Origin of the sequence: Citrobacter sp. Marseille-Q5395, from assembly GCF_947057495.1 — a bacterium.
Classification (GTDB): Bacteria; Pseudomonadota; Gammaproteobacteria; order Enterobacterales; family Enterobacteriaceae; genus Citrobacter; species Citrobacter murliniae.
Map to the genome: position 1 here is coordinate 173,014 of NZ_CAMSEL010000007.1, position 115,343 is coordinate 288,356.

Below are 115,343 nucleotides of genomic sequence, written 5' to 3' on the forward strand. Positions count from 1 at the left end.
GGTAAAGCGCAGGTGATGTCCTTTCTTCACGCCTAAGGCCACGACTTTCATCAGACTACGTCCATTTGCCGGTTTTCCGGTTCCATCAAGATTTGTCACGGTAATTTCACTGTTAAATTGTTTAATCGTATTCACCAGCATGGTGCCCGGACGGGCGTGTAAACCATGCTCATTGCGCACCACAAACTCAGCGCTCAATACATCGTCAGTTAATGCGTCATCGCTGGTCAGCAGCGCCAGCACGGTAGCTGCGTCAGCTTTCAGTAAACGGTCAGCTTTATTGTTCAACAACAGATCGCCAAGGCGCTTCAGCACCGCAACGGGCTGCTCATCATTCATAGCAACGGTAATCAACGCCGCCGCCGTTTCACCTTGAACCTCAAATGCGTTGGCCGCACGACTGACCGCGATAGCGCTGCGCACATTGCCTTCAGCACAGTCATTCAGCCAAATCCCTTGACCGAGATTCATCGGTTGTTCGTTAATCGCTCTGGTGACGAATGTCGCATCGACCGCTCCAGCTTCTTTCAGCCGTGCAGCGTTCAGCGCCTGCAGCGTCATCAGAGAGTTGGCGGCAACGTCCAGCGTCAGCATGTCATTATCAAGCTTCAGCTGTTCACTTTGCTTTTCGCCCATCAGTAAGGCGCGCAGTTCTTCTGCTGTAGTGGCTGATTTCAGTTGCTCAGCCACCGAATCATCACTCAGCACGTGCGTCAGTTGGCGCAGTAAACCGAGGTGTTCATCCGAGCTGGCTGCAATACCGATAGCCACATACGCGACCTGGTCTTCACCCCAGGTCACGCCTTGCGGGAACTGAAATACCTGCACACCGGTTTTCAGCACGCGGTCGCGCGTATCCGTTGTACCGTGAGGTATAGCAATACCGTTGCCAAGGAAAGTGGATGTCTGTTGTTCGCGTGCCAGCATGCCATCGACGTAGCCCTCCGCGACGTTGCCCGCTTGAACTAACGCGGCTGCAACCTGACGAATGGCCTCTTCTTTGTTTCCGGCCTGCTCGCCCGGGTGTATATCCTGAACAGATAACTGGAACATGGTTCTCCTCTCCTGCTGAATTGAAACGATTCAGCTAACATGAGAAAAAAGGCGCCACCCGACTCCATCATTTAAAATCTGATAGCGCTGAAACGTTTCAAGAAGTTTTGCTCTTTCTGCTTCAGCACGCAAGTAAAGTTGTAGATTTGCTTGCTGAATTTAGATGTAACGCACATTTTTTCTTCTATGTGTGAAAATTGCTGACGCAAAAAACAGGGTTACCCTATCAGGTTCAGCATCGTCAGCATGCTGTTTTCTCAGACTGAAATGCGATTTTGATTTTTCATGCTGATTTTGATTTAGCTCCTTGTTTGTTTTCTGACAAGCAGCGTAAACTCCGCCTCTCTTCACACCACTGATATCGAAACATGCATAACACCCCCGTAGCCGCCACACCAAAGGCGTTTGATTTAACGTCTTCGGCGTTTTTGCTTGTCGCTTTTCTGACGGGTATTGCTGGCGCATTGCAGACTCCTACACTCAGCCTTTTTCTGACCGATGAAGTCCATGCCCGCCCAGGGATGGTGGGTTTCTTTTTTACCGGCAGTGCCGTCATCGGCATCCTGGTAAGTCAGTTTCTGGCCGGGCGCTCTGATAAAAAAGGCGATCGCAAGAACCTGATTGTTTTTTGCTGTGTGCTGGGGATGCTGGCCTGCGTGTTGTTTGCCTGGAACCGTAACTATTTTATTTTGCTGTTTGTCGGTGTTTTTCTCAGTAGCTTTGGCTCTACCGCTAACCCACAAATGTTTGCCCTCGCCCGCGAGCATGCCGACCGCACAGGCCGGGAAGCCGTGATGTTCAGCTCAATTTTACGCGCACAGGTTTCACTGGCATGGGTGATCGGTCCCCCTCTGGCCTACGCACTGGCGATGGGGTTCAGCTTTACGGTGATGTATCTCAGCGCTGCGGTCGCATTTATTATCTGCGGCGTCATGGTCTGGCTGTTCTTACCGTCCATGAACAAAAACGTCCCACTGGCAACCGGCGTAGTCGAGGCCCCAAGGCGTAATCGTCGTGATACGCTTCTGCTTTTTGCAATCTGCACATTAATGTGGGGCACCAACAGCCTCTATATTATTAATATGCCGCTGTTCATCATCAACGAACTGCACCTGCCGGAAAAACTCGCAGGCATCATGATGGGTACCGCCGCCGGGCTGGAAATACCGACAATGCTGATCGCCGGATACTTTGCTAAACGGCTGGGCAAACGCCTGTTAATGCGGTTCGCTGTAGTCGCCGGTTTTTTATTTTATGCCGGTATGTTGCTGGCGCACTCACCGGTTATTTTGCTCGGTTTGCAACTATTGAACGCGATTTACATCGGCATTCTCGGCGGAATTGGGATGCTCTATTTTCAGGATTTAATGCCGGGACAGGCTGGTTCAGCTACCACCCTGTATACGAACACCATCCGCGTGGGGTGGATTATTGCAGGTTCGCTGGCGGGCATTGCCGCTGAAATCTGGAATTATCATGCCGTGTTCTGGTTCGCGCTGGTGATGATTATCGCCACCGTATTTTGCCTCGCGCGCATCAAAGACGTTTAAGAGCCTGATGGGACTGGCTCTAGGGTGCGGTCAGCGCTTCGAGTTCAATAAGATACAGCATTGCCTGGTGCGTTGTTTGCCCGCACATTTCCGCGCTGGGCTGCAAACCTGCACACACTTTTGGGCGCAACTCAGAACCAAAGAGTTTACAGCGCAGTGATTCATCAAGCTGAACGCACGGTGTATTGGCAGGCTTGCCTAGCATACAATTATTCACTGTTTAAAATATGCATCGTTGCTGTTAGCATCACAACCGTCTTATCATTGAGATCAGAAGGACATCTCTCTATGAAACCAAAGCTGTATTCGTATGTACGCTTTTCATCTGCGAAGCAACGGGAAGGTAACTCGCTGGAGCGTCAGCAAGATACAGCGCTAAGAATTGCATCCCGCTATGACCTTGAGCTTGATACAACTGCTTTCCACGATCTTGGCATGTCTGCGTTCAAAGGAAAAAACGCGCATGAAGGGAAGCTATCAGAATTCATCAAACAGATTGGAATCAAAGTTCCTGTTGGATCGTGGTTGGTAGTCGAAAATCTTGACCGTATTAGCCGTGATGATGCCTGGAGCGCGTTGGATATTTTCAAAAGTATACTGAGTAAGGGAATTGTCATTGTTACCGGTATGGATGAAAAGGTTTATAAATATGCGGATGTAAAGAATAATCCAACGGATCTGATCATCTCATTGTTGATGTTCACCCGCGCACACGATGAATCGTTAACAAAAAAGAACCGAGTTGAATCACAAGCCCGTTCTCTGATAAGGCATAACCTAACAAGAAAATCTGGAACGCCAGCAAAATCAATAGAATCAGTGGGTCAAAATGTCTGGTGGGTAGACACAAAGTCAGGATACGTTACTCCACACCCAATGTATTTTTCCGCAGCGCAGAAGATTATTGAACTAAAGCAAAGCGGTGAAACTCTTCTTGGGATCCAACGATATCTTAACAAACATTACCCTGCACCTAAAAAGAGGATTTATAAAGACCAGACAGGTCAAGCACTGACACCCAAAACGGAGCAATGGGGAAAGCATTTAATTCGGACCTTCTTGAACCCTACTGTTCATGGGCAAAAGGTTTTTACGCTAGATAAGCGCGATGAATCAGGTGCCATTATGTGCGATCCGGATACAGATGCGCCATTGAAAGAAACGTTAACTATTCCTGATTACTACCCGGCACTGATGTCAGAAATAGACTATCTGACACTATCAAAACTGGACCGAAACCGAGCAGTTACTCGAAGTTCCTCAAAATACCCAGAGGGCAACCCTGAACCAGAAATCCCACTACTCTCAGGCATTGGTATCCTTTTTTGCGGAAAATGTGGGTCTTTCATGTTCAAATCAGGTTCAAGTAAAAACAAGTACCGTTATATATGTGGTTCAAAGATTGTTCAGGGTAAGCCCTGCGGTAAGAAAGGGTTTACGTCATATCAGCTTGAGCATACTGTTTTGCAACTAATCTCTGATCACGTCTGGAACAACCACCAAGAAGATAAAACAGCCTGGTACGAATCTGAGATTGAAAAGGCATCAGAAGCTGTTAATACGCTGTATAAACTAGCAACTTTAACTGACGGCCTCGAAGAATTGGCAGATCAGATTAAAGCCAATAAACAGAAAAAAGTAACGCTTGAGCGAGAATTTCAACAGTACAAAATCAGCCGTTCAGAAATTCAAACCACTGGCTGGGAACAATTCCGACATTTCGATGTTCATGACACAAAGAACCCTAACCGTAAGCGGATTAGACTAAAGGTAAAACAAGCTATCAAACGTATTGATTGTTATGACATTGATGAGCGACATGATCATTTCGAAGTGACTTTCTCCGACGAGACAAAGCAGAGAATAGTGATTAAGTTCAATCGCAACCGATCTCCTGGTGTTTCGTATGTAGAAGCACAAACAGTCAACGCTCATGACTTACTAAAAATGCAAGGACTTGTGTTGCACTCTTTCATTGATGAACTGATTGAGCCTGAAAAATTTGCCCAGCATATTAAGGACAAACAAGAAGTCAGCATTCTAAACCCGACGTTTATCACTGAACTGGAAGATGGTGTAGGTAAAGCCGAAGGTGATGGAATGGCTATCATGGTGGATGGCAATAAAAACAAATCATATGCAACTGTCAATGGTATTAAGTACGAGATTAACTCTCTGGAAGACTTAGAAAAACTTTCACGCTAAATCACTCTCCCCTTGCCTACTGACAAGGGGAAACCAACCAGTCTCCCCCAGATATCATTCAATACCAAAACCACGTAAAACTCGATACAGAGCGTTTTAGAGCAAGGGGGCAAATTACATCAGTTTCCTTATGTCTACAAACTGAGCCCATTGCACTGCTTCTTATCGAACCACTTCTGCGGTTGCTTGAAAGCCCGTACTAAATCGAAGGAAATCCCCTCAAGCTGGAATACACAGGACTAACCGCAACCTACCCCACCTTAGCATCAAGCATATTAACCCTTTGAAAAACCATAAAATACAATCATCCTCGTCCCCATCCCCCCTCTTACACTCATGCCAATCGATCGTTTTTATAGATCGATATCGCATTATTGATAGATTTTATAGATCAATGTAAGATCATGATTCTTCGTGTGGTGTTTCTCGCAGGCAAGACTCTCGGGATGAGTACTCTGCCCCCCGATTAAGTACGAAAGAAAGAAGGTATCCAGAATGACTATCCTTATAAAAAGCTTAAAAATCATGGCATCAGGGGTTGTTCTCATTTCAGCTATAACCGCTGCCTCCAGTACCGTCTATTTCTTACCAGAGGCAAAATCAGCGGGTGTCGCCAGCCGCGACCAAAAAGCCCTGATGTTTCTCGGCATGGACAGGGATGTAAATCTGAAGGGAATATGCTTCGCGATGGCAAAGCAATCATCATCGATCGTGCCGCTGGTGGATATCACTGCGACAACTGATAACAGCAGATTTAAGATGCACGGGCTACGCCCAAAGAATAACGACGATACAAAGGAATTGGTCTGCTCTCTTGGTTCAGAGGCCGGGGATTTCTTGACTGGCATTTCGAAGTCTACAGTCGTTAACGTGAAGCTGGATTTCAATGGCGAGATCCGCAGTTACAGCTTCGACACTAGAGAGTTCAGGAAAATATTGACTGCCAATGGGCAAGACGTGTGGGCAAAAGCAGCTAAAGGCTACGCTCAGGGAGTACGTGCCCCCATTTTCTATGGAAGCGATAGCGAAGTCCCCAAAAACAATGCAGTCACCTCAAACGTCGATACATACAGTTATAAAGCAAGTGATGAGAAACTTAATTGGGTCTGGAAAAGCCTTAGCCCTGAAACCCGAAAACGTTTACTCCCTTCGCAAAGAGAATGGATAAAGCAAAAGTCCGGCTGCAATAATGAACAGAAATGCCTTATCGACATGACCAATAAGCGCATTACTGAACTGGAGTCTGAAAATGGAAAGTAATGTACTAACTTTAGTTTTAAAAAATGATTGGGTGACTTTCCCTTTGGATCTTACCTTTAACGGAAAATACACGCTCGGACAATTTCATCTGACAGATACGTTCATCGTTGAATATATGAAACTAATACATGGAATAGAAATACCTGATTCATGGATCATTAGCTGTTTCACTAACATATCAAATCTCGATACCCGTAAGGTTATGTATATGGAAAGTTGCGATATGTTGACTAAAAACACAATTAATGAGATCCGCAATGTAGTGAAATTTCCTTCTGACGACGTGAAAATATATCGCTATGATAAGAAGATTGTTAAGATAAAATTGATGGAAGATGACAATGAAATCAAGAATTGAATGTCGCATTAAACAATCAGTCATAACTGTTGCTATCGCCTTCAGTTTTTACGTGTTTCAGGGGATTGCTTTAAACCCATGCCAAGCGAAATCAACTGAAGTAAAACCGACTTCAAACGCAGATACTGTTTCTTTACAACAAACCACGCAATTATCCAGACCGTCTATCATCGATATACTTCCGAGACTTTATACCGCAGAAGAGGTTTATTCACGATTTAAAGAACATGAATTTCGGGCAACTAACGACTTTAAAAATTGTCGATTAATGGTTACAGGTAAAATAGTCAGTATCGGCACTCTTACATTAAGTAATAAACCATTAGTTACATTGGGTATTTCTGGTTCGAATGAAGGACTAAAGTTTATTTTTGAGAATACGGATTATGATAACGATAAGGTAGCGGCATTAAACGTGGGAGATACAGTAATTATTGCGGGATGGAATGCACACCCTGGAACATTCGAAGGTGTTTTTTTAGAGCATTCGCAAATCATGACTAATATGATTTCAAAGAAAAAAATGCAAATGCTTGCTGTAAATGGTGGTGTCTATGATCGGGAGATTTGTCATAAGTAATGCTCTATATAATCTTCAAACGCAGTGGGGAGCCCCTTGCCCCCTTTGCAAATGATTTTCTCAATCATTCAATAAATTATGTCTGGGTTAGTTGATGTGTAATTTTTCTAGCATTCACTATTGACAAAACCGTTAATACATATTTAGTCGTTTAATTATCTAACCTTCCTCATGGGTAACCGATGTACCGATCAGCGGAGAAAACCGTAATTGACTTTGCACCTCGAGAAAGCGCGACATATAAGTTTTTTGCATTCATACCCTTACCTTGCGCATCTAATATTATGCAATGATCGGTCTCAAGTCCTTTTAGTAAAAGAGTTGAACCAATTGCTCGACTCGGTATTCGTTTATCCCCATTGTGACGTATTCTTTCTCGTATGACAGATGCTGCTTCAGCTATTGTTTGAGATGACTGACTAATAGAATGGCTAACGGCATCTTTCAACGCTTCATAAGCAGTCTTACGGTAGATTCTTGTTCCTGACTTAAGGGGCAAGAGCTCCAGTACAGTCAGTAGATTACGCCTGGTCCCCTCAATAGCTAATGTACATAATGCTTGTTCATGGGGGAAAGGAGCTGTTTTATTTCTCTTAGCAAGTATGGAGGTAACTCGTCTAAGGGTATGGGTAACTTCAATATTCGTAATCATTGAAGCTGCAACATCAAGCAGTGATTTTATTAGCTGAAAACCGACTTGTTGATCGAACATAGTCGCAGCTAACATTACACCGCATAACTGAACTTGTTCAACAACTTCGATTCGAGAGGTAACTTGTGCATATTGATGTCGAGATAATTCATTTACTGAACTTCCTATAACCAACAGAGAATCATTTGGATACTTGTTAAGAATAGAATGTTGAACATTCCTCTGCATAGCCAGATCAACGTGTTGCAGCCCAGTCAAACGATGCCATGTCACATACTCGGGACAAGATAGTAAGTCAACTTGTCCTCCTCGCATGAGTTCTTCTCTTACATCTAAAATCCACCGACCCAAACGAGATGTTCCAGCATTTTCCCAACGCCATGGCGTAGATAACTCCCCTAAAAGCGGAAAATCTTGCCCTATGCACATATTCCATTCGGGCATTGCATTACGTCGACCAAAATCAAAAATACATTGCATGGGGTCACCAAAAATGGTCGTCGGTAGAATCGTAGCCAAAGCCTTAATCAAATCGTGTTGGGTAACATCACAATCTTGATACTCATCTACTAAAAGCCGTGAATAGGAAGCTTTTAAAATGCAATTTAGTGCGCCAGAATTGAGATATTTAAGTACGGCTCGACGAACCTCAGGGTAAAAGAGTTTTGGATTTTCCATTGTAGATCCAACGTGGCACGAGCCTCTGAAAGAGTACGCAATTCTTATCAACCAACCATCAATCGTTGCCACAGAGTAATTTTTTGAAGGGATGTGCTCGCGAGTAAGCCGTTTTTTTAAAGCAGAAACACCAGCAGTTGTATGAGTAAGAACGAGATAAGGTTTGGGTTGATTTCTGCGCAAAATGTTAATTATTAATTGCGTTTTACCACATCCCGCAGGCGCAACGATGGAACTCAACCTACTTTCAAGAATCAAATCCTCCATCTTTTTTCCTTACTGTCGTGCCCAAGTGAGCAAATCGTACAATGTATTTGTTAAAGCTGGGCCAAATTCTTTGTATGAAGGACATACAATTTGACGGAATATTTGCTCCGAAGGATCAATATCTTTGTACCAACTTTTTTTACCAGCAGCGGCTGCCAGTATCTTACGATGTTCCTCTTCAAAGCGATGGAGACAATCATCCAATCTGTAACGATTTTGAGAAGCACTCTGGATAGCTGCATCTACCGAATCAAAACCTTTACGGTCAATAGCGATCGTAAGAATGGCAGCGATAAGTTCTGCGGGACATGATTGAAAAATTGCGTCTTCCGTAGAATTATTATTGCCCCACTCAACAACTTTTATACCTGCGGCTAATACTTCCTGTGTAAATGGCTTATGAACTTGCTCTTTATCTGAATCTTTAAATAAAACTGTTAAATATCCTAAAGAAGAGAAAACTTTTGCACGGGCAAACATGCTATCTCCACCACCATCTGCAAAACTTATTCCTTTTGAACAGTTCGTTGGAATTCCGCTATCTTGATAGAATAAGTCAACACCTCTCATTAAGCCTATTTCAGTTTTCCCTTCACAGACAATAACTTTCTTGCTCAAAAAAGCTTCAGCACAAACTCTTAATGTGGATTGTTCATCATTTCCACTTCCAAGATCGTAAATATGGTGTGATGCAGTAACTACATCGTTAGCTGGAGGTGGCGGAGGTAAACGTCGAATTACATGAAGTTGGTGTGCTTGTAACTCGCGAAGAACATGTGGAGAATGAGTGGTGATAAAAACCTGCTTCTCTGGATCTGTATCCTTAGAGCCCAACTCATGAAGAAATCGGGTAATACGGTATGGCTCTAACCCAAATTCTGCTTCATCAACAAGAAGTATGCTGGAGTGATTAGCTGCCTTTTGTATGCCACTAATCAGGAGACGGGATGAGCCAGTTCCTAAGAGCCTTAGCGGTGTCTCGTCTGAATTGTGGAGGCTTATCGCACCATTTGAGAGAGATACACCATTCACATCTAAACAAGCTTTCACTCCGGTAACTGGCACCCCCAGGTTCTCGCCGATTGTTTGTATTTGCGACAATATAGTAGTGATTTCTGGGAGTTGCTGTGCAGCGAAGGCCTGTCGAGTCTGCCTACCTAGTTGGGATAGTACTGATGAAACATCAAAAGTATTTTCAGTTAGTTTGTTTAATACTGACCTACTTCCCCAAGCCAAATGATGATGGGATGTTGCTCCAAGTCTAGACGGTGATATCAATTCACGATGCTTCCATGGCAGACGACGTTCAATCCCCTCTGCTTCTGCTCTCTCTGAAAATAATCTCCAGTCAGGCTCCAGGTCAGAATCAACAACCAACTTTACAGTCAGGACTGTTTCAAAACCATCCCCAGGCCGCGGTTCATCAACAATTAACTTATCGTTTACGTTGAACGCTCGTAAGAAAGGTCCATATTTTTCAATATTTAATAATTCATCGTTTAACTCGCCCAATGTGACAGCGATGACAATTGGGGAGTCCACGTTCATCTGGAAAAAATCAGCATCATTGAAGGCATAGGATCTTCTTGCCCCTAAAGCGAGGTCAATAGCATCAAGTACAGTAGATTTGCCAGTGTCTCCCGGCCCGATTAAACAATTAAGTCCCGGTGATGGTGACCATTTTAGTTGTCTAACTACACGGAAGTTAAGGATTTCTAATTGACGGATTACTGGCATGGATCGCGTCCTTATGAAATGTATCAATCTAAAAGATATAGTCGGAAACGATAGTATCGCGCTGTTTAATTAAAATCAGTGAGATGTCACATGATTCGCGATCAATCTTTTTAACATGAAATTGTTACTACTATCCAATCTGTCCGATGCTTGAATACATTCAGTATCATTATGGTATACCTGATATAGACCATAAAACAAAGTCTCAATAGAGTTGAATTTAACTCTATTGACAACAAAATAACGTGATGTATCATATGGGTATTGGTTTGATATTTAAAAGAGAATTCATGATGAATGTCCGTATCTACTGCCGTGCATCTACTGAAGGTCAACACGCTGATCGTGCATTATTTAGCCTGCGCGAATTTGCGCGAAGCAAAAAATGGTCGGTTGCCGGAGAATACATTGAGAATGCCAGCGGTGCGAAGCTGGAGCGAGTTGAACTCATGCATCTACTGGCGGAAGCACAACCCGGTGATCTACTTCTTATTGAAGCGATTGACCGTCTCAGTCGTCTTCAACATGAAGAATGGGCTGAACTCAAAGCTACGTTGAACAGTAAAGGGCTGGTGATCGTATCAATGGACTTACCGACCAGTTGGCAGATGGTTGAAATGTCCGGTAACGACCTTACTAGTGGCATTCTTCGGGCAGTCAATGCAATGCTGATCGATATCCTTGCGACAATGGCACGGCAAGATTATGAAACCCGGCGTAAACGTCAGGCGCAGGGTATCGCAAGAGCAAAACTGGCGGGTTTGTATATGGGGAAAGAAAAAGATATGGAAGCCCGTGAGACTGTTCGCGAAATGCTGGCGCAGAACGTTAAACCAGCCCACATAATGAAAGCGGCAGATATAAGCCGTGCCACGTTTTACCGAATCAAGAAAGAGTTAATAAGCTAATTATATTAGCTCGGACTCAAACTGACAGTTTTAGCAGTCAGACTGTAATCGAATCTAACCGCCCACACTGATTGATGAGCAGTCATGCTTCTCTATTGAAGAGATTCTAGTTGATGGCATCACTTAATAATGAAGGGAAATAGACTAAGGAATCGTAACAGGAAAGCCCAGTATACACGTGTATAATGGGCTCTCCTGTTACGATACGGCGAACTTAGCTGAAAGTCCGCAGTAAGCGAAGTGTAGTGTTCAACAAAACTGGCCACACCTTTAGAGTTTTCAGAAGAATCGTTCTGATTCTTTCGGCGTCAAGCCAACATTACCTTTCAGTAATCGAAATTTGGTGAATACTTTACAGGAGACATTGATCCTTTCTTTCTGAGGTCATCAGGGATCTTCTTACCAAGATAGAGCTGTGTAACTTCAGGAGATGCCGCGCGTCCCCGAAAACCAAAGCGTGAACTTTGAGTGGCTTCAAACTCATCATCTTCATCCCATTGACGCATTTCAGGAAAGTTATCACGGGTAGATTTTAACCACTCATCAGCTATATATACCCCCCTGACAATTCCTTTTACTGTAGCCAGGATAACTTCAGCTTTGCTTGCTCGTTCGAGGCTTATACGCCAACTGAAGCGTACTGCGTCATAGAGATCAACATCCTTTGAACTTCTGTTAACTGATATCATCAGAGCTTTGTGCTTAAATTCAACTGTCTCAGGCTGGTACGTTGCGATTAATTCTTTGATATGTGCAGCACCATATTCGTTACTGCCAGCACCATTCATGATGTTTGTCAAACCAGGGTAAGCATCGATTAGGGCAGCCTCCACCTCGTACGCAGTCTTTTCATCGGCGATACCATGCCGATGGATAACATGTATGACCTCCAGACCAACTAATCTAATCTCGCGAAGTTGCTTAAGTTTGTTACTGAGTAGTTCATCATCATCAGCGACAGCCACTTCACCGCGCATGTGAGCAAAAACGCGATTACCTTTCCCCTTACCCACGTAAAAAGTACTTCCGTCTCGTGGATCAATCAGTCGATATACATACCAACCAAGATGTTCGATTACCCCCGGAGGGAACTCATTAATATCCATATCAAAACACCTATTACTTGATTAATGCGATATAAGTTATACTTTCAGCTACCAGTTGACAATTTGTAAGCCATACAAAAATTCACACCCTCCACCGTTGTCACGTTCAAATAGCATCTTCCTCACCGAGTCGATATTTATGCCTCCTTTCTCCTGGAGAGAGTCTTAAAAGGACTTCCTTTTAGGACTCGCAAATCGCAACAGTGGGATGCCGCCCACGCATGTCTCAAAAGTTTGATTTCTCATTTCTAAACACATTAAAGATTGAGACATGGAGATACATAATGTCAACTATGGGTATGTTCGTGTAAGTACGGATGAACAGACGACGGAGAATCAACAACGGCAGACAGTCGAACGCTATCAAATTGACAAATAGTTTATCGATGAAGTCACCAGTGGCACGACAAAAGCTATAGGACTTGATGGATAGTCATTTCTAATGAATTATATACGTGAAAGAGATATTGTTGTATGTGTTGCTGTAGATCGTATTGGACGAAACACAGTCGATTTATTGCAAACAGTTGAGATATTAAAAGAAAAAAGAGTTAGTGTTGTCAGCATGCTGAGGGCTTCGATTTAAGCACTCCAGCAGGGGAAGTCATGCTTACCATCATGGCAGCACTGGCAAAAATAGAACTATCTATATTAAATGAGCTTAGAAAGGCTGGAATTAAACGCGCCACAGCTCAAGGGATCCAATGTAGTAGAACTGCCAAGGCGACTACTGAAGACATACTGTTACTGATTGCACAAGGTAAGAGCCTTAGAGAGATTGAAACAGAGCTTGGGATAAGCAAAGCGATCTACTTCCGTCTCAAACTACATTAACATGATTTGTTGCCACCTTTAGAAGTTGGTTAAGATCCTTTTTAAGGTTTTGCAACTTAGAGTTTTACCTAACATTAGCGTTTGATTTGACCCTTAAGTTTAATTTTTATAATTTATAAGGTTTTATGTAACTAGACTAATGGTCATTTACAACAACATGAATTACTATGTGAATATATCAAAAATATAAGACATAGACTTCAGAGAAGCAGACTCACCTGCCCTATCGCTATATACTTATACCGCCCCGATGTTTCAGGGCAATATTATAAAACCCAGCCTATGTAATTTATCCATTATTTCTCACATGGCTAACTTATGTCTTTACCAGTAACCCTTAGACACCATTCATACTTATTATCAATAGAATTCCAGTGCCAAATGCTGATGGCACCATGCAGACCTTCTTGGTAGAGAGCCCCCAACCTAACGACAACAGATGCTTGTGCGGAAACAAAAAGATGTACTTCTTCTGCCTCTTTCTTTAATTCGGAGATGATATAGCTGATGCTTTTAACGATTTTCTCCTGTTCATCCTCTTCAGGAAGATTATCAAATCGGAACCCTGTACTTAGTTGAACATGTAAAGTGTGTCCTACAAAATCAGCAGGAAGATCTTTTTCTAAAATTTCCATCGTAAAAGAAATTGCGAGACCGATAACCCGTCCATTGTTTGACGTCACACATTTACTATCAGTTATTATCTGTCCATTATAACGTTTAACTATCTTAGCATTTGTGGGAGAGGCATCAAGAGGATGAAATACTTTTTTGCCTCGATCAAAGTCAAACAACTTTAGAGCCAAGTGCCCATCTGTCATAAAACTACCAATCATATAAAGATACGGCACACTACCTATTGCTGTAACATAAGCAGTTGTCGCCCCATTGTGATGTATTCTATCCCTGATTGTTTGTCGGATGAAATTAGCATTGTTCAAGATGTTATTTTTATTTCTAGAATCGAATAATTTAAAATCCACATTTAAAACCTTCGCCTTCTCCCTTAAAGAAAGCATTTTATCAGCAGCTTGAGGATCAGTATTTTCAAATCCATATGCGCGGATAAGAGCAATATCCCGCTTATTCAAATCTTTCAGAGCAACATAAGCACATATACACCACAAAATAAACCCAGCAATCAGAAATAGAACACCAAACACAAGGGCAAGATCAGAACACTTTTGATAAGTAAATGTTAATCCGTTAATAATATTAATATTTTTCTTGAGGAATGCCTCTGAAAATACAAGGTTAACCGCCCAACCTCCAACTAATCCTGCCATTCCAATCCTAAGCAACCCAAGCGTCAGTCGAGATAATTGATCTTTAGGTCTGAAAATCATTTTAATGAGATACATAAGTGTTGCGTTGTTCATTATAAGCCCTCAGAATTCCTGTCGCAGGAGATTTTCATTTTGAAAATAGTAAAGTGCACGTCTTTCTGTTCCGATTATTATAAAAAAAAGCCTCTGCTCAGGATTTCGTAACCTGCATTGTTTCCAGTCTCTAATATCGATGCATGAAGCATGGGGATTTTTTTCTGGATGGGTATGCCATGTGCCAAAATATACTAATTGACCTTGTGAATTCTTATGCAAATGATCGACTATATTCTGATGTTCTGGATCCCTTAGAGTAAAACTCATTCTTGAACATCGATCTCCTTTCTGTGGTACCGTAATTTCGACCAAGCCGTAACTCTCAATCTCCAGATCCTTATTACCGACAAGCACTCCAAACGCTTCCGGTTCCATTGACTTAATCTGACGATATGCATGCCAGATATCAATCACTTTATTTGCAATATGGAGACTGAAATATTTCGTCTCTACAGTTAGTACATTATAATTATCCATTGCAAATATCACATTCGTCATTTAACAAAGGGAGAACCTCTAGTGTGCGGGTGAACGCATGGTACCTCCCGCTTAATTTGAAGCCATTTTCTGTTGCATCCACTGCACTCCCTTTCCAGCTCACTCTAGATGATTCACGTATTTTGCCAAGAAGGTATTTAACACCGAGATCAGCAGTAATTAGTGCGGTTTGAGTTGAGGCTATGTAAGTATAAGGTAGAAATGCATCACCACATCCAGCATGATTCCTCGTCAGATCCTGGTTTGGAGCCAAAAAATTCAGATTTGAAACTAAACCTCTTGAAAAATCAGTAGGATCAACATATGCACACCGTAAACAACCTTTTGTTCCAGGAATTTCCAGAATTGCGTGTCCTCCTATACCATATCCTTCTACCCATGCATTGATCACCGGAACATTAATTTTTTCTTTGATAAGATAATCATGAAACAGTCGTTCTTGAGTGGGTGCTCCTATCGCTATGACGATAAGATCGTACTTCATTAGTAATTCATAATTTCTTAAATCAAGTAACTTATTTGTATATTTTCCAACCTCCAACCATGGGTATTTACTGGTGAGGTTGTGCCACAATGCTTGCGTTTTATGAAACGAAGTATACATCGGTGGTAGAATATGGCGATAAAGGTTATTCAGCGATAGAGTTTCTGGGTCATATAAATCTAAACGGCCAACGCCAGAAGCTGCAAGTTTATCTGCAACGTCTCCCCCAACGGAACCACAACCGACAATCATAACTTTTTTATTGAGTAGCGATTCTTCTGCTCCGCTCCTAGGCATAAGCCTTTCTTTATTAAAAGTTAATACTTCGATGGGATCGAGGTTCCATTCAGTCAGATGTGACTTTTTGAAAGGCAAAGTTTTTCGACCTTTGCCAGATTTCTTTTGGGAAAAATGAATTCCGAACCATGTTATTCCCGAAGGCGTTCTCGCGCTAAAGACCAGCCAAAACTCATATGAACGTTTTTGAGCAAACTGCTGAGTTAATTTAGTTCTGACATCCACCGATAGTTCTGACAGCAGGGCAAGATACCAATCAGCAAGTTCATCCTTTTTCCATGGAGCTGGTTTTGCCACGCTTAGCGGGATAACAAATCCCTTACCTACTGTAGTCTGCCGATTTTTTAAGGCCCGATTGATAGGTGAAAAAGTATTTTGGGGAATAGACCCTTCGGCATATCCTAAATAATACTGTCCAAGGTCTAAATGGCCTTCTCGCGGCTTAAGAACACACAACTCTTCTGGAGTTTCACTTTCAGTTAAGCAAAGAAATGGGGTACTGCCCTGCTCAACGATACCCAACCAGCCAGCTTCAAATTCACGAAGCAATTCCTGAGTATTCCATTCACTATCGGTTAAAGCCTGGCTTAACAAAGCAACATGCCTTTTAAGTGATTCTTCAAAAGCAAGTTCAGGCCGTTCAAAATTCACAGATACAGCATCAGGTACATTGACACAAATACTAGCAAAACGATTTTCAGGATAGAATGCAGTATGTGCCAGTCTTGGAAACGCTGAAGGGTCAGCAAGAAGAAAACTGGGCATTTTGGCGAGTTCTGCTACAGTGACATGCCATAAAGTAACAGGCAAACCGTTAATCTCCAGTTCGACTGTTAAGTATCCAATTTCAGCCGTCTTCGATGGAATCGCGGATACCTTGTATCCGCATTCGTTCAAGTGGGTCAAAATGACTGAGTAATTCATGCGCCTTGCGATGTCCCCACAACTCCGGAAGAAGCGAAAACAGTTTTAACTACCGATGACGAAGCAGTTGAGGTTGCGGTGCATTCTGGAAAATCTTCACCAAATTCACTTCGTAACAACTCACACTGTTTAGACTCTTGCTCTTCATCAACAACCTTATCCAAGTTCTTCAAAAGAGAGGATAATTTTTTACGGAATTGAGTACCTGTCGCAACACTACTGTTATGGTAAATGTCCCTGTAAGGGCTTACAGGAAGCGCAACACTGATTTTGTATTTGTCCACATCAACCAAGGTGAAATAGCTGCGATAGTTGAGAATGTGGTTGATTGTCTCTCTCAGTGCAGTGAGGTCATCAGGAAAACCTTCATCATTAATTGAAGGGCAGAAAGACTCTTTCACCATCACCGCGATACCGATCGAGTAAATTTTGCGTCGCACGTCATCACCAAAAGTGTGATTTCTCCAACGCTTTAAGTATCTAACAATACGCCTGAACTGGTCATGCTTATTGGAACCATAGACTTCATCAGCGTCGTAATCATTCACCCAGTCAATAAGCTCACGCGGTGCAGCTCTAGACCACTCACGATTATCTTCATCTGAATGCCTCTTACCAACGGCCAATTCATATTGACCGTTATCGTACTTGCGATAAATTGGGATATCGATATGAAGATTTTGAGCCTTGTAATCAGCAGTTACACAAGGCTTTTTGATCTTAGCGTTTTTAAAACCACGTTTTTCAAGCACTTCCAGTACAGCAAGCTTAGGCGTTATTGGGTTTTCCGGTGCCAGACCAGCTTCAATAACAATTGCACGATCAATATCGAAATCCTGCCCTTTTTCACGGATTCCGGTGAAGGTTGCCAAAGACCCCTGAATGAAATCCTCAATAACCGGATATCCATCTTCTTTGAATCGCTCAATGATATCGGTAGTAATACTCTCATCCTTAAGACGGGCCGCCGTGTACTCAAGGTCCTTCCTACCTAACTTGATAGCATCATGAAATTTCTTAAATTTGGCTTGAAGACTCATATTGACCCCGCATTAGTTGTGAACGATATGTCAGATGGGGCCGCTTCGCTTGATTTCAAGTAGCATAGCGAAAATTTAGCCTGATTCTTATTTACATTAACAACAACATCAACTCTTACAATTGCTTAGCTTATAAGTCCAGCGCTTTCGCTGGGCTGGCCGCTCCTTTCTAGAAAATCATGTGTGTGATTAACAACTTTTAGATAGATTTTCAAATCTAAATCATTAATAAATATCGACTTTCTGATTTGACAATGGCCCTTAACGCACATATCGTATATGCCAACAACGTAATTTTCACGGGTCGCAGCAACCTCTTCAAGCTGGATCGTGATGCCAGGAAGTGATGACCTGGTCCCAGGGAGCAAACCTAATGCTTCGTGTAGTACACGCTGGACTACTGTTTGTCCGCAACTCCGTTCTATTGCTCCCTTTCTAGATCGATTTTCTTGACCTTAACGGTAAACCCTTTGCCTTTATCCAGTCTTGGAATCATCGAAGGGATGTTCCTTACAACAATATTTTATTCAGATCACTTATCTGAAAGGTTTGTTACGTCTTTTTTTTCTTTTTCTCCGAAAGGGGGGGAAGGGAAGAAGAAAAAAAAGGACACCAGTAACATGTTGCATAAATACTACTAAAAATTACCGAAAACCCGTGTATAGCAAGGCCTCCAGCCCATTTCACGGTTTTGTAAAACGAGAATATAATATGAACCTGAAACCACGAAACTTTGATGAAGTCATTGAAACTGTATTAGTTCATAAAGGTGTTTGCACCTCTGATGTATTGAACAGATATTCAAAAAAAGAGAAAGATTATTATTTCAATCAATTTCTGATCGGAGCCGTCAACAGGCGAAAGCATCCCAAAGATGAGTACGCTTTCTCACTTTATTCCTATGAAAGACGAAAACATATACCGAACGCTTCGAGATTTGAGGACATGATAAAAGATATTCCTTTAATCACAAAAAGTTGTAATTACTGGGCAGATCATTGGTCTAACGGCTATAGAGTGACTAGTGCTGGCTATGACATTTTTTCGGTATGTTGCAATGCAGTTCCTAGCAAATGTGGTCTCTATAACGAAGGAAAACCATACAACCCACCTCGGAATGGCATACGCTCCCAATTAAAAAATAGCAATAAATGTTATGTAGAAGTCAAGGTCCCTAAAGAAATTCCTCTTAATGAGATGTCTCTTTGGCGATACATGAAGAGACTTAAGCAGAGCGGCAACCAGAGAAATATGGTTAGTCAAATTGAATACCTGTTAGCGCTTGCGAAGTCGAGTAAAAGTGGTTTATTACCGATAACATACGTGCAAAGTAATGGGGGACGGTTGTATGCAGAAGGCCCTGTAAATCTTCAAAATTGTAAGAGAGAGATTCGTAAAACTGCGTTGACTGGCATGTTCGATGTGGATATCGAGAATTGTCACTACAACTTACTAGAACAGATGTGCAATCGGATCGGTATAAAAACGCCCTGCATAAACCATTATGTCCGTAACAAAAAACAGGTCCGTAGAGAAATAGCCTCTACGTTACAATGCTCAGAAGAACAAGCAAAAGTGGTTTTGATTGCTCTTATCTATGGCTCAAATCTCAGTCCTCGTGGGGTGCTAAAAAAGCTGGGTATTGATACCAGTAAAGTGACTATCAAAGATACTTGGATTAGTAAACTAGCTCAGGAGATCACCAATGTGAGACGTTATGTGATTGAAGATTATACAGCACGGACTAGAGGGAGTTGCAAAATCAAAAACGACGCAGGGATGATTGTTAATACCAGAACAGAAAACGGAGAATGCGTTAAGGAGTCAAAATTATTAGCACATCTTCTCCACGGTGCGGAATCACTGATACTTCAACACATAATTAGCTTTCTAGGTGATAATGTCGTTTTGCTTCAGCATGATGGTGTCACTTGCCCCAATCCTGTAGATACAGATGAACTCAGTGATTATATTGCAGAGAAAACAGGCTATCGTGTTCAATTTGATATTGAGCAGCTGAAACCAGACTTTAATGTCGATGCCACTGATAGAATTCAACAACAAGACTTGGAAGACATTTTTGAAAGTGAAATGGCTGCATGATAGCTATCCTATAAGAGAATGATCCCCCTATCTTATTGATATAAAGAAAAAAATATGCATCGCCGGAGGTTATGTGCTACAAATAATTATGGTGTTGTACTGGACTCCAAATGAAGCAGATAAGTCATAGCGGCATCACGATCCGTTGAACACATATCTAGCGAAGGTTGAAGATTACCGCACACTTTTGGTCGTAGTTCCGAACCGAAAATATTACATAAGTTGTCATTAGATAATTGAACACACCTTACATTTGCGGGTTTCCCCTCAGGCATGCCAGGAATTGGGCTTGATATAGAAGGAGCAATACAACAAGCCCCACAATCAATACGACACTGCATTAGACATGCCTCACGCTATCTTGTACTTCCCATGACATTAACAGAAGACCTCATAATCAGTTAGTCTAACCATACATGTCAGTTGCATACTATGAATAATTGATAATTAGGCCGCCGACAGGCATTCAGGGAATGGGATTGATATGGACGGCGCGGAGCAACAGGCCCCACAGTCGATTCGGCATTCCATGAGGACCTCTCAATTTCTCTGAATTCGAATTAAATACTAACACACTGCACAATCGGATCGATAGCATGCAACCAGCACCTATTCCTCTATAAATAATCATCGTTCCTCTTACATGGCTTAATGTTCCTTTAACATTGCAGTACAATCGATGAGTTACAGCCCCCTAGCTTAGGATGAATTAAGCCCCTCGTTTTACAAGGAGTTACTATGAGCTTCTACATAAAGAAAAGCATTCGCGTTGGACCGATGAGATTTAACCTATCCAAATCGGGAGTCGGTGCATCTATTGGTATAAAAGGACTTAGGCTTGGTACTGGCCCAAGAGGAAATTACATCCACATCGGTGCTGGCGGAGTCTATTATCGTGCTTCGCTTTCACCAAGCCTTGTCCCACAGAACAGAAAGAAGGTTCAACATGTTTCACACGAATTTCCAATAGAACATGACACTACACATGCACCTCTTGAGGAAATCGAGTCATCCCATATCTCGGAAATCGTTGATTCAAGTTCCCGAGAACTGCTTGAAGAGTTGAACAACAAACGTAAGAAGTCCCAAATATGGCCCTTGGTCATGTGCCTTTCGATTGCGCTGTTACTTTACGGTTTTTCACAGGCATGGCCTGAGTGGTGCCTCGCTATAGGATTTATCGTAGGGGTAGCAATTTCTGTTTTTGCTTACATGTACGATCAGCTAAGAAAGACTACTGTTCTTTTTTATGACTTTGATGATCAAATGATGGCATGTTACCAGCAACTTCATGATAGTGGAGCCAAGCTCGCAAGCTGCTCAAAAGTATGGCATATAGAAGCTTCTGGAGCCGTTTATGACCCCAAGTATCATGCCGGGGCTGGTAACTTACTACGCAGAAAAGTAACCTCTATCAGCAAATCAAAGCCTCCCTTTGTTAAAACAAATATTGAGACGATTGCTATCAATGTCGGTCGCCAAACATTACATTTTTTTCCAGATAGAGTACTCGTTTATGACCGTGAAGGTGTAGGCGCTGTTAGTTATAACCAGCTATTCGTTAATGTTGGTGACAGTCGATTCATTGAAAGCGAAGGTGTACCTGGAGATGCCATAGTCGTTGGCAGGACATGGAAGTATGTGAACAAGTCTGGAGGCCCAGACAGAAGATTTAAAGACAATTCAGAACTTCCTATATGCCTGTATGAAAACCTTTCGTTTACAAGTCATTCTGGACTAAATGAGTTATTACAACTGTCTAAAACTGGCTATGGAGAAAGCTTTTCACGTTCAATTGAAACACTTAGCAAAAAAATCATTTCTGCTTAGCTATGTCATTTTTTATAATGCGAATAATTGACTATTAGGCTTGCCATCAGGCATGCCAGGGATAGGGCTGGAGATAGAAGGCGCAGTGCAACATGCACCACAATCCGGACGGCATTCCATACAGTATTCTCTTTAACGTAAACCATCGGATGGTGCAGGTAGCGAACAGTATACACACAATCACTCGATAAGCATCGGGGCAGCAAGTGAATGAGTCCCGGAAGCGTACACGTAAGACGCCCCTGGAGTTATAAGCGCAGCCAACAAAGAGGCAACGTCAAGGATGATGTGTGTATCCCCTTTTTTGCACCAGCAAAAGTGACAATTCCGCTTGCCTGAATGGCCCGGCGCGAGTAGTTTGACGCGATATTTTAGACACTCCCCACTACAGGATTTTTTCGATGCCAAGAGCGAACGAAATTAAAAAAGGTATGGTACTGAACTACAACGGCAAACTGCTGATTGTAAAAGATATTGATATTCAATCACCAACCGCACGCGGTGCAGCTACGCTGTACAAAATGCGTTTTTCTGATGTCCGTACCGGTCTGAAAGTTGAAGAGCGCTTCAAAGGCGACGATATCGTAGATACCGTTACGCTGAGCCGCCGTGGCGTTGATTTTTCCTACGTTGATGGCAACGAATATGTCTTTATGGATAAAGAAGACTATACCCCGTATACCTTCACCAAAGACCAGATTGAAGAAGAGCTGCTGTTCATTCCGGAAGGCGGGATGCCGGACATGCAGGTTCTGACCTGGGACGGCCAACTGCTGGCGCTTGAACTGCCACAGACCGTAGATCTGGAGATCGTTGAAACGGCACCGGGCATCAAAGGCGCTTCAGCAAGTGCGCGTAACAAACCCGCCACTCTGAGCACTGGTCTGGTGATCCTGGTTCCTGAATATCTGAGTGCGGGTGAAAAAATCCGTATTCACATTGAAGAACGCCGCTATATGGGCCGTGCAGACTAACTTTTCGCAGCGACACAAGCTAAAAGGGACAGCATCTGCTGTCCCTTTGTTATTTTCAGCTCTGGCTGCTGAGGTAAAAATCGTCCATCAAAAGAGATTCCAGATACAACTCATCTTCACGCATAAAATGCGTTATGACATTAACCGCCTGAGGATAAAATCCCTCTTCGTCCCGGTGCAAGCAGCTTTCCCGTAACAGCGGTGCCCAGCACATGATGTGATGATGCAAAAAGTAATATTGCGCGGACAGCTTCTCTTTATTGGCAACCATTCTCGCCATCAATGACAACTGTACAGCAATATGGTCGGCAGTCTCATTTTCATGCGGTGTCAGCCCATACTCAACTAACAGCACATTCATTTCCCTGCGTTCTTCGGCCGCCGTCGTATGTGGATAATGTCCCGCATAGGGAGAAACACCGCCGGGAGGCGCCAGCAAAAACAACGAGGCAAAATCCGCCGCCAGCTCCAGTTGTCGGTCTTCACGGCGCAGCACCCGGGCAAGGCTGCGTTCCAGATTTTTGATATCAAAAGACAACCCAGGGATCGCCGTTAGCGACGCCAGCCACTTTCGGTTTTCCCCACTTTCCAGGCTGGTGAGTTGCTCCTCGTTCAGCTCACGGAACAGCAGTTGCGAAAACCACTGGTATACCGCTGCACGCTGCTGAAAAATGTGATTATGCTGCACTAACCTTCTCCTCTTTCATGACCTCCGGACCACCGAAACCCGTGACCTGTGGGGCACTCCCCTGGTATCGTTCCACCTCGACCAGTACCGTATGCGCTGAAGGTCCCTGCGCCAGTTGCGATGTACCGACATCCGCACTCAACACATTCGGATCGCCATAGGTGCATAACGTGCCCGATTTCCCACCTTCTTGCGGCGAATACCACGCTCCCTCATGAATTCGGATAACGCCAGGCGCGTAGTCAGGGCTGATTACCACGCCCGCCAGCACCTGACCACGGGCATTAAATACGCGCGCAATATCCCCGGCTTTTAAGCCACGCGCACGGGCATCCGCCTCGCTCATGTACAACGGCTCTCTTCCAGCAACCGCATAGGTATTACGAAACGCATCGCTGGAACAGAGCTGGGAATGAAGGCGTTTATCCGGGTGGCAGGATTGCAAATGCAGCGGATATTTATCTTTCTTACCAGAATGGCTGCGCTCAAATGGCTCCATCCACACCGGATGTCCAGGACAATCCTGATACTGGAAACCAGCGATGGTTTTACTGTAGATTTCAATCAGACCGGAAGGCGTTCCTAACGGATTGATATCCGGCTGTTCGCGAAATTCTCCATGACGCACCCACGGCTTCCCGACAGGATATTCAATGTATCCTTCGCCCTGCCAGAAGGTTTCAAAGTCCGGCATACTGACGCCAAGTGATGACCCGGTTTTCACGCCCTCTTCATAAATGGATTTTATCCACTGCATTTCATCGCGCTTTTCGCGATATGTCTCTTCCTGACCAAAGCGTTTGCACAGACCGGCAAAGACATCAAAGTCGTGTCGCGCTTCAAACTGGGGTTTGACAACCTGGCGGACGGCCATCAGCCCTTTATTCGAATGTGTACCAAACTGCTCAATGTCGTTACGCTCAAAGCGCGTTGTCACGGGCAGGACGATATCTGCAAAACGACAAGATGCCGTCCACTGATGATCGAGAACTACCACGGTTTCCAGCTTCTTCCAGGCATCGATCATCCGGTTGCGATCCTGCTGGGCATGGAACGGATTGGCCGCGCTGAAAATCGCCATTTTGATGTCAGGAAAAGTTAATGTTTCACCATTGAAAGCGATCTTCTTGCCCGGCTCCAGCAGACAATCGATCATTCGTGAGGTAGGAATATGCTCCGAAGCGCCGCGAAAGTCCGCTTTGTATTTCGCAGCAGGCGGGCTGTTGATACTGCCGAGGCCACTCAGTACGGGGCCCGCAGAGGTGACTGTACCGCCACCGTTGTAATGCCAGCCAAAGCCCACACCGCCACCAGGCAGCCCAATTTGTCCGGCCATGCTGGCCAGTACCACCAGCATCCAGGGATATTGTTCGCCATGGTGCATACGCTGCACGCACCATCCACCCATAAATTGTGTGCGCCCCTTCACCAGCAAACGGGAAAAATCGCGAATTTGCTCCGCAGTCAGGCCGCAAATTTCCGCCGCCCACTCAGCGTTTTTCGGCTGTTTGTCGCTCTCTCCCGTCAGGTACGGCAAAAACTGCTCGAACCCAACGGTGTAATCGCTGATAAACGCGGCGTCGTATAGTTTTTCTTCGTACAAGGTATGTGCGAGCGCCAGTAGCAAAGCAACATCAGTTTGCGGTCTTATCGCCAGTTGTTCACAGCCAAGATAGTTTTGCGATTTGCTGCGTACGGGATCGACGCTGATAACCCGCATTTTACCCTGCGCGACGGCCTCTTTAATCTGCTGCCAGTATCCAAATGCGTCGTGATCGGGAACGAGGAATTCGATCTGTAAGTTCTTGATAGGATCGCAACCCCATAGCACGATTGTATTGGTATTTTCGATAACCAACGGGAGCGAAGTTTGCTGTTCATAGACTTCAAGCGAGCCAATCACGTGAGGCAAAATCACCTGCGCCGCTGCAGCTGAATAGTCGCCAACGGTAGTGACATAGCTTCCATGCAAGCCAAGTCCCCGGTCCATCGCGCCGCCGGCCTTATGGTATTTTCCAACCATTTGCCAGTCCGCCAGTCCGGTAAATACGCCAGAAGAACCAGAGATCTTTTGTACCCGCTCCAGCTCCTCATAGAACAGATCCAACGCCTGATCCCAGCTCACACGGACAAAACGGTTATCGCCACGTTGGTTGCGATCTGACTTTTCACGCTTGCGTAACCAGTCCAACCGCACCATCGGATAGCGCACGCGCGATGGGTTATAGACCACTTCCCGAACGGCATTGAGCATATCGCAGGGATATTTATCATGTTTGAATGGACGGGTATCTAACCATTCGCCGTTCACGACTTTGGCTTCAAAAGCGCCAAAGTGCGAACCAGACTGGATCCATTGCTCAGGATTTTCACCTGCAGCCCAGACCTTTGAGATCAGGGGATTCGGCCCTAATGCGCTGACGGCGCCAACGGCTAACATTCCGGTCAAAAACCGTCGACGTGACGGGTTAAAATCATGAATATCCATAAATTATCCTTTTGTATTGTTAGATTCAGGTACATCGCTGGCGTGAGTCTGGAGATATTTCAACAGCGTGCGATCTTCCACCGGATTAAGCCGGTAGTAGGTGGACATGGATTTCAAGCCGGCGATCCAGCCATTAGCGGTATAACGACTCGTTGGCGGTGTGCTATGACAGGCGCTACAGGTGGACTGCAACATCTGATCGGCGTATTGCCAGATGGAGTCAACATTGTCGGTAAAACCATCCGCAGAACTCCAGGCAATCACGCTCACCAGTTGCCATTCCTGATGTGACTCAGGATCAACCTGAGTTTGCTGAATCTTCACATTATTCATCAGCGAAGCATCTAATACGGCAGCGAAAACGCGTTTGCCCATATACTGAGTTATCACCCGACCACGTCCTTTGCTTTCCCGCCAGCCGGTCAGTTCTATCTGAACGCTTTTCCCCTCTCTTTTCAGCACACGCACTTCCGTTGCCGGGTACAGCATGGCTTTACCTGCAGCACTCTCTGCTGTGGCAGCCAGTGATTTTTCACCTAACGAATACAGCGTCGTCGCCGTGGGTAATTGTTCACCCTGACTCTGCAATTGCTTGTAACGATCGCGAAAACCGCTGCTCATATCGGGTTTGTGATGTGCAATGCCTTTGTGGCAGTCAATGCAGTTACTGTTCTTTGCCGCAGCCGCCGTCATTTGTGCCACCGCATTAGCAGACTGTTTAGCGTGATCCATCGCCTCACAGCTATGACACGATTTACAGGCCGCGGAATTGTTAGCGCTCATGCGCGCCCATTCCCGTTGCGCCAGTTCCGCACGCTTTAGATTGAATTTCTCAGGCGTATCGATCGAAGGAGAGATAATGGTGTGGTATAGATCGTTTAACGCTTCCGTCTTACGTATCAGGGTTGGAACAATACCCGGTGGAATGTGGCAATCCTTACATTCCGCGCGAACGCCAGAGGCATTTCGAAAATGCACGCTGGTTTTATATTCCTCCCCTGCAGTACCCATCGCGTGGCACGATAAACAAAACTCAGTGGTGCTGGTGTAATGTACGCCCTGCCACGTTCCCCAAATGACGAAAGACATTGCTACTGCTCCGCCGAATACGCACCAAAGCGCGTTTTTTCTTATCCACGACATACTTGCCTCCATTATTTTAATAGCGACACGCTAAGGGATATTAAAAATCAAAAATAGAGACACTGAAGGTGGGGCGTAGGAACAGCACCGACTCTATGAGGCGCGTCAAAATAGTGGAAAGCCGAAAGTCGTAATATGCCAATAATGTTTTAATAAGGAATTTCTCATGCTGACACTGTCTCTCAACAGAGAAAGCCGTACTCCACTGCAATTGCAGATCTTTCAATTTTATTTCCAGGCTATTCAGCAGGGAGATTTGCTTTGCGGTGACAAACTGCCCTCTATCCGTGAGCAAGCCCAGACGTTAAATGTTGCCAAGATTACGATAGTTATGGCGTATGAAAAGCTCATGACGGCGGGCTTTATTAAGAGCCGGCAGGGTATTGGTTATGAAGTGATCTTTACGGCTCCGGTGCGTAGCCCCCCAACACACGTGACCTCTGCAGAAGGCTCTCCGCCAGTAAAGCCCAAGCCTGCGGGGGCTTCCACCGATGTCTACGGTGAGATGGGCAGAGAGTTCTATTGCCGGATGGGCGTTCCCGATCCCAATGCCTTTCCCTGGGCAAGTTGGCGAAAATGGAATAATGCTCCCAGTGTACTTAAGGAACAATTGCTTACTCGTTATCATTCACCAAATGGATTATTTCCATTACGTGATCAAATGGTCAGATACCTTAATTTATCCCGAGGTATTAATACTCGTGCAGAGAACATCATTATTACCAATGGGATTCAGGAAGGATTATCTCTGCTTAGCCAAATATTTATTATTCATCATGCTGTATCACAGAAAAAAAAGTGTCATGTTGTGACCGAATCCCCTTGTTATTCTGGCGCATGGCACCTGTTTAATTATTACGGCGCGGATATTACCCCTGTTGCAGTCGATAGCCATGGCCTACGCACTGATAATTTACCCGAAGTTGAAACCCAGCTTTGTTATGTGACACCAGCTCATCAATACCCGATGGGAAATGTTCTGTCGTTAGAACGACGAAAGTCATTACTGACCTGGGCACAGCGCGTTGGAGCCTACATCATTGAAGATGACTATGATGCCGTTTTTACCTACGGAGAGAATCCTCTTCCGGCACTGAAAGCCATGGACTATCACGATCGGGTTATCTATATGGGGACATTCTCAAAAACGCTGGGGCCGGGGGTGCGTCTCGGCTATCTCGTTTGTCCTGATGAGCTTCTACCGGCTGTACAGAATATGAAAGCGCTAAATAACAACGGCAGCCAGTGGTTATTGCAGCAGTTTTTAGCTGAGCTCATGCAAAATCAGGTGTTTTATACCCATCTTGGCAAACTTGCCTGCAGCTATGCAGCACGTCTTACCCTATTGCGTGACGGCCTTTCAGTTTTGTTTCCTGAAGGGAAAATCGATGGTGCGACGGCAGGCCTGCACCTCTCTTTGCGCATAGCCAGATCACCCGAGGTTATCGCAAAACTGCAAGCGCGCTGTCTGCAGGCAGGTATCCGTTTTGATACGCTGGAGAACATTGAAAATGGTTCGGAAGATGCCTGGCGTAAAGAGAACAGCGACGCTGTCATGTTTTTCGGTTTTGGTGGGTTGCAAATACAGCAGATAAACAAGGTACTGACGGTGCTGGAGCAGGCATTATTGCAGCCCTGGTGATGAACAGGGATCGAGCCTGACGCTCAATCCCTGTTAGCGACATTACAACAGATCGCGGAACTGTGTTTGTTTCAGTGCCAGTTCAACACCACGAACTTCAGCCAGCCCTTTCAGACGACCAATAGCAGAGTAGCCTGGGTTGGTTTTTTTGTGCAGATCGTCAAGCATCTGGTGTCCATGATCCGGACGCATCGGGATTGGACGCAGATCGCCCGCCTTCTTACGACGCTGTTCTTCGGTCAGAATGGCAGCCACTACCGATACCATATCCACATCACCTTGTAAGTGTGCGCCTTCATGGAAAGTTTTCGGGTTTTCTTCACGGCAGGTTGAGCGCAAATGCGTAAAGTGGATACGATCACCAAAGGTTTCAATCATTTTCACCAGATCGTTATCCGCACGCACACCGTATGATCCGGTACACATGGTGAAACCGTTATAGATGCTGTCTACCGTTTCTTTCAGCCACTGCATATCTTCAATCGTAGAAACGATACGTGGCAGGCCGAGGATCGGGCGTGGCGGATCGTCAGGGTGTACGGCCAGGCGCACGCCAACTTCTTCTGCTACCGGTACGATCGCACGCAGGAAAACAGCCATATTATTACGCAGATCATCTTTGCTGATGCCGTCGTATTCCGCCAGACGCGCGCGGAATTGATCCAGGGTATAACCTTCTTCAGCACCTGGCAGACCAGCGATAATATTGCGGGTCAGCTTTTCAATATCAGCGGCGCTCATGGAATTGAAATAGTCCCGGGCCTGGCGCTGCTCTTCCACGGTGTAATCCACCTCAGCACCTGGACGTTGCAGGATGTGCAACTCAAAGGCTGCAAACGCTATCTGATCAAAACGCAACGCTTTAGAGCCGTCCGGCAACTGATATTCAAGGTCAGTACGCGTCCAGTCGAGAATCGGCATGAAGTTATAACACACGGTATCAATGCCGCAGGTCGCCAGATTACGGATACTTTGCTGATAATTCGCAATCCACGTTTGATATTGCCCGGAGAGCGTTTTGATATCTTCGTGAACCGGAATACTTTCCACCACCGACCAGGTCAGCCCCTTTTCAGCCAGAATGGCCTGGCGTTTTTGAATCTCTTCGACGGGCCACACTTCACCGTTGGGAATATGGTGCAAGGCGGTCACAACACCAGTTGCGCCAGCCTGACGCACATCATCAAGCGATACCGGATCGTTAGGTCCGTACCAACGCCAGGTTTGTTCCATTGGTTCACCTCATAAGTTGTTATACCAAATTAAGTTGCGCGAATGACGACTACCATACAGGCATCCGTTGAATGATCAACAGAACGCCGATGATTGATTGATCAAGCTCACATTCCCCGGATAAATAAGGCACACCAATTTAATTTGCTGTCATATAACTTTATACTGGCATTGTTAATTAATGGTTAATCAGGTGTATTTAATGAAAACTATTGCCTCCGCCCAACTCCCGGAAAATGTACTGATGCCTCAGTACGATCGACAACAATTAAAAACGCGGATCGTACATTTTGGTTTCGGGGCATTTCACCGTGCTCATCAGGCCTTATTGACCGATCGGGTACTGAATGCACAGGGTGGCGATTGGGGAATTTGTGAGATCAGTCTGTTCAGTGGCGATCGACTGATGAGTCAACTTCGTGAGCAGGATCATTTATATACCGTGTTAGAAAAAGGCGCGCATGGCAATCAGTCAATTGTTATTGGCGCCGTCAAAGAGTGTCTGAACGCTAAGCTGGATTCACTGGCAGCCATTATTGAAAAATTCTGCGAGCCACAGGTGGCTATTGTTTCCTTAACCATAACCGAAAAAGGTTACTGTATTGATCCGGCGACAGGGACGCTTGATATCTCCAACCCGCGCATTGTTCACGATTTACAGACGCCGGATGAACCGCACTCAGCACCAGGTATCATTGTTGAAGCCCTGCACCGCCGACGCGAACGAGGAGTGCCTCCTTTTACCGTACTCTCCTGCGATAACATCCCGGACAATGGCCATGTGGTAAAAAATGCCGTACTGGGAATGGCAGAAAAGCGATCGCCTGAACTGGCGCTGTGGATACAAGAGCATGTCAGTTTTCCTGGCACCATGGTAGACCGCATTGTCCCGGCCGCGACCGAAGAGTCACTGGATGAAATTGCCCATGAATTGGGCGTTGCCGACCCTTGTGCAATCAGCTGCGAGCCTTTTATCCAGTGGGTCGTCGAAGATAACTTTGTCTCTGGTCGCCCCCAGTGGGAGCGCGCGGGCGTACAGATGGTCGATGACGTTCTGCCGTGGGAACAAATGAAACTGCGAATGCTCAACGGCAGCCATTCGTTTCTGGCCTATCTCGGTTATCTGGCCGGATTTCAACACATCAGCGACTGTATGCAAGACAGTGCGTTTCGTAAAGCCGCTTACTGCCTGATGCTCAATGAACAGGCCCCCACGCTGCAAATCACCGACGTTGATTTAGACCTGTACGCCACCAGCCTGCTGGAACGCTTTGCCAACCCGGCGCTAAAGCACAAAACCTGGCAAATCGCGATGGACGGGAGCCAGAAATTACCGCAGCGCATGCTGGAAAGCATCCGCGTACATTTAGCGCGCCAAAGCGAATGGCCCTTGCTGGCACTCGGTATTGCGGGCTGGATGCGTTACGTTAGCGGGGTGGACGATGCAGGCTCAGCCATAGATATACGCGACCCGATGAGTGAAAAAATCCGCACAATTGTCGAGCGCAGTACGGAATCAGAACGTGTCACCGCATTACTTTCCTTGCACGAAATTTTTGCCACCGATCTGGTGCAAAATTCGCAATTTGTCAGCGCCATTGAGCAGGCATGGCAACGTATTGCCCAGCACGGTGCGCACCAGGCAGTAATTGATACGTTAAAAAATTAACGATCTCTGCCATTAAGAGCCTATCCCATTAGGCGTAGATTGTTGCAGTCAGTTTGGATACGAACAGCGCGGAACAACCGAAGCGTGCATGCAGTACGTGAGGATTATCGGCACTGCCAGGATACAAAATGACAAATAAAATAGCCTAATGGGATAGGCTCTAAACAGGACGAAGCATTCCTTCGTCCTCTCTCCCCTTCTCTTTTTCATTTTTTTTCGCCAGGATTATTGAACGCTATCACGGCATTTTATAATTCTGGAGCAAACGTGACTAAAACCAACCTCATTACCGGTTTTCTCGGCAGTGGCAAAACCACCTCGATTCTTCATTTACTGGCGAACAAAGATCCCGCAGAGAAGTGGGCCGTGCTGGTCAATGAATTTGGTGAAGTCGGTATTGACGGTGCATTGTTGGCTGACAGCGGAGCGCTGCTAAAGGAGATCCCCGGTGGCTGCATGTGCTGCGTTAACGGTTTACCGATGCAGGTTGGTCTCAATACGCTGTTGCGCCAGGGAAAACCTGACCGGCTGCTGATCGAACCTACCGGTCTTGGGCACCCAAAACAGATTCTGGACTTACTCACCGCTCCGGTTTACGAACCATGGATCGATCTGCGCGCCACGCTCTGCATCCTTGACCCACGCCTGTTACTGGACGAAAAAAGCGTCGCTAATGATAACTTCCGCGATCAGCTAGCTGCCGCAGATGTCATTGTCGCCAACAAATCAGATCGCGCCACAATGGAAAGCAAGAATGCCCTGCAAACCTGGTGGCAGCATTACGGCGGAAATCGCCAGTTGATTCATGCCGAGCACGGAAAAATTGACGGGCAGTTACTGGATTTACCGCGACTGAATCTGGCTGAACTTCCCTCCAGCGCAGCGCACACCCACCAACATGCTGACAAAAAGGGGTTGGCGGCGCTGAGTCTGCCTGCACAACAACGCTGGCGTCGTAGCCTGAACAGTGGGCAGGGTCATCAGGCCTGTGGCTGGATTTTTGATGCTGATACCGTGTTCGATACCATCGGCCTGCTGGAATGGTCACGTCTTGCCCCGGTCGGGCGCGTAAAGGGCGTTATGCGTATTAAAGAAGGACTGGTGCGGATTAATCGTCAGGGCGACGACTGGCATATTGAGACACAAAATGTCGCACCGCCGGACAGCCGTATTGAACTCATCTCAGACACTGAGACCGACTGGAATGCGTTACAGAGCGCATTGTTGAGGCTTCGTTTAGACGGTTGCGCGTAAGGTTGCCTGCGTTTTTAGCAATGGAAAACGACGATGAAAACTCGATACCCTCTTATCCTTATGCTCAACATCGCTGGCCTGGCGCTGTTTCTGTCATGGTACATTCCGACCGGGCATGGTTTCTGGTTTTCTATTGATTATGGCGTCTTCCACTTCTTTAATCAGAAACTGGTTGAAAGCCCGCTCTTCCTGTGGATTGTTGCAATCACCAACAATCGGGCATTTGACGGCTGCTCATTGTTGGCGATGGGCGCACTAATGCTGAGTTTCTGGTTAAAAGAAACACCAACCGGGCGCCGGCGTATTGTCGCTATTGGCCTGGTGATGCTGCTCACTGCGGTGGTATTAAACCAGTTGGGCCAGGCGCTTATTCCGGTTAAACGCGCCAGCCCCACCCTGATGCTGGATAATATTAATCGCGTCAGTGAACTGCTGCATATTCCAACCAAAGATGCGTCAAGAGACAGTTTCCCTGGCGATCACGGTATGATGCTGCTTATTTTTTCCGCATTTATGCTGCGTTATTTCGGAAAAGTCGCAGGATTAATCGGCCTTATTATCGCTGTGGTTTTTGCATTTCCGCGTGTAATGATCGGCGCTCACTGGCTCACTGATATCGTGGTCGGTTCAATGACGGTAGTATTGATTGGACTGCCCTGGTGGCTAATGACGCCATTAAGCGACCGGATGGTGACTCTTTTTGCTAATTATCTTCCGGGTAAAAACAAACATTTTTTAAACAAATAACGCAAAGTAATTAACATCATCAGGGATACTTCTGATTCCCTGATGATGTTGAACAATAATTCATCATTTTAACTGTCATTCTCCTGTCATCTTATTCCTGTTGAAAATGAATGGATTGCATGTTTCCTACCCTGATTGTTCTTATTTTGACCAATGCCGTTTATTCACTTTCTGTATCACTTTTTCTTATAAAAAATCACATAAAATGACTCGCAATGACCGTAGCGATCAGGTAATCTCGAACTCGTTTTGCCTCGCGGGATAATTATTCTCTTTATGAATAAATTTGTGCGTTCTGCCACAGATTTGACCTTAAAGAATTGTCTCATCGTGCGTGGGTAATTAGTCTCGTCACGTTTGGCATTTTTTATAACGATATTTATCGTTAAGGACTTCAAGGGAAAACAAACAAAATGGTCAAATCTCAACCGATTTTGAGATATATCTTGCGGGGTATACCCGCGATAGCAGTTGCGGTTCTGCTTTCTGCATGTAGCACAACGAACACCGCCAAGAATATGCATTCTGAGACGCATGCTGTGGGCAATGGAGATAACTCTTCACTGCAAGCCTCTCAGGATGAATTTGAAAATATGGTCCGTAATATCGATGTTAAATCACGAATCATGGATCAATATGCTGACTGGAAAGGTGTGCGTTACCGCCTTGGCGGCAGCACTAAAAAAGGCATCGATTGTTCGAGTTTTGTACAGCGTACATTCCGTGAACAATTTGGTTTAGAGCTTCCTCGCTCAACTTACGAACAACAGGAAACGGGTAAATCCGTTTCGCGCACCAATCTGCGCACAGGCGATCTGGTTCTGTTCCGTGCTGGCTCCACTGGCCGTCACGTCGGTATTTATATCGGTAACAATCAGTTTGTCCACGCCTCGACCAGTAGTGGCGTTGTTATCTCCAGTATGAATGAGCCTTACTGGAAAAAACGCTACAACGAAGCTCGCCGGGTCCTGAGCCGCAGTTAATTTTCGTTTGGCAGCTATCCCTTGGCTATCCTGATGAGACTTTTAAAAAGCACTGCTTAGGCAGTGCTTTTTGCTTTACGCCTTCACTTAAGAAAAATCTCACTATGTGAGTCATTCCAGGTTATAGTCATACAGATTAAGCGGTTTAATAATAAGCGGTTACTTCGGGTAAACATCAGGAACTATGTTCAAACGCGCCTCTTCTTCCGGTCGGAAAATCCTGCTCACCTGTGTTTTAACGGGGTTAATCGTTGCATTATTCGTCAGCATTCTGCAATTTTTCATGTCATGGCATAATCGAGAAGTTAAGTACGATACGCTGGCGTCCGATATACAGCATCATGTGGAAAAATACTTCGCAGAACTCAGCTATACTGCCCAGGCACTACAGCCTCTGATCCCCAAAAGCTGTCAGCAAGTTTCATCTAAGCTCACTTCCAGCGCGGCTTTTAGCCTGAATGTTCGCGCTTTTTTGCTGGTAAAAGACGGCATCGCGTTCTGCTCGTCAGCAACCGGAGCGATGGACTCCCCTATTCAGTCATTGATACCCGGCCTGGATATCAGTAAAAAAATCGATATGGAGATCCAGTCTGGTACACCGATGATGCCGACCAAACCAGCCATAATGATTTGGTACCCTCATCCATCACTGGATAATAGTGGTGTATTTGCCTCTCTGAATATCAACCTGGCCCCTTACCTTCTCTATACTGCCCGGCAGGATGATTTTAAAGGTTTTGCCCTGCTCATCGGCAACACCGCAATCTCGACATTTTCTGCGCGATTAATGACGCTTGCCGATCTCCCCGATACCCCCTCACGTGAGGTGGCAATAGGTGACCTGCCGCTAAAGATACGGTTGTATACCGATGAGTGGACATACAACGACGTATGGTATGCCGTAATGTTGGGCTGCATGGGCGGGGTCATTGCCGCTTTACTCTGCTATTACATTTACTCAGTCCGTTTACGACCGGGTAAAGAGATCCTGGCAGCTATCAAGCACAATCAGTTTTATGTGGTCTACCAGCCCGTTATGGATATGCAGACGCTGGAAGTTAAAGGTGTCGAAATATTATTGCGCTGGCGCGATCCTACCGCAGGGGAAATTCCCCCCGATGCGTTTATTCACTATGCCGAATCACAGCAGATGATTGTGCCGTTGACCCAGCACCTGTTCGAACTGGTGTCCCGGGATGCGCCTGTGCTGCAAAAAGTGTTACCTGTTGGGGCCAAATTAGGGATCAATATTGCACCGACTCATCTGCACGACGAAAGTTTTAAAGACGATATTCAGCAACTGAAATCCTCGATGCCTGCGCAGCATTTTCAAATAGTCCTGGAAATTACCGAACGCGATATGCTTGATCAGCATGGAGCGACTCAAATATTTGAGTGGTTGCATTCCGCCGGGTTCGAAATTGCCATTGATGATTTTGGCACCGGCCATAGCGCACTCATCTATCTGGAACGTTTCACCGTCGATTACCTGAAAATCGATCGCGGTTTCGTCAAAGCTATTGGTACAGAAACCGTGACATCCCCGGTGCTGGACGCCGTATTGACTCTCTCCAGACGCCTCAATATGCTGACGGTTGCTGAAGGGGTGGAAACCCTGGAGCAAGCCCGTTGGTTACGCGCCCATGGGGTTAATTTTTTTCAGGGATATTGGGTCAGCCGTCCGCTGACTCTTGATAATTTCGTACGCTGGATGGCTAAACCCGATATGCCAAAATGGTGATGGCGTCATGTAATGTATACAAACACGATACAATAGCCGACGAATCCCTTATTGTTCAGGCATGATATCTGTTGGATAGCGACAGGTGACTGGAAAAGGAAACCATCTTCATATGATCCGACGCGTATTATTACTTTTCATCGCCCTGATTGGTTTTAGCGTACAGGCCCAAACCATCAAAGAAAGCTATGCGTTTGCTGTGCTGGGCGAACCAAAATACGCGTTCAATTTTAATCACTTCGATTATGTTAATCCTGCAGCCCCCAAAGGGGGACAGATCACCCTCTCAGCCATTGGTACATTCGACAACTTTAACCGCTATTCAGTGCGTGGCAATCCCGGTGCGCGCACCGAAACGCTCTATGACACCTTATTTACCACGTCTGACGATGAACCAGGCAGTTACTATCCGCTCATCGCCGATAGCGCACGCTATGCTGACAACTACTCATGGGTAGAAATCACTATTAATCCACGCGCGCGATTTCACGATGGTTCACCCATCACCGCCGCAGACGTCGCATTCACCTTCCAGAAATTTATGACAGAAGGCGTGCCGCAGTTTCGTCTGGTCTACAAAGGCACGACCGTCAAAGCAATCGCCCCGTTAACCGTACGGATTGAATTAGCCAAGCCAGGCAAAGAAGACATGCTCAGCCTGTTTTCATTACCCGTTATGCCAGAGAAGTACTGGAAAGATCACAAGCTCAGCGACCCGTTGCCCTCCCCTCCACTCGCCAGCGGTCCTTACCGCATCACCCAGTGGAAAATGGGACAGTATATAGTCTATTCGCGCGTCAAAGATTATTGGGCCGCTGACCTGCCGGTCAATCGCGGGCGCTGGAACTTTAATACCATTCGATACGATTACTATCTTGATGACAACGTCGCCTTTGAGGCGTTTAAAGCCGGGGCTTTTGACCTGCGCCTTGAGAGCGATGCTAAAAACTGGGCAACACGCTATACCGGTAAAAATTTTGCTAATCACCACATCGTCAAAGATGAACAAAAAAACGAATCCGCACAGGATACTCGCTGGTTAGCCTTTAATATCCAACGTCCGGTATTCAATGACCGGCGTGTGCGTGAAGCCATTACGCTGGCTTTTGATTTTGAATGGATGAATAATGCTCTGTTTTATAATGCCTGGAGCCGAACAAACAGCTATTTTCAGAATACGGAGTATGCCGCGAGAAATTACCCTGACGCGGATGAACTGGTCATACTCGCACCAATGAAGAAAGATCTGCCAACCGAGGTTTTCAATCAAATCTATCAGCCTCCGGTATCTCAAGGCGATGGTTACGATCGTGAGAATTTGTTGAAAGCTAGTGCGTTACTGGATCAGGCTGGATGGGTGTTGAAGGGCCAGCGGAGGATTAACAGCACCAACGGCAAACCACTGGCATTCGAACTGTTACTCCCGGCAGGCAGTAACAGTCAGTGGGTATTACCGTTTCAACACAACCTGCAACGGCTAGGCATTACCATGAATATCCGCCAGGTCGATAACTCGCAAATCACTAACCGCTTGCGCAGTCGCGACTATGACATGATGCCGAGGTTATATCGCGCGACGCCATGGCCAAGTTCGGATCTGCAAATCCTTTGGGCCTCAGAATATATCGATTCCAGCTATAACGCCCCTGGCGTGCAAAGCCCGGTCATTGATAAGTTGATTAACCAAATCATTGCGGCACAGGGTGATAAAGCAAAGCTGATCCCTTTGGGACGCGCGCTGGACAGGGTATTAACCTGGAACTATTACATGCTGCCGATGTGGTTTATGGCAGAGGATCGCCTGGCCTGGTGGGACAAATTTTCACATCCGGCCATCCGCCCCATTTATACCATTGGTCTGGATACCTGGTGGTATGACGTTAACAAAGCGGCAAAACTTCCCGCAGCCAGACGACAGGGAGAATAAATGGGCGCTTATCTGATACGACGTCTGCTGCTGGTGATCCCGACGCTTTGGGCCATCATTACTATCAACTTTTTTATCGTGCAGATTGCACCTGGCGGCCCAGTCGAGCAGGCCGTTGCCGCCATTGAATTCGGTCAGTCCGGGGCATTGCCAGGCGCGGGTAGTGAAGGAGTTCGCGCCAGTCATGCGCAAACTGGCGTCGGGAATATCAGTGACAGTAATTATCGAGGCGGACGCGGCCTTGATCCGGAAGTGATCGCCGAAATTACCCGCCGTTACGGATTCGATAAGCCCATTCACGAGCGTTATTTCAAAATGCTCTGGGACTATGTTCGTTTCGACTTTGGCGATAGCCTGTTTCGTAGTGCCTCGGTAATCACGTTGATTAAAGACAGCCTGCCTGTTTCAGTTACTCTGGGGTTATGGAGTACGCTCATCATCTACCTGGTGTCGATTCCACTCGGGATCCGTAAAGCGGTGTATAACGGTAGCCGCTTTGACGTGTGGAGCAGCGCATTCATTATTATCGGCTATGCGATCCCCGCCTTCCTGTTTGCTATTGTATTGATCGTTTTCTTTGCTGGCGGCAGTTACTACGACCTCTTTCCCTTACGGGGCCTGGTTTCCGCTAATTTTGACACACTGCCCTGGTATCAGAAGGTAACCGACTATCTCTGGCACATCACCTTACCGGTGCTGGCAACGGTGGTTGGCGGATTTGCCGCGCTGACCATGCTGACCAAAAACTCATTTCTGGATGAGGTTCGTAAGCAGTATGTTGTCACCGCACGAGCCAAAGGCGTTAGCGAAAAGAATATTCTGTGGAAACACGTTTTCCGTAACGCCATGCTGTTAGTGATAGCAGGCTTCCCAGCTACCTTTATCAGCATGTTTTTCACCGGTTCGCTGCTTATTGAAGTGATGTTTTCGCTTAATGGCCTGGGATTACTAGGTTATGAATCTACCGTGTCACGCGACTACCCGGTGATGTTTGGCACACTCTACATCTTCACCCTGATCGGCCTGCTGCTCAATATCCTGAGTGATATCAGCTATACACTGGTCGATCCTCGTATAGATTTTGAGGGACGCTAATGCCGCGATTAAGCCCCGTCAATCAGGCCCGCTGGGCACGTTTTCGCCATAATCGTCGCGGTTACTGGTCGCTATGGATTTTTCTGGTGCTGTTCGGGCTCAGCTTGTGCTCCGAACTGATTGCGAACGATAAGCCATTGCTGGTGCGCTATGAAGGCGGCTGGTATTTCCCTCTCGTCAAAAACTACAGCGAAAGCGACTTCGGCGGACCGTTGGCAACCAAAGCCGATTATCAGGATCCGTGGCTACAGCAGCGTCTGGAAAGTCAGGGATGGATCCTGTGGGCTCCCGTACGCTTTGGAGCCACCAGCATTAACTTTGCCACCGACAAGCCCTTCCCTTCTCCACCGTCGGTACAAAACTGGCTGGGTACGGATGCAAATGGTGGCGATGTGCTGGCGCGGATCCTCTATGGCACACGTATTTCGATTCTTTTTGGTTTGATGTTAACCCTGTGCTCCAGCGTCATGGGCGTTATGGCGGGTGCGCTACAGGGCTACTACGGCGGAAAAGTGGATCTGTGGGGGCAACGATTCATTGAAGTGTGGTCAGGTATGCCGACGCTGTTTCTGATTATTTTGCTATCAAGCGTCGTACAACCGAACTTCTGGTGGCTGCTGGCCATCACGGTACTGTTTGGCTGGATGAGTCTGGTTGGTGTGGTACGCGCCGAATTTTTACGCACGCGAAACTTTGATTACATTCGCGCCGCTCAGGCTCTAGGCGTGAGCGATCGCAACATTATCCTGCGCCATATGTTGCCGAATGCAATGGTCGCCGCCCTGACCTTTTTACCGTTTATATTATGCGCCTCAATCACTACGCTCACATCACTGGATTTTCTGGGCTTCGGCTTACCGCTCGGCTCACCATCGCTGGGAGAACTCCTTTTACAGGGTAAAAACAATTTGCAGGCGCCGTGGCTTGGGATCACAGCCTTTGTGTCCGTAGCCCTCTTACTCTCGCTACTGATTTTTATTGGTGAAGCGGTGCGTGACGCGTTTGACCCCAACAAGGCGATATAAGATGACACAACCTCTGTTAGCCATTGAGAATTTGTCGGTTGGTTTTCGCCAGCAGGAAACCGTGCGTACCGTGGTCAATAATGTCTCGTTGCGTGTTGAAGCAGGTCAAACCCTGGCACTGGTGGGTGAATCTGGCTCGGGTAAGAGCGTCACCGCGCTGTCGATTTTACGTTTATTGCCCTCCCCTCCGGCGGTATACCTCTCCGGCGATATCCGTTTTCACGGTGAACCATTACTCCACGCTAACGAGCAGACGCTACGCGGCGTACGGGGAAATAAAATCGCAATGATTTTTCAGGAGCCGATGGTGTCGCTGAACCCGCTCCATAGTCTGGAGAAACAACTCTATGAGGTGCTGTCACTTCACCGGGGAATGCGTCGGGAGGCTGCACGGGCAGAAATCCTGAATTGTCTGGATCGCGTAGGGATACGTCAGGCGGCAAAACGTCTGGCGGACTATCCGCACCAGCTTTCCGGCGGCGAACGCCAGCGCGTCATGATCGCGATGGCGCTACTAACACGTCCGGAGCTGTTAATTGCCGATGAGCCCACTACCGCGCTGGATGTGTCCGTGCAGGCACAGATCCTGCAACTGCTACGGGAATTGCAGCGCGAATTGAACATGGGTCTGCTGTTTATCACCCATAATCTCAGCATTGTGAAAAAACTGGCAGATTCCGTTGCAGTTATGCAAAACGGTCAGTGTGTTGAACAAAATCAGGCCGGGATACTGCTTTCATCCCCTTCCCATCCCTACACGCAAAAATTATTAAACAGCGAACCTTCTGGCGAGCCGGTACCGTTACCGGCCGGACAATCTCCCTTGCTGGAAGTTGAGCGTCTCTGTGTCGGTTTTCCCGTTCGCAAAGGCATCCTCAAACGCGTAGTGGACCATAATGTGGTGGTTAATAACGTCAGCTTTTCTTTGAAAGCTGGGGAAACGTTAGGGCTGGTAGGTGAATCAGGCTCAGGCAAAAGCACCACTGGCCTGGCTCTACTGAGGCTAATCGCATCACAAGGGAGTATTGTATTTGATGGTCACGCGCTGCATACGTTAAATCGTCGTCAGCTGTTGCCGGTGCGCCATCGCATTCAGGTTGTCTTTCAGGACCCAAATTCTTCACTGAATCCGCGTTTGAGTGTTCTACAGATCATTGAAGAAGGATTGCGGGTTCACCAGCCAACCCTTTCGGCAGAACAACGCGAAGCACAAGTGAAAGCGGTCATGGCAGAAGTGGGGCTGGATTCTGAAACGCGACATCGCTATCCTGCGGAATTTTCCGGTGGTCAACGCCAACGCATCGCAATTGCCAGAGCCTTAATTTTAAAACCATCACTTATCATTCTGGATGAGCCAACATCCTCACTCGACAGAACCGTACAGGCGCAAATCCTGACGCTGCTGAAGTCATTACAGGAAAAGCATCGCCTGGCTTATATCTTCATCAGCCATGATTTGCATGTTGTACGTGCGTTGTGCCATCAGGTGATTGTGCTAAGGCAGGGAGAGGTCGTGGAACAGGGGCAATGCGAGCACGTATTTAACGCACCACACCAGGAATATACGCGTCAGCTGCTCGCGCTAAGCTGACGCTCAAAATGGATTGTTGTTTGAAAAAGGTTCCGCTATCGCCACACCGAAATTTTTCAGCCTGCAGGTTGCGGCAAATTCATCCTGGCGATTTACAAACAGGCACGGTTCCCCTTCACATTCCAGAACGGAACAAGGAACCTCAATGTCGCTGAGCGCCTGACTGAGTTTATGCATTACCGACCACGCGCTGTCACCGTCGGGACTGAGCAATTTGAGCGCCACCAGGCTGTTCTCCGTGCTCTGACCGTTTTGCGGAATCGGTTCAACCTTTGAACCTGCGAAACCCACCGACCAACGATAGCACTGCGGCAGACGATGAACGATTGAGAGTTGTAATGTAGTCACTTTTATTCCCCGGAAGCACAATTACTTCACAATTATTTTACACCAATATTAACACATCATTGACATCACGTCTTTAGAGAGTTAGTAAACGTTTACATCCAGTCCGTATGCGGCTTACTTAGCCAGGTATTTAAATTTATTTATCAATTCGGACATCTTTGCGGGCTATATGTACTCGTTTCTGCGATCTAACTCAACCTTTTTAACTACAATGGTGTGACTTTTTACATAAATTGATTTTACATAAAATAAACATAAGCTGGGGAAATGATAGATTTGCTGTTGATGTACATCAACTCTGAAGGCCTTGTGGCCTCCAGGTTGTGTATTAGATCACCGTTTTTTTTGCACGGCTGGCATAGAGATAGAAAAGAATTGAACTGGTAGCACAAAATGCTATCGACCAGATCATCGGCCAGGCTGAATTAAAGGTCGCCAGTGACAACAGCGCACCAACAATAGCGCCAATGCCAAAGCGGAAAGTCCCGGCCAGCGATGACGCCGTACCTGCCATATGCGGGAACTCATCCAGAATGACTGCCATCGCGTTTGATGACACCATCGACACGCAACCGACAAACGCAGCAACACCAACCACCAGCGCCCAGAACCCTAGCCCGAACAACGCGCTGAATACCATCCAGCCTGCCATAACGAACTGGATCCATAGCCCGGTGCGGAACATATTTAATGCCCCAACCCGACGGACAAATCGGCTGTTGATAATTGTCATCACAAACAGGAAGACGATGTTCAGCGCAAAGTAATAGCCGAAATTCTGTGGCGAAACATGGTTGATCTCAATGTAGACAAAGGGTCCGGCGCTAAGGAATGAGAACATCCCAGCAAAACTAAACCCACTGGCCAGCATGTAGCTCAAGACCCGCTTGTGTCGAAACAACGAGGCGAAGTTCCCCATTGTCGTGCGCAGGCGAAAAGGCTGACGGCGCTCGACGGGCAGAGTCTCTTTGATAAGGGTAAAAATCATCACCGAGGCCAGAATTGCTGCTAAGGCCAGGATCCAAAAGATGTAGTGCCAGCTTAACCATACTAATACCCAGCCCCCCACGATCGGGGCCATCAACGGAGCAATTGTCGTGACCAGCATGACGAATGACATCATGCGCGAAAATTCTTCTTTCGGATAAATATCGCGCATCAGAGCATTGATAACCACGCTCGCTGCCGCAGCCGCCAGGCCATGGAAGAAACGCATAGTGATCAATTGCTCGATAGTTTGCGCCAACGCACAAGCAACGGCCGCCGCGGCGAAAACCAGCGTTCCCCCCAAAATCACCGGCTTGCGCCCAATGCTGTCTGCCATTGGGCCATAGAGCAGCTGCCCTACCGCGAATCCCAGAATATAGGTACTGAGAGTCATTTGCGCACTGCCCGCAGGCACGCCAAACTGAGCTGAAATCACCGGCAGAGCCGGAAGATACATATCGATCGACAACGGCATCAACATGGCCAACAAGCCAAGGATAAAAACAATGGCAATTGAAGAGTTCTGCCGAGTGGTCACATTTAGCTCCTGAAATTAACGAGGGGTTAAGTTAACGCTGGCAATTTCTTCTTCGGTCAATGGACGGTACTCACCAGGCGCAAGATCGTCATCAAGCTTGATGGCACCGATTCGCTCACGATGCAGCGCCACAACGTGGTTCCCCACGGCAGCAAACATACGTTTAACCTGATGATAGCGCCCTTCACTGATGGTCAAACGGACCTGCGTAGGCGTAATGACTTCCAGCACCGCCGGTTTAGTGAGATCTTTCTCATTATGCAGTTGAACACCCCGGGTAAACTGTTCGGCGGTATCTTCTGCCACCGGCGACTCCAGCGTCACCAGATAGGTTTTCTCACAATGGTGACGCGGAGAAGTGATGCGATGTGACCACTGTCCATCATCGGTCATCAGTACCAGCCCGGTCGTATCAATGTCCAGACGCCCAGCCGCATGCAGTTTGTAGGCAACAGGCTCATCAAGGAAATAGAGCACCGTCGGATGATCCGGGTCATCCGTTGAGCAAACATAGCCCTGAGGTTTATTAAGCATAAAATAGCGCGGGCCATTTTGTTGAACCAGGGAATTGCCGTCATATTCAACGTCATGTTCTGGCAGCAGTTTAAACGCGCTATTTCTGACGATTTCACCATCAACGGTAACACGGTTACCACGGATTTCACGCCCGGCAATAGCGCGGCTGACGCCGAGTTGCTGAGCGATAAATTTATCAAGTCGCATGAGTGTGATTTTGCCTGTAACAATACGGAAATCGAGCGTTATGCCCGAAAAGTGGAGCCGTTTTCCGCCCAGTATAACGAGCTAACAACTTCCCTCAAGGGAAAAAGATTCGTGGCATACTATTCATCGTTACCATTTATCACAGTGAGACCATGACTTTTACACTTCGTCCCTACCAAAAAGAAGCCGTGGATGCCACGCTCAACCACTTTCGTCACCACCGCACACCTGCGGTAATCGTCCTGCCAACCGGAGCCGGTAAAAGTCTGGTGATTGCCGAACTGGCTCGCGTGGCGCGTGGGCGCGTGTTAGTGCTGGCACATGTAAAAGAACTGGTCGCGCAAAACCACGCAAAGTACTGCGCACTAGGGCTGGAAGCTGATATTTTTGCCGCGGGTCTGAAGCGTAAAGAGAGTCATGGAAAAGTGGTTTTCGGTAGCGTGCAATCAGTCGCACGCAATCTTGAGGCGTTTCAGGCTGAGTTTTCCCTGTTAATCGTCGATGAGTGCCATCGCATCGGTGATGATGAAGAAAGTCAGTATCAGCAAATCCTTACTCACCTGACCAAAGTAAACCCTCACTTGCGCCTGCTCGGTCTTACCGCCACACCTTTTCGTCTCGGTAAAGGCTGGATTTACCATTTTCATTATCATGGCATGGTGCGCGGAGATGAAAAGGCGCTGTTTCGTGACTGCATTTACGAATTACCGCTGCGCTACATGATTAAACATGGCTATCTGACGCCACCAGAACGCCTTGATATGCCAGTAGTCCAGTATGACTTTAGTCGCCTGCAGGCGCAGAGTAATGGCTTGTTTAGCGAAGCTGACCTTAACCGGGAGCTGAAAAAGCAGCAGCGAATAACGCCGCATATCATCAGCCAGATTATTGAGTTTGCCCAGACGCGCAAAGGGGTAATGATTTTCGCCGCCACCGTTGAGCACGCTAAAGAGATTCTCGGGCTGTTACCTGCTGACGATGCTGCTCTCATTACTGGCGATACACCAGGAAGCGAGCGCGACGTACTTATTGAAAACTTTAAAGCACAACGCTTTCGCTACCTGGTCAACGTGGCGGTATTAACCACCGGATTTGATGCCCCGCACGTCGACCTCATTGCGATCCTGCGCCCTACCGAGTCAGTTAGTCTTTACCAACAGATTGTCGGGCGCGGGTTACGACTGGCACCAGGCAAGACCGATTGTCTGATCCTCGACTACGCAGGTAATCCACACGATTTGTACGCCCCGGAAGTCGGCGCGCCGAAAGGGAAAAGCGACAATGTCCCGGTACAGGTTTTCTGTCCAGCCTGCGGGTTTGCAAACACCTTCTGGGGAAAGATGACCGCCGATGGCACGCTGATTGAACATTTTGGCCGACGCTGTCAGGGCTGGTTTGAAGATGATGATGGCCATCGTGAACAGTGCGATTTTCGTTTCCGCTTTAAAAATTGTCCGCAATGCAATGCTGAAAATGACATCGCCGCCCGGCGCTGTCGTGAGTGCGATACCGTCCTGGTCGACCCGGATGATATGCTAAAGGCGGCGTTGAGGCTCAAAGATGCGCTGGTCCTGCGTTGTAGCGGAATGGTGCTACAGAATGGTCAGGATGACAAAGGCGAATGGCTGAAAATCACCTATTACGATGAAGATGGCGCAGATGTCAGCGAGCGCTTTCGCTTGCACACTCCCGCTCAACGCACTGCGTTTGAGCAGCTATTTATTCGCCCTCACACCCGAACACCGGGTATTCCATTACGCTGGATAACCGCCGCAGATATTCTTGCGCAACAGGCCCTGTTACGGTATCCCGATTTTGTGGTCGCACGCATGAAAGGTCAGTACTGGCAAGTCCGAGAAAAGGTCTTCGATTATGAAGGCCGCTTCCGGCGAGCACATGAATTACGTGGTTAATTGTACTTTTGATTGATGTACCAGCCGTTTGAGTATAGAATCTCGCCCGCTTTTGCATACGCAAAGCAGATCACTTACCTGTTGCTGGGTCGCCTGTAACAGGACTTAATTAAGAGAGATTTAAATGTTTACTATCAATGCAGAAGTACGTAAAGAGCAGGGTAAGGGTGCGAGCCGCCGCCTGCGTACCGCTAACAAGTTCCCGGCAATCATCTACGGTGGCGCAGAAGCCCCGATTGCTATCGAACTGGATCACGATTCAATCATGAACATGCAAGCTAAAGCTGAATTTTACAGCGAAGTTCTGACCATCGTTGTTGACGGTAAAGAAGTTAAAGTTAAAGCTCAGGCAGTACAGCGTCATCCGTTCAAGCCAAAACTGGCTCACATCGACTTCGTTCGCGCGTAATCGCCAACAAGTTGAAGAAAAACCCCGCCTCGGCGGGGTTTTTTTATGGCATCTTGTGAACGATGATGACACAGGCCGGGGAGATGTTTACATCACAGCCCGGCATCCACTTATTTTCCGCCCGAAGTCCGACGCTGTAGCTGATCGCGCAGATTCGGTGGAGTACCTTTGATGGTTAAGGTATCCGTTGCCGGATCCCAGAAGATACGCTCACCCAACAGCATGGCATCAAAGTTAATCGTCAACCCACCGCCGCTCCCGGCAAACTTGGTTAACTGGCGCAGTGTACTGCGATCCGCCGGGAAGCTCTCTTCCAGCTCATACCCTTTATCAGCAGTAAACTCACTGAAACTGACTTCACTGACGCCGGAAAGCTCTTTCGACAGTGACTCCAGCTCAATCTCTTCACCCGCCTGGAGCTGCTCGTTACAGTAGCTGTAAACCTGCTGACGCACATTCTGGCGCTCGGCTTTGTCCAGTTGAGCTTCGGCGGTAAAGTCATCCACAGCTTGCAGTAAGCCTCGGTTTTGCGCTTTGGCGTTCAGCCCTTCGCTGGCACCAAGAAAATCCATAAAGAAATCAGCAACTTTACGCCCTACCCGACCTTTCAGGAAAGTCAGGTAGCGTGTGGACTCGGGATTAGTCTCCCACTCGGTTAAATCAATGCGTGCCACGATGTCTGCATGATTGATATCCAGATAGTGCGTCGGGTTGATATCCAGGTTTTCATTGACGCGCATGCTGCTCAAATTGTTCAGCACTGCGACCAGCAGGTACTCTACCGCCAGATAGCGATAATGGCAGAACAGTACGATCCCACCGTCGGCAAACGGATATTTCGCCAGTTCGTCACGCAAACGCCCCGTCGCAGCACGACTAAACGCCAGAAAATCCTCTTCTCCCTGGCGCTGCAAACGCAAGGTTTGCGCCAGTTCGCTCTCTTCGCTAAAGAGGCCATACGCTTTGTTCTTAGCGCTGTACACCCGATGCAGTTCAGCCATCATCTCGACAACGGTCGCTGTCGGTTCCAGTAATGAATCGCGCAAGACCAGCTCAAGGTTCTGCTCATCACGCTTGATAAGCTGGTGCAGGGCAATCTGGTTGATATCCAGACTCATGATAAACTCTCCTTTAAGACCGGGCGGTATTCAACCACCTGCCGGGCAGTGACGCAATAGAAGATAAAAAAGCAGAAAAAAAACTGTCGCTACGGTAATATGTTGCCCTTTCATGAACAGACTGATTTCGATTTATGCCACAAATTTCCCGCTATAGTGATGAACACGTTGAACAATTGTTGAATGAGATGCTCAACGTACTGGAAAAACATAAGGCGCCGACCGATCTTTCCCTGATGGTGCTGGGAAACATGGTCACTAACCTTATCAATACAAGCATCGCTCCGGCCCAGCGCCAGGCGATTGCAAACTCTTTTGCCCGCGCATTACAGTCTTCGGTAAACGACGACCAAGCGCATTGAGAGCCTGCTCCGGGGAAACGAACAACAGTTTATGCTAACTCATCGTCAGCGCTACCGTGAGAAAGTCTCCCAGATGGTTAGCTGGGGACACTGGTTTGCCCTGTTCAACATTCTGTTGGCCATGGTGCTCGGTAGTCGGTACCTGTTTGTCGCCGACTGGCCGACTACGCTTGCAGGTCGTGTCTATTCTTACCTGAGCATTGTCGGGCATTTTAGCTTCCTGGTGTTTGCCACCTACCTGCTGATACTGTTTCCCCTGACGTTTATCGTCATGTCCCAGAGGCTGATGCGATTCTTATCAGCCATCCTGGCAACGGTAGGTATGACGTTGCTGTTAATTGACAGCGAAGTTTTCACTCGTTTCCACCTGCACCTCAATCCCATTGTCTGGGAACTGGTCATTAACCCTGACCAGAACGAAGCTGCACGCGACTGGCAGCTGATGTTTATCAGCGTGCCGATAATTCTGCTAATAGAAATGCTGTTTGCGACCTGGAGCTGGCAGAAGCTGCGCAGTCTGACGCGTCGCCGTCATTTCGCTAAGCCGTTAGCAGCATTCTTTTTCGTTTCATTTATCGCCTCCCATGTGGTGTATATCTGGGCAGATGCTAACTTCTATCGCCCAATTACCATGCAGCGCGCTAACCTGCCACTTTCCTATCCGATGACAGCGCGTAAGTTTCTGGAAAAACATGGTCTGCTGGACGCGCAAGAGTATCAGCGCCGTCTGATCGAGCAAGGAAACCCGGAAGCTGTTTCTGTGCAGTATCCACTTAGCGAACTACGTTATCGTGATATGGGAACCGGCCAGAATGTCCTGCTGATCACTGTCGACGGCCTGAACTACTCACGCTTTGAAAAGCAGATGCCAGCACTGGCTGAATTCGCCGGACAGAATATCTCTTTCACGCGCCACATGAGTTCAGGAAACACCTCGGATAACGGTATCTTTGGCCTGTTTTATGGCGTTTCGCCAAGCTATATGGATGGCATTTTGGCGACCAGAACGCCTGCTGCGCTGATCTCCGCGCTGAATCAACAAGGTTATCAGTTGGGGTTATTCTCTTCTGATGGCTTCACCAGCCCGCTTTATCGTCAGGCGCTACTGTCGGATTTCTCCATGCCGAGCGTGCAAACACAATCTGACGAACAAACGGCAAACCAATGGATCAACTGGCTGGGCCGCTACGCGCAGGAAGATAACCGCTGGTTCTCATGGGTCTCCTTTAACGGTACCAACATTGACGACAGCAACCAGAAGAATTTTGTTAAACGGTACGCCAACGCGGCTCAGGACGTAGACGCGAACATTAACCGAATCCTTAGCGCCCTGCGTGAATCAGGTAAGCTGGACAATACGGTTGTCATCATTACCGCGGGTCGCGGTGTACCGCTGTCTCAGGAAGAGAACAACTTCGACTGGTCTCGTGGTCATCTACAGGTTCCGCTGGTGATTCACTGGCCTGGTACACCCGCACAGCGTATTAATAGCCTGACCGATCATACCGACCTGATGACCACGCTCATGCAACGCCTGCTGCACGTCAGTACGCCTGCGAACGAATATTCTCAGGGGCAGGATCTGTTCAATGCCACGCGCCGCCATTATTGGGTAACAGCAGCCGACGGCAATACGCTGGCGATTACCACACCGGAGATGACGCTGGTGCTCAACAGCAACGGTAATTACCAGACGTATAATTTGCACGGCGAGAAAATCAAAGATCAGAAACCGCAGCTAAGCCTGCTGCTGCAGGTATTGACGGATGAGAAACGATTTATTGCTAACTGATTAATTATAAATCAGTTAGCAAGGTCTCCCCTTGCATTCGTGGTGGAAAGCAGTAGTATTAGCAGCCATAGCGTCGGCACGTAGCGCAGCCTGGTAGCGCACCGTCATGGGGTGTCGGGGGTCGGAGGTTCAAATCCTCTCGTGCCGACCAATCAAATTTTATGAACAAGTCATCAAAACTCGTTCATAGCCCCCCTAAAGCAGCGAGTTGCAAAACTCGCTGCTTTTTGTTGCCTATAGCCATATCAAACGCTCATTATTTCCAGTTGATGTAAGAGCATCCCTCAACTGTTGGGGTGTACCTGAGAAAAATTTTGGAAGAGCCTTTCTTAAGAGAGTTCTTTGATGTCTGCATCATCGTCCCCCCTCGTGCATACGAGAAAAATGAAGGGTGATACTGCGTTACATACCTGACAAATAAATTAGTGTCTGCACTCCCTTAATTTCGCTAAACAAGAGTCAACATAAAGCAATCGTCCACGTTTTATCATAACGCGTCCCTCTTTAGCTAGTCTTGCTAAAATACTCATCACCAACGAACGAGATAATGTTGTTCGCGTAATAATATATTTGCTGAGCACGACTCTTTTTTTTATTTCTGAAGGTAATTTTTCATACTCTAAAATTGATAAGCAAACTCGCTGATAGGTGGTCTTATTGAGCGTCTTGCTATCACGATGAATCGCTAAAGCGAGCATGTGGACAAGATTAATGGCTACTGCTTTCCACAACTTTTTCTCCTCCACTTTTTCACGCACAACATCAACATCAACTAAAACTATTTCTGCATCCGTCTCAGCCTTCAGATAGATACTGTCAACATCCGTAACTAACCCCAACAAACCGAAAATGGACTGCGGGGACTGATAAGCTATAAACAGATTGTCCTGCATATGATAGATTGAAAAAAATCCAGATATTAATAATACAACGGAACGTCCCGGCTGAGAAAACCTGATAATTTCTTCTCGTTTAATCTTTTTTGTTACCCCAAACAAAGATAACTCACCTATAAGAGAACTGACTTGAGATGCATACAGCAAATGAAATTCATCAGTGAAATGTGGCATAACCACCTCCAGATAATGGAAATAATAACGCTAGTACATTAGTCATTTAGATAAAGAGTCGATATAACAGTGGCTATAAATGATATTCTGTAGAGAGCAAAGCCTGATTCCAGCAATCCGTCAGGGTTATTATATTGCTGGTTGGGTCATAAGCCCGAATAGCATTCATAGCGCAATGACGAAAAAAATCGGCTCGATGAAAAAAAAGCCACCCGTCATCCCCTGCAACTAATCCAGACAATGATATCTCTGCAGGAAAGAAACCCGGAAGGCGTTCACTCGTTGTTATCAGTACAGGCACATGGTCTGGAATATCGGCTGCAGCATACAGCGCCTGACATAGCGGTGTCATATTATTTGATGGTAGATAACATATGTTATCTATATTCTTATGGTGTACTCCAGTTTGAAACACGCAGTTAATAATCGAAGAAAATATATCTTCGCTATTCATAGCGACGGTGTTGATACATAATAAAATAGGCTTCATTATCTTATAGACTCACATTGATTAATAAAGTTACGTACCAGATCTCGAGTAACATCTTTTGGTTCTTTAACGCTTAAAACGTGCGCCCCCGAAGCTTTCGCAGCCATAATACCGTGTGGATTATCCTCGACAATGACACACTCCGCGGGTGTAACCCCTAAAATCTGAAAGGCTTTGTTGTAAATTTCCGGATCAGGCTTTCCGCAGGTAACATCTTCATTTGACAGAAAAAAATTCAGATAGGGTAAAAGCTGGGCTCTCCTCATCATTGTTTCAATACTGTCGCGAATAGAATTAGACGCAACAGCCACCTGATAACCCTGACGCCTAAGCCAGGCTAACGTGAGTTGGTGTTCAAATACTGGCCAGCAATGTTGATGAATCAATTGCATGGTATAACGCTGTTTCATCTCATTAATAAAAGGATGCAATGACTCAGGTAACCCATAACGTTTTGTCAGCAAAGTCAGTTTATCTTTAGTCGGTAAACCATCAAATTCAAGCAGATGATCCTGATGGTTAATCGCCACCCCAAACATCGCTAAAATCTGGTTCAATGCCTGGTAATGCCAATCCCTGGCATCAATTAGCACCCCATCCATGTCAAACACTACGGCGCGAATCTGTGTCATTTTAATAATGCCTCTGCTTGCTCAGGGAAATCGGTACACAACATCATGTTAGGGTGACTGAGCAATTCTTCAGGCAATGATCTCAGACTTTGCCAAAAATATTCATGATCACGTTGATGTAGTTCTGGTGAAACAAAACTCACGCTCTTTCCTGACGCCAGCCATCTTTTAATAAGAACAATTTCGACTTTATTAGAGCTAAAACCATCCACCCATAAAACCGACGCACGCTGGCTCAATTCTCCTTCAGGTTCATATTCACTAAGACGCGCAGCGGTGATCATATTTGCTGAAAAATAGTCCATAGAGTCCGGCACAGACATATCAAAACAGAAATAACGTGTGATCTGATACCGGGCCAGCAAAACTTTCAATTCATTCGCCAGGCCATCAGCCTTCATATTTAAAGCCAGTGTGCCTGAACAGCTATTATTCACATAATCTTTAAATAACGTTTCCAGAGGCAATACCCCTCGTCGGGGCATATCATGGCTGATCACCAGCTCTCCGTCTAAGTCACGAATATCTGTCTCAATTCCCCATCCTGACTTAAGCGCATACACTAACGCTCCGCGGGAGTTTTTTTCTGTGGATGTGAGCCAGGCCCCTCGATGAGCCAAAATTTGCATGTGAATATCCTTAATCTCTTTATAACGTTGAGTAATATTTCAAAGCGTCAGATAAGGAGCCATCATGTAGCAGATATCCCTTCTCAAGGACCAGACCCCGCTGACATACTGCACGTAATTGCTCAGCATCATGACTGACTAACACTAAGGTTCCCCCTTCCTGCTGGAAGCTTTTTACCTTCTCAAGACAACGTTTTTGGAACTGCATATCCCCTACGGCCAGCGCTTCATCAATAACCAGAATATCGCAGTCCAAATGGATACCAACCGAAAATGCTAGACGTAAAAACATCCCTGAAGAATATGTTCTCACTGGTTGGTAAAGTGCATCATTAATGTCTGCGAATTCGACAATCTCTTTGATTTTTTTTTGCGTTTCCGATTTACGCATACCTAAAATTGCCCCTGCCAAGAAAATGTTCTCCTGGCCACTCAGGTCATGATGAAATCCAGCACCAACCTCCAAAAGAGAGGCCAGACGTCCGCGAACAAAAATGCGTCCTGACGAAGGGCGAGTCACTCGCGTCAGGAGTTTTAACAAGGTTGATTTACCTGAACCATTTCGTCCCAGGACACCTAAAGACTCACCCTGCACTAGATTAAAGCTGACGCTGGTTAACGCATTAAAATACTCATGCTCGTTATTGCGCTGGAACGCCAGTGCCGTACGCAGCGAGTTTCCTTGTAGCTGATGTCGGAGATAACATTTACTGACATTTTCAAATCTGATCATTCTCTGTCCACAATTAATGCTTCATAGTGATTAAAACAAAAATAACCCGCCAGAATGATTAATCCGCACCCCGAAAAACTGATAATCAACAAGATAAAGGAAGGACAAGCCCCGCCAAGTAAGACATAACGAAAAAGAGAAATAATACCGCTCAGTGGGTTTAATACTGTCAGAAAGTAAAAACGTTCAGGCAGTAAACCAGGCGTCCAGACAACAGGTGTTGCGTAAAACAAGCACTGAGTTAACAGGGGGATAATATGGCGAAAATCGCGAAAACGGGTTCTAAGTATCGCCATCAAACACCCTACTCCCCACCCGGTTAGCACCATCACCCCACTACAAATAAACAATAATGGCAATTGATAGACAGACCAGTCAGTCCCTAAAAAAGGGAGCAAACAAATTAACCAGAACATAGTAATGAGAAAATCAATACTGTTAACACCTATGCAAGAAAATGTCAGTGCAACCCGCGGGAAATACACTTTTTTAACCAATTGTATATTATTAATAAGAGATTCAGATACGGCATTAAGCGTGGAAGCAAACAGCATCCATAAAATCAACCCACATAACAGCACCCAGCTATAAGATACTTGATATTCTGGTGGTGAAAACCGTACCATCACCCCAAAAATAGCGTAATACATTGACATATTCATGGCTGGATTTAAAAAAGCCCATAGCCATCCCAACAGAGTCTGGCTATAGCGAACGGATAAATCACGTATAATTAGTTGTACAATCAGGTGCCTCGACTGCCAGACCTCATATATCGTCGCTCTCCTGTTTACATCAGAAATAAAGCCATTAACGATACTCATCTATTCGCTCCGATGAATAAAGACAGATAAGACTACGCGACGTATTGCTACACAGCAAAGCAACCTTGCACGTATAATATATCCCCAACGCCATACCCGTGTTATAAGATAACTGGCAAGCGCTCGAGGAGTAAATGCCTTCACTCCATTATAGCGTTTATATAAACGTAACCATCGTGAATAAGAATAAACACTGAAGGCACCTCGCCATTTATATTTTCTCTGAAACTTAGGCCAACGCAACCCAAGGTGTTCAGGATTAAAAGCGATAAAATTTGCCAGAAAATATTGTTCCGAAAGAGATATTAATTGTTCCGAGCGCTGGGAATTGCCATCAAAAACAGATTTACCCGTAACTTTTTTAATGGCATGAACCCACAGCCATTGCTCAGGTACATAACGCCATGCGCACCACAGGCCCCCAGGAAATATAGTGGGCATGAAGAGATCTTGAGTGGCTAGTGGTGAATTAAAAAATACTTTAATATCTTCCGTGCGTCCTGCAAGAAAAATATCACCCGGATGAAACAGAAAAGGTAGGCTCCCTCTGGCATCACGAGCGATCCAACTGGCAGTAATAACGCGCTGAGAAAATACACTAAACGTATTATCACGAATGAAGCCATCATCCGCAGCAACATGCTGTTCCAGTAACCTCACAATAGATCGATCGGTGAGATAACAGTCAGTACGTAGCTTAATTACCAGTTCCCGGGTTGCAGCATTCAACCCCGCGCGAGTAGAAACTAGCTGGCGATTAACATTTGTCAAATGCTTACCTGCTGACTCCCAGCCGATAATGGGACCAGGATCGTCACTGAGAACCAACGTAATATCCATATGTGATAACAAGTCGGCGAGAAACTCGTTCCCGGCATCAGCCATATCCCAGGATGAAACAATAATTTCAGCTAAAGGAAATGTATCCCGCACTCGTTGCAGCTGCCATAAAAACTGCTCAAGAGTTTGTTCTTTAGTTTGCACAGGCCCCTGAATGACGAGGCTTAGTTGTTTCATTACATTTTCCTGAATAAGCGGGATACAAATTGTACGGCTCTATTTTGAATAAAAAACCCATTGCCATAGGCTATTATTTTCAAAACGCTTAAGAGGAGCAGCCGACGCAATGGTAATGGTGTATCAGAAACAAAATTCAACCAGTTTACCCACGCAGCATACCGATGAGAGATCATTTCGCCTGTGAGAATGAGATCCACTTGCTGTGTATTGCGCGCGACCGCATTGATATAATGGAGACACATTGGCCAAATCTTTTCTGGTGCTTCCTGCATCCCATTCTGATAAATAATGAAAACCAGCGGATATGTAGGCCCGGCTTCCGTCATTTCTCTGGTTTCAACTATCCGGTCATCACACAGTGTAATCCAGACAGTACAAGTATCATTAATGCCAGATAATGATGACAGCGCTTCGCTATTTCCTTCTGCCCATGAATGTACGGTGGTAAGCGGTGCATTCAGTACATTAATTTGTGTCATACAACACCTCTGTGATTGCGTAAGATACGCCAGAGCTGCAGTAACGATATAGGGAAAGCCGTATGTCGACTAAAGAACTTCAACCAGACTGCGGCAATGAATGTTCCTATAAATTTATTGATCCCTGTTTTTTCTTGAGTTTTATCGGGCATAATGAAAGGTGAAGAGAAAAAATTATTAAATAACTGGCGCGTCAGGCTAATATGCTTAAGGAAAAAAAGCTTTTTATCCGCGACACTTGCTGCACTATTCAGTACAAACTGAAATGATTCTCTCGAGACCGGATCATAAGATTCGCATAAAACCTCCTTGAACCAATCTTCTACCAGATGTTTGGTATTACCTTGCGTTTGCCACAATAATTTTGCTATCAGACAAAAGCGACGCACTCCAGTTAAGGGACGATGTTGTATCTGACGAACCAGAATATCGCTTCCCGTATAGCGTTGAGCAAAAGCCGCGAGACGCTTTATCCCTTCCTGATGAGTAATATCCAGTGCAGGTTTGCGTGTAAACCCCCACCATTCCATTGGAGATCGTTCTTGTCTGATACTACCATTTTTCACCACTCCAGATAGCACGCCATATCCATGCATTATGCTGCGATAGCGCTGCGATTCTGTCAGTGAATAAGGATTTACACGAGAAGGTACACCAGCTACTGCCGCTTGAATTCCCTGCTCTACGTCTTCAAACTCCCCCCAGAACAGGTTCTCATTCTGTGGCAAGCAATGCCAAACGCTTCGCTTACACAAATAGAGGCTGCCGGTCAGATAATCATGACCAAAATGAGAGCGAACGGGATGTTGCGCTGCCATTTTCATCGGGTTAAATTCTTTAATTTCTGTGCGACGTAAACGCTCAGCTTTTATTAAAGCCTCAGGTACTGACGATATCGTACCAAAGTCGGAATAACGACGCGGTGTAGCCTGCCACTGATCAGCAAACCAGAATGACTGAAAACCAACGAAGGGATAATTATCACCAAAACGCTTGATTGCGTCTTTGAAGTTAACGGGCAACAGAACACGATCGTGAAGAATACATAAATTAGGTAAAGTAGCCGCTTTTACCAGCATATTTTTCTTTTTGGTAATATGTATTGGATATTCGGGTAATGCTTCACCAATAATTTTCACTTCACTAAAATAGCTAAAGTCTTCAGGTACCTGACCACAAAGAATGATCTCTTGTTGCTCCACCCCCAAAGAGAGAATCCGTTCCACACAAGCATTTAACATGTCTGCATCAGTGCCACCAACCGGAATACAGAAACTCCAGGCATCCAGACCACGATCATTTTCGGCTGGTAATAGACTCTTTTTTTGGAAACAACGAATACCCGGGATTGCTGATGTGATCTCAACGAATCTATTTTTATAATAGGACCTGGAGAGTAATTCCCCTACGCCTTCCGATTCAAGTAAATAGAGACAACCACCCACAGGAATAAGATGTGCAGTATCCCATAGTAACTGAGCCGCCAATGGGGAAAAATCCCAGTGTGAACAAACAACATTAGCGCTAGTGATGTCTAAAAAGCGATCTACTGCTGTCAGTTTATGTACTGGAGCACTCTTAACCCGCGCAAATGTAATGACGGTTGTATTCTCAGGAAGTCGGGAAAAACAGCGTTCAGGATCCTGCAATACCCGGCATACAGGCCAACGTAATCCTCTCCGGTGTACGCAGGCAATAAGTCTCATACCGTTGCCTCACATTTCTCCAGGGCATTTTTCAGGGCCTTACTCTTCATAAATTGCGCAAGATCTTCAGGTGTACCCAGACCATGCATCCCTTTCCCATTGCAGCCAATATTATAAGTACCGATACGGAATAACCCTTCACGATACATATGGGTATACACAGGGGCGACATAAAATTCCCCCTGGCTGCGTTCGTTGCGTGCAACCATCGATCGTGCCAGACGGCAGAAATCACGGCCAGAGCGAAAATTATAGATGCCAACAGTCGCCTCACTGGAAACAACTTCTTTTTCGACGACCTGAGATACCCACCCTTCTTCATCATAATTAACATACGACCAACGAGAATCAGTTGCCGACATTGTCATAATAAAGCCATCGAGGTCGCGGCGTTCGATTTCTGCTAAATAGTCGTCAATATTGATATTTACCCACTGATCGGAATTGGCAATCATCAAAGGGGATCTGTTATCAATTAACGCTGCGGCACTCAAAACAGAGCAAAGTGCGCCATCAGTAATATCAGCGATGCTGATAACCAGAGAGTCTGGAGCCAGACTTTCCAGACGCGCAGCAAAATCATAGCGTTCCAGATGTGCTTGCTGACAAATGAAAATAAACCGGTGTGGGCAGCTCGGGCGTAAATTATTAATAACCAGTTCAATCATCGGCACACCGGCAATGGAGATGAAGGGTTTTGGATCGGTAAAACCCACCTGCGCAAACCGGCTTCCACGACCTGCCATTGGAATCACAATATTCAGCATCACATTAACTCTCAAAATATTTGTCATTAAGCGCACCGGGATGTTTTATTACCACGGTAATACACGCTTCCAGAGCCTCGAATGCACTGGCGGTTCCAGGTGCCAGAGTGATAATATCGCCTGCCTTCAGTTCCCTGTCAGCCATCCGTGCTCGTCCCTGTAGCAGCAATGTTATTTCTGTAGCAATCCGGTGGACATGCGCCTTTTCAACCACTCCAGCAGGAAAATGTTTTACAGCAACTTCAACATCATTCGTCGAATAAGCAGCAGGTGTAAATGCACCAATAAACCAGCCGCCAACCATTTCATCCAGATGAGTAATTTGCACCGCTGATACGGGTTGTAGCGCTTTGGACTCATTCATTATTGTGGTTTCCCTTGCATTACAGCTGTTGTACATGAAAAGCGAGTATCCTGTGGAAAACTCAAACAACCACGATAATTCCAGTATTGCGCTTGTGGTGAATTATTAAAATACAAGGCAATTTTTCTCATTGAGTCCATCATGTTTGAATCGTTATGCCACTTCAGCCACTCTCCGGCCTGAGACTGAAACTGTATAAGTAACGAGACATCAGAATTAATATTGAAAAGCGCCAGGTCGCTAGCTGCCCGATCAAACAACAAATGGTCTGCCTGTGCATAATCATTACCAGAAACGGCCAATAATGAAGGATCGCTTAACCAAAAATCCTCTGCCTGACGCAGTTGTTTAGCGGACTGCAGTGCGGTCACCATAAATAGGGTGCCTGACAGACAGAGAACATAACTTGCTGCCTGTATTCCCAGGCGTAATGGAAATGAAGGTTGCCAGCGTTTCTCACTGTTTTTGATCGTCACTGGAAGTGCCAGCCACAGCAATATAACCAATAACACGCAATGTACAGCAGATAAATACAAGGGATACTCCGTCATAATATGTAGCAACAGAGGTAATAGTAATGCCCCACGCGAGCAGACATTACGTGCTTTAATTGCCCGAAACGGCGCAATCACAAGAGACAACCAAAGTAAGATCCCTGTTAATGCCAGTATTCCGCCTTCGCACCAGACATAAATTAATTCGTTATGTGGGTAACGAACCGTCACAGTAAAAGGATTGGTTATTCCCTCACTGGCCAAAGCCTTGGGGAAAGCAGTTTCAAAAGAAGAAAGTCCGCTCCCCTTAAAAATATGCGAATAAATCAGCGCCATCCCGCCTTTGAGTAAAGTGAAACGTTCAGCATCAGAATGCTGGCGATTCCAGGCTGTTCTCAAGTCGATATCACGAGGACGCTCGTCGTGGTTTGTCCCCGTTAAATTCCCCATAGCGGTATCTAGTGTTTGCGGTAACAGCTTGACGCGTTGATTGAGAGTTGCCTCACCCACGAATGACCCCAGCAAAATCACCACCAAAACCGCAAGGATAAAAGGCTTCTTGCGATTAAAAATGCACATCAAAACACCACCTGCTATGGCACTGAGCAGCGCTGAACGGGACTGCGTAATAATGACTCCGGCACACAACAGCACAGAACACAGCATGGATGCTTTGCGCAAACCTGGCGTCAGTCCTGAAGACATTAGCCACAGTGCACACAGGAAAGCGGTTGCTAAAAAAGAACCTAACAGATTGATTTGCAGAAACGTGCCTGCAGGACGGCCATTTTGGCCGGCAAAGGAATACTCCGTCCAGGCAGCAGCATTTTCCGGTGCCAGAATTTGCCAACAGGAAATCCCTGTTTGAATAATCCCTGCTGCAATAATAATCATATAAATACACTGCCGTTCGCGTCCCCGCAGGGGAAACTGTAAAAGTAGCCCCATTAGCAGGGCCATTGCCCAGAGCCCCCCCAAACGGGTAAGTGATTCTCCCCATGAGCTCATTGGTGTCCATGCCAGTGGTACACTCATCAGGATCGCGCCCGCGAGCAGAAGTACCAAAGGCAGACTCCCCTTAATATTCTTACGCCATAGCAGAATTGAAAGAGCCGCTCCCCACAGAGCTACCCAGATCCAGACCAGAATATTGAGCGTGATATCCATTCCGTATCCAGAGAGCGTTTTCCATGGCCATGATAAAATTCCGACAAAAAGAATAAATAGCATCAGTAGGGAAAATTTTACAATCGTGCGAGAGTTCATACTGGCTCACAGTAATAAAAAACAATATTAATAAATAATAAAGATGCGATAGCCCTATATGCTACAGGATATCCGCACCCGCAAACAGAATCTATATAATCATCAGGCCATGATATAAAAAGATAATTATTAACACTTCAGAAACAAATAGAGTTAATATGGTTCCATTATCAATACACTGCTTCCATAATAAACGCCAGTAGCGTTAATATCAGATATTCGACTAGTCACTGGCAGGTCATTATTCCCAGCTTTTAGAGAAAAAGGAATATTACGAGTACTATTAAGCGCATTATCATCAACGAAAATAAATGCTCTGCCAGATGGAGTTAAATTAATCGACTCAGATTCAAAGCCACCAGTATCCGTATTCATCAGGTTAAAAGTCACCTGCATATCGGCAGTACAATTCACCCGCAGATTGGCCGTTTTATCAGCGATGCGGTCATCTTTAGCATCTTCCAGCGTAGCTACCCCGTGATCGAATACCAGTTCTGGCGTTACTATCTTGCACCACTCTTGCGCAGGCGGTACACCTACACACCCTGCAGGCGCTTTAATCGCAGCCGAGTTCATATTCGGATCTAAAGACGGAGTAAAGAAATAGCCTATACAATCCTGTCCCGGTTTTAACGGTTCGGATACCGACGGTGAAATAAACGTAGTGATACCTTGTTGACTATTGTATGCTTCCAGCGCTGATTCGCTGTAACTTTTACTACTCGATGTTCTTACATAACCCGGCATCACTAATGTCTGAGGGTTACCATCATAGATATATTTTGGATGCTTCATTGCCAAAGTTGCATACATATAGCCCGCAGGCGGTATCGCATCAATCGCAGGGTCCGGGTAATTAATTAAATGCTGAGTAATATGGTAAACTATATGCTCAGCGTCCTGTGTATCAGTAGTGATAGAACTTATCACCGGGTATTGGCTTGCCGTCGCTGAAGAGATAATTAACAACAGGCTGGATAGTAAATAGCGCATTTAAACCTCGACGATAATATTTATTGGTAACCCAGAACAAAGGTGGCTGTCGCCGAAAATTCACCGACAACAAGGGCTTTATTAGCCATCGCTGTCGGCGTAGCCTGGACAAACGCCTGAAAATTTAAATCGTTATTTCCCGGTATCAGGTTAGCGTAGGGACTCGCCGTACTCAAAGGCAGTAATGTCCCATCATCGCCTTCAATACCAATCGCAATACCCTTTGCCGTACTGGCAGGATCTATCGCCAGCAAACCCGGTAACTCTGTTTCTTCTGTTCCCTGAAACGTAACGCTGACCGTCGACAATACAGACGGATCGCAATCTGCCAAATGAATCGTAAACGCACTGCTATCAGTACGCTCGTGCGCGTAGAGATCTTTATCCACCACGGTCCCGAAATTAAGCGGAATATTGTCACTACCGTCAGGCAGCGTACATGGTTCCGAAACCAGCGCCCCTGAAAGATGGACATTGCCATCAGCATAGAGCGGATTGTATTTCAACAGTAAAAGCACACTGAACAGAAGAATATTGAGCTTCATGGCTTACCTATATGTAATCCGTGCGTAGAGTCATGAAAGCTTCGAAGGCGCCCTCCTCCAGCGTAATAGCGGGATCTTTAACCGGAGCGACACTGATAACCGGCGGGGATGTGGGATCGTCGACAGCAATTGGTTGGGCAAAAGTAACTGGTTGCGTGCCGATCATCACCTTGATGCCAAGCCCGTTTTTGTCAGTTGCAACTGCCGACGGATCAAAAATGGTTGGACTCGTCGTCTCGATAACGATCGCCAACTGGTTAGCCACATAATCCTCGTCACAGTCCACCGTATAATCAACAGGCTTGGTATAATTCACGCCGTCAATTTTATTGACCCCCAGATCCTCACCAAAATCAACTTCTACCTTTGCGCCCTTACTGATGGTACAAGGGGGCATCACCAGGGTCCCGCTGAAAAACATATTAGGGCCAGCGGCCTGAGCCATTCCCCAGGGCTGGAGAACAAAGAATAATAAGAGTAACAGAGAAGATTTCATGGGTAGTCTACCGTCATTGTTGCTGATGCGCTGAATTGGCCTGTAGGCAGGTGTGAACCAGGTTCCTGAATCAACAATGCTGACAGGACAGGCTGGCTACCTGCAGTAAAAGGCAGACTCTTGTTAAGCGGAAAATCTGCACCATCATGTTTTAGCTTAATAGCCAGCTCTGGAATTGATGTTTCGAGGCTTCCGCCATACTGATCGAAATCAACAATTGTCCCTGATATTTCCATGCTTAAATTGCTCGTGGAGCCAGCATTACTGCAGTCCAAGGTGTAAGTAATATCTTTCGTTACCAGACCAGCAGAGACATCTGTTGTAATAACATTATCACCGAAATCAACATTAATCTGCTGGTTGCCATTAATTTCACAAGGTTCTGATATTAATGCACCAGTAAAGTGTACATTATTATCAGCATTCACCACACCGCCCCTTGCACAAAGCGCTATACCGAACAGCCAAATATTTATTTTCACTTATCGCCTACATTTATTGGTGACACAAATAAAGGATTCTGATCCTCAGTTAAATATCAGAAACTGGTACCTGCTTTTACTTACCAACATGGTGAATCGTATTATGGATAATAGACTACCATTGTTGCCTCAGCGGTGAATTCACCCGTCTGCAACTCATGATTCGGTGCCTTAATTAAGGTAGCCGTCAACTTAGGATAAGGACCACCGGAATTAATAGTCAAATCTGTATTTAATGGAAAATCCACACCATCCGCCTTTATCTTTATTGCGAGATAATTTAGTGATGTCTGCACGCTACCCTTATCAAATCCTTGCGCGTAACCATTAATATACATATTAACAGGCACCGACGACGGATTTGCATCATAACACTGCAGCGTGTACTCAATGTCTTTTACGGCCAAACCTGCCGCGACATCTGTCACAGCAACATGATCGCTAAAATCCACGTTGATCGGTTTGTTTTCATTCACCACACATGCCGGTTCTACAACTTTAACCGAAACCGTTATCATTGTGGTATATCGATCCGCATACGCCGAGTTCATTATTAAAAAGACAATAAAAATTACAACGAGTCGAATTTTCTCCATAACTCCCTTCTGTGGCATTTATTTCAATAATTTTGCCGGGCATGTATTGCCACTGCAGGTATACTGAATTTGCGGACGTCCACCGTAATCATTAATATAGGTCAATACCGGATGGTTTCCCAACTCACTGGCCGATGCTTCCAGCGTTGCCTGTCCATGTGGATCAATCATTGTTGGTTTAAATTTAACCGTTTTCCCTTTTACACCAGGTTGAGCAATAACCACTGTTAAAAAATAAGGACTGGGGTTATTCAAAATAAATTTGTCCCCCTGACGCTGCAGAGTTGTGCTCTCTACCCAATCACCATCCGCTGCCTGGGTTTTATCCATGGCGATCGCTTTTGGTCGGTAAAAAAGCTTGATTCTGGTTTGCAACGCAATTTGCAATGTATTCGGTGTTTTACTGCGCGGCGGTATTTCACGCAGATTAAAATAGAACAGCGATTCCCGATCCTGGGGTAATTGTGCCAATGCAGGAGAGGCTTGAATTTTTACCTGACTTTTCGCACCAGGTTCCACACGCTGAACAGGAGGTAACACAATTAAAGGAGAAGAAATCTTTTTCCCTTGCCGATCTTCAATCCATGCCTGAGCCAGGTAAGGTTGGTTTTTATTTTCATTGCTAATACTCAGGCTGATGGATTTATCATCACCATTAATAATCGCCCGGGTTCGATCCAGTGAAATAGCCGCATTTACATATGATGACAGCATTGAACAGGCGATACCCGTTAACGTAACGGCAAAATACATTCTACATCTTGATCTCTTCATCTTCTCAACCCAATTTAAATTAACGAAATTTATTTATCTCTAATGGATACACGGTAGAAGCAATGTATCGGTAAGATCCAATTGCCCCAGTTTTTCCGGAATCACTACTTTACAACTGTCGTCCTCACTCCATACTACCTGCAGGCTGGCTCCTGGGTTTAAACCACTCAGATAAACCTGACCATCTCCGCCAACAATACCAACTTCCTGATTCCCGTCATTGTGTACGCTGGCACCAAAGGGTGGAAAACTACCATCGACAAGGCGTATAACAGCCAATGCTTTCATACCCGATATCACGTTAAATTTGCGATACCCAATTGCCCCTTCAGTCAATGTTGCCGATGCAACAGAATACGTCGCTTCCGCATCATCCGGCATATTGTCGATATCGATACTTAAATTATTTTTGATATATTGTGTAACATCTGTAATAACCGCTTTCCCAAAATGGTTCGTTAATACCGTATCGCCATAACCATGGACGGGGACATTTGCAGCATCGACGGTATCGACCAGTACACGGGTAGCACCAAGTGAATTCACTCTGTGCAACGCAGCGCCTTTGGCTGTGGCAGTAATGCCTCCCCGCAACGTTAAGCCAGCTGAACGATACTGATTTTGCTCATAATCCAGGTTTGCAGTGACATCTGATAAATCTCCAGAATGATCATAATAGCCACTCACATTCATCCCTTCGTTACCACTCCCGGTAGCAATCTGATAATTATCGCCATTTTCCAGACGGTCATAATAGCCAATACGATGCGAGTTACTCGAATCACTAAACGTTGAGTTATAACTTACGGTTGCGGTGTCGCCCCACGGTATTGACGCCGATATATAAGCGCCATCGTCATTATTGCCTTCAAATTTATTCCGATATGCCGTCAATGAAATATTAATATTCTTCCACTTATCCATATCAAAAAAACGCGACAACGAGAGATTATAGCGATCTTCTTCCGGGCTATTCCAGTAAGTCTGGTGTGAGTAGTTCACATACAGACTCGTTCCTGAATCAACAAACTGCTGGCTAAACGTCACCGTATACATTTCTTTATCTTCCTGAAATGCATCCGTTGTTGATACATAATTAAGAAAATCGCTAAAACTCATGAAATCTTTTTCTGCAAAACGATATCCCGCAAAGGTGATCTCGCTCCCTGTGTCGTCAAATCGTTTCGAATAACTCAGGCGATAGGAACGCCCTATTTTATCTTCGCTTTGATAGTTATTTAGCCTGGCATCTGCACGTGTAACATCAAATGAGAGCGCCCCCAACATCATAAGATCTCGCCCGACGCCAACAGCCAGTGAACGATAGCTATCACTAACTGTGGATCCTCCATAAAGCGACCACCCGTTATTAATCCCCCATGACATTTCACCAGAACTGAAAGTTTCACCTGCTGCCTGGTGACTTTCATTGGTCGGTCGACCTGAAAAAACCTTGAAACGGATACTTCCAGGGCGTGTCAAATAGGGTATTGATGCGGTACTGACTTTATATTGCTGCACCGATCCATCCTGTTCCTGAACGCGCACATCCAGCGTTCCTGATACAGCGCTGTTTAAATCTTGTATTGAAAAAGGGCCGGCAGCGACCTGCGTTTCATAAATAATTCGCCCCTGTTGTGAAATAGTCACCTTGGCGTTCGTTTTTGCCACACCAGAGACTTCTGGCGCATAGCCACGTAAATTGGGTGGCAGCATATTGTCATCAGATATCATACTGGCGCCAACAAAGCGAAAACTGTCAAACAGATCAGAATTCATATAGTCCTCACCTAATGTCAGCTTAGCGCCTAATTTAGGCATAGCACGATAGACATAGCTGCGATCCCATGCCCATTTTTTTCTTCCGCTATTTCCGCTTGAACCGCTAGCGTAATTCGTCTGCCAGTCTGCGCGTGCCCGCCATGCCCCAATATTTAATCCACTCGTTCCGTTACCCGATAACGTACGATCGGTGCTACCTTCACTCTCCTGTGTATTGCTCTGAAAGTTGAGGTTGTAATCTGTTAGCAACCCAGGAATTCCTTCATCCCACATACTGATTGGCACCCAGTCGTTGGAAACATACTCCAGATAGACCTGGGGAATACTGATATTCAGCACCCCAGTCCCCATATCAGGGCTGACAATTACGCCTTCCAGCGAAGTAATATCAGCACATTGACCCTGGTGCCACATGCTAATTTTTTGTAAGAACTCTTCTTTTAGCCCGAATTGCTTCACCAGCTCACTACTGAAACAAGCTTCTGTCTCTTTTTTATCATCATCTTTGTTATAAACAGATATAGGCTGTTCATCTATTTCATTCTGATTGATTTTTAACTTAAAGCTGTAATCTCCCGGCATAATATACCCGCTGCTTTCAAAACGACTGAAGTCGATGTTTTTTTTATCATTAACGTCCAGAATATCAGTATTGAAATCAACATAATCAGCCGCGTATACACCGCACTGTAAAAAAACAAAAGACAAGCACATGCCAAAAATTATGCGCCTGGTTAACGGCAACATTATAGAGCTATACATTCCAGTTCCATCGTTGTCAGTTATTCTTGCGAATGATTTATAAAAAACTAAAAGTAACTCACCTTATATTCAACGATAAATGAAGAAGGTATCAATGGCAGGTTATCCGCAGGGCCAAAGACATTTCTCTCTTTAAACGATAAGGCATAGTCAAGACGCATATCTGTATTGCTTACTTTTGTGTAATTACCAACCTTCTCACCCTTATTACTTGCTCGCATACCTTTATTTAATAATTGCAAGACAATGTTTCCCGCGTTGGCATCCGGTTCAGAAAAATTGTCTGCATCAACGCTATCTACCGTAACGCGGAAATACTGCCATGGCGTATCATTTTTTGAGTTAACATCAAATACGCAATGATCGAGATGAATAGAGAATCGCTCTGAAAGAGTTTTCTTATTATATTCCAGCTGTTTTTCAATTAACTCCCCCATATCAATCTGCTGTTCCCCCCCTGCCATAAAAATATTACATGCCCGTGCTTTAATAACCCCATAAAAATGCATTCTGTTATACCGGACACTGCCCGCAGTAGCGATAGAGCAATATGCTAAAAGAAAAATAAAAATACAGGTATAACGTATTATTCCAATCATGAACTCACTTCAGCAAATTGACCACCATACGCCCGCACAGGCGGGCGTACAGTAACAGGCACTATACCAGGGAATGATTAATTATAAGCCAGGGTGAAGTCTGCAATCGCAGTGAATTCCCCAGGGACTATGATGGCAGAGGCACCATCACCCTGCAGGTACGCAGAGAACAACAGGCTATTGTTACCATCCTGAATGCCCTGAGGATCTGTCGCCGTACCTAAGGCAATAGGTTTGCCCGCACCATCAGTTAATACAATACCCGCACCGGAAGCCGTACCTGTGATACCCAGGCGTGCGCCGTCGGGATCGTTTGCATCAGTTGCGCCAGTAAACGTTGTAGACACAGTACTACTACCGGGACCGGTATCGCAATTTTGCAGATTAATGGTGAAATTCACTGGTGTTGATCTTCCCGTGTTATCATCCGCCTTCAACGCCGCATCGGAGATTTCTCCCAGATAAACATCCTGCTTATCATTCGCAATAGAACACGCGGCAGAAATAATTGACCCCGTAAAGGTGACAGAACCATGGCCCGAATCAGTTGGTGTTGGCGTGGCCGCCTGCGCGAATGAAGACAGAGTGCCAGCCAGAATAACCACCGCTGCAATTTTTGTTAATTTCATTTATTCCGTTCCTAAAATAAAATGACTTAATATTGAATATATAAGCGCAACGGCAGGTGTCTTGAGAAACATCGACATATATAGAGAGTATCTACTCATGACATTTTTTATAGCACCAGCGCGTTACCGCAAGATTATCAGCTCAACGAACTTTAGAGCGCAATTCAAATAAACAATCATGAGAATAAATAAACAAAAACAACAAAAACATAACAAATAAAATTTAATTAAATTATTTATTTGTATAAAGCAATCAATAATCATTCATCAGCGTTATCATGGTGCCAGTAAACTCACGGCGAGTATAATACCAGACGTTATTATTTGCACAGCGTTTTCCAGTAATTTTACGCTCAGCAACGCCATCTGCGTTAATTAATTGTAACGAGTTATCTTTATTACTCTTTTTTTGGATTATTACCACCAAATAATATCACTCTGTGATTATGCTATTGATTATCTGAATGTAATATTCTAAAACAGGATCTTATACTTGATTCGCTATAACCAGATGTAAGTGAGGACCTTTGAGCGATGAATTTATAACGCAACTGCTCAGGCTTATCGATGAAGGCCAGGATGAGAATATCAGCATCCCCTCCATTATATCTCGCTCAGGCTACAGCAGTGCTCAACTCCACAGGATATTTAGATCCAGGATGGGGTGTTCTATCAAAAACTATATTATGGGGATCAAGATGTACCGGTGTTCACTCGCCCTAAAATTCTCCGGTCTCTCCGTGAAAAAAATATCAGAGCTTTGCTTTTACTCAAGCCAACAAGCTTTCACTCGATACTTCAAAGAGTGCTTTGGTACAACGCCTGTTGAATTCAGAAGCAACAGTGAAGTTATATTTGGAAAAATTCCGGCCTGGGGTCATAAAGTAAACGGCGCACTCATGGATTTGGACGTGAGTTATATTTACATTCCGCACCTTGAACTCTATGGCGTCTCTGGAAAGTATGAATGTGATTTTTATCACATCGGTAAAGCCCATACCATGCAGAGAGCAGAACTTGAAAAAACATTCTCCAGTTTGCTCCTCACTATTCCCGACAAGGTTTATACATTGTGCAAACCCGTAAATTTGAAATGTGATAAAATTAGTTTCGACTACCACATTGGTGTCACTGCGGAGTTTAGCAAGGAGAAAGAACTACCCGCTTTACCGGTTATCTCCGGGGATTATCTGCGTTTTACATTTACTAAAAAAGTGGGTTCGACATCAGACAGAATACTCTACGTCTACAAGCAATACATGGCCCAACACTGCATCACCCGACGCGACGGCCATGATATTGAGCTTTTTGAATACACACATCCTCCTGATGCTTTAGAATATACTCACACTGTCTATGTCCCTGTTCTGTTCGATGAAAAGTTGATTGATATGCTGTTAACTCGTACGTCGGAACCCTCCTAGCTCGATGAGGGATGTCCAGCAAGGGAGCTGCTTACATAGCCACTGGCCAGTGGTATGTTCATTTTGCCATGCAGTTGGTCTTTATAGCAGCGCCCTGGCAGTAGACCTCATCTCTCTCCCACCCCTGCCCGTTTTAAACTTTGACGGTTTTGCTACTTACCCATGCACAAATTAGGGTAAAATTTATTCTCTCATCAGCTCGATGAATCTGGACGATTTACGTGCTGAAAACAATAATGATACTAATAAATACTCAGGAGAATAGTATGCCTGAAGCAATGCCTTTTCAGGTGCTTATTGTCGATGACCACCCACTGATGCGACGAGGAATTAGTCAGTTGCTACAGTTGGATAGCGCATTTGAAGTCGTCGCCGAAGCGGGTGATGGTGCAAGTGCAATCGATCTGGCAAACCGTCTTGACCTTGATGTGATCCTGCTGGATCTCAATATGAAGGGAATGAGCGGACTTGATACCCTGAATGCGCTGCGCCGGGATGGCATCACTGCGCAAATCATCATTCTTACCGTGTCAGATTCCGCAAGCGATGTATACGCATTGATTGATGCCGGCGCTGATGGCTATTTGTTGAAAGACAGCGACCCAGAAGTTCTGCTTGAAGCCATTCGCAGTGGTGCTAAAGGCGGTAAAGCCTTCAGCGCACGCGTCAGCGAATACCTGCGAGAGCGTGAACTGTTTGGTGCGGAAGAAGATCCGTTCAGTATACTTACCGAACGCGAGCTGGATGTTTTACATGAACTGGCTCAGGGCTTGTCAAACAAGCAGATTGCGTCCGTACTGAATATTTCGGAACAAACGGTGAAGGTGCATATTCGCAACCTGCTGCGCAAGCTCAACGTGCGCTCTCGTGTTGCCGCCACCATCCTGTTTCTGCAAACGCGTGGAATACAGTAATACGCAGAATGCCCGGTAGCGCTATGCTATCGGGCTTATGTCCAGGCCGGATAAGACTCTTAGGGTCGCTATCCGGCATCTTCCGCTCTTATTTCTCCTGCGGCGACAACTGCTCCATCGCCTGTTTAATGCTGCGTTCAATCACCGCCCGGCGAGTGTCGTTGGCGGGTAATAACTTCAGCATCATCTCCCAGGCCGCAACCGCCTCGCCGAAGCGCTGCTGCTCAAAGGCGTTAAAAGCATACATGCTCAGTACACGCACGTTAGCATGATCGCCCCTGACCAACTGACTCAATAACTCCCCTCCCCGACGGTTATCATTTGGATCGGAGGAACGGGTCAACGCTTCCGCATAACCCAGCGCCGCATCGCTATTTTTAGGATCCAGTCGGTAGGCGTTGGCATAGGCTTCTGTCGCCGTGCTGGCATTACCTAATACCATTCCAATGCGTCCGAGCATAATCCAGCCTTCAACGTTTCCAGGATCGGCCTGCAGTCGCGTACGCAGTCCCAGCGCAAGGCGTGTCATATCCTCTTCATTCAGAGGTTCAGCCTTCGGATCCAGTGCCCGTTCCAGCAACGCCGGAGCTTGTGCTGTAGCTTGTTGCCAGATTTTAACCTGCTTGTAATTACCCGTTTGATAATAGCTCACCGCGCCAACTACCAATGCGACTACAACGCCTGGCACATACAGCCACCATCCACCACGTTTTCCATCCGGAGTGATATCGTCTGGAAATTCTTCCTGTTTCAATCGTATACGACGGCGTGAGCGGGCAAAAATAATCCAGCCTCCCAAGCCGATCGCCACGACGGGCATCACCCATAACAGAACCGTCAGCGGCGTCAGCGGCGGATCGTAAGTGACGAAGTTGCCGTAGCGCGCCACCATATAATCGACGATCTCTTTCTGGCTTTTCCCTTCCTGCATCAGCTCATAGACTTTCTGACGCAGGTCGGTAGCAATCATCGAGTTAGAGTCGGCAATGCTGTTGTTCTGACACTTAGGGCAGCGCAATTGCTCGGTAAGCTGGCGGAACTGTTGCTCCTGCGCTTCGTCTTTGAACTGCATTACGTCGATGGTGGCAAGCGCCGAACCAGAGATCACCAGCATCAATACGCCCAGTAAAAATCTCATTGCGCAGCCTCCTTACTGTACTTATCCCACAACGGTTTGATCTCGCTTGCCCACACTCTGGCATTCAAATCGCCAGCGTGGCGGTAGCGAATAATTCCCTTACCGTCGATCAGGAAAGTTTCCGGCGCGCCATATACGCCCAGATCCAATCCAAGCATGCCATCGCCATCAAACAGGCTAAGCGCATATGGATTACCCAGTTCTTTCAGCCAGACAATCGCTTTCTGACGATCGTCTTTATAGTTCAGGCCGACTACCCGCACGCCCTCTGCAGACAGCTGATTCAGATACTGGTGTTCAGCACGGCAGGTTGGACACCATGTCGCCCATACGTTGAGCAACACCGGTTTACCCTGCGTAAGGACATCGGCCTGATAATGCTGCCCCGGATTCTCCAGCGACTCAAGGCGGAACGTCGGTACCGGTTTACCGATCAATGCCGATTCAAGATTGGTGGGATCATCTCCCTGGGCGTTACGCGCCAGTTGCCACAGCAGCGCTGCCGCAATAACGAGAAAAATAATAAAAGGGATTAAGAGTGCGTTGCGCTTCATACAGCCTCCGGCGCGTTTTTTTGCTCAGCTGTGCGTGGACGCACGCGCTGGCGATAGCGTGGATCAAACAGGCAGAACAATCCGCCCAGCGCCATCAGCAACCCTCCGGCCCAAATCCAGCGAATAAACGGTTTGTAATACAGACGCACGGCCCATGCGCCATTGTCCAGCTCTTCGCCTAACGCAGCATACAGGTCACGCGTAAAACCACCGTCAATTGCCGCTTCGGTCATCATGGAACTGGTGCTGTTATAAAAACGTTTCTCCGCATGCAGCGTCGCTTCCGGTTTACCGTCACGTGTTACACCAATAATCGCCACGCCACCACGGTAGTTAGGCCCGGTGATATCTTTAACTTCACGGAATGTAAACTGATAATTATGAATGCTCACGCTATCGCCAGCCTTCATACGCACATCACGCTCAACGCTGTAGTTCTGACTAAAGGCAATCCCCACGATAGTAATCGCCAGTCCCACGTGGCCTGACACCATACCCCAGTAACTTGGCGTCAACTTCGTTCCGCGTGAAATACGCAGGAATGCTTCAGACATCGCCAGCACGAATATCCAGCATGCCATTGCCAGACCTACTACCGTCATCGCGGCAATGCGGTCTTCAAGCAGCCACGGCAGCAGCAGTGACAGTACAAATGTGGTGACAAACGCGATAATCAGCAATGTTTTTAGTTTACGCGGTCTGTCACGACCCCAGCGAACCAACGGTCCAATCCCCAACAGCAGTGCGAACGGTGCCATCAGCCACGTGAACATGGTATTGAAGAACGGTTCACCAATCGAAATACTGCCTAGCCCCAGCTGTTTATGCACCAGCGGCAACAATGTGCCCAGCAGCACCACCAGCATGGCGGCAATCAACAGAACGTTATTCCCCAATAGCAGCGATTCACGTGACCAGAGGGCGTTATTCACCCTGGAGCGAACTTTATGACCACGCACGGCAAAGAGCAGCAGAGATCCACCGATCACCATGACCATAAAGGCAAGAATGAACATCCCGCGTGACGGATCGGAGGCGAATGCATGTACCGACACCAGTACGCCTGAGCGCACGAGGAAAGTGCCCAACAGGCATAGCGAGAAAGCGCAGATCGAGAGCAGCAGCGTCCAGGCTTTGAAACTGGCGCGTTGTTCGGTAACCGACAGGGAGTGCATCAGCGCTGTACCTACCAGCCACGGCATAAACGAAGCATTCTCGACCGGATCCCAGAACCACCAGCCGCCCCAGCCAAGCTCGTAGTACGCCCAGGCGGAGCCGAGCACAATCCCCAACGTCAAAAACACCCACGCCGCCAGCGTCCAGGGGCGCGAAAAACGGGCAAACGTGCTGTCCAGACGCCCGCTCATCAACGCGGCAATCGCGAATGCAAAAGCGACTGAGAAACCGACATAGCCCATATACAACAACGGTGGATGGAAAATAAGCCCCGGATCCTGCAACAGCGGGTTCAGGTCGCGCCCTTCGACAGGGAAATCAGGCAAGGTGCGAGAAAACGGGTTAGAGGTAAACAAGATAAACAACAGGAAGCCAACACTGACCATGCCCATCACAGCCAGTACACGAGCGACGATATCCAGCGGCATCCGCTGACTGAACAGCGCCACGGCAAACGTCCAGCCGCTCATCAGCAGCACCCACAGCAACAGTGAGCCTTCATGCGCGCCCCACGTTGCCGCTACCCGATACCAAACCGGGAGCTGAGTATTAGAGTTACTGGCCACATAGGTCACGGTAAAGTCATTGACCACGAATGCGTTTACCAACACCAGAAACGCACCCATCACGCAGATAAACAACACCCAGGCAAATGGCCGTGCAGAGGCCATCATCCGTACATCACCGCGCGCTACGCCCCACAGAGGATAGACCGAGAGCAGCAATGCAACGCCAAGTGCAAGACACAGAAGCCCATTGCCAATTTCAGGCATCATGACGTTTTATCCTTATAAACACTTTCCGGGCGACGGTGATTTTCCTGCATCGCTTTTTCGACTTCCGGCGGGGTGTAATTCTCATCATGTTTGGCGAGGACCTCTTTTGCCTGCACATGATTCCCCTCTTCCAGTTCACCCTGCACAACGACCCCCTGCCCTTCACGGAACAGATCCGGCAGGATACCTTCATACGTCACATCGACTACGCCCTCGGCGTCATAGATGCTGAAATTCACCTTCAGGGATTGCGGGTCGCGTTTAACGCTGCCAGGCATAACCATGCCCCCCACACGCAGACGTTGACCGACTTCAGGCATCTTCTGGGTTTCACGCTTACCATAGAGTATTTCGCCCGGCGTATAGAACAGGTCGATATTGGAACGCAGCGCGTAGAGCACCAGCGTGATGGTTAATGCCAGACCCGCAAGCACCGCACAGGCAATCCAGAGTCGATTTTTACGTCGAATATTCACGCCGCCTCCCGTTGCGTTTGTGCCGCGCGCATACGGGCTTCTCTTGCCCGTTGCTGTGCTACACCGCGTAATATCGTCCGATGCTGTAACGCAGAGTGCAGCACCAGTACAATCATAGGGACAACGCTCATAGCCACAGCCAACCAGACATACAAGGCGTAACCGCCCATCGCGAAAAAATCACTCCATGATGCAAATGCAGGGGTCATTGGCGGCCTCTTTTTAAGATCAGTTCGCTCACCCACGGGCGGCGTTTTTCCATCAACAAAATCAGATTACGCATGCGCATCAGCGTCAGCGTGATAAACAGCAACAGATAGCCGACGATTGCCAGACGCAACGGCGTGCGCATCGCCGGATCAATACTTTGCTGCATACGGGTCGATCCCTGATGCAACGTATTCCACCACTCTACCGAGTAATGAATAATCGGTAAGTTAACAACGCCAATCAGCACCAGAATACCGGCAGCACGCCCCGCCACACGGCGGTCATCAAATGCGTGCCACAGTGCGATAGCGCCTACGTAGAGAAACAGCAACACCAGTTCAGAAGTGAGTCGGGCATCCCATACCCACCAGGTTCCCCACATTGGTTTACCCCATGCCGACCCGGTCACCAGTGCGATAAAGGTAAACACTGCGCCAACAGGGGCCATCGCGGCTAAAGCCAGATTGGCCATTTTCATCTGCCAGACCAGGCCGATAAACGCCGCAACCGCCATCGAGGCATAAATCCCCATCGACCAGATTGCCGCCGGGACGTGCAGATAGATAATGCGATAGCTCTGCCCCTGCTGATAATCCGAAGGTGCAAAACCAAATCCCCAGATCCAACCCGTTGCCAGTATCACTACACTGGCAATCGCCAGCCACGGGATAAACCAGCCACAGATCTGATAGAGCCGTGGGGGCATCGCCAGTTGATGAAGTATTTTCCACATAGTTCAGTCACCAGACTCAAGCAAAACAAATGAAACTGCCGTTGTCCCTGATGGCGGAAAATCGCCTGATCAGGCACGCTAAAATAAAAATCGTGCTACTGCACACTGATGCGTAACGCAGCCGCCGTCGCAAAAGGACTTAACGTCGCGCTCCCCACCAACAGTGCGCCCAGAATCGCCATGTACCCTTCAACGGGTAAGTGCATAGAGGCCGCATCCATCGCAGCGGTCGCAAAAATCAGCAGCGGGATGGTTAGCGGCAGTACCAACACGCTTAACAACACACCGCCACGCTTCAGACCAACCGTTAATCCAACGCCTGGCGCACCGAGAAAACCCAGCGTCGGCGTACCGAGCAACAGCGTCAGCGCCATAATCTGCCAACCGTACATATCCATTCCCAACAGCAACGCCACCAGCGGCGAGAGGATAAGCAACGGCAGGCCGGTCACGACCCAGTGTGCCATTACCTTCGCCAGCACCACCGCCGGTAGCGGCAATGGCAGTAACATCAGCTGTTCGAGGCTGCCGTCCTGAAGGTCATCGCGAAACAGGCGCTCCAGCGCCAGTAATGATGCCAGCAGTGCTGCAACCCAGATAATACCCGGCGCAATTCGCGCCAGCAGTTGTGGTTCCGGGCCAATGCTTAGCGGGAATAACGTAATCACAATCAGGAAGAACCATAACGGATTGGCAATCTCCGCACTATGACGGAACGCAACCCGCAGTTCTAAACGGAAAATTCGCCACATCATTGCGCAGCCCTCTCGCTGGTCAGCGCAATACGCCGCACTTTATTGGTCTCTACATTCAGAGGCTGATGAGTCGTGAGAATAACAATACCGCCCTGCTCCGTATGTTGTGCCATACGCTGAGTCAGGCGTTCAACGCCATTGACATCAATCGCAGTGAACGGTTCGTCCAGGATCCAGAGCCGGGCGCGGGTCAGCCACAGACGAGCCAATGCCACACGGCGTTGTTGTCCGGCAGAGAGTTGATTAACTGGAATGTCTTCATATCCGGCGAGCCCGGCCTGTGCCAGAGCGGCCAGGCACTGAGCAATATCGCCATCATGGTGGAAGAAACGCAGATTCTCCAACGCCGAAAGCCGGGTTTTAATTCCCGGCTGATGTCCGATCCAAAGCAGTTCCTGATGGTAACTGTCCCGCACTTGATGCAGTGGTTGCCCTTGCCAGCAAACCTCTCCGGCATCAGGGCGAGCCAGACCAGTAAGTAAGCGCAGCAAAGTGGTTTTCCCTGCGCCGTTACTCCCGGTAATTTGCACCCATTCACCCGCGGTTACGCGAAATGACAGCTCACTAAACAGTATTCTGTCATCCCGCTCACAGAGCAGTTCCCTGGCTTCAAGCATTTGCACGCATCAACATCCTGTTAGAATCCCGGTTTAACTTCACGCATATCGGGGAGTTTGTGCGCTATCCCTTTATGGCAGTCGATACAGGTTTGTCCTTCTTTCACGGCCTGGTCATGCATTTTAGCCGCAACACCTTTCTGGGCGGTTAAATCCATAAACTCGAAGTTATGACAGTTACGACACTCCTGCGAGTTATTGTCTTTCATACGCCGCCACTCATTTTGCGCCATTATCAGACGGTGGTCTTCAAATTTTTGCGGTGTGTCTATCAACCCCAACGCTTTCGCATACAGCTCTTTGCTGGCTTTAATCTTACGAATCATTTTCGGGCCCCACTCATGCGGGACGTGGCAATCAGGGCAGGTCGCACGTACACCACTACGGTTGTTGTAGTGTACGGTTTCCATGTATTCCTGATAGACAGTGTTGCGCATTTCGTGACAGCTGATACAGAATTCTTCAGTGTTGGCCTTTTCCATACCGGTGTTAAAACCGCCCCAGAAAATAATGCCGCCCACAAAGCCGATTAACAACAGCGTGCCGAGCGCCAGACGGCTGGGGCGACGCCACCATTGCCAGACGCGCTTAATCCAGCCTGGTTTACGGTTAGAATTTTCCATAATGACCTCTTATTTCCCGTAACCTTTCGAGGGGGTGAAGGTATTTTCGACAATCGGAGCAGCATCAGCCTGCGGGACATGACACTGCAGGCAGAAATAGCGACGCGGCGCCACTTCCGCCAGCACTTTGCCATTGCTGTCCATAAAGTGCGTCGGGCTGATGCGCGGCGCGCCGGTTGTCCGATAGCTTTCCACGCCATGGCACTGCAGGCAGCGGTTGGTGTTAGTTGTAACCTGGTAACCATCAACGCTGTGCGGAACCATCGGTGGTTGGTTAACGTAGTTCAGCGGCATACGCTCCTGCTCTTTCGGCATGCGAATCGCCCCTTCCTGCGTCCCCGAAACTTCCGGTGACTGGCTCAGATCCACTCCGTTTGCAGCCCAAACTGCCCCACTGACTACCAGGGCCAGCGCTGCCGTCATTTGACTCAGCGCTTTAATCAGGTCATGGCTTTTCATGATTTCGCTCCCGAACTCCATCGTGTTGTTATTGTAAAAACATCCTCAGAACAGACATCCACACAGCGACCGCAGGCCATGCAATCGCGACTGGTCACCTGCACCGGGCTTTGCTCATCCAGCACCGGGGCACGTAGCACATGCGGTTCCGGGCAAACATGAAAACAATCCATACAGCGGTTACATCTCTCGCGTTCTTTCGCCGAAACGGTTAACGCCCCTTTACTTCCCAGCACGCTATACAGTGCGCCAAGTGGGCAAAGGTGCCCGCACCAGCCATGTTCAACGACCAGTAAATCAAATAAAAACAGTGCAATAATCAGCAGTATGCCGCTACCGAACCCCATCACCAGGCCACGTCCCAGCAGAGAAACCGGGTTTATCCATTCCCACAGCAACGTGCCTGTTACAGCAGAGCCCAGCAAAATGACAACCAGCAGGACGTAGCGTATATAGCGCGGAATTGTCGCAGACTGATTCAACTCAAACCTTCTGCGTAACCAGCTCGCAAAGTCGGTTACAGGATTCATCGGACAGACCCAACTACAAAACAATCGCTTGCCCGCAAGGGCATACAGCACCGTAATGATGGCCGCGCCCGTTAACGCCACCGTCGCAGGCAAATGCCCACTGGCCAGACTTTGCAGCGTAATGAGTGGATCGGTTAACGGAATGGTATCCAGCAACAGGCTGCTGCTGTAATTACCATGCAGGATCCACACACCGAGCCACGGGCCGCTGAGAAACATCGCCAACACCAGAAACTGGCTTAAACGACGCAACACCAGCCAACGATGACTCTGCCACCAGCCTTTTTTCGCCCGCGCTTCACGGCCTGCATCACGTTTACGATTTGCCATTTTGCCCCTCCAGCCAACCGAAGCGGTAATGGTGTCCCAACTCCCCTTTTGCCAGCGACAACGGCAGCACTTTTATGGCCGGTTGCTCCAGCACGCAGACCTTTTCGCATTTACCGCATCCGGTACAGGCATCGCTATGAACGGTAGGAATAAACCGCGCATGTTTACCGGTACGCATATTGCGATCGAGCTCCAGGGTGATGGCCTCGTCAATTTTCGGGCACTCGCGATAGCAGACGTCGCAGCGCAATCCCTGATAATTGAGGCAGTTCTCGTGATCCAGCAGCACCGCCAACCCCATGCGTGAATCGTCGATCGATTCAATTTCCCGATCCAACGCTCCGCTTGGACAAACTTTGGCGCACGGGATGTCCTCACACATTTCGCAGGGAATATCGCGGGCAATAAAATACGGCGTCCCCGCCGCCAACCCGGAGGCCAGAGTCGCCAGTTTCAGCGTGTCATAAGGGCAAGCCTGAACGCACTGCCCGCAGCGTACGCAAGCGCTGGCAAATGCGTCCTCACTCAATGCCCCAGGCGGGCGTAACCGCACGCCGGTTGCACGTGCGGTTTGTTGTTGCAACCCCAGCGCCACGCCAACAACTGCCAGTCCGCCAGCTGCGCGAACCATATCGCGCAGAAAGCGGCGGCGGCCATTTTGGGGTTTTGCTGACCGGGACATAGCGACTTACACCTTCGCCAGTTTCACAGCGCACTTCTTGAAATCCGTTTCTTTAGAAAGCGGATCCGTCGCATCCAGCGTCAGGTTGTTCACCAGCTGTGCGGCGTCGAAGAACGGCATATACACCAGCCCCTGCGGTGGACGGTTACGCCCACGTGTTTCCACAATCGAAATGACTTCACCACGGCGGGAGACCACTTTGACTTTATCGCCACGACGCAAATCGCGTGCTTTCGCGTCCAGCGGATGGATAAACAGCACGGCTTCCGGGAAGGCACGGTGCAGTTCAGGCACGCGACGCGTCATACTGCCGGTGTGCCAGTGTTCCAGTACACGTCCGGTGGAGAGCCACAGGTCATACTCTTTATCCGGCGCTTCTGCCGCCGGTTCAAATGGCAGTGCGAAAATCACCGCTTTACCGTCCGGCTTGCCGTAGAACTTGTAACTTTCTCCAGCCTTCACGTACGGATCGTTACCTTCGCTGTAGCGCCACTGGGTCTCTTTACCTTCAACTACCGGCCAGCGTAACCCGCGCGCTTTGTGGTAATCATCGAACGGTGCAAGATCGTGTCCATGACCGCGACCAAACCATGCATACTCTTCGAACAGCCCTTTTTGCAGGTAGAAACCCAGCTCGCGGGACTCATCGTTAAGCTGATCATCAGCCAGTTCGCTAACCGGGTATTTCGTCACCGCAGGCGTTGCAAACAGCACGTCATACAGAGTTTTGCCACGCAGTTCTGGTTTCTGCGCCAACAGTTCTTCCGGCCAGACCTCTTCTGTTTTGAAACGACGGGCAAACTGCACCAGTTGCCACAAATCCGATTTTGCTTCGCCCGGCGCTTTAATCTGCTGACGCCAGAATTGAGTACGACGCTCAGCGTTACCGTAGGCCCCTTCTTTTTCCACCCACATCGCTGTCGGCAGGATCAGGTCGGCCGCCAGGGCACTGACCGTCGGGTACGGATCGGAAACGATGATAAAGTTGCGCGGATCGCGCCAGCCAGGCATACGCTCTTCGTTAATATTCGGTCCGGCCTGCATGTTGTTGTTACACATCACCCAGTAAACATTGAGCTTGCCATCCTTCAGCGCACGATCCTGCGCTACCGCATGTAAACCCACTTTCGCCGGAATAGTACCGGTTGGGATCTGCCAGTGTTTTTCGCAGATATCACGGTGTTTTTCGTTAGTCACCACCATGTCCGCAGGCAGGCGATGGGAGAACGTCCCTACTTCACGCGCGGTACCACAAGCGGAAGGCTGGCCAGTCAGAGAGAACGGACCACAGCCAGGCTGGGAGATCTTGCCGGTCAACAGGTGCAGGTTGTAGACCAGGTTGTTGGCCCACACGCCGCGTGTGTGTTGGTTAAAGCCCATCGTCCAGTAGGAGATGACTTTCTTATTCGGATCGGCATACAGCTGCGCCAGTTGTTCCAGTTGATCTTTCGGAACGCCGGTCATTTCTGCGGTTTTATCCAGCGTATATTCCGCAACAAACGCTTTGTATTCTTCAAAGCTGATCGGTTCGGATGCATCAGAACCTGGGTTTTTCGCCGCTTTCTCCAACGGATGCGTCGGACGTAAACCGTAGCCGATATCCGTCGCACCTTTGCGCAGGTTAACGTGCTTGCTGAAGAAATCCTGGTTTATCGCATTGTTTTGAATGATGTAATTTGCGATGTAGTTGAGGATCACCAGGTCGCTTTGCGGCGTAAAGACGATGCCGTTATCGGCCAGTTCAAAGCTACGATGCTGGAAGGTAGAGAGAACCGCCACATTGACATTAGGATCGGACAGGCGACGGTTGGTGATGCGTGACCACAGAATTGGGTGCATCTCCGCCATATTGGCGCCCCACAGAACAAAAGCATCCGCATGCTCAATATCGTCATAGCAACCCATCGGTTCATCCATACCAAAGGTACGCATAAAACCGACTACCGCTGATGCCATGCAGTGACGTGCGTTCGGGTCAATGTTGTTTGAACGGAAACCCGCTTTGAACAGCTTCGCCGCCGCATAACCTTCCCAGATGGTCCACTGACCGGAGCCAAACATGCCGATGGCATCTGGCCCTTTTTCTTTCAGGGACGTTTTGAATTTCTCTTCCATCACGTCGAAGGCCTGGTCCCAGCTAATTGGGGTGAATTCGCCTTCTTTGTGATATTTGCCATCCTTCATGCGTAGCATCGGCTGCGTTAAACGGTCTTTGCCGTACATGATTTTAGGCAGGAAGTAACCTTTAATGCAGTTAAGTCCACGGTTAACCGGCGCATCCGGATCGCCCTGGCATGCCACAACACGCCCTTGCTGGGTCCCTACCAATACGCCACAACCTGTACCGCAAAATCGGCACGGAGCTTTGTCCCATTTGATAGCTTCTTGCTGACCGACTACCGCGCGGGCTACGCCCGGCACGCTTAACCCGGCAGCCGCCGCAGCGGCCGCAACGGCGTTAGCTTTCATAAAGCTACGACGACTGAGTTTCATGGTGTTTCCTCACCTTGCTCATCCTGCTGGTGATAAACCAGCGACACCGCCAGTACGCCCGCAACGTTGCGTACCGACTCAATTGTTTTCATTAGCGTTTCACTTTGTTCAGCTTCTACCACCGCGATCAGTTGGCCGCTTTCCACATCACTGAGTGCAACTTCACAACCTGGAAATGTACTCAACTGCGTGGCGATATCGCTGATATGCTGACTTTTGGCCTGAACGACCAGGCTGCAGACCTGCCAGTTAGTGTCCATGGTTGTACTCCGCGTTAATGGCTGAAACCGGACAGGTAGCGACGCACGCTCCACATCCGTTACAGCCCTGATTGTCGAGCTGTGGCTGGTAAATACCAGACAGCGTGGGGCGAAAGGTAATGGCCATGGGTTCACAACTATCCTGACAGCGATGGCACTCAACAGACTGATTTGCGAGGCAGTTTTCACCGATCGTAAAGTTCAGTTCCCATGCCCTGGTGTGGCGCGGAAGAAAAAGTGATTCGGGACAGGCTTGTGCGCAGGCGTAACAAAAGCTGCATTCGCCGTGTTTGAAATTTACGCTCGGATACCCACCCTGGCCTCGCTGCAGGATGTCGGTTTCACACGCCTGGATGCAGGCGTCACAACGGAGGCAATGGGCCAGAAAGTGAGATTCTTCCTTGCTCCACGGCGGACGGATCCCAATGCCAGCGTTACGCCAGTTGCCTGTCAACATGCCTCGACGGGATAAATCAACCATGACATTGTCCTTCCATAATGACGCTCTCCCTGAGCGGGTTGAACGACAATAAAAACCGCACTATTTATGAGTAGTTATTTTTAACAGTAAGATATTTCAGGATGTGTTAGAGGTGCATACCCCAATCGGGGTAAATGCTGTTGCCGGATCAAAAGAGTGTGGGGTTGGTGGAAAAAAACGCGCTTTTGCTCACATTTCAATTAGTTATATACTAAATTATATAACGAACACCGCAAAAAGAGAATTATCTTATTTATGAGATAATTCTTAGGATATATCACCATATTAATAACAAACACTCAGCCAATACACTTAAAATATAAGTAAATTTAGATTAATAGATGATGTGAATATGCTAACCTGCCACAGATACGTTCAGAAGACAGAAGAAAGGAAAAACTGTGAACAATAAGATGAAGACTATTGTCCCTGCCGTCCTGTTAGCTGCCGTTGCCAGCACCTCTGTGTGGGCTGCAAACAACGATGCCAACACTCAACCACTGGAAAAAACAGCGCCTTATCCTAAAGCCGACAAAGGTATGAAGCGCCAGGTTATCCAGCTCGCTCCTGAGAAAGATGAATCTACTCTAAAAGTGGAACTGCTGATCGGACAAACGCTGGAAGTTGACTGCAACAGGCATCGCCTTGGTGGAGAGCTGGAAAGCAAAACTCTGGAAGGTTGGGGATACGACTACTATGTTTTTGACAAAGTCAGCTCCCCGGTCTCGACCATGATGGCCTGCCCGGACGGCAAAAAAGAGAAAAAATTCATCACAGCTTATCTGGGTGATGACGGTATGGTGCGTTACAACAGCAAATTGCCGATTGTGGTCTACACTCCGGAAAACGTAGAAGTGAAATACCGAATCTGGAAAGCGGAAGAGAAGATTCAGGACGCAGTCGCGCGATAAGTGAGAATGTGCCGGATAGCGGCGTACCGCCTTATCCGGCCTACAAACGCACGAAGTAGGCCGGATAAGCGCAGTGCCATCCGGCATTTTCTTTACAGTGCGATATCTGCGACAGCTTTCTGCTCAGGTTGCGGTTGTGCCTGAGGTTTAAGCTGCGGTTTCGGTGCTTCATCAGCGACCTGCGGTTTATCGTACTTCAGACCCAAAACTTCACTGGTATATTGCAGCTCTTGTTCTGTGGCCTCAACGTTACCGTTCAGCTTCGTGCCATAGGACGGGATAATTGTTTTCAGTTTCGCCTGCCATTCCGGGCTGGCAACTTTATCTTTAAACACTTTTTCCATCAGATGCAGCATGATCGGTGCAGCGGTTGACGCCCCTGGCGATGCGCCCAGCAGTGCAGCAATTGTTCCTTCTTTGTCACTGACCACTTCAGTTCCCAGACGCAGAACGCCGCCCTTTTCTTCATCACTTTTGATGATCTGCACACGCTGACCTGCCTGCCACAAACGCCAGTCTTCTTTTTTCGCCTGCGGATAGTACTCCTGCAGTGCAGCAAAACGGTCGTCGTCGCTGAGCATGACCTGGCTTACCAGATATTTCACCAGATCGAAGTTATCCAGCCCTACATTCACCATCGGCATAAAGTTTGACGTGGTGGTAGAGCTGAGCAGATCCCATAAGGAACCATTTTTCAGGAACTTGGTAGAGAACGTCGCAAATGGTCCAAACAGTACCACGCGCTTGCCATCCAGAATGCGGGTATCAATATGCGGTACGGACATCGGCGGTGCACCAACGGACGCCTGACCGTAGACTTTCGCCAGGTGACGATTGACCACGTCCGGGTTTTCCGCCACCAGGAACTGACCACCAACCGGGAATCCGGCATAGCCTTTCGCTTCCGGGATATCGGTTTCCTGCAGCAGTTTCAACGCAGCGCCACCAGCACCAATAAAGACAAACTTCGCCTTGATGTCGTGTTCCGCTTCGCTGTTTTTCAGATCGGCAACCGTGACGGTCCAGCTATTATCCGCGTTACGCTTAAACCCACGCACTTCGGTGCTCAGCTGCAAAGCAAAATTAGGTTTTTTCTGCAACGATGCAATCAGCTGGCGCGTAATTTCGCCGTAGTTTACGTCAGTACCAATCTCAGTACGCGTTGCCGCAACTTTCTGTTTTGGATCGCGACCTTCCATGACCAGCGGCGCCCACTCTTTAATTTGCGCGTGATCTTCGGAGTAACGCATGCCACGGAACAACGTACTCTGCTGCAGTGCGGTATAACGGGCACGCAGGAAATTCACGTTCTCGTCGCCCCAGACAAAGCTCATATGTGGCACGGTGGTGATAAACGAGCGGGGTTCATGCATCACGCCATTGTTGACCTGATACGCCCAGAACTGGCGGGAAATCTGGAAGGCTTCGTTAATTTCGACTGCCTTTTCAATGCTGACACTACCGTCGGCTTTTTTAGGCGTGTAATTCAGTTCCATGAGTGCAGAGTGTCCCGTTCCGGCATTGTTCCAGCCGTTCGAACTCTCCTGAGCAACGCCATCCAGTCGCTCAACCATGGTCATTGACCATTGTGGCTCCAGCTCCTGTAAATAGGTTCCCAGTGTGGCGCTCATAATGCCGCCGCCAATCAACAGCACATCCGTTTCCTGCTCTTCAGTCGCTTTCGCTTTTGCCGCCATAGAGACAACGTTCAGTCCTACGGCCAGGGTGAAGAGCATGGCAGTCACTTTTTTCATAATGTTAATGCCTTACTTTTAGTATCGCTTTTTAGCTTTTATTGCAGGTGAAAATCGAGCGGTACCAACGGTAACACTTAAGTAAAAATAATTAAATAATGTTTATAAATTATATTTAAATTTTAAAAATGTTATTAATAAGTTGATTCTTTATAGGGTTATTGACAATCATTTCTGGAAACCCGCCCACCAGACGGGTACTATGCTGCGCTTTGCTATTCACCGCACGGATGCTTGTCGGTCTGCTGTATCAGGCCATTTACGACCTGAGAGTAAATATGTCTGCGCTCCATCCCTCCCCTGCCGCGACGGCAGATCATTCCGTTGGAACCGTATTGCGTAAGCCCCATTTACTGGTGCGCGAAATGTTGGCGGGCGTGGTTACCGCCCTTGCACTGATCCCGGAAGTAATCTCCTTTTCCGTTATCGCTGGCGTTGATCCGAAAGTCAGTCTGATTGCCTCCGTTGTACTGTGCCTGGCAATGTCCTTTCTGGGGGGGCGCCCGGCAATGGTTACCGCCGCTGCGGGGTCTGTAGCTCTGGTTATTGGCCCAATGGTGCACCTACACGGCGTGCAGTACATTCTGCCAGCGGTCGTGCTGGCCGGACTTATCCAGATCCTGTTTGGCGTATTAGGCATGGCACGCCTGATGCGTTTTATCCCCGCGGCCGTCATGACGGGCTTTGTCAACGCGCTGGGCATTTTGATTTTCTTTGCTCAGGTCCCGCACTTCTGGGGAAAAAGCCCGTTAATCTGGGGATTGTTTATCCTGACGCTGCTGATCGTACTGTGGCTACCGCGATTCATTAAAAATATTCCCGCACCATTGGTTGCCATTGTCTTGTTGACGGTATTCACCGTGACCAGTGGACAACTGTTGCCTACCGTCGGTGACGAAGGTTCAATGCGCGGTGGACTACCTGGTTTAACCCAATTGCTGGTACCACTTAACGGGCAAACTTTTGCCATTATCTGGCCCTGCGCGTTAAGCATCGCCTTTGTCGGTTTGATGGAGTCGTTGTTAACCGCAAGACTGGTTGACGATCTGACGGTCACGCCATCGAATAAAAACCGTGAAAGTGCGGGACTGGGGATCGCTAATATTCTGGCCGGGTTTTATGGCGGCATTGCCGGATGCGCGATGATTGGCCAAACGATCGTCAACGTTGAGATGGGCAAAGGACGCAGTCGACTCTCAACGTTGGCCGCCGGATTAGTATTACTGCTGCTGGTCACCGCATTAAGTGAAGTAATGGCGAAAATACCCATGTCGGTACTGGCCGGCATTATGGTGATTGTGGCGGTGAAAACGTTCAGTTGGCACAGTATCACTCCCGCCGCGCTGGTGAAAATGCCAGTCACTGAAACGCTGGTAATGTTGATTACCGTTGCCGCGACGGTTTCTACCGGCAACCTGGCGATTGGCGTGGTTGCCGGAGTGATGATGATGCTGGTTCTGCCGCGTATCGTCAGATGCAAACAAGTGGTTACATCAGAAACAGCGTCGCCAGACCAAGAAAAATAAAGAATCCGCCGGTGTCGGTAATAGCGGTGATCATAACGCTTGAGCCGACAGCCGGGTCGCGCCCGAGTTTCACCATCGTCATCGGAATGATTACCCCCATCAATGCCGCCATCAGCAGGTTAAGCATCATCGCCAGGGTCATAACGCCACCAAGCGCCATATCATCATACAGCCACCAGGTAATCCCCCCCATAATCCCGCCCCAGACGAGGCCGTTGATCAACGCCACGCCCATCTCACGCAGGATCAGGAACGTCAAGTTACCGGGCTGAATATTTTGCAGCGCCAGCGCGCGGACGATCATGGTGATGGTTTGATTGCCGGTATTACCGCCGATTCCCGCCACGATAGGCATCAACGAAGCCAGCGCCACCAGTTGTGAAATCGTGTGTTCAAAACCGTCGATGACTCGTGAGGCGATGAATGCCGTGCAGAGGTTAATCGCCAGCCATGCCCAACGGGTTTTTACTGCTTTAGTGACCGGGGCGAACACATCCTCTTCGGCGCTTAACCCCCCCATCCGGCGCAGATCGGTGTCGGTTTCTTCATATACCACATCGACGATCTCATCGATGGTCAAACGGCCCATCAGCTTACCTGATGGATCCACCACCGCCGCACTGACCAGGTTGTCACGTTCAAACGTTCGTGCCGCGTTTTCTGCGATATCCTCCGGAGCGAAGGTGAGCGGATCGTCTTCCATCACCTCGCTGACTTTGCGCTGCACATCATTAAGCAAAATACAGGTCAACGTCAGTTCGCCTACGAGGACTTTATTGCGATCGGTCACGAAGAGTTTATCGGTGTTTTCCGGCATTTTCCCCAACCGTCGCAGATAGCGCTGTACCACTTCCAGCGTCACGTCCGGGCGCACGGTGATGACTTCGAACTCCATAATCGCGCCGACGCGATTCTTCTCGTAGTGCATCACCTGGCGCACACGCGCCCGCTCCTCTGCCGGCAGCGATGCCAGCAGTCGGCCTGTCAGGTTGCGTGGCAAATGCTGCACCAGATAAATCTGTTCATCGATATCGAGATATTGCAACGCGTCCAGCAACTCGCGGTCGGTCATCTCATCGATCAGATCGTCCCAGACGTTTTCTGACGCCTCAAGCAGCACATTTCCGCGTTTTTCACTTTCGACCAGTCGCCACAGGGCATGACGTTCTTCAGAGGGTAACGCTTCGAGGGTATCGGCCAAATCGGGCGGTGGCAGGTGGGCCACCAGCGCCCCTACCTCAGCAATATCGTCGGCTAATGTACCGACGTCATATTGCTCAGCCAGGGTAAGCTTGCCCAACAGTGTAGAAATAATGGCTTTATCAGTGGTCAGCAGCCAGATCAGACGCGCACGTTCTTCATCACGCAGCCTGGCGCTGTTTTTATTTATTACAGACATTAATCATAAATCCATGATTTGAAATATCGTTAATCATGATGCTGAATTATGTAAATAACAATAAACTGAGCCGCCGGTTGGATAAAAAAACGGCGGATGAGAGTGTTAACCGTAGGCCGGTAGCTCCTTATCCGGCCTATGGGATCAGGCTGTACGGGCTACTGCATCACGCGATGCGGCGTCGCGTTCATCACCCATTAACTCGGTAAGCTGCCCGTTGCGCATCTCCAGCAGACGATCGGCATGAATAAAGTAATGATCGTCATGGCTGATGGCGAAAATGGTTTTGCCCATTTCTTGCATTAATGGCAACAGCACCTGATAAAATTCACGGCGGAAGTGCGGATCCTGATCGGCAGCCCATTCATCCAGCAGAATAATGTCGCGCTCCTCCGCTAATGCCAGTAGCAGCGCCACACGTTTTTTCTGCCCTTTAGACAGCTTCAGATTGAGGATGCGACCATCATTCAATTCCAGCTTGTGCGCCATCTTCAGATGATCCAACCACTTCGCCACCAGTTGCGGATTTGCGTCTCTCCCTTCAGGGCCCAACAGTTTGTCGAACAACCAGACGTCGGTGAACACCGCCGAGAATAGCTTGCGATAATCTTCTGGTTTTTCAATCGCTACCGCCTTGCCATCCAGTAAAATCTCACCAGACTGCGGCTGGTACAATCCGGTAAGCAGCATCGCCAGCGTAGATTTTCCGCTGCCGTTGCCGCCAATCAGGAAGAGCAGTTCGCCACGATGGATGGTCAGATTAATCGGCCCAACGGAGAACGCATTATCCTGATAGTGAAATACCACATTGCGCAGTTCCAGCGTTTGCCAGTTCGGAAACGCGGTTGGTCGCGGAAACTCTGCCTTGAATGGTGCCAGTGAGAACTTATTCAGTTTGTTGAAAGCCACCTGCGCGGTGAGCAATGTGGGCAGCGCGCCGACGGCAGAGAGTAACGGCGTACGCAGGAACAGCAGCGTCAGCGAATAGGTCGCCGCCACTGCGGTATCTGCCCAGCCCAGACTATTAGCCATCCAGAACACCAGGCCAATAGCGCCCAGCATCATAATGTTGGACCAGTTGACTGCGCTCAGGTGGAAGGTATCGGCACGGATAATATGATGGCGATACTCTTTGGCATCCGGGACGTACAACTGGTTAAAGATATGCTCGGCACGTTCACGGTTGAGCGTCAGTTCTTTGCGCCCTTCCAGCACCGTCTGATAATCGTTATACAACTTGTCTTCTGTTTCACGCAGGGTAGCCATATGTTTGTACACCCGCGCCACCAGTACAAATCCGCCCCAGATAGTGATCGCCATCCAGATTGCCGTTACCAGCAGCATTTTGGTCGACAGCATCGCCAGATACGCCGCCGATCCTATGGTCAAAATAATTCCCTGTACCAGCTCAGGCAGACGGACGAAAGCGATGGTAATGTTGCGGATATCACTGGTCAAACCGGCCAGTAATGAGGCGCTACCAAGCTGCTCGATGCGCTCAACGTGGGTATCCAGTATACGTTTGATAAATTCGCTACGCAGGCGGTAGACAAAGTGGTGGCCCAGCGTGGTCAGCGCCAGCTGTGAGCCAAGCGTGACGACCATAAGTAACAGCAGCAGGCCGAGAAACTCCGGCAGCACCATCAGCGTGGTGTCGACCGTCTCAATCAGGCGCTGATTTATAAACGCAATCAGCCCAATTCCCAGCGCAGCGCTGGCAAGGCTGAGCGCCATTACGCTGATAAATGGCCAGCGATACTGCCGCCAGACAAGAAGTAAAAGTTCCATGTGTACAACCCGGACAAGTAATAACAGCCCGCAGTTTAAACATCTCAACGCTTACAGCAATAATAATTCTTATTTTTATTCCGCTTTACCCGCCTGGCGAAATGTCAGATTGTAACGACAGTCGGCCGTCAACGGATGATACCCCGTCTTAAGCGGCTGGATACCATGGTAAAACAGACGCGATTTCCCTCCCCATACCACCACATCACCATGTTCCAGCAGCAAACGTTTTAACGGATCATTACGCTGCAAACCACCAAACTGAAAGATCGCCGGTAAACCCAGCGACACAGATACAATAGGCGCTCGCAGATCGGGTTCATCTTTATCCTGATGTAACGACAGTTTTGCCCCGGGGTTATAGCGGTTAATCAAGCAGGCATCCGGGTGAAAGTCAGGATAGCCTGCGGCAATTGCTGCCTGTTGACACAGGTCGACAAAAACGTCCGGTAATGGCGGCCAGCCTGCGCCAGTCAGCGGATCAACTGGAGAATAAAGGTAACCGTGCTGATCCGTCGTCCAGCCCAGATGACCACAGTTGGTCATCGCCACCGACATCGTATAACCGCCGGGCGTAACCATCTGGCGAAAAGGCGACAAGGTGGCGACGGATGAGATCGCCTGTAGTAAGGAAGGTGCGGCGTCAAACGCAAAACGTCGCAAAATTACCGCACCGGATGCCAGTGGCTCTTGCCAGGGTTTCGCATCTGCAAAGAGATCGAGCATTATGTTTCCTCGCCGGTAGTTTCACGTTGCAGGAGTTGTGCCTTACGCGCAACGCCCCAACGATATCCCGAAAGCGCACCATCACCGCGGATCACCCGATGACACGGGATCACAATCGCCAGCTTATTCGCCCCGCAGGCGCTGGCCACCGCGCGAACAGCCTTCGGTTTGCCGATTGCGCTGGCCAGTTGCTGATAGCTAACCGTCTCACCACAGGGAATAGCACGTAGCGCCTGCCACACCTGCTGCTGGAATGCGGTTCCCCGGATATCCAGTGGTAAGGACAGTGGCCTGTTGCGCGTGTTAATCACGGCAATCACCTCACGCACATGCAGTTGGAATTGCACATCTGCAGGTTCGTCAAGCGCGGTGGGAAACAGTTCACGGAGCTCCGCTATCAACGTTGCATCGTCATCGCCAAGTAAAATCGCACAGATACCGCGTTCACTTTCCGCCACCAGGCAGCGACCCAGAGCACTGTCCGTAAGCGCGTAGCGCACAGATACGCTGTCGCCGCCTTTACGAAATTGTTTCGCCGTCATGCCCAGCGCCGCATCCGCTTTACGATAGTAGCTGCTGCTGTCGGGGAACCCGGCGTTAAGGATCGCCTGCGTTATCGGCTCCCCTTTCGCCAGCGCATCGCGCAGACGGCGAGCGCGCCAGGACTGCTGCCACGCTTTCGGGGTCATTCCTGTTGTCGCTTTGAACAGACGATGTAAATGGAACGGGCTCATCGCCACCTGTTGCGCTAATTCATCCAGCGTGAGGGGGGACTCTTGCTCTAAAAGCTGACAGGCGAGGGTAATCTTATCCAACCGATGTTGTTGCGCATTGTCTTTGTCCGGCTGACAGCGTTTACACGGCCGATACCCGGCAGCCAGTGCCTGCTGTGCATCCGCAAAGAAGCTGACGTTTTTGCGCAGCGCATGTTTCGCCCGGCAGGAGGGACGACAAAAAATACCGGTAGTTTGAACGGCAAAGACAAACTGACCGTCGGCGTCTGTGTCGCGATCCAACACAGACTGCCAGCGGTCATCATCAGTCAGGCGTAAGATATTTTTCATTTTGGACTCCTTGGTTAAGCATAGCGCTTAGGCTCAGTGTGTCCGCATTGCATGATACAAAAACCCGTATTCTTGCTTTTTAATTTTTGTCGCTGACCAGAAAGCTTTTAAACTGTGGCGACATCCAGGTTTTAAACTCATCGCCCTCTTTCACGATCATATAAACTGCCAGCCCTTCACGACGCACGACCTCTTTGGCTTTATCCGTTCCGAGAACCATCAGTCCGGTATCCCAGCCGTCGGCTTCAAGCGCCATCGGAGCAATTACCGTCACGGACACCAGATTGTGTTCGATCGGTCGACCGGATTGCGGATCGATAACATGTGACAGACGCTTGCCATCCAGTTCGTAATAATTACGGTAACTACCGGAAGTACTGATCCCGTGCCCGTTAATATCCACAATCGCCTGCACCGCGTTTTCGCGATCGGTTGGTTTCTGAATCGCCACACGCCACGGATGCCCCTCGGCGTTCATTCCCCGGCTGTTCAGCGCACCGCCCACGGAGACCAGATAACGAGCGATCCCCTCTTGTTCCATCAGGCGGGCCAGATGATCAGCGGCATAACCTTCTCCCACGGTGGAGAGATCAACGTACAATTCCGGCAAATCTTTTTGCAGGTAGTTCTGATGGGCCTCATTAACGACCTTCAGATGCGAAAGGCCAGTCTTCGCTTTTGCTGCATCAATTTGCGCCTGAGCAGGAATATGAACAGGTTGCTGATCCGGACCAAACCCCCACAGATTAACCAGCGGCCCAACGGTGATGTCCATAGCCCCATCCGTTTTTGCGCCGATACGTAACGCAGACGTTACAATATCCGCCAACGCGTCATTTACCGGCCATGGTGACAGGCTTTTCGACAGGTTAAAGCGCATCAATGCAGAATCGTTTTTATAGGTAGAGAGAAGCTGATCGTCAGCATCAAGCTGAGTCTGGATCTTCGCCTGCAATTCCCCGGCGCGTTTGGCATCTATTCCCACCACACTGACCCGCCAGAAGGTTCCCATTGTTTTACCTTCCAGTACCGTGGCGGTCGGTGACGGGAGCTGAGCCGATTTCGGGGCCTCATCGCACCCGACAAAAAAGATCGTTGCAGCCAACAGGGCTACACGACAAAAATTCATATCCATACGTGATTATCCTCATGCAAACGGGCGCAAGAGTACACCAAAAATAGTTGTTTGTACGTCAGAAAAACGGCATTAAAAAAGGGCCCGCAGGCCCTTTGACAGAGATAAATGCAGATTAGAACTGGTAAACCAGACCCAGTGCTACGATATCATCGGTAGCAATGCCTGCAGCCTGGGTGAACGCATTGTCATCCAGCAGGTTGATTTTGTAATCAACATAGGTAGACATGTTTTTGTTGAAGTAGTAAGTCGCGCCAACATCAACATATTTCACGATGTCCTGGTCACCGAAGTTAGTGAAGCCATTGCTGATGTCTTTACCTTTTGACTGCAGGTAAGCAACGGACGGACGCAGACCGAAATCAAACTGGTACTGAGCCACAACTTCAAAGTTTTGTGCTTTGTCTGCGAAGCCATAAGCAGCAGTCTGGTTGCTGCCATTAGAGGTACCGAAACGGGTAGCGTTGTAAGACTGGGAGTACTGTGCTGCCAGGTATACGTTGTTCGCATCGTATTTCAGGCCACCGGTATAAACCGTTGCACGATCGCCGTTGCCGTATACGCCAACAGCATTTTGGTCAGCAGTACGTTTAGAGGTAGTAATCGCACCACCGATACCGAAGCCAGCACCCAGATCATAAGTCAGTGATCCGCCGTAACCGTCGCCATTCTGAGTCAGCAGGCTACGACCACTTACGTTTTCACCGCTTACGCTACCATTTTTACCCTGGTACTGCAGAGCAAAGTTCAGACCATCAACCAGGCCGAAGAAATCAGTGTTACGGTAAGTCGCATAACCGTTACCACGCTGCTGCATGAAGTTATCAGCACCGTAGGTGTCGCCGCCAAATTCTGGCAGGACGTCAGTCCAGGACGTAACATCATAAGTCACGCCATAGTTACGACCATAATCGAAAGAACCTGCATCAGCGAATTTCAGACCTGCGAATGCCACACGCGTCCAGGCGTCGTTGCTGGCTTCACTCTGGTTACCCTGAATCTGGTATTCCCACTGGCCGTAACCGGTCAGTTGATCGTTAACCTGGGTTTCGCCTTTGAAGCCGATACGCATGTAAGTTTTATCACCATCATCACCTTTGTTATCGGAGAAATAGTGCAGACCATCGACTTTGCCGTACAGGTCTAATTTGTTGCCGTCTTTGTTGTAAATTTCAGCCGCATTTGCTGCGCCTGCCACCAGCAGAGCTGGTACCAGGAGGGACAGTACTTTAACTTTCATGTTATTAACCCTCTGTTATATGCCTTTATTGCTTTTTTATGCCACTGCATACTGATTAACGTTCATTAACCAGTCGGCAACTTCATTCTCCGCAAAAACACAGAATAATCCAACACGAATATGATACTAAAACTTTTAAGGTGTTTCATTTATCACCATAGATGTTTCAAAATATTAATATAAGGGAACTTTTTTAAATGTAAAAAACAGCCAAAATAAGCACGAATAATCAAGATTCATTACAAAATGCTTAAAAATCAAATAATTGAGTTAGATTTACTCATAGCACTGAATGACAAAACAAAATCTTCACTCGCAACTAAAATAGTTCCGCTATCATCATTAACTTTATTTATTACCGTCATTCATTCATGAATGTCTGTTTACCCCTATTTCAACCGAATGCTCTGCGTTCGGTTTTTTTTTACCCTTCTTTACACAAAACTTACCATCCTGTGCTAACTCTCCTAAACTATAACGATTATTAACCCTCTCATCTCGCATTCATCACGTATAAATCCATTAAATAATTTCTTGTTATTTAATGCTAAATTCTTAGGTCTTGCATTTATATTTGTACCTCACTCTGTACGCTGTACACCTTTACAGCGCTATGGCAGCAGCGAAATGCGCGGTAAAAAATGCTGTACTACGGGCGTTGCGTTAGTATGGCAATTCATACATTACCCTTTATACTGCCCCATCATCTTTAGCGTCGTTTTAACAGGTCATAAACACGAATGAGTCAGTCAGACACAACGGTTTCTACCCGATTCTCCCTGTTGCCGGGAAGTATTACCCGTTTCTTCTTATTACTGATCGTTGTGCTGTTGGTGATGATGGGCGTGATGGTCCAGAGTGCGGTTAACACCTGGTTAAAAGATAAAAGCTATCAGATAGTTGATATCACTCATGCTATCCATAAAAGGGTCGATACCTGGCGGTACGTAACCTGGCAGATCTATGACAACATTGCCGCCACAACCACCTCCTCTACCGCCGACGGGCTACAAGAGACTCGCCTTAAACAAGATGTTTACTATCTTGAAAAACCCCGCAGAAAGACCGAAGCGCTTATTTTCGGTTCACACGACAGCTCGACGCTGGAGATGACCCAGCGCATTTCGACCTATCTGGATACGCTGTGGGGAGCGGAGAATATTCCGTGGTCAATGTATTATCTGAATGGTCAGGACAATAGCCTGATCCTTATTTCAACGCTGCCGCTAAAAGATCTCTCTTCCGGCTTTAAAGAGTCAACGATAGGTAATATCGTCGATTCACGCCGTGCTGAAATGCTGCAGCAGGCCAACGCGCTGGACGAACGTGAAAGCTTCTCCTCCCTGCGCCGCCTGGCCTGGCAAAACGGACATTACTTCACGCTACGTACTACATTTAATCAGCCGGGGCATCTGGCAACCGTCGTCGCTTTTGATTTGCCAATTAATGATCTTATCCCACCAGGAATGCCGCTGGACAGCTTCCATCTGGAACCGGATGCCACCTCAACGGCCGAACATCTTAATGAAAAAGAATCACCTGACAGCGTCAGTATCAGCTTTAACAACAGTAAAATTGAGATCTCCTCTGCGCTGAACTCAACGGATATGCGACTTGTCTGGCAGGTACCGTTTGGTTCATTGCTCCTTGAATCTTTGCAAAGCATCCTGCTACCGCTATTACTGAATATCGCCCTGCTTGCCCTGGCGCTGTTTGGCTATACCACCTTTCGCCACCTCCCTGCCCGCTCGACCGACGTGGCGCCAAACCTTGCCGCCAATAATGAATTACGCGTTCTGCGGGCCATTAATGAAGAGATTGTTTCCCTGCTGCCTCTGGGTTTACTGGTACATGACCAGGAGGCGAACCGTACGGTCATCAGTAATAAAATTGCCGACCACCTGCTGCCGCATTTAAATCTGCAAAACATTACCAGCATGGCGGAACAGCATCAGGGCATGATTCAAGCCACTATTAATAATGAACTGTATGAAATCAGGCTGTTCCGCAGTCAGATTTCACCGCGTACACAGATCTTTATCATTCGTGACCAGGACAGAGAAATTCTGGTTAATAAAAAGCTGAAACAAGCACAGCGTCTGTATGAGAAAAACCAACAGGCCCGCGCTGCCTTTATGCAGAATATAGGCAGTGCTCTGAAAGAACCCGCCAGAATACTTGCCGTCAACGCTGCCGCGCTAAATACGCCTGACAGTCAGAAGCTGGCAAATCAGGCTGATATTCTGGTTCGTATGGTGGATGAAATCCAGTTGGCTAATATTCTGGAGAGCGACACCTGGAAAAGCGACCCAACGCTGTTTTCCATTCAGACGTTAATTGATGAAGTGGTCCCTGAAGTTCTGCCGGTGATTAAACGTAAAGGGCTACAGTTGCTAATCAAAAATCACCTCAGCGCCAGTGACGAGCGCCGTGGCGACCGCGATGCTTTGCGCCGCATTCTGATGCTGCTGATTCAGTATGCGGTAACCACTACCCAAATTGGTAAAATTACCCTCGAGGTTGACCAGGACGAGTCGGAAGCAGAACGTCTGACCTTCCGTATTCTGGATACTGGTGAAGGGATCACGTTAAATGAAATTGATAATCTGCATTTCCCGTTCATTAATGAAACGCAGAGCGATCGCTACGGTAAAGCAAATCCACTAACATTTTGGCTGTGCGATCAATTAGCCCGTAAACTGGGCGGACACCTGAATATTAAAGCACGGGAAGAACTTGGAACACGCTATATAGTCCATGTTAAAATGCCACTGCATGACCAGCATGCTGACATTGAAGAACGCCTGTTGGATGACGTCTGCGTGATGGTTGATGTCACCTCTAATGACGTACGTAGCATTGTGTTACGTCAGTTAGAAAACTGGGGAGCAACCTGCATCACGCCCGATGAACGGTTAAATAGTCAAGAATATGATCTCTTTTTAACTGATAATCCGTCTAATCTTACTGCCTCGGGCTTGCTTTTAAGCGATGATGAGTCTGGCGTGAGGAAAATTGGCCCTGGTCAGTTGCGCGTCAACTTTAATATGAGCAATGCGATGCAGGAAGCTGTCCTGGCGCTAATTGAAGAACAACTGGCGCAGGAAGAGATCCAACAACTCCCTCTCGGCGGAGATGAAAACGCCGAACTTCATGCCAGCGGTTACTATGCGCTCTTTGTGGACACAGTACCGGATGATGTTAAGAGGTTGTATACTGAGGCAGCAACCAGTGATTTCGCTGCGTTAGCTCAAACCGCCCATCGCCTGAAAGGCGTGTTTGCCATGCTTAATTTGGTACCCGGCAAGCAGTTATGTGAAGCGCTGGAACATCTTATTCAAGAGAAGGATGCTCCAGGTATAGAAAAGTATATCAGCGACATTGACAATTACGTCAAGAGCTTGCTGTAGCAAGGTAGCCCAATACATGAACACTATGAACGTAATTATTGCCGATGACCATCCGATTGTGCTGTTCGGCATTCGTAAATCACTTGAGCAAATCGAGTGGGTGAATGTTGTCGGCGAATTTGAAGACTCCACTGCACTAATCAACAATTTGCCAAAATTAGATGCCCATGTGTTGATTACCGACCTCTCCATGCCTGGAGATAAATACGGTGACGGGATCACGTTAATTAAATACATCAAGCGTCATTTCCCGAGCCTGTCGATTATCGTTCTTACCATGAACAACAACCCGGCTATCCTGAGCGCAGTACTGGATCTCGATATTGAAGGGATCGTCCTTAAACAAGGTGCGCCAACTGACCTGCCGAAAGCGCTGGCTGCGCTGCAAAAGGGCAAGAAATTTACCCCGGAAAGCGTCTCTCGCCTGCTGGAGAAAATCAGTGCCAGCGGTTATGGTGACAAACGTTTGTCACCAAAAGAGAGCGAAGTCCTGCGCCTGTTTGCCGAAGGTTTCCTGGTCACTGAAATCGCTAAAAAACTCAACCGCAGCATTAAAACCATCAGTAGCCAGAAAAAGTCTGCGATGATGAAGCTCGGTGTGGAAAACGATATTGCATTGCTGAATTACCTGTCGTCCGTGACGTTGAGTCCGTCAGACAAAGACTAATTCACTTAGAGCCTGGCTCTAAGCTCAGAAATGCCTGATAGCGCGTTACGCTTATCAGGCATTTTTTATACCCGCGTTTTTCTGACCCGCTCTGCATAGACCGCCAGCGTTTGCTTCAGCACATCTAACGTCACAGGCTTGGACAGACAACTATCCATACCTGACTCCAGGCATCGCTGCTTCTCTTCTGCTAACGCATTAGCCGTCACACCGACAACCGGCAACGTTAAGCCCAACTGGCGAATGCGCTGCGTCAGACGATAACCGTCCATATTCGGCATATTGACGTCACTCAGCACAATGTCGATATGGTTTTTGCTCAATACATTTAGCGCATCCACACCGTCATTAGCAGTTTTACACTGATATCCCAGCGATCCCAGTTGATCGGCCAACAAACGGCGGTTTATCGGATGATCGTCGACCACCAGAATCATCATGTCATCGTTCGTGCTACCGATCTTATCCGGGGCTGGTAGCGCGCTGGAAAGTTCTTCATTGCCCAGTTCAACGCTGTAAATATGCGCCAATAGCACAGGCAACTCGTGCGGTGATGCCACACTGTGCACCCACTCACCCGGCGCTCTTTCCAGCGGAATACCAATATGGCGACGGCAGAAAATAACCGCTGCTCGCCCCTTCCAGGCCTGTTCCTGCGCATCATCAGCAATCAGTACATCATCCGCCTCAGGCTGCTGACCTTCATAGCGCAGTACTGTCATCCCCGCACTCGCCAGGCTGGTTTCGATAAAGTGATACAGCGAGGCGTTACGCACCGCCAGCCAGCAACGCGTACCCGCAAGGCCTTCAGCCCCTTTTTTCAACGGGTATTGCGCACCATAAAGTGGAATACGCAACGTAAACTGGCTACCCATTCCCGGTTCAGAATCAACGGAGATATCTCCGTCCATCATGCTGATCAGTTTTTCACAAATTGCCAGCCCCAGCCCGGTTCCCTGGAAATTGCGCTGCACCCCTGTCCCCACCTGGAAGAAAGGATCAAACAGGCGCACGACCTCTTTGGCCGGAATGCCCACGCCGGTATCGCGCACGCGAATACTGAGGTAGTCACCGCTGCACTGCACATGCAGCACAATACAGCCGGTATCGGTGAATTTAATCGCATTGCTCAACAGGTTAGAAATCACCTGCTGCAGGCGCATCGGATCACCATTTAACGCCACCGGCACATCCGGTTCGATAAAACAGTACAACCCAAGTTGCTTGCGAACCACCAGCGGCAGGTAGTTGGCGGTAATATGGTTCATCACTTCTCGCGGCGAAAACTCACGCGGCTCAATCTTCAGCTGTTCAGATTCGATTTTCGAGAAGTCGAGAATATCGCTAATAATTTTCAGCAACAGACTGGAGGAGTTATTCATCGCCGTCACCAGGCGATCCACCCCATCAGGAAGTTCCTTCGTTTGCAGCAGGTCGAGATTACCGATAATGCCATACAGCGGGGTACGCAGTTCATGGCTCACCGTCGCAAGGAACATCGATTTAGACTGGCTTGCCTGTTCCGCCGCCTGAGCCATCTCCTGCAACGACTCTTCCATTTTGACGCGAGCGCTGACATCCACCAGTACACAAATCGCTACGTTTTCATTGCGATAACGTGAGTGCACAAAGCTGATTTGCAGATTGGTATTATTGCTGGTTAGCACATCAACAAAATTAACCTGCTGGCCGCAGATAATTTGCGTTAGCCGTTGCCGGTCCTCATGCGTCAGCATGTTCAGGTAGGTATGAGCCAGCTCATTGCTCAGGATGTTAATGCCGTCTATGGTGCGCAGAATACAAATGCCGACCGGCGCGGAAGCAACAATTTTACGGTTAAACTGCTCATGTTCTTCCAGTCGCTGCGCGTCACTTTCCGCAGGAATGAAGATACGTCGCTCATACATACGCATGAGCATAAATAGTGCCGCACCCACCAGCACATTCAGCAGAATCGCGTTCAGGATCAGCATGCGGATCCGCTCCAGTACCATATCGACCGGAACGGAATAGACAATGCTGAGTGATGATGGCGGCAGATTTTTCTTCAACACCAGCTCACGAAAACCCGGCGTATAACCAAACCAGGAGCGTTCCTGCATCCAGCGCGGTTCAGCTTTGATATTGCCTTCTGGACCGGTCAACGAAATCAACGCATGACCATTTTCATCGAGGATTGTCACACCCATCGGCAAGTTGCCTGGTGTGAAGAAATTCTCCATACGAATAGGCTGCTCCACACCCAGCATCGCCTGCAGGCGATTCGCCAGATAAACTGGTGTAAGCGCATAAAAATACCCTACACCGGGACGCGGCCCCTGGCTTATCCAGAACAGGTTATTGCCGTTTTCTTCCTGTGGCGCGTTACGGTATTTGATGATGCGCTCATGTAGCGCTTTCAGAGCGACGTCACGTTCAACAGGCATATCACGCAGGCCGAAATTGGCCATGCAGAGGTTATCACTGCCGATCAGGAACACACGATTCAAATCGTAAGCGGCAGAAAAATTGTCTCGCCAGTAGCGCATAAACCACGCCAGCGATTCCAGCGATCCGCGCCAGGTATTCCCCATTACCGTACAGTCGGAATCGGCAAACAACGGCTCAAAATTAGGCACGACGGTTTTATCGTCCCGTGCCCGTTGGGACATCACACCGTTTTCCGCCGTTAAGCGATTTTCAGCAATATATTTCAGCTCTTTTATCACGTCAGAAGTGCGCTGAATGTAGCGTTGGGCCTGATCGGAGCTGAGGTTAAACTCCTGACGAATCTCAGACTCTCTCTGATGCAACGCATTCACAATGTAGAACACTGAAGCAAAAGCAATCAGAAGCCAAACCAGTAGCGCCAGCGCCCTGAACAGATAGCGTGAAACTTTTAGGGTTGCATGAACGGAAGCAAGGTATTTCAAAAGGGCGAAGCTCCGCCTCAGGGAATCAATAAAGTGTGGTTAAGGTAGCGGGAAATGCCCCGCATCGCAATGCCATCTCTTTGCGGGAGTATGATAGACCGCTGAGAAACCGTTGCCTCAACCCGTGATAATCGTGTTTGACCAAACACACTACATGGATGTCATGATGCGCAATCTGAAAGGGCTCATATGCCGCTTATATCCGCGACGTTTACGCAATCAGATGATCATGATGGCCATTCTGATGGTGATTGTACCAACAATATCTATTGGTTATATCGTAGAAACCGAAGGCCGTTCAGCAGTCTTATCTGAAAAAGAGAAAAAATTATCATCGGTAGTAACCCTGCTGAACGATGAGTTGGGCGATCGCTTTAGCCACTTCGATAATCTGCCGCGTGAAGCGCGTATTCGTGCGCTTAATGAAGAGCTGAGCTCCATTACAGAACGGATCACACAGGCGTTTCCCGGCGTGGGTGCAGGGTATTACCACAAAGCGCTGGACGCGATTATCACCTATGCACCCTCTGCGCTTTATCAAAGCAATGTTGGTATCACCATCGCGCCAGACCATCCCGGACATGAGGTGATGGACAGCAACACCCCCGTGGTCTATTCAGGGCGACAAGTTCGCGGTGACATTCTCAACTCAATGATCCCAATAGAACGGCATGGTGAAGTCATTGGTTATATCTGGGCTAACGAACTGACGGAAGATATCCGCCAGCAGGCCTGGCGAATGGACGTCAGGATTATTGCCGTTCTGGCAGCCGGATTAGTCAGCAGCCTGCTACTTATCGTTCTCTTTTCACGCCGATTCGGCGCCAATATCGACATCATCACTGACGGGCTCTCGACGCTGGCGCAAAAAACCCCAGCTCGTCTTCCTAACCTGCCCGGCGAGTTGGGACAAATTAGCCGCAGCGTCAATGCGCTGGCACAAACATTACGCGAAACCAAAACGCTTAACGACCTGATTATTGAGAACGCCGCAGATGGCGTCATTGCAATCGACAGACAGGGTGACGTCACCACCATGAACCCGGCGGCGGAGCAGATAACAGGCTATAAGCTGCATGAGCTGGTTGGGCAATCCTATGCAAAGCTGTTTGCTAACACAGGGTTCTACAGCCCGGTGCTGGATACCCTGGAGTACGGTACCGAGCATGTCGCACTGGAGGTCAGCTTTCCTGGGCGTGAACGAACTATTGAGATAAGCGTCACCACCAGCCGAATCCATAACGCTCATGGCGAGTTGATCGGCGCACTGGTGATCTTCTCAGATTTAACAGCCCGCAAAGAGACACAACGCCGGCTGGCACAAACGGAAAGGCTCGCCACACTCGGTGAACTAATGGCCGGGGTGGCCCATGAGGTACGTAATCCTCTGACGGCAATACGCGGTTATGTCCAGATCATCCGCCAGCAAACTTCTCAGCCGGAGCATCAGGAGTATTTATCCGTTGTGCTAAATGAAATTGATTCAATTAATAAAGTTATCCAGCAACTGTTGGACTTCTCACGCCCGCGGCAAAGCCAGTGGCAACAGGTTCGACTCAATGCGCTGATTGAAGAGACGCTGATCCTCGTGCAAACCTCCGGTATTCAGGCCCGTATCAGCTTTACAACAGAATTAGATGCCAGCCTGACAGCGATCGTCGCCGATCGAGAACTGCTCAAACAGGTGATCCTGAATATTTTAATCAATGCAGTACAGGCGATAGGCGCACGAGGTGAAATTCGGATCCGCACCTGGCAATACACCGCTTCGCAGCAGGCAGTAATGATTGAGGATAATGGCAGTGGGATTGATATCGCCTTACAGAAGAAAATATTCGATCCATTCTTTACCACAAAAGCGTCAGGCACAGGTCTGGGACTGGCACTGAGCCAGCGCATAATCAATGCGCATCAAGGGGATATCCATGTAGTCAGCATGCCTGGCTGCGGCGCAACTTTCACTCTTATTTTACCGATCAATCCTCAGGGAACCTTGTCAGAATGAAAACCACATACCGTATTCTCATCGTTGATGACGAAGAAAATGTCCGCCGTATGCTTACCACGGCCTTTTCGCTGCAAGGACATGAGACACACTGTGCCAGCGACGGCAAAGCAGCGCTTAGCCTGTTTGCTGACACACAGCCCGATGTGGTGCTGATGGACATTCGTATGCCAGAAATGGATGGAATCGACGCACTGAAAATCATGCGAACCCAGCAGCCACGGATCCCCGTCATTCTGATGACGGCCTACGCCGAAGTAGAAACGGCAGTAGAGGCATTACGTAGTGGCGCATTTGACTACGTGATTAAGCCGTTTGACCTGGACGAACTTAACCTGGTGATTCAACGCGCATTGCAGTTACAGGCGATGAAGCAGGAGATCCGCAGTCTTCATCAGGCCCTCAGCACCAGCTGGCAATGGGGGCATATCCTTACGACCAGCCCGCTGATGATGGATATTTGCAAAGATACGGCAAAAATCGCGCTCTCACAGGCAAATGTACTGGTTAGCGGTGAAAGCGGCACGGGGAAAGAACTGATAGCCCGCGCAATCCATTACAACAGCCGACGTTCCAGCGGTCCGTTTATAAAAATAAACTGTGCCGCGTTACCAGAATCATTGCTGGAGAGCGAGCTGTTTGGTCATGAAAAAGGCGCATTTACCGGCGCGCAGACATTACGGCAAGGATTGTTCGAACGCGCTCATCAGGGGACGCTGTTGCTTGATGAAATTGGTGAGATGCCGCTGGTTCTACAGGCGAAACTACTACGAATTTTGCAGGAACGAGAATTCGAACGCATCGGTGGGCATCAAACCATTCGCGTTGATATTCGTATTATTGCCGCCACCAATCGCTGCCTGTACACAATGGTAAAAGAAGGAACCTTCCGCGAAGACTTGTTTTATCGGCTAAACGTGATTCATCTGGCCCTGCCCCCATTACGTGAACGCCGTGAAGACATCGCTCTGTTAGCTAACCATTTTTTACAAAAATTCAGTTCGGAAAATCAGCGAGATATCATTGAAATTGATCCGACAGCCATGTCAATCCTCACGGCCTGGCCATGGCCGGGAAATATTCGCGAACTGTCCAACGTGATCGAACGCGCGGTGGTCATGAATACCGGTGCGGTAATTTTTGCTGAAGACCTGCCCGCCCAGTTCCGCTCTCCCGTAAGCGCAATAACGGAAGTAAAACCCGCCCAGACCGGAGAGCGGAACCTGAAAGAAGAGATTAAACGCGAAGAAAAACGGATCATTGTTGAAGTCCTCGAACAGCAGGACGGAAACCGAACCCGCACCGCGCTAATGCTGGGGATCAGCCGACGCGCCCTGATGTATAAATTACAAGAATATGGTATCGACCCGTCAGGTTCCTGAGACAAAATTTGCTATGCAGAATTTTGCACACTGCGCAAAACTCTGCATAGTTCATTGACTTCCCGCTCACATCCCGCTTAAAAATAATCAATATAACTCAATGAGTTAGAAATTTTCACATCTGTATTATCATTCTGGCACCCTGCTTGCAATTCCCTGAGCGTACCCAAAATGGAGTATGTCAAAGGGAAACATAATGAAAACAAAACTGATTACCTTACAAGACGCCGCAGGCTTCTTTCGTGACGGCATGACCATCATGGTCGGTGGCTTTATGGGTGTTGGCACACCGCCTCGCCTTGTCGAAGCCTTACTTGAATCTGGCGTCAGGGATCTGACGCTAATTGCCAACGATACCGCATTTGTCGATACCGGGATCGGACCATTGATCGTCAATGGTCGGGTAAGCAAAGTGATTGCTTCACACATTGGCACCAATCCTGAAACCGGACGCCGCATGATTGCAGGCGAGATGGACGTCCAACTGGTTCCGCAGGGCACTCTCATTGAGCAAATCCGTTGCGGCGGCGCGGGTCTCGGCGGTTTTCTGACGCCAACCGGCGTTGGTACCGTAGTTGAAGACGGCAAGCAAACCATGACGCTTGATGGCAGAACCTGGCTGCTCGAACGCCCGTTACGTGCAGACCTGGCGCTTATTCGCGCTCACCGCTCAGATATGCTGGGCAATCTTACCTACCAACTCAGCGCCCGCAATTTCAACCCACTGATTGCCCTCGCCGCCGACATCACGCTGGTTGAGCCAGATGAAATGGTCGAAACAGGTGAGCTTCTTCCTGGCCAGATAGTCACCCCTGGCGCCGTTATCGACCATATCGTTATTCCACAGGAGAGCTAATCATGGATGCTAAACAACGTATTGCGCGCCGCGTGGCGCAAGAGCTTCGCGATGGCGATGTTGTAAATTTAGGCATTGGCCTGCCGACGATGGTCGCCAACTACCTGCCAGATGATATTCATATCACGCTACAGTCTGAAAACGGTTTTCTGGGACTTGGTCCGGTAACGACCGCGCATCCTGATCTGGTTAACGCGGGTGGACAGCCGTGTGGAATTTTGCCGGGTGCTGCCATGTTTGACAGTGCCATGTCATTTGCGCTTATTCGCGGTGGCCACGTCGATGCCTGTGTACTCGGTGGGTTACAGGTCGATGAACAGGCTAACCTCGCCAACTGGGTCGTCCCCGGCAAAATGGTACCAGGCATGGGCGGCGCGATGGATCTGGTGACGGGTGCTCGTAAAGTGATTATCGCCATGGAACATTGTGCGAAAGATGGCTCGGCGAAAATCCTCCGTCACTGCACGATGCCGCTCACTGCTCAGCATGCAGTGCACATGCTGGTGACCGAGCTTGCTGTCTTCCGTTTCCTTGATGGCAAAATGTGGCTCACGGAAATTGTCGAAGGCTGCGATATCGCTACTCTGCGTGAGAAAACTGAAGCGCAGTTCGACGTCGTCAGCGATCTGGTCATCCAGCGAGGTGACGAATGATTGGCCGTATATCTCGCTTTATGACGCGCGTGGTCAGCCGCTGGCTTCCTGACCCACTGATTTTTGCAATGTTGCTCACGCTGCTGACCTTTGGGATCGCGCTATGGCTGACGCCGCAAACCCCGATAAGCATGGTGAAATTCTGGGGGGATGGGTTCTGGAACCTGCTGGCGTTTGGTATGCAGATGGCGCTGATCATCGTAACCGGTCATGCGTTAGCGAGTTCAGGGCCGGTTAAAAGCCTGCTGCGCACGGCGGCCTCAGCAGCAAAAACCCCCGCTCAGGGTGTGATGCTGGTGACTTTTTTTGGTTCGGTTGCCTGTGTGATCAACTGGGGTTTCGGTCTGGTTGTTGGGGCGATGTTTGCCCGTGAAGTCGCCCGACGGGTCCCTGGTTCCGATTATCCGCTGCTGATTGCCTGCGCCTACATCGGTTTTCTCACCTGGGGTGGCGGTTTCTCCGGCTCAATGCCGTTGCTGGCAGCAACGCCGGGCAACCCGGTTGAGCATGTCGCGGGGTTGATCCCCGTCGGCGATACCCTGTTCACCGGTTTTAATATCTTCATCACGCTGGCGCTGATTGTAGTGATGCCGTTCATCACGCGCATGATGACGCCGAAGCCGTCTGATGTCGTCAGTATCGACCCTAAGTTACTGCTTGAAGAGGCGGATTTTCAGAAGAAATTACCCGCGGATGCCCCGCCGTCAGAAAAACTGGAAGAGAGCCGTATTCTGGCCCTGATCATCGGTGCGTTAGGAATTGCTTATCTGGCCATCTATTTCGCCGAGAAAGGCTTCAACATCACCATTAACACCGTCAATCTGATGTTTATGATTGCTGGTCTGCTGCTGCACAAAACGCCAATGGCCTATATGCGCGCCGTCAGCGCCGCAGCACGCAGTACCGCCGGGATCCTGGTGCAATTCCCCTTCTACGCCGGTATTCAGTTGATGATGGAGCACTCAGGTCTCGGCGGACTGATTACCGAGTTCTTCATCAACGTCGCCAATAAAGACACTTTCCCGCTGATGACCTTTTTTAGCTCTGCGCTAATTAACTTTGCCGTGCCATCAGGCGGCGGACACTGGGTTATTCAGGGGCCATTCGTTATGCCAGCTGCGCAGGCACTTGGCGCTGACCTCGGCAAGTCAGTCATGGCTATCGCCTATGGCGAGCAGTGGATGAACATGGCGCAACCGTTCTGGGCGCTGCCTGCACTGGCTATCGCCGGGCTGGGTGTGCGCGACATCATGGGGTACTGCATCACCGCCCTGCTCTTTTCCGGGGTCATTTTTGTTATCGGTCTGACCTTGTTCTGACGGCAACCACTCACTTTAAAGGAACAGAAGATGAAAAATTGTGTCATCGTCAGCGCGGCACGTACCGCTATTGGCAGCTTCAACGGCGCCCTGGCGACCATCAGCGCCATCGAACTTGGGGCTACCGTAATTAAATCCGCACTTGAGCGCGCCCACCTTGACCCGCAGCAGGTTGATGAGGTCATCATGGGTAACGTGTTGCAGGCAGGTCTCGGACAAAACCCGGCACGCCAGGCATTGTTAAGAAGTGGTCTCTCCGACACCATTTGCGGTTTTACCGTCAACAAAGTGTGCGGCTCAGGTCTCAAAAGCGTCGCACTTGCCGCGCAGGCAATTCAGGCCGGGCAGGCACAGGCAATTGTCGCCGGAGGTATGGAAAACATGAGCCAGGCCCCCTACCTGTTAGACGCCAAAGCCCGCTGGGGGTATCGCCTCGGAGATGGACAGCTATCCGATGTCATCCTGCGTGACGGTCTGATTTGCGCCACCCACGGTTACCATATGGGGATCACGGCTGAAAATGTTGCCCGTGAATACGATATCAGCCGGGAGATGCAGGATGAACTGGCGCTGATTTCGCAACATAAAGCAGTGGCTGCGATAAATTCCGGCGCGTTTCAGGCGGAAATAGTGCCCGTCAGCGTGACATCCCGAAAAAAAACCATTGTCTTTGAGCGTGATGAATTTCCAAAAGCTGACTCTACGGCTGAAGGTCTTGCCGCGCTGCGTCCGGCCTTCGACAAAGCAGGCACCGTCACTGCAGGTAATGCTTCGGGGATCAACGATGGTGCTGCAGCCCTGGTAATAATGGAGGAATCTGCGGCGCTGGCTGCGGGACTGAAACCTTTGGCACGTATTAAAGCGTACGCCAGCGGCGGCGTCGCACCAGCGATGATGGGAATGGGGCCGGTACCGGCGACGCAAAAAGCGCTGCAACTGAGCGGGCTGCAACTGTCCGATATCGATCTTATCGAAGCCAACGAGGCGTTTGCCGCGCAGTTCCTGGCGGTGGGTAAAACGCTGGGCTTTGATACGCAAAAAGTTAACGTCAACGGCGGGGCTATCGCGCTTGGTCATCCTATCGGTGCCAGCGGAGCACGTATTCTGGTCACGCTGCTTCATGCCCTACAGGCGCGGGATAAAACGCTCGGACTGGCAACGCTGTGTATTGGCGGCGGTCAGGGAATTGCGATGATAGTGGAAAGGATGAACTAAAAAAAAGGGCCGGATTTCTCCGGCCCTTCTCATAACAGCTTAATTACTCTTCTGCGTCATCCGCAGCATCGTCATCGCTTTCCGCTTCAGGCGCGATATCATCGTCCCCTTCTGCGGCGCTACCGTCGATAGAATCAAGCTCTTCATCATCAACCGGTTCAGCAACACGTTGCAGACCCACGACATTTTCATCTTCCGCAGTACGGATGAGGATAACGCCCTGGGTGTTACGCCCTACCACGCTGATTTCCGACACGCGAGTACGCACCAGCGTACCGGCATCGGTAATCATCATGATCTGGTCGCTATCTTCAACCTGCACCGCGCCAACAACAGAACCGTTTCGCTCGGTGACTTTAATTGAGATAACGCCCTGCGTCGCACGAGACTTGGTCGGATACTCTTCTGCTGCGGTACGTTTACCGTAGCCGTTCTGCGTTACGGTCAGGATGGCACCTTCACCGCGCGGAACAATCAGAGAAACGACTTTGTCTTCTCCTGCCAGTTTGATACCGCGTACGCCAGTCGCAGTACGACCCATCGCACGGACGGCGTCTTCTTTAAAGCGCACCACTTTACCGGCGGCAGAGAACAGCATAACTTCATCGTTACCTGCTGTCAGATCCACGCCAATCAGCTCGTCGCCTTCGTTAAGGTTAACCGCAATGATACCGGCAGAACGCGGACGGCTGAACTCGGTCAGCGCCGTTTTCTTCACGGTGCCGCTGGCGGTTGCCATAAAGACGTTCACGCCCTCTTCGTACTCGCGTACTGGCAGAATAGCGGTAATACGTTCGTTAGCTTCCAGCGGCAGCAGGTTGACGATTGGACGTCCACGCGCGCCACGGCTCGCTTCCGGCAGCTGGTACACCTTCATCCAGTACAGACGGCCACGGCTGGAGAAGCAGAGGATCGTGTCATGGGTGTTGGCCACCAGCAGGCGGTCGATAAAGTCTTCTTCTTTAATACGTGCTGCTGACTTACCTTTCCCGCCACGACGCTGTGCTTCGTAGTCAGTTAACGGCTGATATTTAACGTAGCCCTGATGAGACAAGGTCACGACAACATCTTCCTGGCTAATCAGATCTTCGATATTGATGTCAGCGCTGTTGGCAGTGATTTCAGTACGACGCTCGTCGCCGAACTGTTCACGGATCAGCTCCATCTCTTCACGGATAACTTCCATCAGACGATCGGCGCTGCCCAGAATGTGCAGCAGTTCAGCGATCTGCTCCAGCAGCTCTTTGTATTCGTCGAGCAGTTTCTCATGCTCAAGGCCAGTCAGTTTCTGCAAACGCAGATCCAGAATCGCCTGGGCCTGCTGTTCTGTCAGATAGTACTGACCGTCACGCACGCCGAACTCAGGTTCCAGCCATTCAGGACGCGCGGCGTCGTCACCAGCACGTTCCAGCATGGCGGATACGTTACCCAGTTCCCAGGAACGGGCAACCAGCGCAGCTTTCGCTTCAGCCGGGGTTGGCGCACGGCGGATCAGTTCGATGATCGGGTCGATGTTTGCCAGCGCAATCGCCAGCGCTTCAAGGATGTGTGCACGATCGCGAGCTTTACGCAGTTCAAAAATAGTACGGCGTGTAACCACTTCACGACGGTGACGCACGAAGGCTGCGATAATGTCTTTCAGGTTCATGATCTTCGGCTGGCCATGGTGCAGTGCAACCATGTTGATACCGAAGGAAACCTGCAGTTGGGTCTGAGAGTAGAGGTTGTTCAGGACCACTTCCCCGACCGCGTCGCGTTTTACTTCAATCACGATGCGCATACCGTCTTTGTCAGACTCGTCACGCAGCGCGCTGATGCCTTCAACGCGTTTGTCTTTCACCAGCTCAGCGATTTTCTCGATCAGGCGTGCTTTGTTCACCTGATACGGAATTTCATGCACGATGATGGTTTCACGACCGGTTTTCGCGTCAGCTTCGACTTCCGCACGCGCACGAATGTACACTTTGCCGCGACCGGTACGGTAGGCTTCTTCGATACCACGACGACCGTTGATGATCGCGGCGGTCGGGAAGTCCGGGCCAGGAATGTGTTCCATCAGCCCTTCAATGCTGATGTCTTCATCGTCAATGTATGCCAGACAGCCGTTGATCACTTCCGTCAGGTTGTGCGGCGGAATGTTGGTCGCCATACCTACCGCGATACCGGACGAGCCGTTCACCAGCAGGTTAGGAATTTTGGTCGGCATCACGTCAGGAATACGTTCGGTACCGTCGTAGTTATCGACGAAATCAACCGTTTCTTTTTCCAGGTCAGCCATCAGCTCGTGGGCGATTTTCGACATACGGATTTCCGTATAACGCATCGCTGCTGCGGAGTCGCCATCGACAGAACCAAAGTTACCCTGACCATCCACCAGCATATAACGCAAGGAGAATGGCTGCGCCATACGAACAATGGTGTCGTAAACGGCGGTATCACCATGAGGGTGGTATTTACCGATTACGTCACCAACGACACGGGCAGATTTTTTATAGGCTTTATTCCAGTCGTTGCCCAATACGTTCATGGCGTAAAGTACGCGACGGTGTACCGGCTTCAGGCCATCTCGGACGTCCGGCAGCGCACGGCCAACAATGACCGACATCGCATAATCCAGATACGAGCTCTTCAGCTCTTCCTCAATGTTGACCGGTGTAATTTCTCTCGCAAGGTCGCTCATCTAACCGCTATCCCTCTACTGTATCCCGGATTCAAAGGTCGCAAATTATAACACACCCGTGCAGATTCAGGTAAATGGATTCCCCCAGAGAGAGGCTTTATTCATCCCGTCAGGCTGATATACTCGTTTGTATTGCTAATTCAGGAGTAGAAGCCCCAATGAATGCCGAAAAACCCCCGGTAACTCACAACGTTGACCATGAAGAAATTGCCAAATTTGAAGCAGTCGCGTCGCGCTGGTGGGATCTTGAGGGCGAATTTAAGCCTCTGCATCGCATTAACCCACTGCGCCTGGGCTACATTACCGAGCGCTCAGGTGGACTGTTTGGTAAAAAAGTTCTCGACGTCGGTTGCGGCGGCGGCATTCTGGCGGAGAGTATGGCGCGCGAAGGTGCTACGGTCACCGGTCTGGATATGGGCTTTGAACCGTTACAGGTAGCCAGACTTCACGCGCTGGAAAGCGGTATTCAGGTTGAATATGTGCAAGAAACCGTAGAAGAGCACGCCGCAAAACATGCGCATCAATATGACGTTGTAACCTGCATGGAAATGCTGGAACACGTTCCGGATCCGCAGTCAGTGGTCAGATCCTGCGCCAGGCTGGTAAAACCGGGTGGCGAAGTCTTTTTCTCCACGCTTAACCGCAATGGCAAATCCTGGCTGATGGCGGTGGTCGGGGCGGAATATATTCTGCGCATGGTGCCAAAAGGCACACATGACGTGAAAAAATTTATTAAGCCCGCTGAGTTGTTAGATTGGGTTGACCAGACAGTACTGAAGGAACGTCATATGACGGGTCTGCATTACAACCCGATCACTAACACCTTCAAACTGGGCCCAGGCGTCGACGTTAACTATATGGTACATACCACCGCACAAGCCGAGTAACACGCTCCATTACAAAGGCCGGATAAAGGGTTCTCCCCGCCATCCGGCATTTAGTTTGTTTGACCACGCTTTACTGCCATACCTACCAATCATTGGTAGCATCGCTAACGCAATTTTTGCGCCAAATCATAAGAACCTTCTGCACCTTCGACGAAGAAATCAGCACTCGATCAAATTTTCTATTTTTTTTCTCAATTATTGACATCCTCGCCAGGCCTTATAAGACGCGCACTTAGCGATTCTCACCCTTTTGCAACCTCAATTTAACCTCAAAATCAACTCTTGTGCTGAAAAGAATCCCTACTAGAATACTCACCATATAGCGTCTATTTTATCAAACAACCCCTATATATAGTATTTATCCACAGACTTAGTCACAACATGACTCTGTGGATAATATGGGGGATATTTTTTCTTTCACGGACAGGTAAAAAACCACATGAATCAGAGTCTGCTGGTGACAAAGCGTGATGGTAGTACAGAGCGCATCAATCTCGACAAAATCCACCGAGTTCTGGATTGGGCGGCAGAAGGACTGAATAACGTATCGATTTCTCAGGTCGAGCTGCGCTCCCACATTCAGTTTTATGACGGTATCAAAACCTCCGATATCCATGAAACTATCATCAAAGCTGCCGCAGACCTGATCTCCCGCGATGCGCCGGATTATCAGTATCTGGCTGCCCGCCTGGCAATTTTCCACCTGCGTAAAAAAGCCTATGGTGAATTTGAACCGCCAAAACTGTTCGACCATGTAGTGAAAATGGTTGAAATGGGCAAATACGACAATCATCTGCTGGAAGACTACACGGAAGAAGAGTTCAAGCAGATGGACTCGTTCATCGTACACGACCGCGATATGACCTTCTCCTATGCTGCTGTTAAGCAGTTAGAAGGCAAATACCTGGTGCAAAACCGTGTTACCGGTGAGATTTATGAAAGTGCGCAGTTCCTCTACATTCTGGTAGCAGCCTGCCTGTTCTCTAACTATCCACGTGAAACCCGCCTGGAATACGTTAAACGTTTCTACGATGCCGTTTCTACGTTCAAAATTTCGCTGCCGACGCCAATCATGTCTGGTGTGCGTACTCCGACCCGTCAGTTCAGCTCCTGCGTACTGATCGAGTGTGGTGACAGCCTGGACTCTATCAATGCCACTTCCAGCGCGATTGTGAAATACGTTTCCCAGCGAGCAGGGATCGGTATCAACGCCGGCCGCATTCGTGCGCTGGGTAGCCCGATCCGCGGCGGTGAAGCGTTCCACACCGGCTGTATCCCGTTCTACAAGCACTTCCAGACCGCAGTCAAATCCTGCTCTCAGGGTGGCGTACGCGGCGGTGCTGCCACGCTGTTCTATCCAATGTGGCATCTGGAAGTTGAAAGTCTGCTGGTGCTGAAAAATAACCGTGGCGTTGAAGGTAACCGCGTTCGTCACATGGACTACGGTGTGCAAATCAACAAGCTGATGTACACCCGTCTGCTGAAAGGCGGCGACATCACCCTGTTTAGCCCATCCGATGTCCCGGGTCTGTACGATGCGTTCTTCGCCGATCAGGATGAGTTCGAGCGTCTGTACACCCAATATGAAAACGATGACAGCATCCGTAAACAACGCGTAAAAGCGGTCGAACTGTTCTCACTGATGATGCAGGAACGCGCTTCTACTGGCCGTATCTACATTCAGAACGTTGACCATTGCAACACCCACAGCCCGTTTGACCCGGCCATCGCACCGGTGCGCCAGTCCAACCTGTGCCTGGAAATCGCCCTGCCAACCAAACCGCTGACCGACGTTAACGACGAAAACGGTGAGATTGCGCTGTGTACGCTGTCAGCATTTAACCTCGGCGCAATTGAGAGTCTGGACGAACTGGAAGAGCTGGCTGTACTGGCTGTTCGCGCACTGGATGCACTGCTGGATTACCAGGATTATCCAATTCCGGCGGCAAAACGTGGCGCAATGGGCCGTCGTACGCTGGGTATTGGCGTGATCAACTATGCCTACTGGCTGGCAAAAAATGGCAAGCGTTACTCTGACGGCAGCGCAAATAACCTGACTCACAAAACCTTTGAAGCCATTCAGTATTATCTGCTGAAAGCCTCTAACGAACTGGCAAAAGAGCAAGGCGCGTGCCCGTGGTTTAATGAAACCACCTATGCCAAAGGTATTCTGCCGATCGATACCTACAAAAAAGATCTGGATGCGATCGTCAGCGAAGCACTGCATTACGACTGGGAACAACTTCGTGAATCGATCAAGACTCACGGCCTGCGTAACTCCACGTTGTCTGCCCTGATGCCGTCCGAAACCTCTTCGCAGATCTCCAACGCCACCAACGGCATTGAACCCCCACGCGGCCACGTGAGTATTAAAGCCTCTAAGGATGGGATCCTGCGCCAGGTTGTGCCGGACTATGAGCACCTGAAAAATGCCTATGAATTGCTGTGGGAAATGCCGAACAACGACGGCTACCTGCAACTGGTCGGCATTATGCAGAAGTTTATTGACCAGTCTATTTCAGCGAATACTAACTACGATCCGTCACGCTTCCCGTCCGGAAAAGTGCCGATGCAGCAGTTACTGAAAGATCTGCTCACCGCCTACAAATTTGGTGTGAAAACGCTGTACTATCAGAACACCCGTGACGGTGCAGAAGATGCGCAGGATGATCTGGTGCCGTCCATTCAGGACGATGGCTGCGAAAGCGGCGCATGTAAGATCTGATGAATGATGCCGGGTGGCGCTACGCTTACCCGGCCTACGATTGCACGGTTTGTAGGCCGGACGCGGTGCCTGCACCGCCATCCGGCGCTCATACCACAAAGGATTCACATCAATGGCATACACCACATTTTCACAGACGAAAAATGACCAGCTACTGGAACCGATGTTCTTCGGCCAGCCGGTGAACGTT

The 115,343-nt window shown here is 48.3% G+C and carries 99 protein-coding genes, 1 tRNA gene and 3 pseudogenes (2 of these 103 only partly in view); 40 read left to right on the top strand and 63 right to left on the bottom strand.

The window, feature by feature from the left end:
* Window positions 1–1,053, bottom strand: the 5' portion of a protein-coding gene (fruB, locus tag OH663_RS10460) for a fused PTS fructose transporter subunit IIA/HPr protein (protein ID WP_048221038.1). It extends 78 nt beyond the left edge of the window; 1,053 of the gene's 1,131 nt are visible here — the first part of the coding sequence; it begins with the start codon at window positions 1,051–1,053; the stop codon falls past the left edge of the window.
* Window positions 1,054–1,421: 368 nt separating this feature from the next.
* Between fruB and setB the strand changes: the two genes are divergently transcribed.
* Entirely contained in the window at window positions 1,422–2,603 is a 1,182-nt protein-coding gene (setB, locus tag OH663_RS10465; RefSeq protein WP_200010120.1) for a sugar efflux transporter SetB, read from the top strand.
* Window positions 2,604–2,622: 19 nt separating this feature from the next.
* Here setB and OH663_RS10470 read toward each other — a convergent pair.
* Window positions 2,623–2,802, bottom strand: a pseudogene (locus OH663_RS10470) (YkgJ family cysteine cluster protein); the annotation flags it as partial.
* 89 nt (window positions 2,803–2,891) lie between these two features.
* Here OH663_RS10470 and OH663_RS10475 point away from each other — a divergent pair.
* From OH663_RS10475 to OH663_RS10490, 4 genes are all read left to right on the top strand, one after another.
* Entirely contained in the window at window positions 2,892–4,808 is a 1,917-nt protein-coding gene (locus OH663_RS10475; RefSeq protein WP_159359365.1) for a recombinase family protein, read from the top strand.
* A 495-nt stretch (window positions 4,809–5,303) separates the two neighbouring features.
* On the top strand, window positions 5,304–6,068 hold the full coding sequence (locus tag OH663_RS10480; protein ID WP_201450569.1) for a lysozyme inhibitor LprI family protein: 765 nt from the start codon (window positions 5,304–5,306) through the stop codon (window positions 6,066–6,068).
* Window positions 6,058–6,426: a hypothetical protein gene (locus OH663_RS10485; RefSeq protein ID WP_159359364.1), complete on the top strand. Its 369-nt coding sequence runs from the start codon at window positions 6,058–6,060 to the stop codon at window positions 6,424–6,426. The genes OH663_RS10480 and OH663_RS10485 overlap by 11 nt, the downstream gene beginning before the upstream one ends.
* The gene (locus tag OH663_RS10490) at window positions 6,410–7,006 is read left to right on the top strand and encodes an OB-fold protein (RefSeq protein ID WP_159359363.1); all 597 of its coding nucleotides are present in this window, start codon (window positions 6,410–6,412) and stop codon (window positions 7,004–7,006) included. The genes OH663_RS10485 and OH663_RS10490 overlap by 17 nt, the downstream gene beginning before the upstream one ends.
* A gap of 169 nt (window positions 7,007–7,175) precedes the next feature.
* On the opposite strand, the gene OH663_RS10495 is transcribed toward OH663_RS10490, so the two are convergent.
* On the bottom strand, window positions 7,176–8,603 hold the full coding sequence (locus OH663_RS10495; protein ID WP_159359362.1) for a UvrD-helicase domain-containing protein: 1,428 nt from the start codon (window positions 8,601–8,603) through the stop codon (window positions 7,176–7,178).
* 9 nt (window positions 8,604–8,612) lie between these two features.
* Window positions 8,613–10,340 (bottom strand): ATP-dependent nuclease, encoded by a 1,728-nt coding sequence (locus tag OH663_RS10500; protein WP_159359361.1) that lies wholly within the window; start codon window positions 10,338–10,340, stop codon window positions 8,613–8,615.
* Window positions 10,341–10,633: 293 nt separating this feature from the next.
* Here OH663_RS10500 and OH663_RS10505 point away from each other — a divergent pair, with 293 nt between their 5' ends.
* Window positions 10,634–11,248, top strand: coding sequence for a recombinase family protein (locus tag OH663_RS10505; RefSeq protein WP_159359436.1), 615 nt, complete (start codon window positions 10,634–10,636; stop codon window positions 11,246–11,248).
* A gap of 326 nt (window positions 11,249–11,574) precedes the next feature.
* On the opposite strand, the gene OH663_RS10510 is transcribed toward OH663_RS10505, so the two are convergent.
* The gene (locus tag OH663_RS10510) at window positions 11,575–12,354 is read right to left on the bottom strand and encodes an LEM-3-like GIY-YIG domain-containing protein (protein WP_064672855.1); all 780 of its coding nucleotides are present in this window, start codon (window positions 12,352–12,354) and stop codon (window positions 11,575–11,577) included.
* Between the two features lie 382 nt (window positions 12,355–12,736).
* On the opposite strand from OH663_RS10510, the pseudogene OH663_RS10515 reads away from it, so the two are divergent.
* Window positions 12,737–13,188: pseudogene (locus tag OH663_RS10515) on the top strand (recombinase family protein).
* Window positions 13,189–13,499: 311 nt separating this feature from the next.
* Here OH663_RS10515 and OH663_RS10520 read toward each other — a convergent pair.
* The 4 genes from OH663_RS10520 to OH663_RS10535 are packed head-to-tail and all read right to left on the bottom strand — an operon-like array spanning window position 13,500 to window position 17,813.
* Window positions 13,500–14,567, bottom strand: a complete 1,068-nt coding sequence (locus tag OH663_RS10520) for an SAVED domain-containing protein (RefSeq protein WP_159359360.1) — start codon at window positions 14,565–14,567, stop codon at window positions 13,500–13,502.
* 9 nt (window positions 14,568–14,576) lie between these two features.
* On the bottom strand, window positions 14,577–15,047 hold the full coding sequence (locus OH663_RS10525) for a Mov34/MPN/PAD-1 family protein (protein ID WP_159359359.1): 471 nt from the start codon (window positions 15,045–15,047) through the stop codon (window positions 14,577–14,579).
* A complete protein-coding gene (locus OH663_RS10530) occupies window positions 15,040–16,773 on the bottom strand; it encodes a ThiF family adenylyltransferase (RefSeq protein WP_074154679.1) in 1,734 nt (577 codons plus the stop codon). Before OH663_RS10530 ends, OH663_RS10525 begins: the two co-directional genes overlap by 8 nt.
* Window positions 16,770–17,813 (bottom strand): nucleotidyltransferase domain-containing protein, encoded by a 1,044-nt coding sequence (locus OH663_RS10535; protein ID WP_159359358.1) that lies wholly within the window; start codon window positions 17,811–17,813, stop codon window positions 16,770–16,772. The genes OH663_RS10530 and OH663_RS10535 overlap by 4 nt, the downstream gene beginning before the upstream one ends.
* Before the next feature lie 711 nt (window positions 17,814–18,524).
* Between OH663_RS10535 and OH663_RS10540 the strand changes: the two genes are divergently transcribed.
* Entirely contained in the window at window positions 18,525–19,916 is a 1,392-nt protein-coding gene (locus OH663_RS10540; RefSeq protein WP_191608146.1) for a hypothetical protein, read from the top strand.
* A gap of 86 nt (window positions 19,917–20,002) precedes the next feature.
* Here the strand turns inward: OH663_RS10540 and OH663_RS10545 are convergent, their stop codons facing one another.
* A complete protein-coding gene (locus OH663_RS10545) occupies window positions 20,003–20,257 on the bottom strand; it encodes a YkgJ family cysteine cluster protein (RefSeq protein ID WP_074154678.1) in 255 nt (84 codons plus the stop codon).
* A 397-nt stretch (window positions 20,258–20,654) separates the two neighbouring features.
* Between OH663_RS10545 and OH663_RS10550 the strand changes: the two genes are divergently transcribed.
* Window positions 20,655–21,746, top strand: a complete 1,092-nt coding sequence (locus OH663_RS10550; protein WP_159359357.1) for a DUF4236 domain-containing protein — start codon at window positions 20,655–20,657, stop codon at window positions 21,744–21,746.
* A gap of 36 nt (window positions 21,747–21,782) precedes the next feature.
* On the opposite strand, the pseudogene OH663_RS10555 reads toward OH663_RS10550, so the two are convergent.
* Window positions 21,783–21,866: pseudogene (locus tag OH663_RS10555) on the bottom strand (YkgJ family cysteine cluster protein); the annotation flags it as partial.
* A 281-nt stretch (window positions 21,867–22,147) separates the two neighbouring features.
* Between OH663_RS10555 and yeiP the strand changes: the two are divergent.
* On the top strand, window positions 22,148–22,720 hold the full coding sequence (yeiP, locus tag OH663_RS10560; protein ID WP_045445067.1) for an elongation factor P-like protein YeiP: 573 nt from the start codon (window positions 22,148–22,150) through the stop codon (window positions 22,718–22,720).
* Between the two features lie 55 nt (window positions 22,721–22,775).
* Here the strand turns inward: yeiP and torD are convergent, their stop codons facing one another.
* The 3 genes from torD to torC are packed head-to-tail and all read right to left on the bottom strand — an operon-like array spanning window position 22,776 to window position 27,039.
* Window positions 22,776–23,408: a molecular chaperone TorD gene (gene torD, locus OH663_RS10565; protein ID WP_200010121.1), complete on the bottom strand. Its 633-nt coding sequence runs from the start codon at window positions 23,406–23,408 to the stop codon at window positions 22,776–22,778.
* Window positions 23,398–25,896 carry a trimethylamine-N-oxide reductase TorA gene (gene torA / locus OH663_RS10570; RefSeq protein ID WP_200010122.1) on the bottom strand — a complete coding sequence of 833 codons (2,499 nt, stop codon included), beginning with the start codon at window positions 25,894–25,896 and terminating at the stop codon, window positions 23,398–23,400. The genes torD and torA overlap by 11 nt, the downstream gene beginning before the upstream one ends.
* Window positions 25,897–25,899: 3 nt before the next feature.
* Window positions 25,900–27,039 (bottom strand): pentaheme c-type cytochrome TorC, encoded by a 1,140-nt coding sequence (gene torC / locus OH663_RS10575; RefSeq protein WP_200010124.1) that lies wholly within the window; start codon window positions 27,037–27,039, stop codon window positions 25,900–25,902.
* 166 nt (window positions 27,040–27,205) lie between these two features.
* On the opposite strand from torC, the gene pdxR reads away from it, so the two are divergent.
* On the top strand, window positions 27,206–28,681 hold the full coding sequence (gene pdxR, locus OH663_RS10580) for a MocR-like pyridoxine biosynthesis transcription factor PdxR (protein WP_045445087.1): 1,476 nt from the start codon (window positions 27,206–27,208) through the stop codon (window positions 28,679–28,681).
* Between the two features lie 42 nt (window positions 28,682–28,723).
* On the opposite strand, the gene uxuA is transcribed toward pdxR, so the two are convergent.
* Window positions 28,724–29,914 (bottom strand): mannonate dehydratase, encoded by a 1,191-nt coding sequence (uxuA, locus tag OH663_RS10585; protein WP_200010125.1) that lies wholly within the window; start codon window positions 29,912–29,914, stop codon window positions 28,724–28,726.
* 202 nt (window positions 29,915–30,116) lie between these two features.
* Here uxuA and OH663_RS10590 point away from each other — a divergent pair, with 202 nt between their 5' ends.
* The 9 genes from OH663_RS10590 (at window position 30,117) to yejF (ending at window position 41,946) form a co-directional block, all read left to right on the top strand.
* A complete protein-coding gene (locus OH663_RS10590; protein ID WP_045445093.1) occupies window positions 30,117–31,583 on the top strand; it encodes a mannitol dehydrogenase family protein in 1,467 nt (488 codons plus the stop codon).
* Between the two features lie 267 nt (window positions 31,584–31,850).
* The gene (locus tag OH663_RS10595; RefSeq protein ID WP_200010127.1) at window positions 31,851–32,837 is read left to right on the top strand and encodes a CobW family GTP-binding protein; all 987 of its coding nucleotides are present in this window, start codon (window positions 31,851–31,853) and stop codon (window positions 32,835–32,837) included.
* Between the two features lie 33 nt (window positions 32,838–32,870).
* Complete coding sequence (locus OH663_RS10600; RefSeq protein ID WP_045445099.1) at window positions 32,871–33,584, top strand: phosphatase PAP2 family protein; 714 nt, start codon at window positions 32,871–32,873, stop codon at window positions 33,582–33,584.
* A 413-nt stretch (window positions 33,585–33,997) separates the two neighbouring features.
* On the top strand, window positions 33,998–34,567 hold the full coding sequence (gene mepS, locus OH663_RS10605) for a bifunctional murein DD-endopeptidase/murein LD-carboxypeptidase (protein ID WP_045445102.1): 570 nt from the start codon (window positions 33,998–34,000) through the stop codon (window positions 34,565–34,567).
* A 184-nt stretch (window positions 34,568–34,751) separates the two neighbouring features.
* Window positions 34,752–36,308: a cyclic di-GMP phosphodiesterase gene (locus OH663_RS10610; protein ID WP_045445105.1), complete on the top strand. Its 1,557-nt coding sequence runs from the start codon at window positions 34,752–34,754 to the stop codon at window positions 36,306–36,308.
* A gap of 112 nt (window positions 36,309–36,420) precedes the next feature.
* Window positions 36,421–38,235 carry an extracellular solute-binding protein gene (locus OH663_RS10615; protein ID WP_200010128.1) on the top strand — a complete coding sequence of 605 codons (1,815 nt, stop codon included), beginning with the start codon at window positions 36,421–36,423 and terminating at the stop codon, window positions 38,233–38,235.
* Window positions 38,236–39,330: a microcin C ABC transporter permease YejB gene (locus tag OH663_RS10620; RefSeq protein WP_045445111.1), complete on the top strand. Its 1,095-nt coding sequence runs from the start codon at window positions 38,236–38,238 to the stop codon at window positions 39,328–39,330.
* Window positions 39,330–40,355 (top strand): ABC transporter permease, encoded by a 1,026-nt coding sequence (locus OH663_RS10625; protein WP_045445114.1) that lies wholly within the window; start codon window positions 39,330–39,332, stop codon window positions 40,353–40,355. Before OH663_RS10620 ends, OH663_RS10625 begins: the two co-directional genes overlap by 1 nt.
* Before the next feature lies 1 nt (window position 40,356).
* A complete protein-coding gene (gene yejF, locus OH663_RS10630; RefSeq protein WP_200010129.1) occupies window positions 40,357–41,946 on the top strand; it encodes a microcin C ABC transporter ATP-binding protein YejF in 1,590 nt (529 codons plus the stop codon).
* A gap of 3 nt (window positions 41,947–41,949) precedes the next feature.
* Here yejF and OH663_RS10635 read toward each other — a convergent pair whose 3' ends face one another.
* The 3 genes from OH663_RS10635 to rsuA form a co-directional block, all read right to left on the bottom strand.
* On the bottom strand, window positions 41,950–42,294 hold the full coding sequence (locus tag OH663_RS10635; protein ID WP_045445119.1) for a YejG family protein: 345 nt from the start codon (window positions 42,292–42,294) through the stop codon (window positions 41,950–41,952).
* Between the two features lie 328 nt (window positions 42,295–42,622).
* On the bottom strand, window positions 42,623–43,819 hold the full coding sequence (locus OH663_RS10640; protein WP_200010130.1) for a Bcr/CflA family multidrug efflux MFS transporter: 1,197 nt from the start codon (window positions 43,817–43,819) through the stop codon (window positions 42,623–42,625).
* 15 nt (window positions 43,820–43,834) lie between these two features.
* Entirely contained in the window at window positions 43,835–44,542 is a 708-nt protein-coding gene (gene rsuA, locus OH663_RS10645) for a 16S rRNA pseudouridine(516) synthase RsuA (protein ID WP_045445126.1), read from the bottom strand.
* 152 nt (window positions 44,543–44,694) lie between these two features.
* On the opposite strand from rsuA, the gene radD reads away from it, so the two are divergent.
* Both radD and rplY read left to right on the top strand, forming a co-directional pair.
* Window positions 44,695–46,455 (top strand): DNA repair helicase RadD, encoded by a 1,761-nt coding sequence (radD, locus tag OH663_RS10650; protein WP_045445129.1) that lies wholly within the window; start codon window positions 44,695–44,697, stop codon window positions 46,453–46,455.
* A gap of 124 nt (window positions 46,456–46,579) precedes the next feature.
* Complete coding sequence (rplY, locus tag OH663_RS10655) at window positions 46,580–46,864, top strand: 50S ribosomal protein L25 (protein ID WP_045445132.1); 285 nt, start codon at window positions 46,580–46,582, stop codon at window positions 46,862–46,864.
* A 110-nt stretch (window positions 46,865–46,974) separates the two neighbouring features.
* On the opposite strand, the gene yejK is transcribed toward rplY, so the two are convergent.
* Window positions 46,975–47,982: a nucleoid-associated protein YejK gene (yejK, locus tag OH663_RS10660; RefSeq protein ID WP_005129293.1), complete on the bottom strand. Its 1,008-nt coding sequence runs from the start codon at window positions 47,980–47,982 to the stop codon at window positions 46,975–46,977.
* Between the two features lie 134 nt (window positions 47,983–48,116).
* On the opposite strand from yejK, the gene OH663_RS10665 reads away from it, so the two are divergent.
* From OH663_RS10665 to OH663_RS10675, 3 genes are all read left to right on the top strand, one after another.
* A complete protein-coding gene (locus OH663_RS10665; protein WP_003027506.1) occupies window positions 48,117–48,344 on the top strand; it encodes a YejL family protein in 228 nt (75 codons plus the stop codon).
* Window positions 48,345–48,375: 31 nt separating this feature from the next.
* Window positions 48,376–50,136 (top strand): LPS biosynthesis-modulating metalloenzyme YejM, encoded by a 1,761-nt coding sequence (yejM, locus tag OH663_RS10670; protein ID WP_045445137.1) that lies wholly within the window; start codon window positions 48,376–48,378, stop codon window positions 50,134–50,136.
* A 74-nt stretch (window positions 50,137–50,210) separates the two neighbouring features.
* A tRNA-Pro gene (locus OH663_RS10675) sits at window positions 50,211–50,287 on the top strand.
* 271 nt (window positions 50,288–50,558) lie between these two features.
* Here the strand turns inward: OH663_RS10675 and OH663_RS10680 are convergent.
* The 20 genes from OH663_RS10680 to OH663_RS10775 all read right to left on the bottom strand — a co-directional run bounded on the left by OH663_RS10680 (window position 50,559) and on the right by OH663_RS10775 (window position 68,268).
* The gene (locus OH663_RS10680) at window positions 50,559–51,206 is read right to left on the bottom strand and encodes a helix-turn-helix domain-containing protein (protein WP_200010131.1); all 648 of its coding nucleotides are present in this window, start codon (window positions 51,204–51,206) and stop codon (window positions 50,559–50,561) included.
* A 489-nt stretch (window positions 51,207–51,695) separates the two neighbouring features.
* A complete protein-coding gene (locus OH663_RS10685; RefSeq protein ID WP_200010132.1) occupies window positions 51,696–52,328 on the bottom strand; it encodes an HAD family hydrolase in 633 nt (210 codons plus the stop codon).
* On the bottom strand, window positions 52,325–52,957 hold the full coding sequence (locus OH663_RS10690; RefSeq protein ID WP_200010134.1) for a PI-PLC domain-containing protein: 633 nt from the start codon (window positions 52,955–52,957) through the stop codon (window positions 52,325–52,327). Before OH663_RS10690 ends, OH663_RS10685 begins: the two co-directional genes overlap by 4 nt.
* Window positions 52,958–52,976: 19 nt before the next feature.
* Entirely contained in the window at window positions 52,977–53,690 is a 714-nt protein-coding gene (locus tag OH663_RS10695) for an ABC transporter ATP-binding protein (RefSeq protein ID WP_200010136.1), read from the bottom strand.
* Window positions 53,687–54,514, bottom strand: coding sequence for an ABC transporter permease (locus OH663_RS10700; protein WP_200010138.1), 828 nt, complete (start codon window positions 54,512–54,514; stop codon window positions 53,687–53,689). The genes OH663_RS10695 and OH663_RS10700 overlap by 4 nt, the downstream gene beginning before the upstream one ends.
* Complete coding sequence (locus OH663_RS10705; protein WP_200010140.1) at window positions 54,515–55,531, bottom strand: WavE lipopolysaccharide synthesis family protein; 1,017 nt, start codon at window positions 55,529–55,531, stop codon at window positions 54,515–54,517.
* Window positions 55,531–56,013: a hypothetical protein gene (locus OH663_RS10710; protein WP_045445312.1), complete on the bottom strand. Its 483-nt coding sequence runs from the start codon at window positions 56,011–56,013 to the stop codon at window positions 55,531–55,533. Before OH663_RS10710 ends, OH663_RS10705 begins: the two co-directional genes overlap by 1 nt.
* Window positions 56,010–57,719, bottom strand: a complete 1,710-nt coding sequence (locus OH663_RS10715) for a hypothetical protein (RefSeq protein ID WP_200010141.1) — start codon at window positions 57,717–57,719, stop codon at window positions 56,010–56,012. Before OH663_RS10715 ends, OH663_RS10710 begins: the two co-directional genes overlap by 4 nt.
* Entirely contained in the window at window positions 57,716–58,513 is a 798-nt protein-coding gene (locus OH663_RS10720; protein WP_233617106.1) for a glycosyltransferase family 2 protein, read from the bottom strand. The genes OH663_RS10715 and OH663_RS10720 overlap by 4 nt, the downstream gene beginning before the upstream one ends.
* Complete coding sequence (locus OH663_RS10725; protein WP_200010142.1) at window positions 58,491–58,850, bottom strand: cupin domain-containing protein; 360 nt, start codon at window positions 58,848–58,850, stop codon at window positions 58,491–58,493. Before OH663_RS10725 ends, OH663_RS10720 begins: the two co-directional genes overlap by 23 nt.
* Entirely contained in the window at window positions 58,850–60,511 is a 1,662-nt protein-coding gene (locus OH663_RS10730) for an O-antigen ligase family protein (RefSeq protein ID WP_200010143.1), read from the bottom strand. The genes OH663_RS10725 and OH663_RS10730 overlap by 1 nt, the downstream gene beginning before the upstream one ends.
* 252 nt (window positions 60,512–60,763) lie before the next feature.
* Window positions 60,764–61,603: a hypothetical protein gene (locus OH663_RS10735; RefSeq protein WP_200010144.1), complete on the bottom strand. Its 840-nt coding sequence runs from the start codon at window positions 61,601–61,603 to the stop codon at window positions 60,764–60,766.
* A 20-nt stretch (window positions 61,604–61,623) separates the two neighbouring features.
* Complete coding sequence (locus tag OH663_RS10740) at window positions 61,624–62,148, bottom strand: fimbrial protein (protein ID WP_200010145.1); 525 nt, start codon at window positions 62,146–62,148, stop codon at window positions 61,624–61,626.
* A 7-nt stretch (window positions 62,149–62,155) separates the two neighbouring features.
* Window positions 62,156–62,644, bottom strand: a complete 489-nt coding sequence (locus OH663_RS10745) for a fimbrial protein (protein WP_200010146.1) — start codon at window positions 62,642–62,644, stop codon at window positions 62,156–62,158.
* Complete coding sequence (locus OH663_RS10750; protein ID WP_144243077.1) at window positions 62,641–63,126, bottom strand: fimbrial protein; 486 nt, start codon at window positions 63,124–63,126, stop codon at window positions 62,641–62,643. The genes OH663_RS10745 and OH663_RS10750 overlap by 4 nt, the downstream gene beginning before the upstream one ends.
* A gap of 101 nt (window positions 63,127–63,227) precedes the next feature.
* Window positions 63,228–63,722 carry a fimbrial protein gene (locus tag OH663_RS10755; protein WP_200010147.1) on the bottom strand — a complete coding sequence of 165 codons (495 nt, stop codon included), beginning with the start codon at window positions 63,720–63,722 and terminating at the stop codon, window positions 63,228–63,230.
* A gap of 18 nt (window positions 63,723–63,740) precedes the next feature.
* Window positions 63,741–64,475 carry a fimbria/pilus periplasmic chaperone gene (locus OH663_RS10760; RefSeq protein ID WP_200010149.1) on the bottom strand — a complete coding sequence of 245 codons (735 nt, stop codon included), beginning with the start codon at window positions 64,473–64,475 and terminating at the stop codon, window positions 63,741–63,743.
* A 60-nt stretch (window positions 64,476–64,535) separates the two neighbouring features.
* On the bottom strand, window positions 64,536–67,040 hold the full coding sequence (locus OH663_RS10765) for an outer membrane usher protein (protein ID WP_200042000.1): 2,505 nt from the start codon (window positions 67,038–67,040) through the stop codon (window positions 64,536–64,538).
* Window positions 67,041–67,087: 47 nt separating this feature from the next.
* On the bottom strand, window positions 67,088–67,639 hold the full coding sequence (locus tag OH663_RS10770) for a fimbrial protein (RefSeq protein ID WP_200010153.1): 552 nt from the start codon (window positions 67,637–67,639) through the stop codon (window positions 67,088–67,090).
* Window positions 67,640–67,716: 77 nt separating this feature from the next.
* Window positions 67,717–68,268 (bottom strand): fimbrial protein, encoded by a 552-nt coding sequence (locus tag OH663_RS10775; protein ID WP_200010155.1) that lies wholly within the window; start codon window positions 68,266–68,268, stop codon window positions 67,717–67,719.
* Window positions 68,269–68,795: 527 nt separating this feature from the next.
* Here OH663_RS10775 and OH663_RS10780 point away from each other — a divergent pair.
* Both OH663_RS10780 and narP read left to right on the top strand, forming a co-directional pair.
* The gene (locus tag OH663_RS10780) at window positions 68,796–69,692 is read left to right on the top strand and encodes a helix-turn-helix domain-containing protein (protein ID WP_071828996.1); all 897 of its coding nucleotides are present in this window, start codon (window positions 68,796–68,798) and stop codon (window positions 69,690–69,692) included.
* A gap of 266 nt (window positions 69,693–69,958) precedes the next feature.
* Window positions 69,959–70,606 (top strand): nitrate/nitrite response regulator protein NarP, encoded by a 648-nt coding sequence (gene narP, locus OH663_RS10785; RefSeq protein ID WP_045445346.1) that lies wholly within the window; start codon window positions 69,959–69,961, stop codon window positions 70,604–70,606.
* 88 nt (window positions 70,607–70,694) lie between these two features.
* Here the strand turns inward: narP and OH663_RS10790 are convergent, their stop codons facing one another.
* The 15 genes from OH663_RS10790 to napF all read right to left on the bottom strand — a co-directional run bounded on the left by OH663_RS10790 (window position 70,695) and on the right by napF (window position 82,899).
* Window positions 70,695–71,744 (bottom strand): cytochrome c-type biogenesis protein CcmH, encoded by a 1,050-nt coding sequence (locus OH663_RS10790; protein ID WP_045445349.1) that lies wholly within the window; start codon window positions 71,742–71,744, stop codon window positions 70,695–70,697.
* The gene (gene dsbE, locus OH663_RS10795; protein ID WP_045445352.1) at window positions 71,741–72,298 is read right to left on the bottom strand and encodes a thiol:disulfide interchange protein DsbE; all 558 of its coding nucleotides are present in this window, start codon (window positions 72,296–72,298) and stop codon (window positions 71,741–71,743) included. The genes OH663_RS10790 and dsbE overlap by 4 nt, the downstream gene beginning before the upstream one ends.
* Window positions 72,295–74,250: a heme lyase CcmF/NrfE family subunit gene (locus OH663_RS10800; RefSeq protein ID WP_048221011.1), complete on the bottom strand. Its 1,956-nt coding sequence runs from the start codon at window positions 74,248–74,250 to the stop codon at window positions 72,295–72,297. The genes dsbE and OH663_RS10800 overlap by 4 nt, the downstream gene beginning before the upstream one ends.
* Window positions 74,247–74,726 carry a cytochrome c maturation protein CcmE gene (gene ccmE / locus OH663_RS10805; protein WP_045445358.1) on the bottom strand — a complete coding sequence of 160 codons (480 nt, stop codon included), beginning with the start codon at window positions 74,724–74,726 and terminating at the stop codon, window positions 74,247–74,249. The genes OH663_RS10800 and ccmE overlap by 4 nt, the downstream gene beginning before the upstream one ends.
* Complete coding sequence (gene ccmD / locus OH663_RS10810) at window positions 74,723–74,935, bottom strand: heme exporter protein CcmD (RefSeq protein WP_045445361.1); 213 nt, start codon at window positions 74,933–74,935, stop codon at window positions 74,723–74,725. The genes ccmE and ccmD overlap by 4 nt, the downstream gene beginning before the upstream one ends.
* Window positions 74,932–75,669: a heme ABC transporter permease gene (locus OH663_RS10815; protein WP_045445364.1), complete on the bottom strand. Its 738-nt coding sequence runs from the start codon at window positions 75,667–75,669 to the stop codon at window positions 74,932–74,934. The genes ccmD and OH663_RS10815 overlap by 4 nt, the downstream gene beginning before the upstream one ends.
* 95 nt (window positions 75,670–75,764) lie before the next feature.
* Window positions 75,765–76,424, bottom strand: a complete 660-nt coding sequence (ccmB, locus tag OH663_RS10820) for a heme exporter protein CcmB (protein ID WP_045445367.1) — start codon at window positions 76,422–76,424, stop codon at window positions 75,765–75,767.
* Complete coding sequence (gene ccmA / locus OH663_RS10825) at window positions 76,421–77,047, bottom strand: cytochrome c biogenesis heme-transporting ATPase CcmA (protein WP_263525742.1); 627 nt, start codon at window positions 77,045–77,047, stop codon at window positions 76,421–76,423. The genes ccmB and ccmA overlap by 4 nt, the downstream gene beginning before the upstream one ends.
* 14 nt (window positions 77,048–77,061) lie before the next feature.
* Window positions 77,062–77,664: a cytochrome c-type protein NapC gene (gene napC, locus OH663_RS10830; RefSeq protein WP_045445373.1), complete on the bottom strand. Its 603-nt coding sequence runs from the start codon at window positions 77,662–77,664 to the stop codon at window positions 77,062–77,064.
* Window positions 77,665–77,673: 9 nt separating this feature from the next.
* Complete coding sequence (gene napB, locus OH663_RS10835) at window positions 77,674–78,123, bottom strand: nitrate reductase cytochrome c-type subunit (RefSeq protein WP_045445376.1); 450 nt, start codon at window positions 78,121–78,123, stop codon at window positions 77,674–77,676.
* The gene (gene napH / locus OH663_RS10840; RefSeq protein WP_045445379.1) at window positions 78,120–78,983 is read right to left on the bottom strand and encodes a quinol dehydrogenase ferredoxin subunit NapH; all 864 of its coding nucleotides are present in this window, start codon (window positions 78,981–78,983) and stop codon (window positions 78,120–78,122) included. Before napH ends, napB begins: the two co-directional genes overlap by 4 nt.
* Entirely contained in the window at window positions 78,970–79,665 is a 696-nt protein-coding gene (napG, locus tag OH663_RS10845; RefSeq protein ID WP_045445382.1) for a ferredoxin-type protein NapG, read from the bottom strand. Before napG ends, napH begins: the two co-directional genes overlap by 14 nt.
* A 6-nt stretch (window positions 79,666–79,671) precedes the next feature.
* Window positions 79,672–82,158: a nitrate reductase catalytic subunit NapA gene (gene napA / locus OH663_RS10850; RefSeq protein ID WP_200010156.1), complete on the bottom strand. Its 2,487-nt coding sequence runs from the start codon at window positions 82,156–82,158 to the stop codon at window positions 79,672–79,674.
* A complete protein-coding gene (napD, locus tag OH663_RS10855; protein WP_045445389.1) occupies window positions 82,155–82,418 on the bottom strand; it encodes a chaperone NapD in 264 nt (87 codons plus the stop codon). The genes napA and napD overlap by 4 nt, the downstream gene beginning before the upstream one ends.
* A complete protein-coding gene (gene napF / locus OH663_RS10860) occupies window positions 82,408–82,899 on the bottom strand; it encodes a ferredoxin-type protein NapF (protein WP_045445392.1) in 492 nt (163 codons plus the stop codon). The genes napD and napF overlap by 11 nt, the downstream gene beginning before the upstream one ends.
* Window positions 82,900–83,312: 413 nt before the next feature.
* Here napF and eco point away from each other — a divergent pair, with 413 nt between their 5' ends.
* Window positions 83,313–83,810: a serine protease inhibitor ecotin gene (gene eco / locus OH663_RS10865; protein ID WP_200010369.1), complete on the top strand. Its 498-nt coding sequence runs from the start codon at window positions 83,313–83,315 to the stop codon at window positions 83,808–83,810.
* Between the two features lie 92 nt (window positions 83,811–83,902).
* Here the strand turns inward: eco and mqo are convergent, their stop codons facing one another.
* A complete protein-coding gene (mqo, locus tag OH663_RS10870; RefSeq protein WP_048221009.1) occupies window positions 83,903–85,564 on the bottom strand; it encodes a malate dehydrogenase (quinone) in 1,662 nt (553 codons plus the stop codon).
* Window positions 85,565–85,842: 278 nt separating this feature from the next.
* Between mqo and OH663_RS10875 the strand changes: the two genes are divergently transcribed.
* Window positions 85,843–87,090 (top strand): SulP family inorganic anion transporter, encoded by a 1,248-nt coding sequence (locus tag OH663_RS10875; RefSeq protein WP_200010157.1) that lies wholly within the window; start codon window positions 85,843–85,845, stop codon window positions 87,088–87,090.
* Here OH663_RS10875 and mgtE read toward each other — a convergent pair.
* The 6 genes from mgtE to OH663_RS10905 all read right to left on the bottom strand — a co-directional run bounded on the left by mgtE (window position 87,053) and on the right by OH663_RS10905 (window position 94,442).
* Window positions 87,053–88,489, bottom strand: a complete 1,437-nt coding sequence (mgtE, locus tag OH663_RS10880; RefSeq protein WP_045445397.1) for a magnesium transporter — start codon at window positions 88,487–88,489, stop codon at window positions 87,053–87,055. The two genes, OH663_RS10875 and mgtE, sit on opposite strands and share 38 nt — an antisense overlap.
* 144 nt (window positions 88,490–88,633) lie before the next feature.
* Window positions 88,634–90,277, bottom strand: coding sequence for a multidrug ABC transporter permease/ATP-binding protein (locus tag OH663_RS10885; RefSeq protein WP_200010158.1), 1,644 nt, complete (start codon window positions 90,275–90,277; stop codon window positions 88,634–88,636).
* 75 nt (window positions 90,278–90,352) lie between these two features.
* On the bottom strand, window positions 90,353–91,003 hold the full coding sequence (gene alkB, locus OH663_RS10890) for a DNA oxidative demethylase AlkB (RefSeq protein WP_045445403.1): 651 nt from the start codon (window positions 91,001–91,003) through the stop codon (window positions 90,353–90,355).
* Complete coding sequence (ada, locus tag OH663_RS10895) at window positions 91,003–92,067, bottom strand: bifunctional DNA-binding transcriptional regulator/O6-methylguanine-DNA methyltransferase Ada (RefSeq protein ID WP_200010159.1); 1,065 nt, start codon at window positions 92,065–92,067, stop codon at window positions 91,003–91,005. Before ada ends, alkB begins: the two co-directional genes overlap by 1 nt.
* Window positions 92,068–92,146: 79 nt before the next feature.
* Window positions 92,147–93,202 (bottom strand): FAD:protein FMN transferase ApbE, encoded by a 1,056-nt coding sequence (gene apbE, locus OH663_RS10900; RefSeq protein ID WP_200010165.1) that lies wholly within the window; start codon window positions 93,200–93,202, stop codon window positions 92,147–92,149.
* A gap of 115 nt (window positions 93,203–93,317) precedes the next feature.
* Window positions 93,318–94,442: a porin OmpC gene (locus tag OH663_RS10905; protein ID WP_045445412.1), complete on the bottom strand. Its 1,125-nt coding sequence runs from the start codon at window positions 94,440–94,442 to the stop codon at window positions 93,318–93,320.
* A 740-nt stretch (window positions 94,443–95,182) separates the two neighbouring features.
* Between OH663_RS10905 and rcsD the strand changes: the two genes are divergently transcribed.
* Both rcsD and rcsB read left to right on the top strand, forming a co-directional pair.
* Window positions 95,183–97,852, top strand: a complete 2,670-nt coding sequence (rcsD, locus tag OH663_RS10910; RefSeq protein WP_045445415.1) for a phosphotransferase RcsD — start codon at window positions 95,183–95,185, stop codon at window positions 97,850–97,852.
* Between the two features lie 16 nt (window positions 97,853–97,868).
* Window positions 97,869–98,519 carry a response regulator transcription factor RcsB gene (gene rcsB / locus OH663_RS10915; RefSeq protein ID WP_045445418.1) on the top strand — a complete coding sequence of 217 codons (651 nt, stop codon included), beginning with the start codon at window positions 97,869–97,871 and terminating at the stop codon, window positions 98,517–98,519.
* Window positions 98,520–98,584: 65 nt separating this feature from the next.
* On the opposite strand, the gene rcsC is transcribed toward rcsB, so the two are convergent.
* Window positions 98,585–101,431: a two-component system sensor histidine kinase RcsC gene (gene rcsC / locus OH663_RS10920; RefSeq protein ID WP_045445421.1), complete on the bottom strand. Its 2,847-nt coding sequence runs from the start codon at window positions 101,429–101,431 to the stop codon at window positions 98,585–98,587.
* A 166-nt stretch (window positions 101,432–101,597) separates the two neighbouring features.
* On the opposite strand from rcsC, the gene atoS reads away from it, so the two are divergent.
* The 6 genes from atoS to OH663_RS10950 all read left to right on the top strand — a co-directional run bounded on the left by atoS (window position 101,598) and on the right by OH663_RS10950 (window position 108,861).
* Window positions 101,598–103,436 carry a two-component system sensor histidine kinase AtoS gene (atoS, locus tag OH663_RS10925; RefSeq protein ID WP_200010371.1) on the top strand — a complete coding sequence of 613 codons (1,839 nt, stop codon included), beginning with the start codon at window positions 101,598–101,600 and terminating at the stop codon, window positions 103,434–103,436.
* Window positions 103,433–104,818: an acetoacetate metabolism transcriptional regulator AtoC gene (atoC, locus tag OH663_RS10930; RefSeq protein ID WP_045445434.1), complete on the top strand. Its 1,386-nt coding sequence runs from the start codon at window positions 103,433–103,435 to the stop codon at window positions 104,816–104,818. The genes atoS and atoC overlap by 4 nt, the downstream gene beginning before the upstream one ends.
* Window positions 104,819–105,014: 196 nt before the next feature.
* Complete coding sequence (gene atoD, locus OH663_RS10935; RefSeq protein ID WP_200010168.1) at window positions 105,015–105,674, top strand: acetate CoA-transferase subunit alpha; 660 nt, start codon at window positions 105,015–105,017, stop codon at window positions 105,672–105,674.
* A gap of 2 nt (window positions 105,675–105,676) precedes the next feature.
* A complete protein-coding gene (locus tag OH663_RS10940; RefSeq protein WP_045445441.1) occupies window positions 105,677–106,327 on the top strand; it encodes a 3-oxoacid CoA-transferase subunit B in 651 nt (216 codons plus the stop codon).
* Window positions 106,324–107,646 carry a TIGR00366 family protein gene (locus OH663_RS10945; protein ID WP_045445444.1) on the top strand — a complete coding sequence of 441 codons (1,323 nt, stop codon included), beginning with the start codon at window positions 106,324–106,326 and terminating at the stop codon, window positions 107,644–107,646. The genes OH663_RS10940 and OH663_RS10945 overlap by 4 nt, the downstream gene beginning before the upstream one ends.
* A 30-nt stretch (window positions 107,647–107,676) precedes the next feature.
* A complete protein-coding gene (locus OH663_RS10950; protein WP_200010170.1) occupies window positions 107,677–108,861 on the top strand; it encodes an acetyl-CoA C-acetyltransferase in 1,185 nt (394 codons plus the stop codon).
* A 43-nt stretch (window positions 108,862–108,904) separates the two neighbouring features.
* Here the strand turns inward: OH663_RS10950 and gyrA are convergent, their stop codons facing one another.
* On the bottom strand, window positions 108,905–111,541 hold the full coding sequence (gene gyrA, locus OH663_RS10955) for a DNA topoisomerase (ATP-hydrolyzing) subunit A (protein ID WP_045445460.1): 2,637 nt from the start codon (window positions 111,539–111,541) through the stop codon (window positions 108,905–108,907).
* A gap of 158 nt (window positions 111,542–111,699) precedes the next feature.
* On the opposite strand from gyrA, the gene ubiG reads away from it, so the two are divergent.
* The 3 genes from ubiG to nrdB all read left to right on the top strand — a co-directional run.
* Window positions 111,700–112,428 carry a bifunctional 2-polyprenyl-6-hydroxyphenol methylase/3-demethylubiquinol 3-O-methyltransferase UbiG gene (gene ubiG / locus OH663_RS10960; protein WP_045445462.1) on the top strand — a complete coding sequence of 243 codons (729 nt, stop codon included), beginning with the start codon at window positions 111,700–111,702 and terminating at the stop codon, window positions 112,426–112,428.
* A 439-nt stretch (window positions 112,429–112,867) separates the two neighbouring features.
* Window positions 112,868–115,153, top strand: a complete 2,286-nt coding sequence (nrdA, locus tag OH663_RS10965) for a class 1a ribonucleoside-diphosphate reductase subunit alpha (protein ID WP_045445465.1) — start codon at window positions 112,868–112,870, stop codon at window positions 115,151–115,153.
* Between the two features lie 112 nt (window positions 115,154–115,265).
* Window positions 115,266–115,343, top strand: partial view of a class Ia ribonucleoside-diphosphate reductase subunit beta gene (gene nrdB / locus OH663_RS10970; protein WP_045445468.1) — the 5' end (the start) only. Its footprint extends 1,053 nt past the window's final position; only the first 78 of its 1,131 coding nucleotides appear in the window; the start codon lies at window positions 115,266–115,268; the stop codon falls past the right edge of the window.

What these genes read in the sequence shown, in the direction of transcription:
- apbE (WP_200010165.1), bottom strand. Translation starts at nt 93,202, where the DNA reads ATGGATATGAATTTTTGTCGTGTAGCCCTGTTGGCTGCAACGATCTTT.
- napF (WP_045445392.1), bottom strand. Translation starts at nt 82,899, where the DNA reads ATGGTTGATTTATCCCGTCGAGGCATGTTGACAGGCAACTGGCGTAAC.
- OH663_RS10680 (WP_200010131.1), bottom strand. Translation starts at nt 51,206, where the DNA reads ATGCCACATTTCACTGATGAATTTCATTTGCTGTATGCATCTCAAGTC.
- yeiP (WP_045445067.1), top strand. Translation starts at nt 22,148, where the DNA reads ATGCCAAGAGCGAACGAAATTAAAAAAGGTATGGTACTGAACTACAAC.
- setB (WP_200010120.1), top strand. Translation starts at nt 1,422, where the DNA reads ATGCATAACACCCCCGTAGCCGCCACACCAAAGGCGTTTGATTTAACG.
- ccmD (WP_045445361.1), bottom strand. Translation starts at nt 74,935, where the DNA reads ATGACCCCTGCATTTGCATCATGGAGTGATTTTTTCGCGATGGGCGGT.
- OH663_RS10800 (WP_048221011.1), bottom strand. Translation starts at nt 74,250, where the DNA reads ATGATGCCTGAAATTGGCAATGGGCTTCTGTGTCTTGCACTTGGCGTT.
- OH663_RS10615 (WP_200010128.1), top strand. Translation starts at nt 36,421, where the DNA reads ATGATCCGACGCGTATTATTACTTTTCATCGCCCTGATTGGTTTTAGC.
- radD (WP_045445129.1), top strand. Translation starts at nt 44,695, where the DNA reads ATGACTTTTACACTTCGTCCCTACCAAAAAGAAGCCGTGGATGCCACG.
- OH663_RS10690 (WP_200010134.1), bottom strand. Translation starts at nt 52,957, where the DNA reads ATGCAAATTTTGGCTCATCGAGGGGCCTGGCTCACATCCACAGAAAAA.
- OH663_RS10505 (WP_159359436.1), top strand. Translation starts at nt 10,634, where the DNA reads ATGAATGTCCGTATCTACTGCCGTGCATCTACTGAAGGTCAACACGCT.
- OH663_RS10530 (WP_074154679.1), bottom strand. Translation starts at nt 16,773, where the DNA reads ATGAATTACTCAGTCATTTTGACCCACTTGAACGAATGCGGATACAAG.
- yejF (WP_200010129.1), top strand. Translation starts at nt 40,357, where the DNA reads ATGACACAACCTCTGTTAGCCATTGAGAATTTGTCGGTTGGTTTTCGC.
- OH663_RS10885 (WP_200010158.1), bottom strand. Translation starts at nt 90,277, where the DNA reads ATGGAACTTTTACTTCTTGTCTGGCGGCAGTATCGCTGGCCATTTATC.
- OH663_RS10745 (WP_200010146.1), bottom strand. Translation starts at nt 62,644, where the DNA reads ATGAAATCTTCTCTGTTACTCTTATTATTCTTTGTTCTCCAGCCCTGG.
- torA (WP_200010122.1), bottom strand. Translation starts at nt 25,896, where the DNA reads ATGGATATTCATGATTTTAACCCGTCACGTCGACGGTTTTTGACCGGA.
- OH663_RS10665 (WP_003027506.1), top strand. Translation starts at nt 48,117, where the DNA reads ATGCCACAAATTTCCCGCTATAGTGATGAACACGTTGAACAATTGTTG.
- OH663_RS10510 (WP_064672855.1), bottom strand. Translation starts at nt 12,354, where the DNA reads ATGGATATTAATGAGTTCCCTCCGGGGGTAATCGAACATCTTGGTTGG.
- OH663_RS10905 (WP_045445412.1), bottom strand. Translation starts at nt 94,442, where the DNA reads ATGAAAGTTAAAGTACTGTCCCTCCTGGTACCAGCTCTGCTGGTGGCA.
- OH663_RS10790 (WP_045445349.1), bottom strand. Translation starts at nt 71,744, where the DNA reads ATGAGATTTTTACTGGGCGTATTGATGCTGGTGATCTCTGGTTCGGCG.
- OH663_RS10495 (WP_159359362.1), bottom strand. Translation starts at nt 8,603, where the DNA reads ATGGAGGATTTGATTCTTGAAAGTAGGTTGAGTTCCATCGTTGCGCCT.
- OH663_RS10490 (WP_159359363.1), top strand. Translation starts at nt 6,410, where the DNA reads ATGAAATCAAGAATTGAATGTCGCATTAAACAATCAGTCATAACTGTT.
- dsbE (WP_045445352.1), bottom strand. Translation starts at nt 72,298, where the DNA reads ATGAAGCGCAACGCACTCTTAATCCCTTTTATTATTTTTCTCGTTATT.
- OH663_RS10735 (WP_200010144.1), bottom strand. Translation starts at nt 61,603, where the DNA reads ATGCGCTATTTACTATCCAGCCTGTTGTTAATTATCTCTTCAGCGACG.
- OH663_RS10525 (WP_159359359.1), bottom strand. Translation starts at nt 15,047, where the DNA reads ATGGATAATTATAATGTACTAACTGTAGAGACGAAATATTTCAGTCTC.
- OH663_RS10695 (WP_200010136.1), bottom strand. Translation starts at nt 53,690, where the DNA reads ATGATCAGATTTGAAAATGTCAGTAAATGTTATCTCCGACATCAGCTA.
- OH663_RS10590 (WP_045445093.1), top strand. Translation starts at nt 30,117, where the DNA reads ATGAAAACTATTGCCTCCGCCCAACTCCCGGAAAATGTACTGATGCCT.
- OH663_RS10815 (WP_045445364.1), bottom strand. Translation starts at nt 75,669, where the DNA reads ATGTGGAAAATACTTCATCAACTGGCGATGCCCCCACGGCTCTATCAG.
- OH663_RS10945 (WP_045445444.1), top strand. Translation starts at nt 106,324, where the DNA reads ATGATTGGCCGTATATCTCGCTTTATGACGCGCGTGGTCAGCCGCTGG.
- gyrA (WP_045445460.1), bottom strand. Translation starts at nt 111,541, where the DNA reads ATGAGCGACCTTGCGAGAGAAATTACACCGGTCAACATTGAGGAAGAG.
- OH663_RS10610 (WP_045445105.1), top strand. Translation starts at nt 34,752, where the DNA reads ATGTTCAAACGCGCCTCTTCTTCCGGTCGGAAAATCCTGCTCACCTGT.
- rsuA (WP_045445126.1), bottom strand. Translation starts at nt 44,542, where the DNA reads ATGCGACTTGATAAATTTATCGCTCAGCAACTCGGCGTCAGCCGCGCT.
- alkB (WP_045445403.1), bottom strand. Translation starts at nt 91,003, where the DNA reads ATGCTCGATCTCTTTGCAGATGCGAAACCCTGGCAAGAGCCACTGGCA.
- rplY (WP_045445132.1), top strand. Translation starts at nt 46,580, where the DNA reads ATGTTTACTATCAATGCAGAAGTACGTAAAGAGCAGGGTAAGGGTGCG.
- OH663_RS10950 (WP_200010170.1), top strand. Translation starts at nt 107,677, where the DNA reads ATGAAAAATTGTGTCATCGTCAGCGCGGCACGTACCGCTATTGGCAGC.
- OH663_RS10765 (WP_200042000.1), bottom strand. Translation starts at nt 67,040, where the DNA reads ATGTATAGCTCTATAATGTTGCCGTTAACCAGGCGCATAATTTTTGGC.
- OH663_RS10775 (WP_200010155.1), bottom strand. Translation starts at nt 68,268, where the DNA reads ATGAAATTAACAAAAATTGCAGCGGTGGTTATTCTGGCTGGCACTCTG.
- ubiG (WP_045445462.1), top strand. Translation starts at nt 111,700, where the DNA reads ATGAATGCCGAAAAACCCCCGGTAACTCACAACGTTGACCATGAAGAA.
- OH663_RS10535 (WP_159359358.1), bottom strand. Translation starts at nt 17,813, where the DNA reads ATGAGTCTTCAAGCCAAATTTAAGAAATTTCATGATGCTATCAAGTTA.
- OH663_RS10740 (WP_200010145.1), bottom strand. Translation starts at nt 62,148, where the DNA reads ATGAAGCTCAATATTCTTCTGTTCAGTGTGCTTTTACTGTTGAAATAC.
- OH663_RS10715 (WP_200010141.1), bottom strand. Translation starts at nt 57,719, where the DNA reads ATGAGACTTATTGCCTGCGTACACCGGAGAGGATTACGTTGGCCTGTA.
- napC (WP_045445373.1), bottom strand. Translation starts at nt 77,664, where the DNA reads ATGGAAAATTCTAACCGTAAACCAGGCTGGATTAAGCGCGTCTGGCAA.
- rcsD (WP_045445415.1), top strand. Translation starts at nt 95,183, where the DNA reads ATGAGTCAGTCAGACACAACGGTTTCTACCCGATTCTCCCTGTTGCCG.
- napH (WP_045445379.1), bottom strand. Translation starts at nt 78,983, where the DNA reads ATGGCAAATCGTAAACGTGATGCAGGCCGTGAAGCGCGGGCGAAAAAA.
- nrdA (WP_045445465.1), top strand. Translation starts at nt 112,868, where the DNA reads ATGAATCAGAGTCTGCTGGTGACAAAGCGTGATGGTAGTACAGAGCGC.
- yejK (WP_005129293.1), bottom strand. Translation starts at nt 47,982, where the DNA reads ATGAGTCTGGATATCAACCAGATTGCCCTGCACCAGCTTATCAAGCGT.
- OH663_RS10600 (WP_045445099.1), top strand. Translation starts at nt 32,871, where the DNA reads ATGAAAACTCGATACCCTCTTATCCTTATGCTCAACATCGCTGGCCTG.
- OH663_RS10685 (WP_200010132.1), bottom strand. Translation starts at nt 52,328, where the DNA reads ATGACACAGATTCGCGCCGTAGTGTTTGACATGGATGGGGTGCTAATT.
- OH663_RS10520 (WP_159359360.1), bottom strand. Translation starts at nt 14,567, where the DNA reads ATGAACAACGCAACACTTATGTATCTCATTAAAATGATTTTCAGACCT.
- mgtE (WP_045445397.1), bottom strand. Translation starts at nt 88,489, where the DNA reads ATGTCTGTAATAAATAAAAACAGCGCCAGGCTGCGTGATGAAGAACGT.
- pdxR (WP_045445087.1), top strand. Translation starts at nt 27,206, where the DNA reads ATGCTGACACTGTCTCTCAACAGAGAAAGCCGTACTCCACTGCAATTG.
- OH663_RS10485 (WP_159359364.1), top strand. Translation starts at nt 6,058, where the DNA reads ATGGAAAGTAATGTACTAACTTTAGTTTTAAAAAATGATTGGGTGACT.
- atoC (WP_045445434.1), top strand. Translation starts at nt 103,433, where the DNA reads ATGAAAACCACATACCGTATTCTCATCGTTGATGACGAAGAAAATGTC.
- napA (WP_200010156.1), bottom strand. Translation starts at nt 82,158, where the DNA reads ATGAAACTCAGTCGTCGTAGCTTTATGAAAGCTAACGCCGTTGCGGCC.
- OH663_RS10875 (WP_200010157.1), top strand. Translation starts at nt 85,843, where the DNA reads ATGTCTGCGCTCCATCCCTCCCCTGCCGCGACGGCAGATCATTCCGTT.
- OH663_RS10475 (WP_159359365.1), top strand. Translation starts at nt 2,892, where the DNA reads ATGAAACCAAAGCTGTATTCGTATGTACGCTTTTCATCTGCGAAGCAA.
- OH663_RS10620 (WP_045445111.1), top strand. Translation starts at nt 38,236, where the DNA reads ATGGGCGCTTATCTGATACGACGTCTGCTGCTGGTGATCCCGACGCTT.
- OH663_RS10705 (WP_200010140.1), bottom strand. Translation starts at nt 55,531, where the DNA reads ATGAAACAACTAAGCCTCGTCATTCAGGGGCCTGTGCAAACTAAAGAA.
- OH663_RS10540 (WP_191608146.1), top strand. Translation starts at nt 18,525, where the DNA reads ATGAACCTGAAACCACGAAACTTTGATGAAGTCATTGAAACTGTATTA.
- ada (WP_200010159.1), bottom strand. Translation starts at nt 92,067, where the DNA reads ATGAAAAATATCTTACGCCTGACTGATGATGACCGCTGGCAGTCTGTG.
- OH663_RS10720 (WP_233617106.1), bottom strand. Translation starts at nt 58,513, where the DNA reads ATGACAAATATTTTGAGAGTTAATGTGATGCTGAATATTGTGATTCCA.
- napG (WP_045445382.1), bottom strand. Translation starts at nt 79,665, where the DNA reads ATGTCCCGGTCAGCAAAACCCCAAAATGGCCGCCGCCGCTTTCTGCGC.
- rcsB (WP_045445418.1), top strand. Translation starts at nt 97,869, where the DNA reads ATGAACACTATGAACGTAATTATTGCCGATGACCATCCGATTGTGCTG.
- yejM (WP_045445137.1), top strand. Translation starts at nt 48,376, where the DNA reads ATGCTAACTCATCGTCAGCGCTACCGTGAGAAAGTCTCCCAGATGGTT.
- OH663_RS10625 (WP_045445114.1), top strand. Translation starts at nt 39,330, where the DNA reads ATGCCGCGATTAAGCCCCGTCAATCAGGCCCGCTGGGCACGTTTTCGC.
- OH663_RS10545 (WP_074154678.1), bottom strand. Translation starts at nt 20,257, where the DNA reads ATGCAGTGTCGTATTGATTGTGGGGCTTGTTGTATTGCTCCTTCTATA.
- narP (WP_045445346.1), top strand. Translation starts at nt 69,959, where the DNA reads ATGCCTGAAGCAATGCCTTTTCAGGTGCTTATTGTCGATGACCACCCA.
- OH663_RS10760 (WP_200010149.1), bottom strand. Translation starts at nt 64,475, where the DNA reads ATGTATTTTGCCGTTACGTTAACGGGTATCGCCTGTTCAATGCTGTCA.
- OH663_RS10700 (WP_200010138.1), bottom strand. Translation starts at nt 54,514, where the DNA reads ATGAGTATCGTTAATGGCTTTATTTCTGATGTAAACAGGAGAGCGACG.
- torC (WP_200010124.1), bottom strand. Translation starts at nt 27,039, where the DNA reads ATGTCGTGGATAAGAAAAAACGCGCTTTGGTGCGTATTCGGCGGAGCA.
- OH663_RS10480 (WP_201450569.1), top strand. Translation starts at nt 5,304, where the DNA reads ATGACTATCCTTATAAAAAGCTTAAAAATCATGGCATCAGGGGTTGTT.
- mqo (WP_048221009.1), bottom strand. Translation starts at nt 85,564, where the DNA reads ATGAAAAAAGTGACTGCCATGCTCTTCACCCTGGCCGTAGGACTGAAC.
- OH663_RS10725 (WP_200010142.1), bottom strand. Translation starts at nt 58,850, where the DNA reads ATGAATGAGTCCAAAGCGCTACAACCCGTATCAGCGGTGCAAATTACT.
- atoD (WP_200010168.1), top strand. Translation starts at nt 105,015, where the DNA reads ATGAAAACAAAACTGATTACCTTACAAGACGCCGCAGGCTTCTTTCGT.
- OH663_RS10940 (WP_045445441.1), top strand. Translation starts at nt 105,677, where the DNA reads ATGGATGCTAAACAACGTATTGCGCGCCGCGTGGCGCAAGAGCTTCGC.
- OH663_RS10710 (WP_045445312.1), bottom strand. Translation starts at nt 56,013, where the DNA reads ATGACACAAATTAATGTACTGAATGCACCGCTTACCACCGTACATTCA.
- napD (WP_045445389.1), bottom strand. Translation starts at nt 82,418, where the DNA reads ATGGACACTAACTGGCAGGTCTGCAGCCTGGTCGTTCAGGCCAAAAGT.
- OH663_RS10500 (WP_159359361.1), bottom strand. Translation starts at nt 10,340, where the DNA reads ATGCCAGTAATCCGTCAATTAGAAATCCTTAACTTCCGTGTAGTTAGA.
- ccmB (WP_045445367.1), bottom strand. Translation starts at nt 76,424, where the DNA reads ATGATGTGGCGAATTTTCCGTTTAGAACTGCGGGTTGCGTTCCGTCAT.
- eco (WP_200010369.1), top strand. Translation starts at nt 83,313, where the DNA reads ATGAAGACTATTGTCCCTGCCGTCCTGTTAGCTGCCGTTGCCAGCACC.
- OH663_RS10755 (WP_200010147.1), bottom strand. Translation starts at nt 63,722, where the DNA reads ATGGAGAAAATTCGACTCGTTGTAATTTTTATTGTCTTTTTAATAATG.
- uxuA (WP_200010125.1), bottom strand. Translation starts at nt 29,914, where the DNA reads ATGGAACAAACCTGGCGTTGGTACGGACCTAACGATCCGGTATCGCTT.
- OH663_RS10550 (WP_159359357.1), top strand. Translation starts at nt 20,655, where the DNA reads ATGAGCTTCTACATAAAGAAAAGCATTCGCGTTGGACCGATGAGATTT.
- atoS (WP_200010371.1), top strand. Translation starts at nt 101,598, where the DNA reads ATGCGCAATCTGAAAGGGCTCATATGCCGCTTATATCCGCGACGTTTA.
- napB (WP_045445376.1), bottom strand. Translation starts at nt 78,123, where the DNA reads ATGAAAAGCCATGACCTGATTAAAGCGCTGAGTCAAATGACGGCAGCG.
- OH663_RS10770 (WP_200010153.1), bottom strand. Translation starts at nt 67,639, where the DNA reads ATGATTGGAATAATACGTTATACCTGTATTTTTATTTTTCTTTTAGCA.
- OH663_RS10730 (WP_200010143.1), bottom strand. Translation starts at nt 60,511, where the DNA reads ATGGATATCACGCTCAATATTCTGGTCTGGATCTGGGTAGCTCTGTGG.
- mepS (WP_045445102.1), top strand. Translation starts at nt 33,998, where the DNA reads ATGGTCAAATCTCAACCGATTTTGAGATATATCTTGCGGGGTATACCC.